Source organism: Streptomyces sp. NPDC089799, assembly GCF_040684755.1.
Lineage (GTDB): Bacteria > Actinomycetota > Actinomycetes > Streptomycetales > Streptomycetaceae > Streptomyces.
This window is the reverse complement of record NZ_JBFBGR010000014.1, coordinates 1-110,653: the sequence shown is the minus strand read 5'-3', so window position 1 is coordinate 110,653 and position 110,653 is coordinate 1. Positions and strand designations below refer to the sequence as shown.

Annotated in this window: 97 protein-coding genes, 1 tRNA gene and 2 pseudogenes; 66 read left to right on the top strand and 34 right to left on the bottom strand. The window is 72.5% G+C overall.

From position 1 onward, the window contains the following. Positions 1-139 precede the first annotated feature (139 nt). Positions 140-2,470, bottom strand: a complete 2,331-nt coding sequence (locus AB0O36_RS17915) for a transglycosylase domain-containing protein (protein WP_365110839.1) — start codon at positions 2,468-2,470, stop codon at positions 140-142. A gap of 385 nt (positions 2,471-2,855) precedes the next feature. Here AB0O36_RS17915 and AB0O36_RS17910 point away from each other — a divergent pair, with 385 nt between their 5' ends. Then, positions 2,856-3,206, top strand: coding sequence for a WhiB family transcriptional regulator (locus AB0O36_RS17910; RefSeq protein WP_365111031.1), 351 nt, complete (start codon positions 2,856-2,858; stop codon positions 3,204-3,206). Between the two features lie 28 nt (positions 3,207-3,234). On the opposite strand, the gene AB0O36_RS17905 is transcribed toward AB0O36_RS17910, so the two are convergent. Then, a complete protein-coding gene (locus AB0O36_RS17905; RefSeq protein WP_365110837.1) occupies positions 3,235-4,566 on the bottom strand; it encodes an ArsA family ATPase in 1,332 nt (443 codons plus the stop codon). Further along, complete coding sequence (locus AB0O36_RS17900) at positions 4,563-5,552, bottom strand: ArsA-related P-loop ATPase (RefSeq protein ID WP_365110834.1); 990 nt, start codon at positions 5,550-5,552, stop codon at positions 4,563-4,565. Before AB0O36_RS17900 ends, AB0O36_RS17905 begins: the two co-directional genes overlap by 4 nt. 46 nt (positions 5,553-5,598) lie before the next feature. On the opposite strand from AB0O36_RS17900, the gene AB0O36_RS17895 reads away from it, so the two are divergent. The 4 genes from AB0O36_RS17895 (at position 5,599) to AB0O36_RS17880 (ending at position 8,186) form a co-directional block, all read left to right on the top strand. Further along, positions 5,599-5,760 (top strand): DUF4177 domain-containing protein, encoded by a 162-nt coding sequence (locus tag AB0O36_RS17895; RefSeq protein ID WP_007264966.1) that lies wholly within the window; start codon positions 5,599-5,601, stop codon positions 5,758-5,760. Then, positions 5,757-6,221, top strand: coding sequence for a RidA family protein (locus tag AB0O36_RS17890; RefSeq protein ID WP_365110831.1), 465 nt, complete (start codon positions 5,757-5,759; stop codon positions 6,219-6,221). Before AB0O36_RS17895 ends, AB0O36_RS17890 begins: the two co-directional genes overlap by 4 nt. Before the next feature lie 217 nt (positions 6,222-6,438). Then, complete coding sequence (locus AB0O36_RS17885) at positions 6,439-7,344, top strand: NUDIX hydrolase (protein ID WP_365110828.1); 906 nt, start codon at positions 6,439-6,441, stop codon at positions 7,342-7,344. Continuing rightward, positions 7,341-8,186: an MBL fold metallo-hydrolase gene (locus AB0O36_RS17880; protein WP_365110826.1), complete on the top strand. Its 846-nt coding sequence runs from the start codon at positions 7,341-7,343 to the stop codon at positions 8,184-8,186. The genes AB0O36_RS17885 and AB0O36_RS17880 overlap by 4 nt, the downstream gene beginning before the upstream one ends. A 226-nt stretch (positions 8,187-8,412) precedes the next feature. Here AB0O36_RS17880 and AB0O36_RS17875 read toward each other — a convergent pair whose 3' ends face one another. Then, positions 8,413-9,087, bottom strand: coding sequence for a Crp/Fnr family transcriptional regulator (locus AB0O36_RS17875; RefSeq protein ID WP_003981529.1), 675 nt, complete (start codon positions 9,085-9,087; stop codon positions 8,413-8,415). Positions 9,088-9,348: 261 nt separating this feature from the next. Here AB0O36_RS17875 and nth point away from each other — a divergent pair, with 261 nt between their 5' ends. The 3 genes from nth to AB0O36_RS17860 all read left to right on the top strand — a co-directional run bounded on the left by nth (position 9,349) and on the right by AB0O36_RS17860 (position 12,293). Beyond that, on the top strand, positions 9,349-10,173 hold the full coding sequence (gene nth / locus AB0O36_RS17870) for an endonuclease III (RefSeq protein WP_365111028.1): 825 nt from the start codon (positions 9,349-9,351) through the stop codon (positions 10,171-10,173). 142 nt (positions 10,174-10,315) lie between these two features. Further along, positions 10,316-11,077 (top strand): CoA pyrophosphatase, encoded by a 762-nt coding sequence (locus tag AB0O36_RS17865; RefSeq protein ID WP_365110823.1) that lies wholly within the window; start codon positions 10,316-10,318, stop codon positions 11,075-11,077. 13 nt (positions 11,078-11,090) lie between these two features. Then, the gene (locus AB0O36_RS17860) at positions 11,091-12,293 is read left to right on the top strand and encodes a MarP family serine protease (RefSeq protein ID WP_365111025.1); all 1,203 of its coding nucleotides are present in this window, start codon (positions 11,091-11,093) and stop codon (positions 12,291-12,293) included. 407 nt (positions 12,294-12,700) lie between these two features. Here the strand turns inward: AB0O36_RS17860 and AB0O36_RS17855 are convergent, their stop codons facing one another. The 5 genes from AB0O36_RS17855 to AB0O36_RS17835 form a co-directional block, all read right to left on the bottom strand. Continuing rightward, complete coding sequence (locus AB0O36_RS17855; RefSeq protein ID WP_365110820.1) at positions 12,701-13,660, bottom strand: alpha/beta hydrolase; 960 nt, start codon at positions 13,658-13,660, stop codon at positions 12,701-12,703. Further along, entirely contained in the window at positions 13,657-14,115 is a 459-nt protein-coding gene (locus AB0O36_RS17850) for a phage holin family protein (RefSeq protein ID WP_365110817.1), read from the bottom strand. The genes AB0O36_RS17855 and AB0O36_RS17850 overlap by 4 nt, the downstream gene beginning before the upstream one ends. A gap of 40 nt (positions 14,116-14,155) precedes the next feature. Continuing rightward, positions 14,156-15,565, bottom strand: coding sequence for a Na+/H+ antiporter NhaA (nhaA, locus tag AB0O36_RS17845; protein WP_365110814.1), 1,410 nt, complete (start codon positions 15,563-15,565; stop codon positions 14,156-14,158). 283 nt (positions 15,566-15,848) lie between these two features. Next, positions 15,849-17,846 carry an acetate--CoA ligase gene (gene acs / locus AB0O36_RS17840; RefSeq protein WP_365110811.1) on the bottom strand — a complete coding sequence of 666 codons (1,998 nt, stop codon included), beginning with the start codon at positions 17,844-17,846 and terminating at the stop codon, positions 15,849-15,851. Between the two features lie 196 nt (positions 17,847-18,042). Then, the gene (locus tag AB0O36_RS17835; protein ID WP_365110809.1) at positions 18,043-20,319 is read right to left on the bottom strand and encodes a SulP family inorganic anion transporter; all 2,277 of its coding nucleotides are present in this window, start codon (positions 20,317-20,319) and stop codon (positions 18,043-18,045) included. A 227-nt stretch (positions 20,320-20,546) separates the two neighbouring features. Here AB0O36_RS17835 and AB0O36_RS17830 point away from each other — a divergent pair, with 227 nt between their 5' ends. Continuing rightward, complete coding sequence (locus AB0O36_RS17830) at positions 20,547-21,851, top strand: hypothetical protein (RefSeq protein ID WP_365110806.1); 1,305 nt, start codon at positions 20,547-20,549, stop codon at positions 21,849-21,851. Here AB0O36_RS17830 and AB0O36_RS17825 read toward each other — a convergent pair. Beyond that, the gene (locus tag AB0O36_RS17825) at positions 21,820-22,887 is read right to left on the bottom strand and encodes an ATP-binding protein (protein WP_365110804.1); all 1,068 of its coding nucleotides are present in this window, start codon (positions 22,885-22,887) and stop codon (positions 21,820-21,822) included. The two genes, AB0O36_RS17830 and AB0O36_RS17825, sit on opposite strands and share 32 nt — an antisense overlap. A 109-nt stretch (positions 22,888-22,996) precedes the next feature. Here AB0O36_RS17825 and AB0O36_RS17820 point away from each other — a divergent pair, with 109 nt between their 5' ends. Then, complete coding sequence (locus tag AB0O36_RS17820; RefSeq protein ID WP_365110802.1) at positions 22,997-23,818, top strand: oxidoreductase; 822 nt, start codon at positions 22,997-22,999, stop codon at positions 23,816-23,818. Positions 23,819-24,230: 412 nt separating this feature from the next. Here the strand turns inward: AB0O36_RS17820 and AB0O36_RS17815 are convergent, their stop codons facing one another. Further along, a complete protein-coding gene (locus tag AB0O36_RS17815) occupies positions 24,231-25,091 on the bottom strand; it encodes an HAD-IB family hydrolase (protein WP_365110800.1) in 861 nt (286 codons plus the stop codon). 478 nt (positions 25,092-25,569) lie between these two features. Here AB0O36_RS17815 and ssd point away from each other — a divergent pair, with 478 nt between their 5' ends. Genes ssd through AB0O36_RS17780 form a run of 7 tightly spaced genes read left to right on the top strand, consistent with a single transcriptional unit; the run spans position 25,570 to position 30,739 of the window. Further along, entirely contained in the window at positions 25,570-26,766 is a 1,197-nt protein-coding gene (gene ssd, locus AB0O36_RS17810; RefSeq protein ID WP_365110797.1) for a septum site-determining protein Ssd, read from the top strand. Beyond that, a complete protein-coding gene (locus AB0O36_RS17805; protein ID WP_365110795.1) occupies positions 26,763-27,911 on the top strand; it encodes a TadA family conjugal transfer-associated ATPase in 1,149 nt (382 codons plus the stop codon). The genes ssd and AB0O36_RS17805 overlap by 4 nt, the downstream gene beginning before the upstream one ends. Next, positions 27,908-28,786, top strand: coding sequence for a hypothetical protein (locus AB0O36_RS17800; RefSeq protein ID WP_365110792.1), 879 nt, complete (start codon positions 27,908-27,910; stop codon positions 28,784-28,786). The genes AB0O36_RS17805 and AB0O36_RS17800 overlap by 4 nt, the downstream gene beginning before the upstream one ends. After that, positions 28,786-29,544 (top strand): type II secretion system F family protein, encoded by a 759-nt coding sequence (locus AB0O36_RS17795; RefSeq protein ID WP_365110790.1) that lies wholly within the window; start codon positions 28,786-28,788, stop codon positions 29,542-29,544. Before AB0O36_RS17800 ends, AB0O36_RS17795 begins: the two co-directional genes overlap by 1 nt. Positions 29,545-29,599: 55 nt before the next feature. Further along, positions 29,600-29,797 carry a DUF4244 domain-containing protein gene (locus AB0O36_RS17790; protein WP_365110788.1) on the top strand — a complete coding sequence of 66 codons (198 nt, stop codon included), beginning with the start codon at positions 29,600-29,602 and terminating at the stop codon, positions 29,795-29,797. Next, positions 29,784-30,182: a TadE family type IV pilus minor pilin gene (locus tag AB0O36_RS17785; RefSeq protein WP_365110786.1), complete on the top strand. Its 399-nt coding sequence runs from the start codon at positions 29,784-29,786 to the stop codon at positions 30,180-30,182. The genes AB0O36_RS17790 and AB0O36_RS17785 overlap by 14 nt, the downstream gene beginning before the upstream one ends. Continuing rightward, positions 30,179-30,739 (top strand): Rv3654c family TadE-like protein, encoded by a 561-nt coding sequence (locus AB0O36_RS17780; RefSeq protein ID WP_365110783.1) that lies wholly within the window; start codon positions 30,179-30,181, stop codon positions 30,737-30,739. The genes AB0O36_RS17785 and AB0O36_RS17780 overlap by 4 nt, the downstream gene beginning before the upstream one ends. On the opposite strand, the gene AB0O36_RS17775 is transcribed toward AB0O36_RS17780, so the two are convergent. Further along, positions 30,705-33,077, bottom strand: coding sequence for a DEAD/DEAH box helicase (locus AB0O36_RS17775; RefSeq protein WP_365110780.1), 2,373 nt, complete (start codon positions 33,075-33,077; stop codon positions 30,705-30,707). The two genes, AB0O36_RS17780 and AB0O36_RS17775, sit on opposite strands and share 35 nt — an antisense overlap. A 162-nt stretch (positions 33,078-33,239) precedes the next feature. On the opposite strand from AB0O36_RS17775, the gene bldG reads away from it, so the two are divergent. The 11 genes from bldG (at position 33,240) to AB0O36_RS17720 (ending at position 49,654) form a co-directional block, all read left to right on the top strand. Then, positions 33,240-33,581, top strand: a complete 342-nt coding sequence (gene bldG, locus AB0O36_RS17770; protein ID WP_365110777.1) for an anti-sigma factor antagonist BldG — start codon at positions 33,240-33,242, stop codon at positions 33,579-33,581. A gap of 77 nt (positions 33,582-33,658) precedes the next feature. Continuing rightward, positions 33,659-34,087, top strand: coding sequence for an ATP-binding protein (locus AB0O36_RS17765; protein ID WP_365110775.1), 429 nt, complete (start codon positions 33,659-33,661; stop codon positions 34,085-34,087). A 273-nt stretch (positions 34,088-34,360) separates the two neighbouring features. Beyond that, on the top strand, positions 34,361-36,739 hold the full coding sequence (locus AB0O36_RS17760; RefSeq protein WP_365110772.1) for a sodium-translocating pyrophosphatase: 2,379 nt from the start codon (positions 34,361-34,363) through the stop codon (positions 36,737-36,739). 149 nt (positions 36,740-36,888) lie between these two features. Continuing rightward, positions 36,889-37,452, top strand: coding sequence for a small secreted protein (locus tag AB0O36_RS17755; protein ID WP_365110770.1), 564 nt, complete (start codon positions 36,889-36,891; stop codon positions 37,450-37,452). A gap of 167 nt (positions 37,453-37,619) precedes the next feature. Continuing rightward, the gene (locus tag AB0O36_RS17750; protein WP_365110768.1) at positions 37,620-39,155 is read left to right on the top strand and encodes a methyltransferase; all 1,536 of its coding nucleotides are present in this window, start codon (positions 37,620-37,622) and stop codon (positions 39,153-39,155) included. A gap of 115 nt (positions 39,156-39,270) precedes the next feature. Next, positions 39,271-39,468: a hypothetical protein gene (locus AB0O36_RS17745; protein ID WP_365110766.1), complete on the top strand. Its 198-nt coding sequence runs from the start codon at positions 39,271-39,273 to the stop codon at positions 39,466-39,468. A gap of 276 nt (positions 39,469-39,744) precedes the next feature. Further along, positions 39,745-42,612, top strand: coding sequence for a type I DNA topoisomerase (gene topA, locus AB0O36_RS17740; RefSeq protein ID WP_365110763.1), 2,868 nt, complete (start codon positions 39,745-39,747; stop codon positions 42,610-42,612). A 469-nt stretch (positions 42,613-43,081) separates the two neighbouring features. Further along, entirely contained in the window at positions 43,082-46,312 is a 3,231-nt protein-coding gene (gene tmk, locus AB0O36_RS17735; RefSeq protein ID WP_365110760.1) for a dTMP kinase, read from the top strand. A 145-nt stretch (positions 46,313-46,457) separates the two neighbouring features. Beyond that, positions 46,458-47,669: a DNA polymerase III subunit delta' gene (locus AB0O36_RS17730; protein ID WP_365111022.1), complete on the top strand. Its 1,212-nt coding sequence runs from the start codon at positions 46,458-46,460 to the stop codon at positions 47,667-47,669. Positions 47,670-47,877: 208 nt separating this feature from the next. Next, complete coding sequence (locus tag AB0O36_RS17725; RefSeq protein ID WP_365110757.1) at positions 47,878-49,458, top strand: alpha/beta hydrolase; 1,581 nt, start codon at positions 47,878-47,880, stop codon at positions 49,456-49,458. 122 nt (positions 49,459-49,580) lie between these two features. After that, a tRNA-Thr gene (locus AB0O36_RS17720) sits at positions 49,581-49,654 on the top strand. A 136-nt stretch (positions 49,655-49,790) separates the two neighbouring features. Here the strand turns inward: AB0O36_RS17720 and AB0O36_RS17715 are convergent. The 3 genes from AB0O36_RS17715 to AB0O36_RS17705 form a co-directional block, all read right to left on the bottom strand. Continuing rightward, positions 49,791-50,348, bottom strand: coding sequence for a PIN domain-containing protein (locus AB0O36_RS17715; protein WP_365110755.1), 558 nt, complete (start codon positions 50,346-50,348; stop codon positions 49,791-49,793). Positions 50,349-50,352: 4 nt separating this feature from the next. Beyond that, positions 50,353-50,808, bottom strand: a complete 456-nt coding sequence (locus tag AB0O36_RS17710; protein WP_365110752.1) for a helix-turn-helix domain-containing protein — start codon at positions 50,806-50,808, stop codon at positions 50,353-50,355. Between the two features lie 431 nt (positions 50,809-51,239). Beyond that, the gene (locus AB0O36_RS17705) at positions 51,240-51,704 is read right to left on the bottom strand and encodes a hypothetical protein (protein ID WP_365110749.1); all 465 of its coding nucleotides are present in this window, start codon (positions 51,702-51,704) and stop codon (positions 51,240-51,242) included. A 454-nt stretch (positions 51,705-52,158) separates the two neighbouring features. Here AB0O36_RS17705 and AB0O36_RS17700 point away from each other — a divergent pair, with 454 nt between their 5' ends. From AB0O36_RS17700 to AB0O36_RS17690, 3 genes are all read left to right on the top strand, one after another. Then, on the top strand, positions 52,159-52,635 hold the full coding sequence (locus AB0O36_RS17700) for a GNAT family N-acetyltransferase (protein WP_365110746.1): 477 nt from the start codon (positions 52,159-52,161) through the stop codon (positions 52,633-52,635). A gap of 57 nt (positions 52,636-52,692) precedes the next feature. After that, a complete protein-coding gene (locus AB0O36_RS17695) occupies positions 52,693-53,199 on the top strand; it encodes a SigE family RNA polymerase sigma factor (protein WP_365110745.1) in 507 nt (168 codons plus the stop codon). Between the two features lie 75 nt (positions 53,200-53,274). Continuing rightward, positions 53,275-54,549, top strand: a complete 1,275-nt coding sequence (locus AB0O36_RS17690) for a hypothetical protein (protein WP_365110742.1) — start codon at positions 53,275-53,277, stop codon at positions 54,547-54,549. Between the two features lie 25 nt (positions 54,550-54,574). Here the strand turns inward: AB0O36_RS17690 and AB0O36_RS17685 are convergent, their stop codons facing one another. Beyond that, the gene (locus tag AB0O36_RS17685) at positions 54,575-56,368 is read right to left on the bottom strand and encodes a bifunctional 3'-5' exonuclease/DNA polymerase (RefSeq protein WP_365110739.1); all 1,794 of its coding nucleotides are present in this window, start codon (positions 56,366-56,368) and stop codon (positions 54,575-54,577) included. 455 nt (positions 56,369-56,823) lie between these two features. Here AB0O36_RS17685 and AB0O36_RS17680 point away from each other — a divergent pair, with 455 nt between their 5' ends. The 4 genes from AB0O36_RS17680 (at position 56,824) to AB0O36_RS17665 (ending at position 59,319) form a co-directional block, all read left to right on the top strand. Next, positions 56,824-58,041: a DUF2786 domain-containing protein gene (locus AB0O36_RS17680; protein WP_365110736.1), complete on the top strand. Its 1,218-nt coding sequence runs from the start codon at positions 56,824-56,826 to the stop codon at positions 58,039-58,041. A gap of 81 nt (positions 58,042-58,122) precedes the next feature. After that, positions 58,123-58,656: a chloramphenicol phosphotransferase CPT gene (gene cpt, locus AB0O36_RS17675; protein WP_365110733.1), complete on the top strand. Its 534-nt coding sequence runs from the start codon at positions 58,123-58,125 to the stop codon at positions 58,654-58,656. A 36-nt stretch (positions 58,657-58,692) separates the two neighbouring features. Then, positions 58,693-58,974 (top strand): bS18 family ribosomal protein, encoded by a 282-nt coding sequence (locus AB0O36_RS17670; RefSeq protein ID WP_365111020.1) that lies wholly within the window; start codon positions 58,693-58,695, stop codon positions 58,972-58,974. 99 nt (positions 58,975-59,073) lie between these two features. Then, entirely contained in the window at positions 59,074-59,319 is a 246-nt protein-coding gene (locus tag AB0O36_RS17665; protein ID WP_365110730.1) for a DUF397 domain-containing protein, read from the top strand. Between the two features lie 144 nt (positions 59,320-59,463). Here the strand turns inward: AB0O36_RS17665 and AB0O36_RS17660 are convergent, their stop codons facing one another. Next, positions 59,464-60,075, bottom strand: coding sequence for an ATP-binding protein (locus AB0O36_RS17660; RefSeq protein WP_365110728.1), 612 nt, complete (start codon positions 60,073-60,075; stop codon positions 59,464-59,466). A 343-nt stretch (positions 60,076-60,418) separates the two neighbouring features. On the opposite strand from AB0O36_RS17660, the gene AB0O36_RS17655 reads away from it, so the two are divergent. The 5 genes and pseudogenes from AB0O36_RS17655 to AB0O36_RS17635 form a co-directional block, all read left to right on the top strand. Next, positions 60,419-61,297 carry a helix-turn-helix transcriptional regulator gene (locus AB0O36_RS17655; protein ID WP_365110725.1) on the top strand — a complete coding sequence of 293 codons (879 nt, stop codon included), beginning with the start codon at positions 60,419-60,421 and terminating at the stop codon, positions 61,295-61,297. 117 nt (positions 61,298-61,414) lie between these two features. Continuing rightward, positions 61,415-62,872, top strand: a complete 1,458-nt coding sequence (locus AB0O36_RS17650; protein ID WP_365110722.1) for an aldehyde dehydrogenase family protein — start codon at positions 61,415-61,417, stop codon at positions 62,870-62,872. A 131-nt stretch (positions 62,873-63,003) separates the two neighbouring features. Further along, positions 63,004-63,516 carry a DinB family protein gene (locus AB0O36_RS17645; protein WP_365110719.1) on the top strand — a complete coding sequence of 171 codons (513 nt, stop codon included), beginning with the start codon at positions 63,004-63,006 and terminating at the stop codon, positions 63,514-63,516. A 157-nt stretch (positions 63,517-63,673) separates the two neighbouring features. Beyond that, on the top strand, positions 63,674-64,267 hold the full coding sequence (locus AB0O36_RS17640) for a PadR family transcriptional regulator (RefSeq protein WP_365110716.1): 594 nt from the start codon (positions 63,674-63,676) through the stop codon (positions 64,265-64,267). A gap of 321 nt (positions 64,268-64,588) precedes the next feature. Next, positions 64,589-64,774: pseudogene (locus tag AB0O36_RS17635) on the top strand (ABC transporter permease); the annotation flags it as partial. Between the two features lie 25 nt (positions 64,775-64,799). Here the strand turns inward: AB0O36_RS17635 and AB0O36_RS17630 are convergent. After that, a complete protein-coding gene (locus AB0O36_RS17630) occupies positions 64,800-66,059 on the bottom strand; it encodes an ion channel protein (RefSeq protein WP_365110713.1) in 1,260 nt (419 codons plus the stop codon). 150 nt (positions 66,060-66,209) lie between these two features. Here AB0O36_RS17630 and AB0O36_RS17625 point away from each other — a divergent pair, with 150 nt between their 5' ends. Continuing rightward, a complete protein-coding gene (locus AB0O36_RS17625) occupies positions 66,210-66,968 on the top strand; it encodes a MerR family transcriptional regulator (RefSeq protein WP_365110711.1) in 759 nt (252 codons plus the stop codon). A 220-nt stretch (positions 66,969-67,188) separates the two neighbouring features. Then, a pseudogene (locus AB0O36_RS17620) lies at positions 67,189-67,833 on the top strand (VTT domain-containing protein); the annotation flags it as partial. A gap of 123 nt (positions 67,834-67,956) precedes the next feature. Here AB0O36_RS17620 and AB0O36_RS17615 read toward each other — a convergent pair. Both AB0O36_RS17615 and AB0O36_RS17610 read right to left on the bottom strand, forming a co-directional pair. After that, positions 67,957-69,543 (bottom strand): threonine/serine exporter family protein, encoded by a 1,587-nt coding sequence (locus tag AB0O36_RS17615; protein ID WP_365111018.1) that lies wholly within the window; start codon positions 69,541-69,543, stop codon positions 67,957-67,959. Positions 69,544-69,986: 443 nt separating this feature from the next. Continuing rightward, positions 69,987-70,478: an inorganic diphosphatase gene (locus AB0O36_RS17610; RefSeq protein WP_125541818.1), complete on the bottom strand. Its 492-nt coding sequence runs from the start codon at positions 70,476-70,478 to the stop codon at positions 69,987-69,989. 150 nt (positions 70,479-70,628) lie between these two features. On the opposite strand from AB0O36_RS17610, the gene dacB reads away from it, so the two are divergent. From dacB to folE, 6 genes are all read left to right on the top strand, one after another. Continuing rightward, positions 70,629-72,116, top strand: coding sequence for a D-alanyl-D-alanine carboxypeptidase/D-alanyl-D-alanine-endopeptidase (dacB, locus tag AB0O36_RS17605; RefSeq protein WP_365110708.1), 1,488 nt, complete (start codon positions 70,629-70,631; stop codon positions 72,114-72,116). A gap of 148 nt (positions 72,117-72,264) precedes the next feature. Further along, positions 72,265-73,401 (top strand): zinc-dependent metalloprotease, encoded by a 1,137-nt coding sequence (locus tag AB0O36_RS17600; protein ID WP_365110705.1) that lies wholly within the window; start codon positions 72,265-72,267, stop codon positions 73,399-73,401. 201 nt (positions 73,402-73,602) lie between these two features. Beyond that, entirely contained in the window at positions 73,603-74,619 is a 1,017-nt protein-coding gene (gene tilS / locus AB0O36_RS17595; protein ID WP_365110702.1) for a tRNA lysidine(34) synthetase TilS, read from the top strand. A gap of 40 nt (positions 74,620-74,659) precedes the next feature. Then, complete coding sequence (gene hpt, locus AB0O36_RS17590) at positions 74,660-75,199, top strand: hypoxanthine phosphoribosyltransferase (protein ID WP_365111015.1); 540 nt, start codon at positions 74,660-74,662, stop codon at positions 75,197-75,199. A 226-nt stretch (positions 75,200-75,425) separates the two neighbouring features. Next, positions 75,426-77,462, top strand: coding sequence for an ATP-dependent zinc metalloprotease FtsH (gene ftsH, locus AB0O36_RS17585; RefSeq protein ID WP_365110699.1), 2,037 nt, complete (start codon positions 75,426-75,428; stop codon positions 77,460-77,462). A gap of 124 nt (positions 77,463-77,586) precedes the next feature. Then, positions 77,587-78,192, top strand: a complete 606-nt coding sequence (gene folE, locus AB0O36_RS17580; protein ID WP_365110696.1) for a GTP cyclohydrolase I FolE — start codon at positions 77,587-77,589, stop codon at positions 78,190-78,192. A gap of 58 nt (positions 78,193-78,250) precedes the next feature. On the opposite strand, the gene AB0O36_RS17575 is transcribed toward folE, so the two are convergent. The 4 genes from AB0O36_RS17575 to AB0O36_RS17560 all read right to left on the bottom strand — a co-directional run bounded on the left by AB0O36_RS17575 (position 78,251) and on the right by AB0O36_RS17560 (position 81,864). Next, complete coding sequence (locus AB0O36_RS17575; protein ID WP_365110694.1) at positions 78,251-79,405, bottom strand: hypothetical protein; 1,155 nt, start codon at positions 79,403-79,405, stop codon at positions 78,251-78,253. Between the two features lie 83 nt (positions 79,406-79,488). Further along, positions 79,489-80,472 carry an ABC transporter substrate-binding protein gene (locus AB0O36_RS17570; protein ID WP_365110691.1) on the bottom strand — a complete coding sequence of 328 codons (984 nt, stop codon included), beginning with the start codon at positions 80,470-80,472 and terminating at the stop codon, positions 79,489-79,491. Positions 80,473-80,484: 12 nt separating this feature from the next. Further along, the gene (locus tag AB0O36_RS17565; RefSeq protein ID WP_365110688.1) at positions 80,485-81,177 is read right to left on the bottom strand and encodes an ABC transporter permease; all 693 of its coding nucleotides are present in this window, start codon (positions 81,175-81,177) and stop codon (positions 80,485-80,487) included. A 3-nt stretch (positions 81,178-81,180) separates the two neighbouring features. Then, the gene (locus AB0O36_RS17560; protein WP_365110686.1) at positions 81,181-81,864 is read right to left on the bottom strand and encodes an ABC transporter permease; all 684 of its coding nucleotides are present in this window, start codon (positions 81,862-81,864) and stop codon (positions 81,181-81,183) included. 155 nt (positions 81,865-82,019) lie between these two features. Here AB0O36_RS17560 and AB0O36_RS17555 point away from each other — a divergent pair, with 155 nt between their 5' ends. Next, a complete protein-coding gene (locus AB0O36_RS17555) occupies positions 82,020-82,988 on the top strand; it encodes an ATP-binding cassette domain-containing protein (protein ID WP_365110683.1) in 969 nt (322 codons plus the stop codon). A gap of 41 nt (positions 82,989-83,029) precedes the next feature. Here the strand turns inward: AB0O36_RS17555 and AB0O36_RS17550 are convergent, their stop codons facing one another. After that, positions 83,030-84,139, bottom strand: coding sequence for an alpha/beta hydrolase-fold protein (locus AB0O36_RS17550; protein WP_365110681.1), 1,110 nt, complete (start codon positions 84,137-84,139; stop codon positions 83,030-83,032). 151 nt (positions 84,140-84,290) lie between these two features. Between AB0O36_RS17550 and AB0O36_RS17545 the strand changes: the two genes are divergently transcribed. From AB0O36_RS17545 to AB0O36_RS17520, 6 genes are all read left to right on the top strand, one after another. Continuing rightward, the gene (locus AB0O36_RS17545) at positions 84,291-86,204 is read left to right on the top strand and encodes a phosphatidylglycerol lysyltransferase domain-containing protein (RefSeq protein ID WP_365110679.1); all 1,914 of its coding nucleotides are present in this window, start codon (positions 84,291-84,293) and stop codon (positions 86,202-86,204) included. Positions 86,205-86,299: 95 nt separating this feature from the next. Next, positions 86,300-87,172: a dihydropteroate synthase gene (folP, locus tag AB0O36_RS17540; RefSeq protein ID WP_365110676.1), complete on the top strand. Its 873-nt coding sequence runs from the start codon at positions 86,300-86,302 to the stop codon at positions 87,170-87,172. A gap of 67 nt (positions 87,173-87,239) precedes the next feature. After that, entirely contained in the window at positions 87,240-87,683 is a 444-nt protein-coding gene (locus AB0O36_RS17535) for a nuclear transport factor 2 family protein (protein WP_365110673.1), read from the top strand. Between the two features lie 123 nt (positions 87,684-87,806). After that, on the top strand, positions 87,807-88,166 hold the full coding sequence (gene folB, locus AB0O36_RS17530; protein WP_361909351.1) for a dihydroneopterin aldolase: 360 nt from the start codon (positions 87,807-87,809) through the stop codon (positions 88,164-88,166). Continuing rightward, positions 88,163-88,762, top strand: a complete 600-nt coding sequence (gene folK, locus AB0O36_RS17525; RefSeq protein ID WP_365110670.1) for a 2-amino-4-hydroxy-6-hydroxymethyldihydropteridine diphosphokinase — start codon at positions 88,163-88,165, stop codon at positions 88,760-88,762. The genes folB and folK overlap by 4 nt, the downstream gene beginning before the upstream one ends. A gap of 78 nt (positions 88,763-88,840) precedes the next feature. After that, positions 88,841-89,335: a DUF3180 domain-containing protein gene (locus AB0O36_RS17520; protein WP_365110667.1), complete on the top strand. Its 495-nt coding sequence runs from the start codon at positions 88,841-88,843 to the stop codon at positions 89,333-89,335. Positions 89,336-89,420: 85 nt separating this feature from the next. On the opposite strand, the gene AB0O36_RS17515 is transcribed toward AB0O36_RS17520, so the two are convergent. Beyond that, a complete protein-coding gene (locus AB0O36_RS17515; protein WP_365110664.1) occupies positions 89,421-90,005 on the bottom strand; it encodes a TetR/AcrR family transcriptional regulator in 585 nt (194 codons plus the stop codon). A gap of 164 nt (positions 90,006-90,169) precedes the next feature. On the opposite strand from AB0O36_RS17515, the gene AB0O36_RS17510 reads away from it, so the two are divergent. Then, the gene (locus tag AB0O36_RS17510) at positions 90,170-91,036 is read left to right on the top strand and encodes an NAD(P)-binding domain-containing protein (protein WP_365110661.1); all 867 of its coding nucleotides are present in this window, start codon (positions 90,170-90,172) and stop codon (positions 91,034-91,036) included. A 48-nt stretch (positions 91,037-91,084) separates the two neighbouring features. On the opposite strand, the gene AB0O36_RS17505 is transcribed toward AB0O36_RS17510, so the two are convergent. The 3 genes from AB0O36_RS17505 to AB0O36_RS17495 all read right to left on the bottom strand — a co-directional run bounded on the left by AB0O36_RS17505 (position 91,085) and on the right by AB0O36_RS17495 (position 93,539). Next, positions 91,085-91,294, bottom strand: coding sequence for a hypothetical protein (locus AB0O36_RS17505; RefSeq protein ID WP_365110658.1), 210 nt, complete (start codon positions 91,292-91,294; stop codon positions 91,085-91,087). Between the two features lie 183 nt (positions 91,295-91,477). After that, positions 91,478-92,338: an arylamine N-acetyltransferase gene (locus tag AB0O36_RS17500; RefSeq protein WP_365110655.1), complete on the bottom strand. Its 861-nt coding sequence runs from the start codon at positions 92,336-92,338 to the stop codon at positions 91,478-91,480. Positions 92,339-92,396: 58 nt separating this feature from the next. Beyond that, the gene (locus AB0O36_RS17495; RefSeq protein ID WP_365110652.1) at positions 92,397-93,539 is read right to left on the bottom strand and encodes an NADH-quinone oxidoreductase subunit D; all 1,143 of its coding nucleotides are present in this window, start codon (positions 93,537-93,539) and stop codon (positions 92,397-92,399) included. An 80-nt stretch (positions 93,540-93,619) separates the two neighbouring features. Here AB0O36_RS17495 and AB0O36_RS17490 point away from each other — a divergent pair, with 80 nt between their 5' ends. The 3 genes from AB0O36_RS17490 (at position 93,620) to AB0O36_RS17480 (ending at position 96,228) form a co-directional block, all read left to right on the top strand. Next, a complete protein-coding gene (locus tag AB0O36_RS17490; RefSeq protein ID WP_365110650.1) occupies positions 93,620-94,117 on the top strand; it encodes a PH domain-containing protein in 498 nt (165 codons plus the stop codon). Next, positions 94,114-95,472: a PH domain-containing protein gene (locus AB0O36_RS17485; protein WP_365110647.1), complete on the top strand. Its 1,359-nt coding sequence runs from the start codon at positions 94,114-94,116 to the stop codon at positions 95,470-95,472. Before AB0O36_RS17490 ends, AB0O36_RS17485 begins: the two co-directional genes overlap by 4 nt. A 144-nt stretch (positions 95,473-95,616) precedes the next feature. Further along, positions 95,617-96,228 carry a hypothetical protein gene (locus AB0O36_RS17480; RefSeq protein ID WP_365110644.1) on the top strand — a complete coding sequence of 204 codons (612 nt, stop codon included), beginning with the start codon at positions 95,617-95,619 and terminating at the stop codon, positions 96,226-96,228. 54 nt (positions 96,229-96,282) lie between these two features. Here the strand turns inward: AB0O36_RS17480 and AB0O36_RS17475 are convergent, their stop codons facing one another. Together AB0O36_RS17475 and AB0O36_RS17470 are read right to left on the bottom strand one after the other, a co-directional pair. Next, a complete protein-coding gene (locus AB0O36_RS17475; RefSeq protein WP_365110641.1) occupies positions 96,283-96,960 on the bottom strand; it encodes a response regulator transcription factor in 678 nt (225 codons plus the stop codon). A gap of 105 nt (positions 96,961-97,065) precedes the next feature. Further along, positions 97,066-98,271 carry a sensor histidine kinase gene (locus AB0O36_RS17470; RefSeq protein ID WP_365110638.1) on the bottom strand — a complete coding sequence of 402 codons (1,206 nt, stop codon included), beginning with the start codon at positions 98,269-98,271 and terminating at the stop codon, positions 97,066-97,068. A 182-nt stretch (positions 98,272-98,453) separates the two neighbouring features. Here AB0O36_RS17470 and AB0O36_RS17465 point away from each other — a divergent pair, with 182 nt between their 5' ends. After that, on the top strand, positions 98,454-99,461 hold the full coding sequence (locus AB0O36_RS17465) for an SAM-dependent methyltransferase (protein WP_365111012.1): 1,008 nt from the start codon (positions 98,454-98,456) through the stop codon (positions 99,459-99,461). Positions 99,462-99,620: 159 nt separating this feature from the next. Here the strand turns inward: AB0O36_RS17465 and AB0O36_RS17460 are convergent, their stop codons facing one another. After that, positions 99,621-101,168, bottom strand: a complete 1,548-nt coding sequence (locus tag AB0O36_RS17460) for a M28 family metallopeptidase (RefSeq protein ID WP_365110635.1) — start codon at positions 101,166-101,168, stop codon at positions 99,621-99,623. 189 nt (positions 101,169-101,357) lie between these two features. Continuing rightward, positions 101,358-102,479 (bottom strand): DUF5937 family protein, encoded by a 1,122-nt coding sequence (locus tag AB0O36_RS17455; RefSeq protein WP_365111010.1) that lies wholly within the window; start codon positions 102,477-102,479, stop codon positions 101,358-101,360. Positions 102,480-102,603: 124 nt separating this feature from the next. Here AB0O36_RS17455 and AB0O36_RS17450 point away from each other — a divergent pair, with 124 nt between their 5' ends. Beyond that, positions 102,604-102,804 carry a hypothetical protein gene (locus AB0O36_RS17450; RefSeq protein WP_365110633.1) on the top strand — a complete coding sequence of 67 codons (201 nt, stop codon included), beginning with the start codon at positions 102,604-102,606 and terminating at the stop codon, positions 102,802-102,804. A 129-nt stretch (positions 102,805-102,933) separates the two neighbouring features. Here the strand turns inward: AB0O36_RS17450 and AB0O36_RS17445 are convergent, their stop codons facing one another. Further along, on the bottom strand, positions 102,934-104,199 hold the full coding sequence (locus tag AB0O36_RS17445; protein WP_365110630.1) for a beta-eliminating lyase-related protein: 1,266 nt from the start codon (positions 104,197-104,199) through the stop codon (positions 102,934-102,936). Positions 104,200-104,363: 164 nt separating this feature from the next. On the opposite strand from AB0O36_RS17445, the gene AB0O36_RS17440 reads away from it, so the two are divergent. The 5 genes from AB0O36_RS17440 to AB0O36_RS17420 are packed head-to-tail and all read left to right on the top strand — an operon-like array spanning position 104,364 to position 110,060. After that, the gene (locus AB0O36_RS17440; protein WP_365110627.1) at positions 104,364-105,275 is read left to right on the top strand and encodes a DUF2520 domain-containing protein; all 912 of its coding nucleotides are present in this window, start codon (positions 104,364-104,366) and stop codon (positions 105,273-105,275) included. After that, positions 105,272-106,363, top strand: coding sequence for a pantoate--beta-alanine ligase (gene panC, locus AB0O36_RS17435; protein ID WP_365110625.1), 1,092 nt, complete (start codon positions 105,272-105,274; stop codon positions 106,361-106,363). Before AB0O36_RS17440 ends, panC begins: the two co-directional genes overlap by 4 nt. Beyond that, positions 106,360-108,237 (top strand): L-aspartate oxidase, encoded by a 1,878-nt coding sequence (locus AB0O36_RS17430; RefSeq protein WP_365110623.1) that lies wholly within the window; start codon positions 106,360-106,362, stop codon positions 108,235-108,237. The genes panC and AB0O36_RS17430 overlap by 4 nt, the downstream gene beginning before the upstream one ends. 2 nt (positions 108,238-108,239) lie before the next feature. Further along, on the top strand, positions 108,240-109,247 hold the full coding sequence (nadC, locus tag AB0O36_RS17425) for a carboxylating nicotinate-nucleotide diphosphorylase (protein ID WP_365110620.1): 1,008 nt from the start codon (positions 108,240-108,242) through the stop codon (positions 109,245-109,247). Positions 109,248-109,250: 3 nt separating this feature from the next. Continuing rightward, positions 109,251-110,060, top strand: a complete 810-nt coding sequence (locus AB0O36_RS17420) for a type III pantothenate kinase (RefSeq protein WP_365110617.1) — start codon at positions 109,251-109,253, stop codon at positions 110,058-110,060. The last annotated feature ends 593 nt before the right edge of the window (positions 110,061-110,653 follow it).

The window sequence follows — 110,653 nt, the reverse complement described above, 5'->3', positions numbered from 1 at the left end:
GCGGGGGGGCCGCGGCGGTGCTAACGCAGCACCACGCCTCCCCCGCAAATATAACACTACAGCGGGGGAGGGGCGCCCCCGCCCCCCCGGCCGCCCGCCCCTCTCCCCATCTGCTGTTCTGTACCGCGGTGGCCGGTGGCTAGCGGCGGCCGCCGTTGCCGTTGCCGTTCGTGCCGCCTCCGCCGATGATGCCCGGGTCCAGGGTGATCCCCGGGAACGGGTTCGTCGGGCCGCCGCCGGTGCCCCCGGCGGCCGGGTCGCCGGCGCCGCCGCCGATCACGCCGCCGGCGCCGTTGGTGCCACCGCCGGGCCGCCCGCCGGGCCGCCCGTCACCGGGCTTGTTGTCGCCGCCGGGCTTGCCGGGGCGCTCCGGCCGGCCGCGGCCGCCCGGAGCCGGAGGGTTGGACTCCGGCACGCTCACCTGGGTGAACCTCTCGATCGGACGCCCGGACAGCGCGCCGGACACCGCCTGCTTCCAGATCGGGCCGGGCAGACCGCCGCCGTAGACCTCCGGGTAGAACTCGCCGCCGATGGTGATGTTCTCCATCGAGACCTGCTTGGAGCCGCCCGAGCCGACCCAGGTCGCCCCGGCCATGTTCGGCGTGTACCCGACGAACCAGGCGTTGTAGCGCTCGTCCGTGGTACCGGTCTTGCCCGCGCTCTCACGGTCGCTGAGGCCCGACTGGCGGCCGGTACCCGAGTCGACCACGCCGAGCAGCAGCGTGTTGATGGTGTCGGCGGTGTTCTCCGACATCACCCGCTCGCACTTCGACTTGGGCACCGAGAGCGCCTTGCCGTGCGCGTCGGTGATCGACTGGATGGCGACGGGCGAGCAGTACGTGCCCCGGTTGGCGAAGGTCGCGTAGGCGTTGGCCATGGTCAGCGGGGACATGCCCTCGGTGCCCAGCGAGATCGCGGGCACCTGCTTGAGCTTGGTGCCGTCGGCCGGGATGACGTGGAGCTTGGTGGTCATCTCGGCGAGCGGGCACAGGCCCATCTCGCTGATCATCTCGACGAAGTAGGTGTTGACCGACATCGCCATGGCGTCCCGGAGGGAGTACGGGCCGACCTCGGACCGCTTCTCGTTCGCCACCTTGTCACGGTCCCTGACGTTCACCCACGGCTTGTCGCCGCAGGTCTCGACCGGGCTCGGGTACGGCATCTCGTACGGCGAGTTGTACATCTTGGTGGCCGGGATGCCCTGCTCGATCGCGGCCGCCGCCACGAACGGCTTGAAGGTCGAACCGGTCGGGAAGCCGAAGTTCGAGCCGCCCATCCGCTTGTCCACGGAGAAGTTGATCGTGGTTTCGTTCTTGTCGAAGCCGTACGGCTTGGACTGGCCCATGGCCATGACCTTGCCGGTGCCCGGCTCGACCAGGGTGACCGCCGTCGCGACCTTGTCGGTCTGGTCGACGTGGTCCTTGATCGACTCGTTGACCGACTCCTGTGCCTGCGGGTCCAGCGTCGTACGGATCGTCAGGCCGCCCTGGTTCCAGACCTTGGCGCGGTCCTCCCGGGTCGCCCCGAACACCGGGTCGGACAGGAAGGTGTTCTTCACGTAGTCGCAGAAGAAGCCCGCGCCCTTCGACGCGGTGATGCAGCCGTTCTTCGGCCGGGTCACCTTCAGCTTGACCGGCTTGGTCTTCGCGGCGTCCGCCTCGGCCTGCGAGACGGCCTTGGTGTCGGCCATCCGCTGGAGGACGATGTTCCGCCGCTGCATCGCCTCGGTGGAGTCGTTCACCGGGTCGTACCGGCTCGGCGACTGGACCAGTCCGGCCAGCAGTGCCGACTCCTCCAGGGTCAGGTCCTTGGCGGACTTGCTGAAGTAGCGGTGGGCCGCGGACTCGATGCCGTAGGCCTGCTGGCCGAAGTAGGTGATGTTGAGGTAGTTCTCCAGGATCTTCTTCTTGCCGAGCTCCTCCTCGACCTGGATCGAGTACTTCAGCTCGCGGATCTTGCGGCCGAGGCTCTTCTCCTGTGCCTCGCGCACCTTGGTGGAGTCGTCGCCGGCCTCTTCGACGAACACGTTCTTCACGTACTGCTGGGTCAGGGTGGACGCGCCCTGTGCGGCGCCGCCCTCCTGGGCGTTGCGGTTGACCGCGCGCAGGATGCCCTTGAGGTCGATCGCGCCGTGCTCGTAGAAGCGCGAGTCCTCGATCGAGACGATCGCCTTCTGCATGTACGGGGAGATGGCCGTGATCGGGACCACCGTCCGGTCGCGCGAGTAGACCGTCGCGATCGTGCCACCCTCGGCGTCCAGGATGGTGGTGCGCTGGCTCAACGGCGGTGTCTTGAGATTGGCCGGGATCTCGTCGAACCCCTCGACCGTGCCCTTGGCGGCCAGACCCAGGGCGCCGGCTCCGGGGATTGCGATGCCGGCGAGGACGACTCCCGAGAGAACGGACACACCGAGGAACTTGGCGGCCTGCTGACTCCCCGAGAGCCCTCCGCCCGAGCGCTTCTTTGCCATGGAAGCAGCCTACGTTCTCATTCGCCGGACACACACGAATGCCTTGGCCTAAGCTGCTCTCAACTGTCACAGCAGTGTCGGGCGACATCAACCCCTCGGCTTGATTTTCACCCTTCCCGAATGGGGTGGACTCATGTCCGAATCTTTCGCTTCCCTCGGTTGGACCTCCACCGATTACACCCGAATTGCCGGATTGGCCGGGCATGTCGCTCCATCACTCCGTCGGGTGATCTGCCGCTTACCCATAGTCCGTTCGGACCATTCAAGATTGGGCCCGTCGGGGGTGTTGCACTGTGCCTGCCTTCCGTAACGTCCTCAACTGGCAGCGGTGAATATGCCGCTGCCGCCGTGGGGGAGCCTCGATTCGGGAGAGGACGGCGCCGGCATGGGCTGGGTTACCGACTGGAGTGCGCAGGCAGCCTGCCGCACTACCGATCCGGATGAACTGTTCGTTCAAGGAGCGGCACAGAACAGGGCCAAGGCGGTGTGCACCGGGTGTCCGGTGCGTACGGAGTGCCTGGCCGACGCGCTCGACAATCGTGTCGAGTTCGGCGTGTGGGGCGGAATGACCGAGCGGGAACGTCGTGCGCTGCTGCGCAGGCGTCCCACCGTCACCTCGTGGCGACGGCTGCTCGAAACGGCCCGCACGGAGTACGAGCGCAGCACCGGCATCCTCACCGTGGATGTCGGCACGGACGTCGACGTCGCGTACGAGACCTACGCCGCGGCCGGGTAACCACCCGCCCGCGTCGCAACGTCCCGCGCTACACCACATCTCCGGCCGGCCGGGAACCGGCGGCCGCGAGCCGATCACCGATGGCCCGAAGCCCGGCGAGGTCGTGCACATCGCCGGGCAGGGCGGCCACTTCGGCCACCGCCACCTCGGGGTGCAGTGAGGCGAAGCGGTCACGCGTGCGCTGCTCGCGCGCGATCACCTGCATCCGCTCGGCATGCAGACGCAGCAGTCCGGCCGTGATCTCGTCAGCCGTCATCTCATCGGTCGTCATCTCATCGGCCGTGGTCCCGTCGGCCGTGGTCCTGTCGGCCGTCGTTCCGTCGACGGTGATCCCGTCCGCGGCCGGGGGAGTGTCCGCGCCGGAGTCACGGAGACCAGCTTTCCCGGCCTCCTGATCGACAATGCAGCCTTCTTCAAGATTCTCCGCGGCGGCCAGCGCCCGCTCCGCGGACAGCTGCGCCGCACCACTGCCGTGCACCCGGTTCAGCACCAGCCCGGCCAGCGGCATCCGTTCCTCGGCCAGCCGCTCCACGAAGTACGCGGCCTCCCGGAGCGCGTCCGGCTCGGGCGCCGCGACCACCAGGAAGGCCGTCCCCGGCGCCTGCAGCAGCCGGTACGTCGCGTCCGCGCGGGTGCGGAACCCGCCGAACATCGTGTCCATCGCGGCCACGAAGGTCTGTACGTCCTTCAGCAGCGAGGCGCCCATCAGCTTGCTCAGCGTCCCGGTCATCAGCGACATGCCGACGTTGAGGAACTTCAGCCCGGCCCGGCCGCCCACCTTCGCCGGCGCCATCAGCACCCGGATGAACTTCCCGTCCAGGAAGGACCCCAGCCGCTTCGGCGCGTCCAGGAAGTCCAGCGCGGAGCGGCTCGGCGGGGTGTCGACGATGATCAGGTCCCAGTCGTCCCGGGCACGCAGCTGCCCGAGCTTCTCCATCGCCATGTACTCCTGCGTGCCGGCGAACCCGGCGGACAGGGACTTGTAGAAGGGGTTGTCCAGGATCGCCCGGGCCCGCTCGCCGTCCGCGTGCGCCTCGACGATCTCGTCGAAGGTCCGCTTCATGTCGAGCATCATGGCGTGCAGTTCGCCGGCTCCGGGCACCCCCTCCACCCGCCGGGGGGTGTTGTCCAGCGAGTCGATCCCCATCGACTGGGCCAGCCGCCGTGCCGGATCGATCGTCAGCACGACCACCCGGCGTCCCCGTTCGGCCGCCCGCAGGCCCAGCGCCGCCGCCGTGGTCGTCTTGCCGACCCCGCCCGCGCCGCAGCACACCACGATCCGGGTCTCCGGATCGTCCAGCAGCGCGTCCACCGCCAGGGCCACCGGGGCCCCCACCCCGGCCGTCGCGACCTCGCTCACTCGTCCTCGTCCTCCCCCACCTGCTTGTGCAGCTCGGTCGCCAGCTCGTAGAGACCCGCCAGGTCCATCCCCGTACCGAGCAGCGGCAGTTCGTACGACGGCACGTCGAACCCGGCCAGTACGGCGCGCTGCCCGCGCTCCAGCGCCACCCGCTCGGCGTGCTCCGCGGCCTGCTCCAGCAGCGGCCCCACCAGCAGCTCGGCCGGCCCGCCGCGGCGGGACCCGCCGAGCCCGGCCCGCGACAGCGCCTTGGCCACCGCGGCCCGGCGCTCCCCGGACGCCGCCCGCAGGGCCTCCTCGTCCACGTGGTGCGGCCGCACCATGTTGACGATCACGCGGCCCACCGGAAGCCCGGCGGCACGCAGCTCCTCGATGCCGTCCGCGGTCTCCTGCACCGGCATCTCCTCCAGCAGCGTCACCAGGTGGACGGCGGTCTCCGGGGACTTGAGGACCCCCATCACCGCCTGTGCCTGATTGTGGATCGGCCCGAACCGGGCCAGCCCCGCCACCTCGTCGTTGACGTTGAGGAACCGCGTGATCCGCCCGGTCGGCGGAGCGTCCATCACCACGTGGTCGTAGACGAAGCGGCCCGTCTTGTCCTTGCGCCGCACCGCCTCGCACGCCTTGCCGGTCAGGAGCACGTCCCGCAGGCCCGGCGCGATGGTGGTCGCGAAGTCGATCGCGCCCAGCTTCTTCAGCGCCCGCCCGGCGGACCCCAGCTTGTAGAACATCTGCAGGTAGTCCAGGAGCGCCCGCTCCGCGTCGATGGCGAGCGCGAAGACCTCCCCGCCGCCCGGGGCCACCGCGACCTTCCGCTCCTCGTACGGGAGCGCCTCGCTCCCGAAGAGCTGCGCGATCCCCTGCCTGCCCTCCACCTCCACCAGAAGCGTCCGCCTGCCCTCGCGCGCGAGGGCCAGTGCGAGTGCCGCGGCGACCGTGGTCTTCCCGGTTCCGCCCTTGCCGCTGACCACCTGGAGCCTGCTCACAATCAACGAGCGTAACCACTCCCGCACAGGCACTACGCTCGGGCCCATGACCAAGAAGTTCGAATACGCGACGGTTCCGCTGCTCGTGCACGCCACCAAGCAGATCCTGGACACCTGGGGCGAGGACGGCTGGGAGCTCGTCCAGGTCGTGCCCGGGCCGAACAACCCCGAGCAGCTCGTGGCCTACCTCAAGCGGGAGAAGGCATGAGCGCCGTCGAGGCGAGGCTCGCCGAGCTCGGCCTGAAGCTGCCCGAGGTCGTCCCGCCGCTGGCCGCGTACCAGCCGGCGGTGCGCTCGGGCCGCTACGTGTACACCGCCGGCCAGCTGCCGATGGTCAAGGGTTCCCTCCCGCTGACCGGCAAGGTCGGCGCCGAGGTCTCCGCCGAGCAGGCCAAGGAACTGGCGGCCGTCTGCGCGCTCAACGCGCTGGCCGCGGTCAAGTCGGTCATCGGTGACCTGGACAAGGTCGTGCGGATCGTGAAGGTCGTCGGCTTCGTCGCCTCGGCCCCCGACTTCACCGGCCAGCCGGGCGTGCTGAACGGCACCAGCGAGCTGCTGGGCGAGGTGTTCGGCGAGAAGGGCGTGCACGCCCGCAGCGCCGTCGGCGTGGCGGTCCTCCCGCTGGACGCGCCGGTCGAGGTCGAGTTCCAGGTCGAGATCGCCGACTGACCCGCCCCGCACCGGGCCCGCGGCGGGGCGGGGTGCCGTCCCCGCCGCGGTGAGGTCCGGCGCCGGTGAGGTCCGGGCGCGGCGAGTCCGGCTGCGGTGGGCTTCGGGCGCGGCGAGTCCGGCCGAGGTGAGTCCGGCTGCCGTGAGGTCCGGCCGCCGTGAGGCCCCGCCGCGGTGAGGTCTCGAACATCGGCCCGGATGGTCGTAGCATCCGGCCATGTCGAAGCGTGAGCACGCCCCCGCCGCCACCCCCGCCGGAGGTCAGTGGTACCCGCCGGAATGGCCCGACCGGATCCGGGCCCTGGCCGACGGCACCCTCACCCCGGTCCCGCCCAAGCGTGCCGCCACGGTGATGCTGCTCCGCGACACGGCCGAGGGCCCCGCCGTCCACATGCTGCGCCGGCGCACCACCATGGCCTTCGCCGGAGGCGCGTACGCCTATCCGGGTGGCGGCGTGGACCCGCGCGACGAGGACCACCGCATCGGCTGGGCCGGCCCCTCCCTGGAGGAATGGGCGGACCGGCTCGGCACCGACCCCCGCACCGCCCAGGCGATCGTCTGCGGGGCGGTCCGCGAGACCTTCGAGGAGGCCGGCGTCCTGCTGGCCGGTCCGGCCGACGGCACCCTCATCCCCGACCTCACCGGCGACGACTGGGAGGCCGACCGCCTGGCCCTGGTCGCCCGGGAGCTCTCCTTCGCCGAGTTCCTCGAACGCCGCGGCCTCGTCCTGCGCTCCGACCTGCTGGGCGCCTGGGCCCGCTGGATCACCCCGGAGTTCGAGCCGCGCCGCTACGACACCTGGTTCTTCGTGGCCGCCCTGCCCGAGGGCCAGCGCACCCGCAACGCCTCCACCGAGGCCGACCGCACGGTGTGGACCCGCCCGGCCGACGCGGCCGCCGGCTACGACAAGGGCGAGCTGCTGATGATGCCGCCCACCATCGCGACCCTGCGCTCCCTGGAGCCGTACGGCACCGCGGCGGCGGCCGTCGCCGGGGCCGCGGGCCAGGACCTCACGCCGGTCCTGGCCCGCGCCACCCTCGGGGAGGACGGCGGGGTGGTGCTCAGCTGGCCCGGCCACGAGGAGTTCACCAAGCGCGTGGGACCCGCGGGAGGCACACCGTGACGAACGCAGGCGCTCTGCCCGGACAGCCCCGCGGAGTGGTCGCCTCCGGGCCGGCCACCGCCCGCGCGGTCAACGTCCTGGCCCCGAACCCGTCCGCGATGACGCTGGACGGCACCAACACCTGGCTGGTCTCCGAGCCCGGCTCCGAGCTCGCCGTGGTCATCGACCCGGGCCCGCTGGACGAGGCCCACCTGCGCGCCGTCATCGACACCGCGGAGCGGGCCGGCAAGCGGATCGCCCTCACCCTGCTCACCCACGGCCACCCCGACCACGCCGAGGGGGCCGGCCGGTTCGCCGAGCTCACCGGGACCAAGGTGCGGGCCCTCGACCCGGCCCTGCGGCTGGGCGACGAGGGCCTGGCGGCCGGGCAGACCGTCCGGGTGGGCGGGCTGGAACTGCGGGTGGTCCCCACCCCCGGCCACACCTCGGACTCGCTCTGCTTCCACCTGCCCGCCGACCGGGCGGTGCTCACCGGCGACACCATCCTCGGCCGCGGCACCACGGTGGTCGCACATCCCGACGGCCGTCTCGGCGACTACCTGGACTCCCTGCGCCGGCTGCGGTCCCTCACGGTCGACGACGGGGTGCACACGGTGCTGCCCGGCCACGGCCCGGTGCTGGACGACGCGCAGGGCGCGGTGGAGTTCTACCTCGCGCACCGGGCGCACCGGCTGGCCCAGGTGGAGACGGCCGTGGAGAACGGTTTCGCCACCCCCGAGGCGGTCGTCGCGCACGTCTACGCGGATGTGGACCGGTCCCTGTGGCCGGCCGCGGAGTGGTCCGTACGGGCCCAGCTGGAGTACCTGCGCGAGCACGGGCTGATCCCGGGCGGCCCGGAGTAACGCGCGGCTCACGAGGCCGTGTGGGGCCGGCGGCCGTGTACGCCGCCGTGTGGGCAGGCGTGCCGCAGGGCGGCACGGGTGGGCACACGGCACACCGGCGGGCGCCGGTCGCGCAGCGTGTGCCTTGACCCCGACCCCGCACAACGGGGTCGGACCCGCGCGCGAGACGCAGAGGGGGTCCCGCCCATCCCGGGCGGGACCCCCTCACACGACGTACGGCAACGCGTCAGCGCGACCGCTTCGCCAGCCGCTCCACGTCCAGCAGGATCACGGCGCGCGCCTCCAGGCGGAGCCAGCCGCGGCCCGCGAAGTCGGCCAGCGCCTTGTTCACGGTCTCGCGGGAGGCGCCGACGAGCTGCGCCAGCTCCTCCTGGGTGAGGTCGTGCACGACGTGGATGCCTTCCTCGGACTGCACGCCGAAGCGGCGCGACAGGTCCAGGAGGGCACGGGCCACACGGCCCGGGACGTCGGAGAAGACCAGGTCGGACATCTGGTCGTTGGTCTTGCGGAGGCGGCGGGCGACGGCGCGCAGCAGGGCCGTGGCCACCTCGGGGCGGGCGTTCAGCCAGGGCTGGAGGTCGCCGTGGCCCAGGCCGAGCAGCTTGACCTCGGTCAGCGCGGTGGCGGTCGCCGTGCGCGGGCCCGGGTCGAAGAGCGACAGCTCGCCGATGAGCTCGCCGGGGCCGAGCACCGCCAGCATGTTCTCGCGGCCGTCGGGGGAGGTGCGGTGCAGCTTCACCTTGCCCTCGGTGACGACGTACAGCCGGTCACCGGGGTCGCCCTCGTGGAACAGGGCGTCACCGCGTGCGAGGGTCACCTCGCCCATGGAGGCGCGGAGCTCCGCGGCCTGCTCGTCATCGAGCGCCGCGAAGAGCGGGGCGCGCCGCAGAACGTCGTCCACGAGTCTCTCTCCTATGTCGACCGGCTCAGGGGACCGTGCTCCCCATTTTGCCGGACGGTTCTAACAGTGCGATCAATCACAAGGATGCCGGACGTACGGGTGTGCTGGGTGGTGTTACCGGAGGTCCGGCCGGGTGTCACTGCCCGGGCTTAGGCTGGCGGAGTGTCCAATAAGCCGGTGAGAGCACAGGCCAAGGGGTCCGCAGGAGTGACCGCGCCCCGGAATTCAGCTGTGGGCGAACGCGACGCGACCGCGGCCCCGATCCGCCCCCAGGGCAAAGCTTCGACCAAGAAGCCTGTGGGAAAGACCAAACCGGAATCCCGCCTGGCGATGGTCCGGCGCGCCCGGCGCATCAACCGTGAGCTGGGGGAGGTCTACTACTACGCCCATCCGGAGCTCGACTTCCGGAATCCCTTCGAGCTGCTGGTCGCCACGGTCCTGTCCGCGCAGACCACCGATCTCCGGGTGAACCAGACCACCCCGGCGCTCTTCGCGAAGTACCCGACCCCCGAGGACATGGCGGTGGCCGTGCCCGAGGAACTGGAAGAGGTCATCCGGCCGACCGGGTTCTTCCGGATGAAGGCGAAGTCCCTGATGGGGCTGTCCGCCGTCCTCCGGGACGACTTCGGCGGCGAGGTGCCGGGCCGGCTGGAGGACCTGGTCAGGCTGCCGGGCGTGGGCCGCAAGACAGCGCACGTGGTCCTCGGCAATGCGTTCGGCGAACCCGGGATCACCGTGGACACCCACTTCGGGCGGCTGGTCCGCCGGTGGAAGTGGACCGAGCAGGAGGACCCGGAGAAGGTCGAGGCGGAAATCTCCGCGATCTTCCCCAAGAGCGAGTGGACGATGCTCTCGCACCGGGTGATCTTCCACGGCCGGCGGATCTGCCACGCCCGCAAGCCGGCCTGCGGAGCCTGCCCGATCGCGCCGCTCTGCCCGGCGTACGGGGAGGGCGAGACGGACCCGGAGAAGGCGAAGAAGCTGCTCAAGTACGAGATGGGCGGCTATCCCGGCCAGCGGCTGAGCCCGCCCCCGGACTATCCGGGCAAGCCGGCCCCGCCCCTGGGCGGCTCCGCGTCGCAGTAGCGGGCGGGGCTGCCGGAACGGAGCCCGGGCGTCCGGGAACGAGGCCCGGGCGTCCGGGAGCCGGGCCCGGGCGGAACGAATCACGCACCGGCCCGCGTTGCTGCGGGTACGGGTAGCACGCAGAACCACGAACGGGGTGCGTATGACAGGAGCCGACCGGAGCGGGCTCACGGACCGGACCGTGGCCGCCGACGAGGTGCGCCTGGCCGCGCACGCAGCGACGTACGAGGACGACGGCATCGTGCTCAGCGCGGCCGGGCTGCCGGACTGGCTGGAGCCCGTCGCCAGGGCGGCCCGCACCGTGCGGCCGCAGCAGCTCAGCCGGTTCCTGCCGCCCTCCGACGGCCGGGGCCGCCAGTCCGCCGTCCTCATCCTGTTCGGGGAAGGCGCGGACGGGCGGCCCGAGCTGCTGCTGATGGAGCGGGCGGGCAGCCTCCGCTCGCACGCCGGACAGCCCTCCTTCCCGGGCGGAGCCCTCGACCCCGAGGACGGGGACCCGTACGGCACGGGCCCGCTCCGTGCCGCACTGCGCGAGGCTCGGGAGGAGACCGGGCTCGACCCGGCCGGGGTGCAGCTGTTCGGGGTGCTGCCGAGCCTCTACATCCCGGTCAGCGAGTTCGTGGTGACCTCCGTGCTGGGCTGGTGGCACACCCCCAGCCCGGTCGGCGCGGTCGACCCCGCGGAGACCGCGCGGGTCTTCTCCGTGCCCGTGGCGGATCTCACGGACCCGGCACACCGGGTCACAGTGGTCCATCCGAGCGGCCACCGGGGTCCCGGCTTCGCCGTCGAATCCGCTCTGGTCTGGGGTTTTACCGCCGGGGTGATCGACCGGCTGCTGCACTACGCGGGCTGGGAAAGGCCGTGGGACCGATCACGTGAGGTCCCGCTGGACTGGCGCGCATGAGACGGTGACCCACGTGAACGTGCTGGACATCCTGCTGCTGGTCGCCGCCGTGTGGTTCGCGATCGTGGGCTATCGCCAGGGGTTCGTCGTCGGCATCCTGTCGGTGATCGGCTTCCTCGGCGGCGGCCTCATCGCCGTGTCGCTGATCCCTCTGGTCTGGGACAAGGCGACCGACAACGGGAGCCAGGTCTCCACACCGGTGGTGATCGCCGCCGTGGTCGTGATCATCATCTGTGCCTCGGTGGGACAGGCGTTCACCACCCACCTGGGCAACCGGCTCCGCCGGCAGATCACCTGGTCGCCGGCGCGGGTGGTCGACGCGACCGGCGGCGCGCTGGTCAACGTGGTGGCCATGCTCCTGGTGGCGTGGCTGATCGGTTCCGCACTCGCCGGTACGTCACTTCCCACACTGGGCAAGGAAGTACGCACCTCCAAGGTGCTGCTCGGGGTGTCCCGGGTGCTTCCCGACCAGGCCGACACCTGGTTCTCCAACTTCAGCTCCACCCTTGCCCGCAACGGCTTCCCACAGGTGTTCAGCCCGTTCTCGAACGAGCCCATCACCGAGGTGCAGGCGCCCGATCCGGCCCTGGCGAACAGCGCGGTGGCCGAACAGGCCAAGCAGTCCATCGTCAAGGTGGTGGGCACCGCCCCCAGTTGCAGCAAGGTCCTCGAAGGCACCGGCTTCGTCTTCGCGCCGGGCAAGGTGATGACCAACGCGCACGTGGTCGGCGGCGTGCTCGAACCGACCGTGCAGGTCGGCGGAGAGGGCCGGCTCTACGACGGCAAGGTGGTGCTCTACGACTGGGAGCGCGACATCGCCGTGCTGGACGTGCCCAAGCTGAAGGCGCCGCCGCTGGAGTTCACCGAGCAGGACGCCACGGGCGGCAGCGATGCCATCGTGGCCGGCTTCCCGGAGAACGGCGCGTACGACGTCCGCGCGGCGCGCGTACGCGGCCGGATCAACGCCAACGGCCCGGACATCTACCACCGGGGCACCGTGCGCCGCGACGTGTACTCGCTCTACGCGACGGTGCGGCAGGGCAATTCCGGAGGGCCGCTGCTCACGCCCGACGGCAAGGTGTACGGGGTGGTCTTCGCGAAGTCCCTCGACGACCGCAACACCGGCTACGCCCTGACCGTGGACGAGATCCGCGACGACATCAACCTCGGCGCCACGGCCCGGCAGCGGGTCGACAGCCAGGGCTGCGCCCTCTGAGGATCCGGGGCTGCGTCGCTCCGGGGCTGCGTCGCCGGGCCCGCCCCGGGCCCTAGGTGCGCGTGTGCCGCAGGCGGGCCGAGACCCAGCGGGCCCGGCGGCGCAGGATGCGGGGGATCCCAAGACGGGGGTCGTGGCCTCTCCGGCCGACCGTCTTGTGGCTGCCCGGCGCCGCTGCCGGGCGGGTCTCGCGTGCGGAGTCACCGTAGTCGTGCGTCCAGCCCATACTTCGACGTCTGCCCGTGCGCCAAGGTCGGTAACCGCCTTCGGGGCGGCCAATTGGCCTATGCGCCGGGCATGTGAACGCTTGTGGGGCGCGTGTGCGAGCGATCGTCGACCGGCCACCGACCGGCAACCGACCGGCCACCGACGGGCCGCCGGCGGGGTAGCGGCCGGTCAGCGCCTGGTCAGCGGTCGGGCTCGGGGTCCTTCAGCCAGTTGACGAGCTCGGTGGAGAAGGCCGTCGGGTCCTCCTCGTGCGGGAAGTGCCCGAGGCCGTCGAACAGCCGCCAGCGGTACGGGGCTTCGACGTACTCGCCCGAACCGGCCGCGCTGCGGGTCCGCATGACCGGGTCCAGCGAGCCGTGCAGGTGCAGGGTCGGCACCCGCACCGGGCGCTTCATCCGCCGGTTGAACTGGAACCCGTCGGGACGCGCCAGGGAACGCACCATCCACCGGTACGGCTCGATCGAGCAATGCGCCGTGGACGGGATGCAGATGGCCCGGCGGTACACCTCCAGGTCGTCCTCCTCGGGCGGCCGCGGCCCGGACCACTCGCGGATCAGTTCGCCCGCCAGCGCGCCGCCGTCCGCCTGGAGGCGCCGTTCCGGGATCCAGGGCCGCTGGAAGCCCCAGATGTGGGACCCGGCGCGGCTCTGCCCGAAGTCGGACAGCATCGCCGAGCGCCAGCGGCGCGGGTGCGGCATCGAGGAGACGACCAGCCGGCGCACCAGCTTGGGCCGCATCACGGCCGCCGTCCAGGCGAGGTAGCCGCCCAGGTCGTGGCCGACGAGGGCGGCGTCCGGCTCGCCGAGCGACCGGACGACGCCGGTGATGTCCAGGGCGAGGTTCGCCGGGTCGTACCCGCGCGGGGTGCGGTCGCTGCCGCCGACCCCGCGCAGGTCCATGGCCACCGCGCGGTAGCCGGCGTCGGCGAGCGCGGTCAGCTGGTACCGCCAGGTCCACCAGAACTGCGGGAAGCCGTGCAGCAGCAGGACCAGCGGCCCGTCACCCAGCTCGGCGACGTGGAACCTGGCGCCGTTGGCGGCCACGTCCCGGTGGGTCACCTCCCTGCCTCCGGGGATGCCGATCCGGACCGCGGACGCGGCGGTGGGCGGGGTGCTGGGATCGGGGCCGGTCGCTGTCATGACGACGAGCGTGCCACACCCACAGCCTGGTCACTGACCGGCCGCGGGTGCGGCTTGACCGTCTGGATGACGGCCGCGGTCTGCTTGACCGAGGCGATGGTCTTCTCCGGCGGCTTGACCTTCTTGAACTTGGCGACGGCGATCAGCGCGAGCAGGCCGGCGATCAGGAGGAACGCGACGCCCACGATGAGGAACGACCAGGCGAGGCCGAGTCCCAGGTTGTGGATGCCGTAGGCGGCCGCGAAGCTGAGCACGGGAAGGGAGAACAGGGCCAGGGTGCCGGCGATGCCGAAGGCCGCGCCACCGATGCCCACCCGCTTGGCGTCCTCGCGCAGCTCGGCCTTGGCGAGCGCGATCTCGTCGTGCACCAGGGCGGACATCTCGGCCGTGGCCGAGGCGACCAGCTGGCCGAGCGTGCGTTCGGCTCCCTGCGCCCCTTGGTCCGTTGCGCTCATCGCACTCTCCTCATGTCTTCGCGTCCTGTCGTCACCCAGATCATGCCGGACGACTGCTGTCGGTGCCGGACCCGGCCGCGGCTTCGGCCCTGCGGCGGTGCTCGGCGGCCTTCTCTTCGTAGATCTTCGCCATCCGCAGGTGGTACGCGGGGTTGTGCTCCTCGTAGATGTCCGGGATGCCGTCGCGGTCGTCGTCGCGCTCCTCCGCCTCGGTCAGCGCCCGGTACTTGCGGTCGCGGAGCTTGAGCAGGACGCAGGCGATGACCGCGGCGATCAGCGAGCCGATCAGGACGGCGGCCTTGATCTCGTCGGTGAGCACGGCGTCACCCGCGAAGGCGAGTTCGCCGATCAACAGGGAGACGGTGAAGCCGATGCCGGCGAGGGAGGCGACGGCGAACACGTCCGGCCAGGCGAGGTCCTCGTTGAGCGAGGCCCTGGTGAAGCGGGCGGCCAGCCAGGTGCCGCCGAAGATGCCGAGGGTCTTGCCGACGACCAGGCCGAGGACCACGCCGAGGGTCTCGGGGCGGGTGAAGACCTGGGTGATCGCCTCGTCGGAGAGGGAGACGCCGGCGGAGAACAGGGCGAACAGCGGTACGGCGAGACCGGCGGAGAGGGGCCGGACCAGGTGCTCGATGTGCTCGCCGGGAGACTGCTCCTCATCCTCCTGGCGGGTGCAGCGGAGCATCAGGCCCATGGCGACGCCGGCGATGGTGGCGTGGACCCCGCTGTTGTACATCAGGCCCCAGACGACCAGGGCGAGCGGGACGTAGACGTACCAGCCGCGGACGCCCTTGCGGAGCAGGAACCAGAACAGGACGAGGCCGGCGAAGGCGCCGCCGAGGGCCGGGAAATCGATCGTGTCGGTGAAGAACACCGCGATGATGACGATGGCGAAGAGGTCGTCGACCACGGCCAGGGTGAGCAGGAAGGCGCGCAGGGCGGACGGCAGCGAGGTGCCGATGACCGCGAGGACGGCGAGTGCGAAGGCGATGTCGGTGGCGGTCGGGACCGCCCAGCCGTCCATGAAGCCGCCCGCTGCCCGGTTGACCAGGAAGTAGACCAGGGCCGGGGCGGCCATGCCGCAGAGGGCGGCGATGACCGGGAGCGCGGCTGCCTTAAGGTCGCGGAGGTCACCCGCGACGAGCTCGCGCTTGAGCTCGATGCCGGCCACGAAGAAGAAGACGGCGAGCAGGCCGTCGGCGGCCCAGTGCTGCACCGACAGGTCCAGGCCGAGAGCGGCGGGGCCCATGTGGAAGTCGCGGACGGCGGTGTAGCCGGCGCTGATGCCGGGGGTGTTCGCCCAGATCAGGGCGGCGATCGCGGCCACCAGGAGGATCACGCCGCCGACGGTTTCGGCGCGCAGGGCGTCGGCCACGAACCGGCGCTCGGGCAGTGAGAGCCTGCCGAGCAGCTTGCGGCTCTTGTTGTCGGTGGGGCTGGGCGCGGCCACGGTGGGCACCTCCGGTCGGTCGATGGACAGGCCAAACCTGCTGCCGACCAGACTTCCCGGCACACCATTGAAGTATTTACGTACTCAATACTTTACAGGGGGTAGTGCGGGGTGTGCTGCGAGATCTAGCGCGAATCGGGTGTGGGGTGCATTTGCTGCATTGGGTGCATTGGGTGCGTTGAGTGCGTTGGTCACACCTTAAGTGCGGAAGGGGCATCCGGCGCGAGATGCGCCGGATGCCCCTTCCGTGGTGCGGGCCCGTGGTTTCGCGGGCCCGTGCCGGTCAGTCCTCGGTGGCCGCGGAGGGCAGCTTGGACTGGATGAGGTCCATGACCGAGGAATCGGTCAGCGTGGTGACGTCGCCCAGTTCCCGGTTCTCGGCCACGTCGCGCAGCAGACGGCGCATGATCTTGCCGGACCGGGTCTTGGGCAGCTCGGCGACCGGGAGGACGCGCTTGGGCTTGGCGATCGGTCCGAGGGTGGCGCCCACGTGGTCGCGCAGCTCGGCGACGAGCGAGTCGTTCTCGGAGGCGTTGCCGCGCAGGATCACGAACGCGACGATCGCCTGGCCGGTGGTCTCGTCGGCGGCGCCGACGACGGCCGCCTCGGCGACCGCCGGGTGCGAGACCAGGGCCGACTCGACCTCGGTGGTCGAGATGTTGTGGCCCGACACCAGCATCACGTCGTCGACCCGGCCGAGCAGCCAGATGTCGCCGTCGTCGTCCTTCTTGGCGCCGTCGCCGGCGAAGTACCGGCCCTCGAAGCGCGACCAGTAGGTGTCGATGTACCGCTGGTCGTCGCCCCAGATGGTGCGCAGCATCGACGGCCACGGCTCGGTCAGCACCAGGTAGCCGCCCCCGCCGTCGGGCACCTCGCGGGCCTCGTCGTCCACCACGGTGGCGGAGATGCCGGGCAGCGGACGCTGGGCCGAGCCCGGCTTGGTCTCCGTCACGCCGGGCAGCGGGGAGATCATCATGGCGCCGGTCTCGGTCTGCCACCAGGTGTCCACGACGGGGCAGCGGTCGCCGCCGATGTGCTTGCGGTACCAGACCCACGCCTCGGGGTTGATGGGTTCGCCGACGGAGCCCAGCACGCGCAGCGAGGACAGGTCGAACTTGGCGGGGATGTCGTCGCCCCACTTCATGAACGTCCGGATGGCCGTGGGCGCCGTGTAGAGGATGGTGACGCCGTACTTCTGCACGACCTCCCAGAACCGTCCCTGGTGCGGGGTGTCCGGGGTGCCCTCGTACATGACCTGGGTGGCGCCGTTGGCGAGCGGGCCGTAGACGATGTACGAGTGGCCGGTCACCCAGCCGATGTCGGCCGTGCACCAGTAGACGTCGGTCTCCGGCTTGAGGTCGAAGACCGCGTGGTGGGTGTACGCCGCCTGGGTGAGGTAGCCGCCCGAGGTGTGCAGGATGCCCTTCGGCTTCCCCGTCGTGCCGGACGTGTACAGGATGAAGAGCGGGTGCTCGGCCCCGAAGGCCTGCGGGGTGTGTTCGGTGGACTGGCGGCCGACGAGCTCGTGCCACCAGACGTCCCGGCCCTCGGTGAACTCGGTCTCCTGGCCGGTGCGCCGCACCACCAGCACGTTCTTGACCTGCGGGCACTTGGCGACGGCCTCGTCGATGGCCGGCTTGAGGGCGCTCGCCTTGCCGCGCCGGTAGCCGCCGTCGGCGGTGATGACCAGCTTGGCGTCGGCGTCCTGGATGCGGGAGGCGACGGCGTCGGCGGAGAAGCCTCCGAAGACCACCGAGTGGGCGGCCCCGAGACGGGCGCAGGCCAGCATCGCGACGACGGCCTCGGGGATCATCGGCAGGTAGACGGCGACCCGGTCGCCGGCCTGCACGCCCAGCTCGGTGAGGGCGTTGGCGGCCCGCGAGACCTCGTCCTTGAGCTGCGCGTAGGTGATCGTGCGGCTGTCGCCGGGCTCGCCCTCGAAGTGGATGGCGACCCGGTCGCCGTGGCCGGCCTCGACGTGCCGGTCGACGCAGTTGTACGCGACGTTCAGTGTGCCGTCCGCGAACCACTTCGCGAAGGGCGGGTTGGTCCAGTCGAGCGTCTCGGTCGGCTCGGTGGCCCAGGTCAGCCGCCGGGCCTGCTCGGCCCAGAAGCCCAGCCTGTCGGCGTCCGCCTGCTCGTACGCCTCGGCCGTGACGTTCGCGGCGGCGGCGAGCGCGGCGGGCGGCGCGAATCGCCGCTCCTCCTTCAAGAGGTTGGCCAGGCTTTCGTTGCTCACGACATCTCCCTTTCCCAGGGTGTCCGTTGTGTCCCCGGGCATAGCTCATCAGGCGGAGGCCCCGGTGACAAGGGGTAACCGGAAAATTGGTTTAGACCTATACTCCGGGCGGCCGAATCGATGCTGGTTACCGCACCCGAGGACGCCTCGACGGGCTTCCTGGGGACGCGGACGGCCCCCTCCTGCTGCAGGGTGCAGGGGGGGCCGCACGGTTGCACGGATCAGGGAGCGTACCGGTTCAGGCGGACGCTCCGGCCGGCTCGGGTGACTCGCGCAGGTCCGTGGGCGTGACGCTGTCGAAGACCTGGCAGTCGTAGAAGTCCTGCCCCTCGGACAGCAGGTAGGCCTGGGCCTCGCCCACGTGGAAGTACATCCCGTGGAGCTCCAGCGTGCCTTCCGCCAGCCGTCGCGCCACCGCCTCGTGCGCCCGCAGGTGCTCCAGCTGCTGGACCACGTTGGTCAGGCACAGCTGCTCCACCGCGTCCGCCGGCAGCCGGCCCGAGATCCGGGCCCACGCGTGGTGCCGGCTGGCCATCCGCTCCACGCTCGGCCGCCCGTGCCGCAGCCAGCGGCGGAGCGGGGTCGTCGGCATCCCGGGGGAGGAGTTGAGCAGCGCCTGCATCGCCCCGCAGCCGGAGTGCCCGCACACGGTGATGCTGTCCACCTTGAGCACGTCCACGGCGTATTCGATGGCGGCCGCCACCGAGTCGTCCTCGTACTCGGCGCCGGGCAGCGGTACCAGGTTGCCGACGTTGCGGACGGTGAACAGGTCGCCCGGCCCACTGGACGTGATCATGCTGGTGACCAGCCGGGAGTCGGCGCAGGTCAGGAAGAGCTGGGAGGGGCGCTGCCCCTCGCGCGCCAGCCGGGCCAGTTCGCCCCGGACCCGCGGGGCGGTGTCCCGCTGGAACGCGCTGATCCCGCTGGCCAGCCGGCCCCCGCCGCGCAGCGGCTCGGCGGCCGGTTCGGCCGGGCGCTGGTCGCAGTGGTTCTGCCAGGGCGTCCAGGGCCGGCAGCACTGGTGCGCCCCGCGCGGCCCCGGAGTCTGCCCCTCACCGGTCCGGGTGGCCAGGGAACGGCCCGTCACCTCCACCGAACCGCCGTGCGCCACATGGGAGTCCTGCCAGTCCTGCAGGGTCTCGTACGCCGCGTGGTCCATGAAGGAACCGTCCAGCTCGATCACCGTGTGCGTCTGGTGGGGGACCTGGCCCAGCACCCGGCTCAGCCGGGGCACCGCCAGGAAGGTGAGCTGGCCGCGCGCCCGCACCCGGTGCACTCCTTCGGCCTCCTCCACGGTGATCCGGGTCCGGGCCAGCCGGTGCAGGGCGACGGCCACCGCCACCGCGATGCCGACGGCCACCCCTTCCAGTACGCCGCCCAGCACCACGGCCACCAGCGTGGCCGCGTAGACCGGGAACTCGCGGTGCCGGGTGACGCTCCGCACGTGGGTGATGTTGACCATCTGGATGCCGACCGCCATCACCAGCGCGGCCAGGGCCGCCAGCGGGATGAGGTCCAGCACCGGCACCAGCAGCGCGGCCGCCAGCACGATCCACAGGCCGTGCATCATCGACGACCTCCGGCTGACCGCACCGGACTTGACGTTCGCCACGCTGCGCACCGCCACGCCGGTGACGGGCAGCCCGCCGAGCGCGCCGGACACGATGTTCGCCGCGCCCTGGCCGCGCAGTTCCCGGTCGAGGTCGGCGCGGGGCGGGCGGTTCTCCGTCCCCCGCTCGGTGGCGATCAGCTTGTCGGTCGCCACGGACGACAGCAGCGACTCCACGCTGCCGACGAGGGTGATCGTCAGGACGGCGGCGATGATGCCCAGCACGGGCCCTTCGGGCAGTTCGGGGAGGGCGTGGCTGCTCCACGAGGGCAGGTCCACCCGGGGCAGGCTGAGCCCGGCGACAGCGGCGAGAGTGGTGGCCGCCGCCACCGCGGCGAGGGCCGGCGGCACCCGGCCCAGCAGCCGTCCGGCCCGGCCCGGCAGCCGTGGCCAGGTGAGCAGGACGACCAGGGTCAGGGCACTGATGCCGAGCGCCGCCGGATGCGGATCGGCCAGCTGGTCGGGCAGGCCGAGGACATTGGCCACGGGCGAGCTCTGCGGGGTGCCGCCGAGGACGATGTGCAGCTGGGCGAGCGCGATGGTCACGCCGATGCCCGCGAGCATGCCGTGCACGATGGCCGGGCTGACCATCAGTGCGGACCGGGCGGTGCGCAGCATGGCGAGTCCCAGCTGGCAGATGCCGGCGAGCACGGTGACGGCGCAGGTCGTGCGCCATCCGTAGCGCTGGATCAACTCGGCTGTGACGACGGTGAGTCCGGCGGCGGGGCCGCTCACCTGGAGCGGTGCGCCGCCGAACCACCCGGCGACGATCCCGCCGGCCGCCGCGGCCACCAGGCCCGCCTGGAGGGGCGCGCCGGTGGCCAGGGCGATGCCGAGCGAAAGCGGCAAGGCGATCAGAAAGACGGTCAGGGATGCGGAGAGGTCCGCGGTGCGGGGGTTGGTCATAGGTCCCGTCTCCTCTGGGCACGGAGGGTGAAGCGGCGGGAGTCTCAACACTAGGTAAATGGATGGTAATGGAGAGTAAAGGCTGCGACGCGGCAAACCAGGCAAATGGCCTAGAAGTTCCCTCCCAAGGGTGATTAAGCATTTTGTCCGGCTTGTCACACATTCCTTAAAGGCGTCTGCGTGGGAGGTTGCGCGCGGAAGCAGCGTCAGCGAGGAGAGGTGGGCGAATGACGGCCGCCAACAAGAAGATCGCCGGCAGTCTGGTCGCCGCGGCCCTGGTCCTGGGCGTCGCCGGATGCAGCTCGGACGGGTCCGACAGGGACCGGGGCGGCCGGAACGGCCCCAAGCAGGGAGTCGCGGCCCCCGAGGCACCCGGCAGCGTGCTGCGGCTGATCGGCGACGGCTCGACCTCGTACACCGGCCCGCAGCCGAACGTGCGGAAGCCGCAGAAGCTCAAGCCCGGTGAGACGCCGCCGCAGTTCGTGGTGTTCTCCTGGGACGGCGCGGGAGAGGACAGCCAGAAGCTCTTCTCGCACTTCCGCCGGGTGGGCAAGGAGCACAACGCCCGGATGACGTACTTCCTCAGCGGGGTGTACATGCTTCCCGAGGAGAAGCGTTCCCTCTACACCGGTCCCCAGCACGCCCCCGGCCGCTCCGACATCGGCTTCGGCGACCCGGAGGGCATCCGTGCCACCGCCACCCAGGTCCGCGAGGCGTGGCAGGAGGGCAACGAGATCGGCACCCACTTCAACGGCCACTTCTGCGGACCCGACGGCGGGGTCGGCACCTGGTCGGTCGAGGAGTGGCGGAGCGAGATCCAGCAGGCCAAGTCCTTCGTCAAGAACTGGAAGACCAACTCCGGGCTCCGGCAGGAGAAGGCCCTCCCCTTCGACTACGACAAGGAGCTCATCGGCGCCCGCACCCCCTGCCTCGAAGGCCAGAAGAACTTCATGCTGGCCGCCAAGAACATGGGCTTCCGCTACGACTCCAGCGGCATCAGCAAGCAGCAGTGGCCCAAGAAGACGGACGGGCTGTGGGACGTCCCGCTCCAGCTGGTCCCCATCCCCGGGCGGGCCATCGAGACGCTGAGCATGGACTACAACTTCATGGTCAACCAGTCCGGCACCACATCCCAGGGCGACCCCGCGCAGCACGACTACTGGGGCAACCAGCTGCGCGACGGACTGATCCAGGCGTTCGACCGCGCCTACCGCGGCAACCGGGCACCGCTGATCATCGGGAACCACTTCGAGTCCTGGAACGGCGGCACGTACATGCGCGCCATCGAGGAGACCATCAAGTTCGTCTGCGTACAGAAGGACGTCCGCTGCGTGCCCTTCCGCGAACTCGTGGACTGGCTGGACGCCCAGGACCCCAAGCACATCGACTGGATGCGGACGCTCGACGTCGGCGAGGCGCCGAAGGCGGGCTGGGCCAGGTTCCTGGCCTCCGGTCCGGCGCCGTCACCGGCGCCGGCCGGTCCCCCGGCGCCCCCGGGGGTCAAGCCGGCTGATGAACAGGAAGGGGAGTAGCGGCCCGCTGCTCGCCCAGGACGAACCCGGGGTCGATCTGCGCCGCCAGGTCGGCCCCGGTCTTCGCGTTGCCCCAGCTCTCGGCGTTCCGCAGGTGGAAGTGCACCATCTGCTCGGTGTACCGGGCCCAGTCGCGCTCGGCGTGGGAGGCGTCCGCCACCTCCCGCAGCAGCCGCAGGGCCGCCCGGTTCTCCGGCTCCAGCAGCCCGAACGGCCGCGGACGGCCCTTCTCCATCGCCCGCACCCAGTCCGAGTGGCCGACGGTGGCGAGGAGGTCCGCACCGGTCTCCGCGCGCAGGAACTCGATGTCGTCCGGACCCTGCACCTTGTTGCCGATGACCTTCAGGGCCACCCCGAAGTCCCTTGCGTACTCCTTGTACTGGCGGTAGACGGAGACCCCCTTGAGGGTCGGCTCGGCGACCAGGAAGGTCATGTCGAACCGGGTGAACATGCCGGAGGCGAACGAGTCCGAACCGGCGGTCATGTCGACCACCACGTACTCGCCCGGGCCGTCGACCAGGTGGTTGAGGCAGAGCTCGACCGCGCCGACCTTCGAGTGGTAGCAGGCCACGCCCAGGTCGGAATCGGTGAACGGCCCGGTCGCCATGAGCCGTACCGCGTTGCAGCCGCGGGACCCTCCGCTCCCGGAGGTGCCGGCGGCCGGGTCGGTCCGGGCGGCCCCGTCCGGCCCGTCCAGGACCACCGGGCGGGCGCACGCCTCGTAGACCGGGTTGTCCTCGCACACCCGCAGCAGACGGGAACCGCTGCCGGGCGGCGTGGTCTTGATCATCGTCTCGGCGGACGCGATGCGCGGGTTGGTGCCGCGCAGGTACTCCTTGATCAGCGGGAGGTGCGCCCCCATGGCGGGCAGCGCGGCGGCCTCCTGCTCGGTGAGTCCGAGGGCGGCCCCGAGGTGCTGGTTGATGTCGGCGTCCACCGCGACGACCGGGGCTCCACTGGCGGCGAGGTGGCGGATGAAGAGGGAGGACAGCGTCGTCTTGCCGCTGCCGCCCTTTCCCACGAAAGCGATCTTCATGTTCACCTAGCGTAGTGCGATCGTCGCGCATCGTGGTCGAAGTGAGTGAAGAAGACCACTCGAAGGTGGTGTCGGTGCTAGGGGCGGACAGTGCGTAGGCTCCCTACTTATGAGTACGTCAGCCGATCCGCTCGCCGCCCTCGCGGGCCTGCCGGGCGTGCCCGAGTCCGTGGAGTCCGTACGCAAGGCCGTGGACCGCGTCTACGGCCACCGCGTGATGCGCCGCCGCAGCACGGAGGTCTCCTCCGAGGCGGCGCTGCGCGGAGCGCGCGGCAGCGCGGCACTGTCGGGCGCGGACTGGGCGCTGGAGGAGGTGCGGCGACGCACCGACTTCGGCTCCGAGGCCGAGGCCAGGACGGTCGGCGCGGCGCTGCGGCTGACCGCCGAGGCGGGCCAGCTCCTGAGCATCTGGCGGCAGTCGCCGCTGAGGGTGCTGGCCCGGCTGCACCTGGTCGCGGCGGGTTCCGCGGTGCCCGGTGACACGGTGGGCCGGCCCAGGCTCCCGGGCGAGCCGGTGGATGAGCCCCTGGTGGAGCTGCCGCTGCCGGGCGCGCAGGAAGTGGCGGGTCGGCTGGAGGGCCTCTCGCAGCTGGTGATCGCCGGAGGGTCCGCCCCGGCGCTGGTCACGGCCGCGGTGGTGCACGGCGAACTGCTGGCCCTGCGGCCGTTCGGCTCGTACAACGGGGTGGTGGCGCGGACCGCCGAGCGGATCGTGCTGATCAACAGCGGTCTGGACCCGAAGGCGATCTGCCCGGCCGAGGTCGGCCACGCGGAGCTGGGCCGGGCGGCGTACCTGGCCGCCCTGGACGGGTACGTGTCCGGGACCCCCGAGGGCGTTGCGGCCTGGATCGCGCACTGCGGGAAGGCGGTCGAGCTCGGGGTCCGGGAGTCCACGGCGGTGTGCGAGGCGCTGCAGCGCGGCGCGGCCTGAGGGTCCGGCCGTCCGGACACGGGTTGCGGCGACACCGTTACTGCTCATGGTGTCGCCGCTGGCATTCGCGCCCAGTTACCAAGCGTCCTCGATATGTGCCCATCAGGTCGGGATCTCTGCCCGGTTCCCTGGTGCGGCTGGCCCGTAATCGACGGGTCGACGTCGCGTGGGTGCCAAGCGTTCCTGCATTCGGTCCGTGGGCCTTTGCTGCGTTCTAAAGATGATCCTCTCGGATGTTCTTCGGTCTCGCGGGCCGTGACTCCTTTGTACCTCGCTTCCGGAACAAGTGGTACCCCTGGCCGCACATCTTTACTTTCGATGTCAATCAAGGGCGAATCGGACAGCCCGCGTCGCCCCAGGTCAGCAGGGGCGACGTACGGGCCGTCCGGCTCGACGGGACACTCCGGCGGTGTCAGGCGAGGGTGTTGGCGCGCCGGCGGCTCGCGTACCAGACGAGGCCGGCGGTGGCTGCCGCCGCGCCGACCGCGGCAGCGGCGACCAGGGCCGGGCGAGCCGGCATGGACAGGGCGGGCAGCCGCTGCTTGAGCCGGACCGGCCGGCTGAACACGAGGACCGGCCATGCGCGGGCGACGGCCTCCTTGCGCAGCGCCCGGTCCGGGTTGACCGCGTGCGGGTAGCCGACCGCCTCCAGCATCGGGACGTCCGTGACGGAGTCGCTGTACGCGTAGCAGCGCGAGAGGTCGTAGCCCTCGGACTCGGCCAGCTCGCGCACGGCCTCCGCCTTGGTGGGGCCGTAGGCGTAGTACTCGATCTCGCCGGTGAAGCAGCCGTCCTCGCCGACGACCATGCGGGTCGCCACGACGCGGTCGGCGCCGAGCATATCGCCGATCGGCTCGACCACCTCGGCTCCGGAGGTCGAGACGATCACCACGTCGCGGCCCGCCGTGTGGTGGGCCTCGATCAGCGAGGCGGCCTCGTCGTAGATGATCGGGTCGATGAGGTCGTGCAGGGCTTCGGCGACGATCTCCTTCACCTGTCGGACGTTCCAGCCCTTGCAGAGGGCGGAGAGGTACTCCCTCATCCGCTCCATCTGATCGTGGTCGGCGCCGCCGGCCAGGAAGATGAACTGGGTGTACGCGGTGCGCAGGACCGCCCGCCGGTTGATCAGCCCGCCCTGGTAGAAGGACTTGCTGAACGTCAGTGTGCTCGACTTCGCAATGACCGTCTTGTCCAGGTCGAAGAAGGCTGCAGTGCGAGGCAAGGAGTGCGACAAGGACTGGTTTTCCACGAGCCGAGCATATGCGCCCACCATTCGGCGTAAGGTGTGGCGCGTGGGTTTGCCTGAGAAGGCTCTCGGGTACACCATGGAAGTCACGGATCGTTCGCGACCGTGCTAACCCGGTCCGACTCCTCCCCCCCCGAGTCGGCCGTGGGGACGACCCCCGCTCTCCCCCCCGGCGGGGGTCGTCGCATGTCCGGGCACGGTTGACGCCCCGGCCTTCTCCTCCGAGAGATCACTTCCAGGGCCTTGCCGCCCTCCTTCGGCCTGCGCGACCGCGGACTCCGATCCGCCGGATTCGTCACTGTGCGTAGTCGATGCGGTGCGCTCCGGAACTCGTCCGGGAGGGTGATCGAGTTATTCACAGGGATCTCGGTATCCACAGTTCTTGAGCAAGATCCACTTCTTTTCGCGGGCTCCGGCACGGTGATTCCGACCGCGAAGTGCGCGGTCATCGGATTTGCGTGAGAAGGGGGCGGAGATCGTGGCGGGAACGACATCCGGGGAACTGATGGAACGGCCTGAGTCCGGTTCCGGCAAGCCGCTGATCATCACCGAGGACCCGGTGCTCCTCGATGACCTGTTGCGGTTGTGTGCAGCCGCAGGCGCCGAGCCCCATGTGTCCCATGCGATGCCAGAGCAAAGTGGGGCAGTTGATTCTGTTGGGACTGGTCCGGTCGCTGGGACTGGTGGGGTTGGTGGGGCATTTGGTGTCCGCGGGTCCGCCGGTGTCGGTCCGCCGGGTGGCGCGGGCTGGACGGACGCCCCGCTGGTGCTGGTCGGAGAGGACGTCGCGGGGCGGGTGCGCGGAGCTCCGCGGCGGAGCGCGGTGTTCCTCGTCGGCCGGGCCGAGGGCCGCGACCGTGACGAACCGGTGGTGTGGCAGCGGGCGGTGGAGATCGGCGCCGAACAGGTGCTGTGGCTGCCGGAGATGGAGAAATGGCTGGCCGACCGGATCGCGGACGTGGCCGAGGGCGCGGGTCGGCCCGCGCTGACCGTGGGGGTGATCGGCGGCAGCGGCGGAGCGGGTGCGTCCACGCTCGCGTGCGCCCTGGCGGTCTCCGCCGCCCGGTCCGGTGAGCGGACGATGCTCATCGACGGGGACCCGTTCGGCGGCGGGCTGGACGTGCTGCTCGGCGGTGAAGGGGCGGAGGGGCTGCGCTGGCCCGACTTCGCCGCCTCACGCGGTCGGGTCGCCGCCGGAGCGCTGGAGGAGTCCCTCCCCGAACTGCACTCGCTGCGGCTGCTCAGCTGGGACCGGGGCAAACGCGTACAGGTGCCGCCCGCGGCGATGCGCTCGGTGCTGGCGGCGGCCCGGCGGCGGGGCGGAGTGGTGGTGGCCGACCTGCCCCGCCGGGTGGACGAGGTGATGGCCGAGGCGCTCGCCCAGATGGACCTGGTGCTGATGGTGGTCCCGGTCGAGCTGCGCTCGGTGGCCGCCGCGAGCAGGGTTGCGGACGCCCTGGAGGGGGTCGCACGCGATGTCCGGGTGGTGGTCAGGGCGCGGCTGGCGGGGGAGTTGGACCCGGACGAGGTCGCCGGACTGCTGAGGCTGCCGCTCGCCGGTGAGATGCCGGTCGAGCTCGGGGTGTCCGAGTGGCTGGCCAGGGGCGAGCCGCCGGGGACCTTCGTATGGGGGCCGCTGGCCCGGTTCTGCGACGGCTTCTGGCGACGCGTGCTCGGTCCCGGCCAGGGGGTTCCGGCATGAGCGCGGGACTGCTGGACGCGGTGCGGGCCCGGCTCGCGGAGAGCGGGGCCGACCCGACCCCGGCCCGGGTCGCGGCGGCCCTGCGGGCCCAGGGCAGGCTGCTGGGCGACGCCGAAGTGCTCGGTGCCGCAGCGGAGTTGCGGTCGGAATTGGTGGGAGCGGGTCCACTGGAGCCGCTTCTCGCGGATCCCGCCGTCACGGACGTGCTGGTGGCGGCCCCGGACCGGGTGTGGGTGGACCGCGGCGGCGGACTGGAGCTCACCCGGGTGACGTTCGCCGATGCGGACGCGGTGCGCAGGCTGGCGCAGCGGCTGGCCGCGGTGGCCGGGCGGAGGCTCGACGACGCCCGGCCGTGGGTGGACGCGCGGATGCCTGACGGCACCCGGCTGCACGCGGTGCTGCCTCCGGTGGCGGTCGGCTCGGCCTGCCTGTCCCTGCGGGTGGTGCGGCCCAGGGCGTTCACCCTGGACGAGCTGACGGCCGCGGGCACCCTGCCGCCGGGCGGCCGCAGACTGCTCCGGGCGATCGTCGAGGCGCGGCTGTCGTTCCTCGTCTCCGGCGGCACGGGCACCGGGAAGACCACCCTGCTGAGCTGCCTGCTCGGGCTGGTGGGGCCGGGGGAGCGGATCGTACTCGCCGAGGACTCGGCCGAACTGAGGCCCGATCACCCGCATGTGGTCCGCCTGGAGAGCCGCCCGGCCAATCAGGAGGGGGCGGGTCTGGTGACCCTGGCGGACCTGGTCCGGCAGGCCCTGCGGATGCGGCCCGACCGGCTGGTGGTGGGCGAGGTGCGCGGTGCGGAGGTCGCGGACCTGCTGGCCGCGCTCAACACCGGCCATGAGGGCGGCTGCGGCACCGTCCACGCGAATGCCGCGGCCCATGTGCCGGCCCGGCTGGAGGCGCTGGGGACGGCGGCGGGGCTGGACCGGGCAGCTCTGCACAGCCAGTTGGCCGCGGCCCTCGACCTGGTGATCCATCTGGTCCGGGACCGGGGCGGCCGGCGGAGGATCGCCGAGGTGCACGTCCTGGAGCGGGACCCGGCCGGGCTGGTGGTCACGGTTCCGGCGCTGCGCTGGGCGGCGCGGGGCTTCGCGCGGGAACAGGGCTGGGAACGGCTCCGCCCGCTGCTCGGGGGCGTGCGGTGAGCGGGCTGCCGCTGCCGGCCCTGGTGCCGTGGTTCGTGGCGGTGCTGTGCGCGGGTGCGGCGGTCCGGCTGCCGGCGGCCGGCGGCCGGTCGGTGACGCGGGCGAGGCTGCTGCTGGCGGGGAGCGGTCCGGGGGTTCCGGCGCGGGGTTCTCCGAAGGAGCGGCTGGTGGCCGTGCTTCGGGTCGGCGCCGGCCGGTGGTGGCCGGAGGGCGTGTGCCTCGGGGCGGGGCTGCTGGTGGCACTGGCCGGCCGGTCACCGGTTCCGCTGGTGGTGGGGGTGCTGGCGGTGCCGGTGCTCAGGCGGCGGCTGAGTGAGCGGCGGGCGGCCCGGGAGCGGGCGGCGCGGGCTGCCGCGGTGGTGGCTCTGTGCGGGTCGGTCGTGGGGGAGTTGCGGGCGGGTGCCCAGCCGGGGCAGGCGCTGGGCGCGGCCCTACGGCGCACGGCGGTGCCGGGGGCGGAGGAGTCGGCGGTGCTGGCCGCCGCGGCCTTCGGCGGGGACGTGGCCGGGGCGCTGCGGGAGGCGGCCGGGGAGCCGGGTGCGGAGGGTCTGGCCGGGATGGCGGCCTGCTGGCGGGTCTCAGTGGACGGCGGTGCCGGGCTGGCCGCCGGGCTGGAGCGGCTGGAGGGCGCGCTGCGGGCGGAGCGGGACCGGGCGGAGTCGCTCCGGGCCCAGCTGGCGGGCGCCCGGTCCACGACGGTGGTGCTGGCCCTGCTGCCGCTGGTGGGGCTGCTGATCGGTACGGGGCTGGGGGCGGACCCGCTGCGGGTGCTGCTGCACGGCCCGCTGGGAGCGGGGTGCCTGGTGGTGGGCGGAGTGCTGGAGGCGCTGGGACTGCTGTGGTGCCGGCGGATCGTGCGGGCGGGGGAGGGGTGATGGACGGAGCCGGGATCCACAGGCTGGGGACAGCGGTCTGGCCGGTGGTGGTGGCGGGGGTGCTCCTGGCGGTCACCGGACGGATACGGCGGCGGGCCGCGGGCAGCCGGGCCGTGCAGCGCAGGGCGGGCGCGCTGCTCGGGGCGGACCGGGTCCGGGCGGGGCGGAAGGGGGCTGCGGCGGCCGGCCCGCCGTGGGCACCGCACCGGGCACCGCACCGGGTGCGGCGACGGGTGTGGCGAGGGGTGTCGTCCCCGGGGGGCTGGTGGCGGCGCAGACAGGAGGGCCGGCCGGATATCCGGTGGCCGCATGGGGAGGCGGAGCGCCAGCTGCCGTTCGCCGCGGACCTGCTGGCTGCCTGTCTGGCGGCCGGCGCCGGGCCGGTGGAGGCCGCCGAGGTGGTGGGCGAGTCGCTGGGCGGGCCGGTGGGCGAGCGGCTGGCGCTGGCGGGTGCGGAGCTGAGGCTCGGCGGCGAACCCGGGTTGTCGTGGGGAAGGTTGGCGGAGATACCGGGCGCCGCGGACCTCGCCGACTGCCTGGAGCGGGCTGTCCGGACGGGTGCGCCTTCGGCGGAGCCGGTCTCCCGGATCGCCGCGGTCCTGAGGGACGAGCGGTCCAGGCGGGCGACGGCGGCGGCCCAGCGGGCGGCGGTCCTGGTGACCGCACCGGTGGGGCTCTGTTTCCTTCCCGCCTTTCTCGCGGTGGGAGTGGCTCCCGTGGTGATCGGAATGGCGTCCGGTCTCCTCTCCGGCAACTGAGATCCCAACAAGAAACTGAAATCACATCAAGAACTGAAATTCACAGGAGGTTGTCATGAAGATGATCTGGTTGCGGCTGCGCGGCGTGCTGGCCGGTCGTGGCAGCGACGCCGGAATGTCCACGTCGGAATACGCCATGGGGACCATTGCCGCCTGTGCGTTCGCGGCGGTTCTGTACAAGGTCGTCACGAGCGACGTGGTCTCGTCGGCACTTCAGACGACGATCGGCAAGGCACTCGATGTGCCGTTCTGATCAAAAGAAGGGTGGCCGCTGTTCCTGCAGTGGCGGCGCCCGTGACGGCGGTTATGTGACGGCGGAGGCGGCACTTGTGATTCCCGCACTGGTGCTTTTCGCGGCGCTGCTCGTGTGGGCACTGATGGCCGCCGCCGCGCAGATCCGGTGCGTGGACGCGGCCAGGGCCGGGGCCCGGGCGGTGGCACGGTCCGAGCCGGCCGCCGAGGCGGTCGCGGCGGCGGAGGCGGCCGCGCCGGAGGGCGCGGACGTGGAGGTGAGCCGCACGGGAGACCTGTGGCGGGTGCGGGTGACCGCGCCCGCCCCGGGACCGGCCGGGCTGCCGGTCCGGCTGGGCGCGGCGGCGGTGGCACTCGCCGAGGACAGCGTGGGGCCGCCGCCATGAGCCGGGACCGGGGGTCGGCGACGGTATGGGCGGCGCTGGTGACCACGGTGCTCGGAGCGGTCTTCGGGGGCGTGCTGCTGCTCGGACAGGCCGTGGTGGCCCGGCACCGGGCGGCGGCCGCCGCGGACCTGGCCGTCCTGGCGGCCGCCGCGGCCTGGGCACACGGCCCGCCGGCCGCCTGTGGGGCGGCACGGCGGGTGGCGGAGGCCCAGGGGGCGGTGCTGGCCGGGTGTGCCGTGGCGGGGGAGACGGCCGAGGTCACCGCCACGGCCGCGGCCGGACCCTTCACCGTCCGTATCCGCTCGCGGGCCGGTCCGGCGGGAGAGGACCCAGTGGCCCCGGAGGCCTCCCGGGCCCCGACAGTTCCAGCGGCCTCAGCGGCCTCAGCGGCCTCAGCGGCCTCAGCGGCCTCAGCGGCCTCAGCGGCCTCAGCGGCTCCGGCGGTCCCGCCGGCCTCAGCGGTCCAAGCGGTCCCAGCGGCCCCGGCCCCGGTGCCGCAGCCGGGCGGCGGGCGGGGCGGGGCTACTCCGGGGGTGCGCCTGCCAGGAGGCGGCTGAGCAGGCGTACGGCGCCGCGTTTGTGGAGGGGATCGTTGCCGTTGCCGCACTTGGGGGACTGGATGCAGGACGGGCACCCGGCCTCGCACTCGCAGGCGGCGATGGCGTCCCGGGTCGCGGTCAGCCACTGGCGGGCCGTGTGGAAGGCGCGCTCGGCGAATCCGGCGCCGCCGGGGTGGCCGTCGTAGACGAACACGGTCGGAAGCAGGGTGTCCGGGTGGAGCGGGATGGAGACCCCGCCGATGTCCCAGCGGTCGCAGGTGGCGAACAGCGGAAGGAGGCCGATGGAGGCGTGCTCGGCGGCGTGCAGGGCGCCGCCGAGGATCTCCGGGTTGATCCGGGCCGCGTCCAGCTGGTCCTCGGTGACCGTCCACCACACGGCCCGGGTGCGCAGGACGCGGGGCGGCAGGTCCAGCTTGGACTCGCCGAGGACCTCGCCGGTGATCAGTTTCCGCCGGAGGTAGGAGACGACCTGGTTGGTGACCTCCACGGAGCCGTAGCAGAGGCGGGCCTCGCCCCAGGGGATCTCGGTCTCGGTGTCGAGGATGGAGACGGAGGTGGTGTCGCGGGCGGTGGTGGAGAAGGGCGGGTCGGCGGGTTCCACCAGGGCCACCGAGTCCTCCAGGTCCAGGTGCCGGACCAGGTACGTCCGGCCCTGGTGGAGGTGGACCGCGCCGTCGTGCACGGCGGTGTGGGAGGCGGCCTCGTCGACCGTGCCCAGCAGCCGGCCGGTGTCCGCCTCGACGATCTGGACCGGGCGGCCGCCGCCGCCCCGGATGTCGGCCAGGTCTGCGGCCCGCTCCCGGCGGGTCCAGTGCCAGGCGGTGGCGCGGCGGCGCAGCAGCTTCGCGGATTCGAGCTGGGGGAGGAGGTCGGTGGCGGCGGGGCCGAACAGGGGCAGGTCGGCCTCGGTGAGCGGCAGCTCGGCGGCGGCCGCGCACAGGTGGGGGGCGAGGACGTACGGGTTGTCCGGGTCCAGCACGGTGGCCTCGACGGGCTGCCGGAACAGCGCGTCGGGGTGGTGCACGAGGTAGGTGTCCAGCGGGTCGTCACGGGCGATCAGCACGGCCAGGGCGCCCTGGCCGGAGCGCCCGGCCCGGCCCGCCTGCTGCCAGAGCGAGGCGCGGGTGCCGGGGTAGCCCGCGATCAGGACGGCGTCCAGGCCGGACACGTCCACGCCGAGCTCCAGCGCGGTCGTGGCGGCCAGGCCGAGCAGCTCGCCCGAGTGCAGGGCCCGTTCCAGGGCCCGGCGTTCCTCGGGCAGGTATCCGCCGCGGTAGGCGGCCACCCGGCCGGGCAGCGAGCGGTCCACCGACGCGAGCCGTTCCTGGGCGATGAGAGCGATCAGCTCGGCGCCGCGCCGGGACCGGACGAAGGCGACCGTGCGGACCCGCTGGACGGCCAGGTCGGTGAGCAGGTCGGCGGTCTCGGCCGTGGCGGTGCGGCGGACCGGGGCGCCGCGCTCGCCCGCGAGCTCGGTGAGCGGCGGCTCCCACAGGGCGAAGACCACCTCGCCGCGCGGGGAGGCGTCGTCCACCACCTCGGTGACCGGCACGCCGGTCAGGCGGCTCGCCGCGGCCGCGGGGTCACTGGCGGTGGCCGAGGCGAGCAGGAAGACCGGCTCGGAGCCGTAGCGGGCGCAGATCCGCCGCAGCCGGCGCAGGACCTGGGCGACGTGCGAGCCGAAGACGCCCCGGTAGGTGTGGCACTCGTCGATGACCACGTACCGCAGTGCGCGGAGGAAGGAGGACCAGCGGGGGTGGGCCGGGAGCATCCCGCGGTGCAGCATGTCGGGATTGGTGAGTACGTAGTTGGCGTACTGGCGGACCCATTCCCGTTCCTCGACGGGCGTGTCGCCGTCGTAGACGGCGGGCCGGACCGCGTTGCCGAGTGGGGCGGCCAGCTCCCGTACGGCGCGGCGCTGGTCGGCGGCCAGGGCCTTGGTGGGGGCCAGGTACAGGGCGGTCGCCCCCCGGCCGTTGGGCGCCTGTGCGCCGTCCGCGAGGGCGGTCAGGACGGGGGCCAGGTAGGCGAGGGACTTGCCGGAGGCGGTGCCGGTGGCGACGACCACGGATTCGCCGTCCAGGGCGTGCTCGGCGGCAGCGGCCTGGTGCTCCCAGGGATGCTCGATGCCGGCCGCCCGGATGGCCGCCACGACATCCGTTCGGACGCGATCGGGCCAGACGGCATGACGGCCCGCCCGAGGGGGCAGATGCTCCGTATGGGTGATGCGCGCAGCCCGGCCAGGCCCCCGTGACAGGCGGTCCAGGACCGCGGCGGGAGTGGCTCGGGGGTCCGCTGCGGCCGTGGGCCGACTGGGACGGTGAGTACTGGCCATTGCAACCGAGTGTGTCACCGGTGTCGGGGACAATGGTCAGAAGGCGTCGTGCACGCCTGCCGGTAAGTGATTGAATGCCATTGCGGCAGCCAATCCCTCCACTACCTTCGGGTGGGGAGGCCCCTGGGGGGCGCCGCTCGATAGCAAGGTGCTGGAGGATCCGTGGACCTGTCCCTGTCGACTCGCACTGTCGGCGACCGCACGGTCGTCGAGGTCGGTGGCGAGATTGATGTGTATACCGCGCCCAAGCTGCGCGAGCAGTTGGTCGAGTTGGTGAACGACGGCAGCTACCACCTGGTCGTCGACATGGAGCGAGTGGACTTCCTCGACTCCACCGGCCTCGGTGTGCTCGTGGGCGGCCTCAAGCGGGTCCGCGCGCACGAGGGGTCGCTGCGTCTGGTGTGCAACCAGGAGCGCATCCTGAAGATCTTCCGCATCACCGGTCTGACCAAGGTCTTCCCCATCCACACCTCGGTGGAAGACGCCGTAGCCGCCACCGACTGACGTCTCGCAGGCAGCGGGGGTGCCGGGCCGTCGGCCCGGGCCCCTGTACGGCACGTCCTTAGTCCGAGGGGGAGTACATGGCCACCGTTGAACTCCGCTTCAGCGCCCAGCCCGAGCACGTGCGTACGGCCCGCCTGGTGGCGGCAGCCGTGGCGCGCCGGGCCGGTGTGGAGGAGGCCGTGCTCGACGAGGTGCGTCTCGCCGTCGGTGAGGCGTGCTCGCGTGCCGTCGGGCTGCACCTCGGCAGCGGTGTCACCAACCCCGTCCGGGTCGTTCTGAACGACGAGGAGAAGCTGTTCTCCATCGAGGTCGTCGACGAGGTGGTCGGTTCGTCGGGCGCGGGCTCCGCCGGTGGTGCGGGTCCGGACCAGGACGCGGAGGACGAGGACGAGATGGGCCTCGCGGTGATCCGGGGGCTGGTGGACGACGTCGAGGTCAGCGCCGGCGAATCCGGCGGGGTGATCCGGATGAGCTGGCCGGTGGCCGGCGCCCCGGAACTCGCCTAGCGCACGATCTTTCCCCCGATCGGCCCATCGCGCTTTCCGATCTTATTGATAAATGTTGAAGGCCCTGCTGAGCAGGGCCTTTTTCGTTTCCGTAGATCGATGACCGGCCGTCAATGCCTTTGCCCCATTACCGCTTTCGAGGGTAATGGAGTGACGCGATCTTTTGCTGAGGAGCAAGAGAAGGCCAATTCCGTTTCCCGCGCACTGTTTTGATCCGGTGAGGCTCCCTACAATCCGTCCACATCTTTGAGCTCATCACGTCAAGGAGGACGTATGACGGGGCTCTTCACCCCTTCGGCGGCCGCGGTACTCACCGATGACAATCGGCTGATCGTGTTCGTCATTGCGGCCGTCGCTCTGGCCGCACTCGTCGTCGCACAACTCCTGGTCCGCCAGGTGCTCGCCGCCGACGAAGGCACCGACAGCATGAAGAAGATCGCAGCGGCGGTCCAGGAAGGCGCCAACGCCTATCTCGGCCGCCAGCTGCGCACCCTCGGCATCTTCGCCGTCGTCGTGTTCTTCCTGCTCTTCCTGCTCCCCGCCGACAACTGGTCCCAGCGGGCGGGACGTTCCGCCTTCTTCCTGGTCGGCGCCCTCTTCTCGGCCGTCACCGGCTACATCGGCATGCGGCTCGCGGTCCGCGCCAACGTCCGCGTCGCCGCGGCCGCCCGCGAGGCCACCCCCGGACCGGGCGAGCCCGAGAAGGACCTCACCGCCGTGGCCCACAAGGCCATGAAGATCGCCTTCCGTACCGGTGGCGTGGTCGGCATGTTCACCGTCGGCCTCGGCCTGCTCGGGGCCTCCTGCGTGGTCCTGGTCTACGCCGCGGACGCGCCCAAGGTGCTGGAGGGCTTCGGCCTGGGCGCCGCGCTGATCGCGATGTTCATGCGTGTCGGCGGGGGCATCTTCACCAAGGCCGCCGACGTCGGCGCCGACCTGGTCGGCAAGGTCGAACAGGGCATTCCGGAGGACGATCCGCGCAATGCCGCGACCATCGCCGACAACGTGGGCGACAACGTCGGCGACTGCGCGGGCATGGCCGCCGACCTCTTCGAGTCCTACGCCGTCACGCTGGTGGCCGCCCTCATCCTCGGCAAGGCCGCCTTCGGCGACCTCGGCCTGGCCTTCCCCCTCATCGTCCCCGCCATCGGTGTGATCACCGCGATGATCGGCATCTTCGCCGTCTCCCCGCGCCGCACCGACCGCAGCGGCATGAGCGCCATCAACCGCGGCTTCTTCATCTCCGCGGTGATCTCCCTGGTGCTGGTGGCCGTCGCCGTCTTCGCCTACCTGCCGGACAGCTACAAGGAGCTGGCCGGCGTCGAGAACGCGGCCATCATCAACCACTCCGGCGACCCGCGGGTCCTCGCCCTCGTGGCCGTCGCCATCGGCATCGTGCTCGCCGCCCTCATCCAGCAGCTCACCGGCTACTTCACCGAGACCAACCGCCGTCCCGTCCGGGACATCGGCAAGTCCTCGCTGACCGGCCCCGCGACCGTCGTCCTGGCCGGCGTCTCCGTCGGCCTGGAGTCCGCCGTCTACACCGCGCTGCTGATCGGCCTCGGCGTCTACGGGGCGTTCCTGCTCGGCGGCACCTCGATCATGCTCGCGCTGTTCGCCGTGGCACTGGCCGGCACCGGTCTGCTCACCACGGTCGGCGTGATCGTCGCCATGGACACCTTCGGCCCGGTCTCCGACAACGCGCAGGGCATCGCCGAGATGTCCGGCGACGTCGAGGGCGCCGGCGCGCAGGTCCTCACCGACCTGGACGCCGTCGGCAACACCACCAAGGCCATCACCAAGGGCATCGCCATCGCCACCGCCGTGCTCGCCGCCGCCGCGCTGTTCGGCTCGTACAGCGACGCGATCGCGGGCGCGGTCAAGGACGTGGGCGCCAAGTCCGACCAGCTCGGCCTCAGCCTGGACATCGGCCAGCCCAACAACCTGGTCGGGCTGATCCTCGGTGCGGCCGTGGTGTTCCTCTTCTCCGGCCTCGCCATCAACGCGGTCTCCCGGTCCGCCGGCGCCGTGGTCTACGAGGTCCGCCGGCAGTTCCGCGAGCGGCCCGGGATCATGGACTACTCCGAGAAGCCCGAGTACGGGCGCGTCGTCGACATCTGCACCAAGGACGCGCTGCGCGAGCTCGCCACGCCGGGCCTGCTCGCCGTGATGGCCCCCATCGCGGTCGGCTTCACCCTCGGTGTGGGCGCGCTCGGCTCGTACCTGGCCGGCGCGATCGGCACCGGCACCCTGATGGCGGTGTTCCTGGCGAACTCCGGCGGTGCCTGGGACAACGCCAAGAAGCTGGTCGAGGACGGTCACCACGGCGGCAAGGGCAGTGACGCCCACGCCGCGACCGTCATCGGCGACACCGTCGGCGACCCGTTCAAGGACACCGCCGGTCCGGCCATCAACCCGCTGCTCAAGGTGATGAACCTGGTGGCGCTGCTGATCGCCCCGGCCGTCGTCCAGTTCAGCTACGGGGACGACGCGAACCCGGTGGTCCGCACCGTCGTGGCGGTCCTCGCCATCGCCGTCATCGTCGTCGCCGTGTACGTGTCCAAGAAGCGCGGCATCACCGTCGGCGACGACAGCACCAGCGGGGCGGCCGAGCGGGTGTCCCAGCAGACGGACCCGGCGGTGGTCTCCTGAACTGACCCGACCCGGGCTCCGGCCCGGGAACCTTAGGTCTGAACGGCGGACGGGCGGCGCGGACTGACGCGTCGTCCGTCCGCTTTTCTGCACACCCGGATGGCAGGCGTGTATGTTCCGGGCCGAGAGCCTTGGAAGGGACCAAACCGGTGAACAAGAAGCTTGCTGCCGCGGTCTCCGGCGGTGCGGTGCTGATGCTCGTGCTGTCCGGTTGCAGCGAACAAAGCGACAACAAGTCCAGCGACTGGGCCAAGAAGGTCTGCGACAAGTGGCAGCCCGAGTACAAGAAGATCGAGGCGGCCAACGCCGACCTGAAGCGGGTGGCGACCGAGAGCAGCAAGCCCGACGAGGTCAAGCAGACCGACTCCGCCGCGTTCCAGACCATGTCGGAGGCGTTCGGCTCGATCAGCCTGGCCCTGCGGGACGCGGGTGATCCGGGCGGCAAGGACGCCAAGGCGGCGGCCGACGCCGCGGCCAAGGGCTTCGACGACACGGCCAAGGGCTACGCCGAGCTGAAGTCGAAGATGGACCAGCTCGACGCCGCGGACCAGACGAAGTTCGCCGCGGGCCTCCAGGAGCTGTCCTCCGGTCTGGAGAAGGTCTCAGCGGACGAGAAGGCCGCCCGCGAGAAGCTGAAGGCCGGCGGGCTGGACCAGCCGATGGCGGAGCAGAAGGGCTGTCAGGCGGTGGCCCCGTCGCCCGCCCAGAGCTGACCGCGGGCTGATTGTGGGCTGAACGTGGGCCGATCGCGGTCCGACCACGGCCGTACGGGGTCCGGCACGCCGCCGGGCCCGTACGGCTACCGCGACCGGCCGCCGGGTTTTCCACAGGGCCGCCCGCGGTCGTACGGATCGACGGCGCCAGCCGACACAATGGACGCGTGAGTACCACCAGCCTTCCCTCGCCCGACCGCGCCGCAACCCTCCGCGCGGCCCTGCTCGCCGCCGGCTTCACCGCCGACGGCCTGCTCGACCTGCTCGGTGCCCCCGCCTACGCCGCGCTGGCCCGCAGCGAGACGGTGCCCGCGCTCCGCGCCACCCGCGGTGACGGCCCGCTGCAGACCCTGGTCCGGCTGTTCCTGCTCCAGCAGCCGGTGCCCTACGAGCACGCCGCCGGGGCGCTGCCGGCCGGGGAGGCGCTGGCCGACGGCTGGCTGCTCCGGGAGGAAGCCGCCGACGGCACGGACACCGTGCACGCCACCGTCGACGTCCGCCCGTACGGCGGCCCGGACGGGGAGGACTGGTTCATCGTCTCGGACCTCGGCTGCGCGGTCGGCGGGGCCGGCGGCATCGGCGGCCGGGGCCGGCAGGCGGACACGGAGGTGGTCCTCGGGGTCGGCGGCGCGTCCACCACCCTCGCCGGGATCACCGTCCGCCACCCCGTCGGCTCGGCCCTCGACCTCGGCACCGGCTCCGGCATCCAGGCCCTGCACGCCACCGGGCACGCCACCCGGGTCACCGCGACCGACGTCAACCCGCGCGCCCTGGAGTTCACCCGGCTCACCCTGGCGCTCTCCGGGGCTCCGGAGGCCGAGCTCCTCGCCGGCTCCCTCTTCGAGCCGGTCGGCGGGGCGACGTACGACCTGATCGTTTCCAACCCGCCCTTCGTCATCTCCCCCGGCGCCCGGCTGACCTACCGGGACGGCGGCATGGGCGGCGACGACCTGTGCCGCACCCTGGTCCGGCAGGCCGGCGACCACCTCAACCCGGGCGGGTACGCGCAGTTCCTGGCCAACTGGCAGCACGTGGAGGGCGAGGACTGGCGGGACCGGCTGCGTTCCTGGGTGCCGCCCGGCTGCGACGCCTGGATCGTGCAGCGCGAGGTGCAGGACGTCACCCAGTACGCGGAACTGTGGCTGAGGGACGCCGGCGACCACCGGATGGACCCGCAGGAGTACGCGGAGCGGTACGAGCACTGGCTGGAGGAGTTCGAGTCCCGCAAGACCAAGGCCGTCGGATTCGGCTGGATCACGCTGCGCCGCAGCGACGCCGTGGAGCCCTCGATCGTGGTGGAGGAGTGGCCGCACCCGGTGGAGCAGCCGCTGGGGGAGACCGTCCGGGCGCATTTCGCCCGTCAGGACTACCTGCGCGACCACGATGACGCGGCGCTGCTGGAGGGCCGTTTCCAGCTGGCCGTCGAGGTGATGCAGGAGCAGGTCGGCGCACCGGGCGCGGAGGACCCGGAGCACGTGGTGCTCCGGCAGAACCGCGGTATGCGGCGCGCCACCAAGGTGGACACGGTCGGGGCGGGCTTCGCAGGTGTGTGCGACGGATCGCTGACGGCGGGGCGGATTCTGGACGCGATCGCCCAGCTGGTGCAGGAGGACCCGGTCATCCTGCGCGACCGTACGCCGGAAGCGATCCGGCTGCTGGTCGAGCAGGGCTTTCTGGAACCCTCCGAGGCCATGGAACGCTGAGTTCACCCGGGGTTCTCCCGCTGTACCCCCTGGCCTGCCAGGCTCGTCGGGCCGATGAAATCCGGGGGGAACCGGGGGAACGCAGCGAGCGGCTCCGAGGGAATGGGGGGACGGCATGGAAGACGGTCCGGCGATGTTCGCTGCGGCGGTGTTCCTGCTGTTCGGAGCCGCCCTGCTGACCTGGACAGGGGCGCGGGCACTGCACCGCGCGCCGGTGGCCGAAGGCGTACGCCCCGCGGTGGCGGTTCCGGCGGCCCTGCTGGCCGGCGCGATCTCGCTGGGCCTCGGCGTGTGGTGCCTGAGCCGGCTCTGAGCAGCCGCGACACGGAGGATCCGGAGCCGGTCCCCGGCTGTGACCGGGCGTGACCGAGGGCCGGCCGGAGGCGGGGCCAGACGGCCCCCAGGCCACTCGGGCCGGTGATCAACAGGGGTCCTGCGTGACATCCGGGCGGCACGAAGGGCACTAGTCGGGTTACCGTTCGAGTGGCCGTTGCGGGCATGTGCCGTTTGACACGGGGGCGGGTTGTACCGTCACACTCCGCAGCGTCGCCGTACTGCGACCGAGTGCCGACCGGAGAGAAGAGCCAAGTTGTCCCCGACTAGCGAGACCGCAAAGGGCGGCCGCCGACTCGTCATTGTCGAGTCCCCTGCCAAGGCGAAGACGATCAAGGGCTACCTGGGCCCGGGATACGTCGTCGAGGCGAGCGTCGGGCACATCCGCGACCTCCCGAACGGCGCGGCGGAGGTGCCCGAGAAGTACACGGGCGAGGTGCGCCGCCTCGGCGTGGACGTCGAGCACGACTTCCAGCCGATCTACGTCGTCAACGCCGACAAGAGGGCCCAGGTCAAGAAGCTCAAGGACCTGCTGGCCGAGTCCGACGAGCTCTTCCTCGCCACCGATGAGGACCGCGAGGGCGAGGCCATCGCCTGGCACCTGCAGGAAGTCCTCAAGCCCAAGGTCCCCGTCCACCGCATGGTCTTCCACGAGATCACCAAGGACGCGATCCGCGAGGCCGTCGCCAACCCGCGCGAACTCAACCAGCGCATGGTCGACGCCCAGGAGACCCGCCGCATCCTCGACCGCCTCTACGGCTACGAGGTCTCGCCGGTCCTCTGGAAGAAGGTCATGCCGAAGCTGTCGGCGGGCCGCGTGCAGTCCGTCGCCACCCGCCTCGTCGTCGAGCGCGAGCGCGAGCGGATCGCCTTCCGCTCCGCCGAGTACTGGGACCTGACCGGCACGTTCTCCACCGGCCGCGCCGGTGACGCCACCGACCCGTCCTCGCTGGTCGCCCGCCTGAACACGGTCGACGGCCGGCGTGTCGCCCAGGGCCGCGACTTCGGCTCCAACGGGCAGCTCAAGAGCGACGTCCTGCACCTGGACGAGGCCAACGCGCGCGCCCTGGCGGCCGCCCTCGCCGAGACCTCCTTCGCGGTCCGCTCGGTCGAGTCCAAGCCGTACCGCCGCTCCCCGTACGCCCCGTTCCGTACGACCACCCTCCAGCAGGAGGCGTCGCGCAAGCTGGGCTTCGGCGCGAAGGCGACCATGCAGGTGGCCCAGAAGCTGTACGAGAACGGCTTCATCACCTACATGCGTACGGACTCCACGATCCTCTCGGACACCGCCGTGTCGGCCGCCCGCGCCCAGGTCACCCAGCTGTACGGCGCCGACTACCTGCCGCCGCAGCCGCGGGTCTACGCCGGGAAGGTCAAGAACGCGCAGGAGGCCCACGAGGCCATCCGGCCTTCGGGTGATCGTTTCCGCACGCCCGCCGAGACCGGACTGACCGGCGACCAGTTCAGGCTCTACGAGCTGATCTGGAAGCGGACCGTCGCCTCCCAGATGAAGGACGCGACCGGCAACTCCGTCACCGTCAGGATCGGCGGCACCGCCGCGGACGGCCGGGACGCCGAGTTCACCGCGTCCGGCAAGACCATCACCTTCCACGGCTTCATGAAGGCGTACGTCGAGGGCGCCGACGACCCGAACGCCGAGCTCGACGACCGCGAGCGCCGGCTGCCGCAGGTCGCCGAGGGCGACGCCCTCTCGGCCTCCGACATCACCGCGGACGGCCACGCCACCAAGCCGCCGGCCCGGTACACCGAGGCCAGCCTGGTCAAGGAGCTCGAAGAGCGCGAGATCGGCCGCCCGTCGACGTACGCCTCGATCATCGGCACCATCCTCGACCGCGGATACGTGTTCAAGAAGGGCACCGCCCTGGTGCCGTCCTTCCTGTCCTTCGCCGTCGTCAACCTGCTGGAGAAGCACTTCGGCCGACTCGTCGACTACGACTTCACCGCGAAGATGGAGGACGACCTCGACCGCATCGCGCGGGGCGAGGCCCAGTCCGTGCCGTGGCTGAAGCGCTTCTACTTCGGCGGCGAGGGCGACGTCGCGGACGCGTCCTCCGCCGGGAACGGCGACGGCGACCACCTCGGCGGCCTGAAGGAACTGGTCACCGACCTCGGCGCGATCGACGCGCGGGAGATCTCCTCCTTCCCGGTCGGCGAGGGCATCGTGCTGCGGGTGGGCCGCTACGGCCCGTACATCGAGCGCGGCGAGAAGGACGCGGAGGGCCACCAGCGGGCCGACGTGCCCGAGGACCTCGCGCCGGACGAGCTGACCGTGGAGTACGCGGAGCACCTGTTCTCGAAGCCGAGCGGCGAGTTCCCGCTGGGCAAGGACCCCCTGTCGGGCCACGAGATCGTCGCCAAGGACGGCCGCTACGGCCCGTACGTGACGGAGATCCTCCCCGAGGGCACCCCGAAGACGGGCAAGAACGCGGTGAAGCCGCGGACGGCGTCCCTCTTCAAGTCGATGTCCCTGGACACGGTGACGCTGGACGAGGCGCTGAAGCTGATGTCCCTGCCGCGGGTGGTGGGCGCGGACGCGGAGGGCGTGGAGATCACGGCGCAGAACGGCCGGTACGGCCCGTACCTGAAGAAGGGCACGGACAGCCGCTCCCTGGAGACCGAGGACCAGCTCTTCGGCATCACGCTGGACGAGGCACTGGCGATCTACGCCCAGCCGAAGCAGCGGGGCCGCGCGGCGGCCAAGCCGCCGCTGAAGGAGCTGGGCACGGACCCGGTGAGCGAGCGCCCGGTGGTCGTGAAGGACGGCCGCTTCGGCCCGTACGTGACGGACGGCGAGACGAACGCGACGCTGCGGCGGGACGACGACGTCGAGACGATCACGCCGGAGCGGGGCTACGAGCTGCTCGCCGAGAAGCGGGCCAAGGGGCCGGCCAAGAAGGTCGCGAAGAAGGCGCCGGCGAAGAAGACGACGGCTTCGGCTGCGAAGAAGACGGCGGCGAAGAAGACGACGGCTTCGGCTGCGAAGAAGACGGCGGCGAAGAAGACGACCGCCAAGACGACGGCCGCGAAGACGACCGCCGCGAAGAAGACCACGGCCAAGGCGGCCGCCGCGAAGAAGACGACCGCCACCCCGACCGAGGCCTAGCCCCGGCCCGGCCCCGCGGTCCCGCTCCCGCCCGGCCGAAGCGGCGCTCGGCTGCGCCGAAGCCGACGCTGCTCGGGCGGAGCCCGGCTCTGCCCGGAGTGGAGCTCCGCCCTGGGCGGGGCTCGACCCCGTCGGCGGGGTCGGGGGACAGGCACACGCTGCGCGGCCGGCGCGGGCAGGTGTGCCGTGTGCCCACCTCCCCCAGACTCCGTCCGGGGGGACCCCCACCCCCAAGCTCTCGGCTCCGCTCGAGCAGGGGACCCCCATCGCCCTGCGGCACGCCTGCCCACACGGCCGCGTGAGCGGCGCCGGCCCGCCCGGCCGAGGCAATGGCCGGCACGCACACGGCGCGGCGTACGGCCGCCAAGCCCCGCGCGGCCGGACCGGCGGGTGCCGGGGCGCGCGTCGGCGGTCGGGGGTGGGCCCGCTCGGCCGACGTCTTGCCGAGCGCAGCGGATAGGCTGGGCGGATGACGCGAGCCGAGCAGCCGACGGTCGTGCCCTCCGGGAAGGACCCCGTGAACCCCACCTACGACGAAGCCCTGGCCGCGGACTCCCGCGAGCGGGCGGTGCGCGCCCTGTTGCGCACGCCCCGGCTCCGCCGCCTGTGGAGCGCCCAACTGGTCAGCGGCATCGGGGACGCCCTGGCCCTGCTGGTCCTGGTCCTGCTCGCGCTGCAGGCCGCGGTCGCCGATGCCGCCTTCGGCGGCGGCTACCGCGGCGCCGCGCTCGCCGTCACCACCGTCTTCGGGGTCCGTATCCTCGCCACCCTGCTCACCGGCGCCGTCCTGCTGGGCCCGCTCGACCGGCTCCTCACCCCCAAGGAGCACGGCGGCAAGCTCGACCGCCGCTGGACCATGATCGGCGCGGACGGAGTCCGCATCGCGCTGTTCGTCGTGGCCCCCCTCTGGCTGGACTGGATCCCGGCGCACGCCCTGACCGCCCTCCTCGCGACCGTGTTCGTCGCCGGCGTCGCGGAACGCCTGTGGACCATCGCCAAGGAGAGCGCCGCACCGGCCCTGCTGCCGGAGCCCCCGCCCGAGGGCGCGACCGTACGCCCCCTCCCCGACCACCTCGACGCGCTGCGCCGGCTGACGCTCCGTACGGGCTTCGCCGCGCTGCCCGCGGCCGCGGCCGTACTGCTCGCCGCCACCCTGATCGGTGAGGCGCTGGGCCTGGGCATCGACTGGTTCGCGGAGAACCGCGCGGCCCTCGGCTCGTACGTCGCGGCCGGCCTGTTCGCCGCCTCCGTCTCGCTGCTGCTGCCGCTGGTGCTGCCCGGTGCCAAGACCTCCCGCCCCCGCTCGCCCCTGGAGGGCCTGCGCGCGCCCCGTACCGGGGACCGCCCGGAGAAGGGCCGTACGGGAGCCGTCCCGCTGCTCGTCCTGGCCTGCGCGGCGGTCGCCTCGGCGGTGTCCGGCGCAGTCGCCGTATCGGTCCTGCACGCCTTCGACCTCGGCGGCGGCCCGGCCGGCTTCGCCCTGCTGGTGTTCGCCCTGACCGCCGGCACCGCGGCCGGCATCCGCGCCACCCAGGCCGGCAAGGTGCTGCCCACGCTCTCCCGGCGCCGCCTGCTCGCCCTGGCCATCGCGGTCACCGGGCTCGCGCTGCTGCTGACCGGCCTGGTCGCGGACCTCGCGACCGTCGTGTTCCTGACCGTGCTCGCCGGAATCACCGCCGGTGTTGCGGCGAACACCGGCCACACCCTGATCGACCAGGAGACGGAGGAGTTCCGCCGGGCCCGGGTCACCGAGCACCTGCAGGCCGTCGTACGCGTCGCCATCGCGGTCGGCGCGGTCGCCGCGCCGCTCCTGGCGGCCGCCATCGGCCCGCACCGGCTGGGCGGCGACCGGGTGGTCTTCGTGCACGGCGGCGCGGCGTTCACGCTGATGCTGATCGGCGCGCTGCTGCTGCCGGTGGCGGCGACCGTACTGGCCCGCGCAGACGACCGGAGCGGCGTACCGCTGCGCCGCGACCTGCGGGACGCGCTGCGCGGCGGGGAGCCGCAGCAGGCGCCGTCCGGCACCGGCTTCTTCATCGCCCTGGAGGGCGGCGACGGCGCCGGCAAGTCCACCCAGGTGCAGGCGCTCTCCGACTGGATACGGAGCAAGGGCCACGAGGTGGTGGTGACCCGCGAGCCGGGCGCCACGCCCATCGGCAAGCGGCTGCGCTCGATCCTGCTGGACGTGTCCTCGGCCGGCCTGTCCAACCGGGCGGAGGCACTGCTGTACGCGGCGGACCGCGCCGAGCACGTGGACACCGTGGTCCGGCCGGCCCTGGAACGCGGCGCGGTGGTCATCTCCGACCGCTACATCGACTCGTCCGTCGCCTACCAGGGCGCCGGCCGCGACCTCTCACCGACGGAGATCGCCCGGATCTCGCGGTGGGCGACGACCGGACTGGTCCCGAACCTGACGGTGCTGCTGGACGTGTCGCCGGAGGCGGCCCGCGAGCGGTTCACGGAGGCGCCCGACCGGCTGGAGTCCGAGCCGGCCGAGTTCCACCAGCGGGTGCGCGCCGGATTCCTGACCCTGGCCGCGGCCGACCCGGGGCGCTACCTGGTGGTGGACGCCGGCCAGGACCCGGAGTCGGTCACCACCGTCGTACGCCACCGGCTGGACCGGATGCTGCCGCTCTCGGAGGCGGAGCTGAAGGCACAGGCGGAGGCCCGGCGGAAGGCCGAGGAGGAGGCGAAGCGGAAGGCGGCCGAGGAGGCCGCGGCCGCGGAGGCCGCGCGCAAGGCCGAGGAGGAGCGCCGGCGGGCGGAGGAGGAAGCCGCCCGGAAGGCGGAGGAGGAGCGGCAGCGCGCCGAGGCCGAGGCCCGGGCGGCTGCGGCCGCGGAGGCCGCGCGCAAGGCGGAGGAGGAGCGCCGGCGGGCGGAGGAAGAGGCCGCCCGGAAGGCGGAGGAGGAGCGGCAGCGCGCCGAGGCCGAGCGGCAGCGTGCGGAGGCCGAGCGGCAGCGTGCGGAGGCCGAGCGGCTCCGTGCCGAGGCGGAGGAGAAGGCCCTCCGGGCGGAGCAGGAGCGGCTGCGGAAGCAGGCCGAGGAGGAGGCCCGGCTGCGGGCCGAGGCCGAGCAGAAGCGCCTGGAGAAGCAGCGCCTCGCCGAGCAGGCCCTGCTGAAGGCGGAGGAGGCGCGCCGGCAGGAGGCCGCGGCCGCAGCGGCTGCTGCCGCCGACGCCGTGACCGTCGAGACCCCGGTCGTGGCGACGGGGCCGGACCGCCGGGTGCTGCGGCCGGACGACATCACCGAGACCGTGCCGGTCCCGAAGGTGGACCCGGCGGCCGCGCCGAAGGCGAACCTCCGCAAGCCCGATGCAGCTGCCGGGGCCGGGGCCGAGGCAGACGCCCGGGCCGAGGCCGATCCGGCCGCGGAGACGACGGTGCTGCCCCCCGTACGGCCCGGTGGCGATCCGGCCGCCGAGACGGCCGTGCTGCCGCCCGTACGCCCCGGGGAGTCGCCGGTGGACCGGGTGCCCCCGGGCTTCTTCCGGGACGCCCGGCCGGCCGCTTCCGGGGGCGAGGACGCCACCCGCGAGCTGCCCGTGGTGGACCCGTCGGGCAGCTCCCGGCGCCGGTCCGACTGGGCCGAGGAGACCCCGCTGGACGACCTCCCCACGCTGGCCGACGAGCTGCTCGGGCCGCACCGGGACGGGGACGACGACGAGGGCGAGGGGCGCCCGCCGCGCCGGCGCCGGGGCTGAAGCCGCGCCGGAGGCCGGGGCGGAGGCGGGAGGCCGCCGCGGGCGTGTCCGTACGGGGTGCGGCGGCCTGTCAGTGGCCGCCGCCACAATGGTCGGCGGGGCACGCACCGCGCACATGTACGTGGAAGTGGACGGAGGCGGCGGAATGGCCGTATGGGACGACCTGGTGGGCCAGGAGCGCGTCGAGGCGCAGCTGACCGCGGCCGCGCGGGACGCCGACGTACTGGTCAGCGCGGTCGAGGCGGGGCGGCCGGTGCCCGCCGCGTCCAAGATGACGCACGCCTGGCTGTTCACCGGACCTCCCGGTTCCGGCCGGGACACCGCGGCCCGGGCCTTCGCCGCGGCCCTGCAGTGCACCAGCCCGGACCGAGCCCTCGGCGGCGCGCCCGGCTGCGGTTTCTGCGACGGCTGCCACACCACCCTGGTCGGCACCCACGCGGACGTCCGGATCATCCGTACGGACCTGCTGTCCATCGGCGTCAAGGAGACCCGCGACCTGGTCCGCAGGGCCCAGCTCTCACCGGCCGTGGGCCGCTGGCAGGTCATCGTGCTGGAGGACGCCGACCGGCTCACCGAGGGCGCGGGCAACGTGCTGCTCAAGGCCGTCGAGGAACCGGCCCCGCGGACCGTCTGGCTGCTCTGTGCGCCCTCCCTGGAGGACGTGCTGCCCACCATCCGGTCCCGCTGCCGGCACCTCACCCTGCGCACCCCCTCGGTGGAGTCCGTCGCCGACCTCCTGGTCCGCCGCGACGGCATCGAGCCGACCGTGGCCGCGGCCGCCGCCCGTGCCACCCAGGGGCACATCGAGCGGGCCCGCCGCCTGGCCACCGACGAGCGCGCCCGCGCCCGGCGCGCGGCCGTGCTGCGGCTGCCGCTCCGCACGGACGACGTGGGGGCCTGCCTCAAGGCCGCGCAGGAGCTGGTCGACGCGGCCGCGGAGGACGCCAAGCAGGTCGCGGAGGAGGTCGACGCCAAGGAGACCGAGGACCTGAAGGCCGCGCTGGGCGCCTCCGCCGGGACGGGCGGCCGGATGCCGCGCGGCACGGCGGGCGTGATGAAGGAGCTGGAGGACAAGCAGAAGCGCCGCCGCACCCGCACCCAGCGCGACAGCCTCGACCTCGCGCTCATCGACCTGACCGGTTTCTACCGGGACGTGCTGGCCCTCCAGCTGGGCTCCTCGGTGGCCATCGCCAACGAGGAGATACGGGGCGACCTGGACCGGGTGGCCCGGGCCGGCGGCCCCGAGCGGACCCTGCGCCGCATCGAGGCGATCATCGCCTGCCGGGAAGCGCTGGACCGCAACGTGGCGCCGCTGCTCGCGGTCGAGGCCATGACGATGGCCCTCCGCGCCGGCTGACCACGGCAGGCGCCCCCGGGCCTGCCCCGGACCGCCCCGCGCCGCGCCGTTCTGCCGCCGGCCCCTCCCGGCTCCCTCCCCCACCCCGGTTGACCGCTCACCCGTACGGGCGGGCACCGGCCCCGGGAGGGTGCCGGAAGGGGCCGGGCGGGCGTACCCGGCCGCGCAAGATCACCACTGGGCGGGCGGGAGGACGTACGCTCCAGAGATGGACACCAGTCGTCTGCTGCGCACCACAGGGACCGTGCTCGCAGCCGCCGGTCTGCTGCTCTCCGGGTGCACCACGAGCGGTTCGGCCCAGCGCGCCTCGGCCTCCGCCGGCGGAGCCACCGGCAGCGGCGCGGCCCATGCCGCACCCGCCGTCCCGGAGGAGCCCTCCGCGGCCCTCCGCCCGTACTACGCGCAGAAGCTGCGCTGGCGGGAGTGCGGCGTCCCCGGCTTCGAATGCGCCACGATGAAGGCGCCGCTGGACTACGCGCACCCCTCGTCCGGCCAGGACGTCGAGCTCGCGGTGGCCCGCAAGAAGGCCACCGGCCCCGGCAAGCGGCTCGGCTCCCTCGTGGTCAACCCGGGCGGACCCGGCGGCTCCGGCATCGGCTACCTGCAGGCGTACGCGGGCATCGGATACCCGGCGCAGGTGCGCGCCCGCTACGACATGGTCTCCATCGACCCGCGCGGGGTCGCCCGCAGCTCCCCGGTGGAGTGCCTGACCGGGCCCCGCATGGACGCGTACACCCAGGTCGACCAGACCCCGGACGACGCCGCGGAGCAGGCGAAGCTGGTCGAGGCGTTCAAGGAGTTCGCGGCGGGCTGCCAGGAGCGCTCCCGCCGCGTCCTCCCGCACGTCTCGACGGTGGAGGCGGCCCGGGACCTCGACCTGCTGCGCGGGGTGCTCGGCGACGAGAAGCTGACCTACGTCGGCGCCTCGTACGGCACCCTCCTCGGCGCCACCTACGCCGACCTCTTCCCGGGCCGGGCCGGCCGGCTGGTGCTCGACGGCGCGATGGACCCGACCCGCTCGGCGATCGACCTCAACCGGGACCAGACCGCCGGCTTCGAGACCGCCTTCCGCTCCTTCGCCCGGGACTGCGCCAAGCAGGCCGAATGCCCGCTGGGCCGGGGGAACACCGACCAGGTGGCGCAGCGGCTGAGGGACTTCTTCCGCACCCTCGACGCCAAGCCGGTGCCGACCGGCGAACCCGCCCGCCCGCTCGGCGAGGCCCTCGCCACCACCGGAGTGATCGCCGCGCTGTACGACGAGTCGGCGTGGCCGCAGCTGCGCGAGGCGATCACCCAGGCCATGGACGGCGACGGCGCCGGCCTGCTCAGCCTCGCGGACAGCTACTACGAGCGCGAGCCGGACGGTTCGTACGCCAACCTGATGTACGCCAACGCCGCCGTGAACTGCCTGGACCAGCCGCCGGCCTTCACCGGTCCGGCCGCCGTGACGGCCGCCGTGCCCTCCTTCGAGAAGGCCTCCCCGGTGTTCGGCGCGGGCTTCGCCTGGGCCTCGCTGAACTGCGCGTACTGGCCGGCCAAGGCCACCGGCACGGCCCACCGCCTGGAGGCGAAGGGCGCGCCGCCGATCGTGGTGGTCGGCACCACCCGGGACCCCGCGACCCCGTACAAGTGGGCCCAGGGCCTGGCGGGCCAGCTCGACTCGGGCGTCCTGCTGACGTACGACGGCGACGGCCACACGGCGTACGGGCGTGGCAGCGACTGCATCGACACGGCGATCAACCGCTACCTCCTGGAGGGCACCACACCCGCGGCCGGCAAGAAGTGCTGACCTGCACCCCCGCCCCGCGCCACGGCCGACGACCTGGTGCGGGGCACCTGGATTGACCCTGTAGACTTAGCGCCGCTGCTGATGACAGCCTTTCCGCGATGGGACGATTGTCTGCGCAGCTTGCCGCCTTAGCTCAGTTGGCCAGAGCAACGCACTCGTAATGCGTAGGTCTCGGGTTCGAATCCCGAAGGCGGCTCCGAGAAACCCCAGGCCACATTGCCCGTGACCTGGGGTTTTGCCTTTCCGCTAGGCCCGTCGGCAGGTGGCGGCCGGAGCCTGGAACCCTGTGCGTGAGCATGCGTGAGCGCCGGATCGGGGGAACTGGCCCCGAGCTACCGGCCAGCGCGAAGGGCGGCGGCCGACTCCAAGAGGCCGTCTCGCTCCAGGCGATCAAGCACATCGCCCGCGACCCCGGGCGGATTTCGCCATGAGTCGGCGATCTGTTGGACGGCGGCAAAGACCCTCTGGCGATCGAGGTCGATCTGGGCCAAGACGAAGTCGTCCGCGGAGACGGCTTCGACGTTCCACGTACTCAGCGTCTCGTCGGGGAAGTCCTTGAGGTTGTTGGTGACGATGAGTTGAGCCCGGGACTTGACGGCGGCAGCGAGCACGTGACGGTCATCGGCGTCCGGCAGGTCAAGCGCCGACTCCAAGGGCTCGTAGTCCTTGACGAGGCAGTCCCGGACAGCGCGCATCATCAACTCACGTGTACGGGTCAACCTCGCAGGCTCGAGGTCTGGCCTGTTGGCCTGAAGATTCGCGAAGACCTCATCGAGGATCCGTTCGGTCCATTTGGCCTGCACGAGCCCGGCTTGGGCTATGCGGATCAGAAGATCGCGCAGCGTGCTCGGGTACAGGACGCAGGCGTCGTATACGACGATGAACGCCACGGGGTCAGATCAGCCCCATCTCCTGGTTCAGGCCCGTTAGTTCGTCTGCTGCCGCCCGTCGTTTCTGGTCGTCCTGGCGTTGGTACTCAAGCAGGGACTGCGCCTTGATCCGGCGGTGGGTGCCGACCTTCCGGTAGTCGATTTCGCCAGCGTCCAGCAGTCCGATCAGGAACGGCCGGGACACGTTCAGCATGTCAGCGGCTTGCTGCGTGGTCAGCTCGGCGTGTTCGGGGACGATGGAGACGGCGCGGCCTGCGGCCATGTGGCTCAATACGGTCGCCAGCAGTTCCACGGCCTCTCGGGGCAGCTCAAGATCGGCATTTGCGTCCTCGATCCGGAAGCGGATCCGTTCGGCGCGAGGGGAGCGCGCGAGGGACCTCTTTACGGGCATCAGGGCCCGGGCCGCGAAGTCGGCATTCGCCCCGGACGGGGGCGTGGGCCGAGCGGTCGACGTGCTCATTGAGTGACCGTCCCTTCATGTGGCGTCTGAGTCGCGATGAGGCAACCCTTAACCGCATTATCTGCAGCATTCGCAATAACCGCAACAAGGTTCGTTCTGGTGCCGTGGTGCTGTGGCGAGCGAGGCGGGCGGGTGCGCGGGGGCTGACCGCGCGGCCCGCTACGGCCTGAGGTAGCGCGTACCCGGTCGGGCTTCAGCCCAGATCGGCGTGCTTCTTCGTGATGCGGGCCAGCCATGCCCAGCGGACCAGCCCCCCGAGGGCGAGCGAGACGAGGATCGCGCCCCAGTCGATCACGTGGGGGAGGCCGGGGAAGAAGGCGAAGAAGGCGAAGGACGCGGCGGCGCCGGTGAGGAAGGCGGTGATGCCGGCGCGACGGCGCTTGGCTTCCCACGTGGGTTCCTCGGGGGTGGGCTGGTTGGTGATGTGCGGCTCACTTCGTGATGTGGTGGCACTGGCCGGCCCGACGAACGCCGTTGACGTTGATGTACGCGCAGGCCTTTCCGTAGCGGGGCAGCTTCTGGGGTGCGTTGTCCCGCATCGGGTTGATCTTGCGCTCGGTGTGGGTCTTGCCGCGTGAGGTGCGGTAGATCTTGTTGTCGGTGTCCGCGTAGGTGAAGTCGATGCGCCAGTTGCAGAAACCGGCGTTCAGGGCTCCGACGAAGCCGCAGTCCACGCCGGCGTTCTGGTAGGTGATGTTCTTGCCGTCGCCGCGGATGATGTGGGTGAACATGCATCCCGTAGGGACCTTCATCGTGACGCCTCCGACTTGGTAGTCGAAGGTGGCCACGGGCGTCGAGCCGATGGCGCCGGCGTGCGCCTCGGCTGGAGGTAAGACGGCCAGCGCAGCCGTCGCGGCGAGAGCGGCGATGATGCGTGCTGTGGAGCGCTTGCCCATCGGTGTTCCCTTCTGGCGGAGTGTGTCTGTAGATCGGAACTCCTGCCGTCCGCGCAGGGTGCTGCCCCCGAGAGGTGGTCCACTACGAAGAGTGATCAGCAGATTGGCATGCTGACTACCCGTAACCGTGGCGCCTGGATGCTGATCTCGTGCGTGAGCGCTGCGTGAGCGGACGGGGTGGCACGGGGTGGATTGGGTGGCACGTGGGTTGCGGGGCTTGGGTCTCTGACCTGGGGAAACGGGATTGTGCGACATTTTCCGGCACTAGCCGGGATGATCTTGTCGGGCCTCGTAATGCGTAGGTCTCGGGTTCGAATCCCGAAGGCGGCTCCGAGAAGACCCAGGTCACACCATCCGTGACCTGGGTCTTTCGGTTTTCCGGAGGGCGGTGCGGGGGCACGGCGCCGAGCGGAGAATGGTGCGGGGCGCGCAGGGGAGACGAGGGGAGACGGACATGGGTGACACCGCCGAGGTGCGGGTCGCGGGGGAGCAGGACCTCGACGTGGCCGCGGAGCTGTTCCGCGGGTACCTGGACTTCTACGAGGTGGCGGTCGAAGACCCGGACGGGCCGCGGGCGTTCCTGGCCGAGCGGATGCGGCGCGGGGAGTCCCTGGTGCTGCTGGCGTCCGTGCCGGGGCGGGGCACGGTCGGGTTCGCGCAGGTCTACCGGACCTTCTCGTCGCTCTCGATGGCTCCGCTGTGGGTGCTCAACGACCTGTACGTCGCGCAGGACGGGCGGCGTACCGGGGCGGGGCGGGCGCTGCTGCGCGAGGTGCTGCGGCGGGCCGGGGAGGCCGGGGCGTCCGGGGTGCAGCTGGAGACGGCGTACGACAACGAGGTCGCGCAGTCGCTCTACGAGGCGGACGGCTTCGTCCGCGAGGAGTTCCACGCCTACTTCCACGACCTGGCGGAGATTCCCGGGGACCGCTGAAACATTTTCCCCCAGCCGTCGCGTCGTAGGGGTGGGACGGACGGCTAGGGGGAGCGGATGCGGCAGCGGGGCCGGGAGGGATTCCGGGAGTTCGCGGAGGGGCGGACCGGGCAGCTGTACCGGTCGGCCTGTCTGCTGACCAGCGGGGACACGCATCTCGCCGAGGACCTCGTGCAGGAGACCCTGGGGCGGATGTACCTGCTCTGGGGACGGGCCTCCCGCATCGACAACCCCGCGGCGTACGCGCAGACCGTGCTCGTACGCGCCTTCCTCACCCACCGGCGGCGGCGCTCGGCCGCCGAACGGCCGGTGGGTGAGGTCCCGGACGCGGCCGCCCGAGGCGGGGATCCGGCGCTGCGGATGACCTTGCTGGAGGCCCTGGGGCAGCTGGGGCCCAAGGACCGGGCGGTGCTGGTGCTGCGCTACTGGGAGGACCGCAGCGTGGAGGAGACCGCCGACGTGATGAACGTCAGCTCGTCCGCCGTACGGACCCGCAGCTCGCGCGCGCTCGCCCGCCTGCGGGAGCAACTGGGCGGCAGTCTCACGGAGTTGGCGGCGCGCTGACCCGGGGCCGGATCCGGCCCGTTCATTCGATCGTTCGAGCATTCGCGACCCAATGGTGGAAGGTGGGGGTTCCTCATGCCCTTCGAAGACGACCTCGGCGAAGCCCTCCGGCGGACCGGGGAGGGCTTCACGCCCGATCAGCGCGTCCTGGTGGACGGTGGTGAGCTGCGCGGGCGCCGCATGGTGGCCCGCAGGCGGGCGGCCGTGGTCACCGGCACGGTGCTCGCGATGGCGGCGGTCGGCACCGTCGGCGCCTACGCCGGCGGCCTGTTCGGCAGCGGGGAGGGCGGGGCCGGCGGGGCCGGCGCGGTGAACGTCGCCGCTCCTGCGTCCTCGTCGGGGTCCGGCACGGGGAAGGACGCGTCCGACGGCAAGGGCGACCGTACGGTCGGCACCGGCGCCGTCACGGCCGAGCAGATGGTCGCCACCTTCAAGGCCCTGGTCCCCCAGGGCGGTACGCGCATCACCGACACCGAGGCCCGCGGCACCGACGAGTCCCCGATGGTCAGCGGCGTCTACGACGACGGCAAGGGCAGGGCCGCCATCAGCCTCGCACTGTCGCGCATCGACCCGAACAGCGGCCCGGCGGACCAGATGGTCGTCTGCCCGTCGCAGGCCGTGTTGAGCTTCGACAGCTGCACGTCCGAGAAGCTGGCCGACGGATCCAGGCTGCTGCTGTTCAAGGGATACGAGTACGCCGACCGGCGGGTGGAGACCAAGGTGTGGCGGGCCACGCTGGTCACCCCGCAGGGCTTCCTGCTCGACGCCTCCGAGTGGAACGCACCGGCTGACAAGGGCGCGCCGGTGACCCGGCCCCTCCCGCCCCTGGACCTGACGCAGATGAAGACCCTGGTCACCTCCGACACCTGGCACCCGGCCCTGAACGACCTGCCGCCCGCGCCGGTGGAGAAGCCGATCCCGCCGATGTCCGGCCCGGTGGCGGTGGAGGTGCTGGAGGACCTGGTGGAGCACGGGGCACGGGTCGTCGACAAGGGCGGCGAGGGCACCCACGGCTTCGTCGTGCTCGACGACGGCAAGGGCAAGTCGCTGGTCCAGGTGTCCGCCGAGGCAGGGGGGCTCATGGGCAAGACGCGCGCCCAGCTGTTCGGCGGGCCCGGGGTGACCGTGCTGCCCGACGGCACCAGGGTGAGGGCGGAGCAGAAGCCCGGCGAGAAGGGCGGCAGGAACGTCGTCTGGTGGAGCGTCGACACCCTGCGCCCCGACGGCAGGCGGGTCCTGGTCTCCGCCTTCAACACCGGCAACCAGGACACCGCGGCCACCCGCGCCGAACCGGCCCTGACGATGGAGCAGCTCAAGCAGATCGCGCTCAGCCCGAAGTGGTTCCACTGAGCGGGGCCGGGCGCGCGGCTGGTCGTCATCGCGCGTCCGCGTAGCACTCCACCACGGCCGTCGTGAACGGGAACCGGACCGGGGTCTCGCCGAAGGCGATGCGTCCGGCCCGGTCGGCGGCGGCCCGGATCAGCCCGGTGACGGCCTCCGCCTCCTCCGCCGGGCAGTGCACGATCACCTCGTCGTGCTGGAAGAAGACCAGTTCGGCACGGAGTCCGCCGGCCGCGATGGCCTGGCGCAGCGCGGCGAGCATCAGCAGGGCCCAGTCGGCGGCACTGCCCTGCACGACGAAGTTGCGGGTGAAGCGGCCGCGGGCCCGGGTGTTGGTGGAGGCGTAGCCCGGCGTCCACTCGTCGCCGCCGGCCGCCCCGCCCTCGCCGCCGTACCCGTCCCCGGCCTCCTCGCCGGGCCCGGCCGCCTGGGGGATGCCGGCCTCTTCGCCGGCCTCGCCGGAGCCGGCCGCGGGCGGGCAGGTGCGGCCCAGCCAGGTCCGTACGAGGCGGCCCTCCTCGCCGGCCCGCGCGGCCTCGTCGACGTACGCGACCGCGCGCGGGAAGCGGCGGCGCAGGGCGGCCAGGTTCTTCAGGCCGTCGCCGGAGGTCTGGCCGTACACCGCGCCGAGCACGGCCAGCTTGGCCTGGTCGCGGTCGCCGGAGAAGCCGTGCCGGGAGACCGAGGCGTACAGGTCCTCCGGGCGGCCCGCGATCTCCATCAGGCCGGGGTCCCGGGAGATCGCGGCGAGGACGCGCGGTTCCATCTGGTCGGCGTCGGCGACGACGAGCCGCCAGCCGGGGTCGGCGACCACGGCCCGCCGGATCACCTTGGGGATCTGCAGGGCACCGCCGCCGTTGGTCACCCAGCGGCCGGTGACCGTGCCGCCCGGGACGTACTCGGGCCGGAACCGGCCCTCGTGCACCCAGTCCTTGAGCCAGCTCCAGCCGTGGGCGGTGTAGATCCGGTACAGCTTCTTGTAGGCGATCAGCGGTGCCACGGCGGGGTGGTCGAGCTCCTGGAGCTCCCAGCGCCGGGTGGACCGCAGCCTGATGCCGTCCCCGGCGAACGCCTTGACGACGTCCGCCGGGAGATCGGGGCGGACACGGCGGCCGAAGGCGGCCGACACCTGGTCGGCGAGCTCGGCGAGGCGGCGCGGCTCGCCGCCGCCCGCGTACCGCTCCCCGAGCAGCTCGGTCAGCAGGGCGCGGTGTACGTCGGCCCGCCAGGGCAGACCGGCCCGGTGCATCTCGGAGGCCACCAGGAAACCGGCGGACTCGGCGGCGGTCAGCAGGTGCAGCCGGTCGGGGTGCCCGGTGGCGTCGTGCCGGCGCATCTGGTCGGCATAGACCGCGAGCAGGGCCTCGGGCGGGAGCGGGGCGGCCGGCTGCGGGTCGAAGAGGGAGGACTGGGTACGGCCGCCGGGCTCGGCGGCGCGCTGCGGCGGATCCGGCGGTACGGGGCTGTCGGTGAGCCGCGCCCAGGCGGCTGCGGCGGACCGGGGGAGGCCGGACCGCCCCTCGTGCCCGAGGAGCAGCGCCTCGGCGGCCTCGATGTCGTAACAGCGCTCGACGCGGATGCCGGCGGCGAGGAGGCGGGGGTAGACGGCGGCGGTGGACCGCCATACCCAGCGGGTGTGGGGCGGGGCGGTGCGCACGGCGGTGGCGGGGTCGGGTGCGGGTGCGGGTGTGGCCTGGCCGTGGCCCGGCCCCTGACCCGCCGCCCCTGCGGCCGGGGCGGGGCCGGGCCACGGGGTGGGGACGGGCATGGCGATCCAGCGGCCGTCGCCGTCCTCGGCGAGCAGCCGGCGGGCTGCCGGTTCGCTCATGAGTGCGAGTGTGGCAGCCGCCTCCGACAACCGGGTCGCGGCGCGCGGGTCCGCCCACCCCGACGTGGCGCTCCCGGCGAGCGGGTCCGCGGGGGCGCGGTCGGGCCCGCGGAGCTCCGCCCGTCCCGGGGGCGGCCCCATGAGCGGGGTCGGGGGTGCGGGGGAGCTGCGCGAGCCCTCGCGGGACCGGGGGTGCCGTGTGCCCACCTCCCCCCCGGACTCCGTCCGGGGGGGACCCCCACCCCCACGTTCTCGACTTCGCTCGAACAGGGGCCCCCATCGCCCTGCGGCACGCCTGCCCACACGGCGTGGCGTACGGCCGCCGTGCCCCGACACGGCCGGGGCACGGCCGGTAGGTACACGGGGGCGGCATCGGGCCCGTGGGCCCGCACGGGGGCGGCATGCGGGAGTGCGGGAGAGGGAGGCAGGAGAGTGGGTGAGAGGGTGGAGGGGTGATGTCGAAGAGTCCCGTCGAGACCGTCGAGCGTGCTTTTGCCGCGGCCCTTTACGCCCAGGACGATGCCGGGCTGGACGCCGGGGCCTCGCTGATCGCCGCCGATGCGTCCGGCTGGGGGCCGGTCGGTCAGGTCCTGCTCTCCCGCGGCCAGGCCTACGTACGGCAGGCGTGGGAACGGGGATGGCAGCCCGCCGACGTCCTCCGCCTGGTCCGGCGCGACCTCGACCCGCGACACCAGCGGATCACCGAGGACCTCTTCGCCGCGGAGGGCCGCCGTTATGCGCGCCTGCCCGCCCGCTGGACCGCCCACGAGGCGTGGTGGGGCGGGGACGAGTCGTACGCCGAACAGCTCGCGCGACGCGAGAAGGCGGACCGGTTCGCGCTCGCCACCGCCGTCCTGGAGGTGCTGCGGCTGCTGATCCGGCTGCCGTCGATCGAACCGGTCGGCCCGGTCCCGGGAGACCCGGCGGACCTGCCCGAGGCCGCACACATGGAGCCGCGCATGCTGGCCCGCATCAGGGCCCTGCTCGCCAAGGCCGAGGCGACGAACTTCCCCGAGGAGGCGGAGGCGCTCAGCGCGAAGGCGCAGGAGCTGATGGCCCGGCACACGGTGGACGAAGCGCTGCTGGCGGTCCGGGGCGGCGGACCGGCGCAGACCCCGGGGGCTTGCCGGATCGGGGTGGAACCGCCGTACGAGGAGGCGAAGGCGGTGCTGCTCGACGCGGTCGCCACGGCGAACCGCTGCCGCGCGGTGTGGAACAGCTCCTTCGAGTTCTCCACGGTGGTGGGCTTCGAGAGCGACCTGGAGGCGGTCGAGCTCCTGTACACCTCGCTGCTGGTGCAGGGCACGGCGGCGATGACCCGTGCGGAGGCCGGCCAGCGGGCCGGCGGACGTAAACGGACCAAGACGTTCCGACAGTCCTTCCTCCTGGCCTACGCCAGCCGGCTGGGCCACCGGCTGGCCGAGACGGCCGAGCACGCCGCGGAAGCAGCGGCGGACGAGGCGGCCGGGACGGCGGACAGTGCGGGGCTGCTGCCCGCGCTGGTCGCCCGGGACGTCGCGGTGGGGGAGCGGGCGGAGGAGATGTTCCCGCGCACCACGACGACCCGGCTGCGCGGAGCGACCGACCACGCGGGCTGGCAGGACGGCACGGCGGCCGCCGACGCGGCACAGATGGGGCGCAGGCGCCCCGAGGTCCCCTCACGGCGCCGATGACGGTCTCGCGGCCGGGGGCCTGACGACCCGGCGCCCGAAAATCGCTTCGGGTCGTGCTGTGGGCATCCCTACTGTGACGCGGTGACAACTCAGGTGATCGTGCTGAACGGTGGCTCCAGCTCGGGCAAGTCCGGGATCGTCCGGTGCCTGCAGGAGATCCTGCCGGAACCGTGGCTGGCCGCCGCCGTCGACTCACTGGTGGACGCGATGCCCGTGTCCATGCGGGAGTCCTCCGAGGGCATCGAGTTCGCGCCGGACGGCGAGGTCGGCATCGGCCCGCAGTTCCGCGCGCTGGAAGCGGCCTGGATGGTGGGCGTCGCCGCGATGGCCCGCGCCGGCGCCCGGATCATCGTCGACGACGTCTTCCTCGGCGGGGCGGAGTCCCAGGACCGCTGGCGGAAGGCCCTGGACGGCCTTGAGGTCCTCTGGGTCGGCGTCCGGTGCGCGCCGGAGGTCGCGGCGGCCCGCGAGATCGCCCGTGGGGACCGGGCCCGGGGGATGGCGGCGGGGCAGGCGGAGCTGGTGCACCGCGCCGTGCGGTACGACCTGGAGGTCGATACGACGGCGGCGGAGGCGTTGGCCTGCGCGCGGGTGATCGCTGCGCGGGTGGGTTGAACGGGGCGATGGCGGCCGGCGCTCCGCGCGTGCGCCCTGCCGCGCTCCGCGCGGGGGTTTCCAGGCTGCCCCATCCGCACGCCCACGCGAAGCCAGGCCCACCCCCGCCCCACCCACCCCGCCCCCTCAAGCGCAGTCCGGAGTACGTACATTGGCTACAAGCGCTGCGCTTTGCTCCGTAAGTTCGCATCCGATCGGGGCAAGATCCGGAGCCGACAGGTGTCCCGCATGCGTGTGCGTCAGCAGTGTGACCTGGACCGAGCCACCGGAAGCACCCGCGAAACGGCTCTGCCGCCCCGCGAACCCACCGGTAAGTGATCAAGGGACCACCCCGCGTGCACGTGCATCTGCCCATGCATACGCCCATGAACACAGCTATGATCCGGTGCAGTTGACATCTGCTTTCGGGGGCTTCCTGTGGACCACGCGTACAACGGGATGGCAGCTGCAGAACTGGCTTCTATGTACGGCCTGACCTGGCAGAAGAGCAGGCACAGCAACTCGCAGGGTTCCTGTGTGGAGTTCGCCAAGCTGCCGGGCGGCGACGTTGCCGTGCGCAATTCGCGGTTCCCGGACGGGCCTGCGCTCGTCTACACGCCGGCCGAGATAGAAGCGCTGTTGCTGGGTGCCAAGGACGGTGAATTCGATCACCTCATCAGCTGATCGCTGACCCACCGGGCGAGCCGCCGCCGACCGGCAGAACCCTCAAGATCGCGCCATGCACGTGCACTGGCCGGGACCGATCGCAGTGATCAGTCCCGGCCACTGTGGCGTGTAAGTCGTGCTCAAGCCCCGCTCGGTCCCCGCTCAGTCCTGCAGCCGGAACAGCGCCCAGACGACCTTGCCCGTCAGGCGACCGGCGAGCGGGTGCCAGCCCCAGCTGTCGCTGTAGGAGTCCACGAGGAACAGCCCGCGCCCGGACTCCGCGTCGCAGTTCTCGTCCGTCTTCTCCGGCGCGAACGACCCCCCTGGGGTGTCCTCGCTGGGATCCCGGACCGCGCACACGAGCCGCGTGCTCCAGCGCATCAGGTGCAACCGGACCGGCGGCTCGGGCTCCCGCCCCGGCTCCCGCCCGGACTCCCGCCCCGGCTCCCGGCCAGGCGCCCGGCCCGGCTCCACGACCAGCCCCCCACCGAGGCCCCCACCCAGCTCGCACCCCGGTTCCCCGCCCGGCCCGTCCTGCGGCAGCGCATGCCGCAGCGCGTTGGTGACGAGTTCGGAGACGACCAGGGCCACGTCGTCGAAGCGCTCCTCCAGCCCCCACTGGCCCAGGGTCGACCTGGTGAAGGAACGGGCGCCGCGCACGGCCTCGTAGCGGGCGGGCAGCGCACAGGAAGCGGACCCGGAGACGGCCGTGGGGTCGACCGGGGGCAGCCCCTGCCGTAACGGCTCGAGCATGGTCGATCCATTCATCCCCATGCGAGGCACTCCCGGGATTCGCGGACGGAGCGGTTGGCTGTGTCCAGGAAAGAACTGCGGGGTGGGTCCCGCGCCGGCGCGGAAAGCACGCAGGTGCGCGGCACCATCGTTCCCAATGCCGCAGCCGGATGCAAGGGCAGATGCACGTGCACGCGCCCCAACTGTCCGCTCCCGTGATGGTTCTTGGGCATTTCTTCCGCCGTTCACTTACGGACTTCTTTTCCGTGAAGCCGGATTCCGTTACAGAACGAGTACGGCCCGATGCGTTTTGGTGGCAGACTTCGGGCCCTGGGCATACGGGGGTCCCAGCGACGCACACGACGCACAGCACGCACTCGACGCGATGGGGAGGGCAGGACTCGTGACCGCAGAAGCCAGCGGTTCTGTGGTGCGCCGCATCCTCCTGGGCTCGCAGCTCAGGCGGCTCCGTGAATCCCGCGGGATCACCCGCGAGGCGGCCGGCTACTCGATCCGCGCATCCGAATCGAAGATCAGCCGCTTGGAGTTGGGAAGGGTGAGCTTCAAGGCAAGGGACGTGGAGGACCTCCTCACGCTTTACGGAGTCACCGACGGAGCCGAGCGCGAATCGCTCCTCGGACTCGTCCGCGAGGCCAACGCGGCCGGCTGGTGGCACAGTTACGGCGACGTACTGCCCGGCTGGTTCCAGACCTACGTGGGACTGGAGGGCGCGGCCTCACTCATCCGCATCTACGAAGTCCAGTTCGTCCACGGCCTCTTGCAGACCGAGGCGTACGCGCACGCCGTGGTCAGCCGCGGCATGCCCGGTGCCACCCCGGCCGAGATCGACCGCCGCGTCGCCCTCCGCCAGGAGCGGCAGAAGGTACTGGTCTCCGAGAACGCCCCGCTGTTCCACGCCGTGCTCGACGAGGCGGCGCTGCGCCGCCCGTACGGCGACCGGGCCGTGATGCGCGGCCAGCTGGAACACCTGATCGAGATCTCCCAGCGGCCCAACGTGCGCCTCCAGGTGATGCCCTTCTCCTTCGGCGGCCACGCGGGCGAGAGCGGAGCGTTCACCCTGCTCCGGTTCCCCGAGTCCGACCTCCAGGACATCGTCTATCTGGAACAGCTCACCAGTGCCCTCTACCTGGACAAGGACGAGGAAGTGGCGCAGTACGGCAGGGCGATGGAGCGCCTCCAGCGCGACTGCCCCGACCCCGGCCAGACCCGGGACCTCCTCCGCGGTCTGCTCCAGCTCTCCTGACCTGCCGACCCCAACCGTCTTGTGTGGCCCGCTCCAACTGTCTTGATTCGCACGTAGTATGACGTCTGATCAGTCTCCGGTGCAGCGCACGGGTGCGCGCCTGCAGTAAGGGATGGCATGTCCATATTCGAGGACCTGGCTCACCAGTACATCGACGGCGAGTGGCTGGCCGGAACCGGATCGTGGGACATCATCGACGTCAACCCCTACAACGGGGAGAAGCTCGCCGCGATCACGGTCGCCACGACCGACCAGGTGGACCGGGCCTACCGTGCCGCCGAGCGGGCCCAGGTCGAATGGGCCGCCACCAGCCCCTACACCAGACGAGCGGTCCTGGAACGCGCCCTCCACATCACCGAGGAGCGCGAGAAGGAAATCGTCGAGGCGATGATCGACGAACTCGGCGGCACCCGCCCCAAGGCCGAGTACGAGGTCCACCTCTCCAAGGAGTTCCTCCGCGAGGCCGCGCAGCTGGCCGTCCGCCCCGAGGGCCGGATCCTGCCCTCCCCGGTGAGCGGCAAGGAGAACCGCGTCCAGCGCCTCCCGGTCGGCGTGGTCACCGTGATCAGCCCGTTCAACTTCCCCCTCCTGGTGACCCTGAAGTCCGTCGCCCCCGCCCTCGCCCTCGGCAACGCCGTCGTGATCAAGCCGAACCAGAACGCCCCGGTGGTCGGCGGTGGGGTCATCGCGAAGATCTTCGAGGACGCCGGGCTGCCCGCCGGCCTGCTGAACGTCCTGGTCACCGACATAGCCGAGATAGGCGACGCGCTCCTGACCCACCCCGTCCCCAAGGTGATCTCCTTCGCCGGATCGGACCGGGTCGGACGGCACGTGGGCGCGGTCGCCGCCCGTCACTTCAAGCGGACCGTCCTGGAGCTCAGCGGCAACAGCGCGCTGGTCGTGCTCGACGACGCGGACGTCGACTACGCCGTCGACGCCGCCGTCTTCAGCCGCTTCGTCTACCAGGGCCAGGTCTGCATGGCGGCCAACCGGATCCTCGTCGACCGCTCCGTCGCCGAGGAGTTCACCGAGAAGTTCACCGCCCGCGTCCGCGCCCTGCGCACCGGCGACCCGCACGACGCGGACACCCACATCGGGCCGCTGATCAACCCCTTCCACGCCGAGGCGCTGACCAAGCTCGTCGACGACGCGGTCGAGGAGGGCGCCACGGCACTGGTCCGCGGCTCTACGCGCGGCAACCTGGTCGAGCCCACCGTGCTCACCGGCCTCCCCGAGGACTCACCGCTGATGGGCCAGGAGATCTTCGGCCCGGTCGCCCTCCTCGTCGTCTTCGACGGCGAGGAAGAGGCCGTACGGCTGGCCAACGCGACCCCGTACGGGCTCAGCGGGGCGGTGCACACCCGGGACGTGGAGCGCGGCGTGAAGTTCGCCGAGCGGATCGAGACCGGAATGATCCACGTCAACGACTCCACCATCGGCGACGAGCCGCTCGCCGCCTTCGGCGGGGAGAAGGCCTCCGGGCTGGGCCGGCTCAACGGCGAGGCGACCGTCGAGGCGTTCACCACCCAGAAGTGGATCTCCGTCCAGCACGGCCGCACCCGGTTCCCGTTCTGAACGGGCTTCCTCTTGCTTCCCCTTCGGAACACCGTCATCTAGGACGGAATCTGACCGCAAGCCCCCCTAACGTGGTTCTTGTCGGCGGGAGGACCCCCGACAAGGACGACAGACAGTGAAGGCGGTTGGTCATGGCGCAGATTTCCACCGAGGTCCTGGGCGACGAGCGCGGCACGCTCCTGGCGTTCGTGGAGTCCCAGCGGGCGGCGCTCCGGGAGACGGCGGCCGGGCTCACCGAGGAGCAGGCCGCGAGCCGGCCCAGCGCCAGCGAGCTCTCGCTCTCCGGGCTGCTCAAGCACGTGGCCGAGACCGAGCTGGCCTGGCTGCGGATGGCGCAGCAGCGCCCGAACGAGCGCATGGAGGGGCGGACCGCCTGGCAGGACGGCTTCCGGCTGACCGACGGCGAGACCATCCCCGGCGTGCTGGCCTTCTGGGAGGACGTCACCGCGGAGCTGACCGCGCTGGTGAACTCGCGGCCCGACCTGGACGAGACCTTCCCGCTGCCGGAGGCCCCCTGGTTCCCCAAGGACGCCAAGGTCTCGATGCGCTGGCTGCTGCTGCACCTGGTGGAGGAGTTCGCCCGGCACGCCGGCCACGCGGACATCCTCCGGGAGTCGATCGACGGCACCAAGGCCATGGGCTGACCGGCCGCCTGGCGGCCTGACCTCCCGAAGCCAAGGCCGCCCGGCCTCCGGGCCGCCCGCCTGACCTCCGGGCCCCCGCCCGGCCTCCGGGCCGCCCGTCCGACCTCCCGGCCGCCCGACCGACCGGCCCCCCGCCGCGACTGGATAGCCTGGCCGCATGTCAGCGATCAGGCTCCTCGTCCTCGGCGCGGTCCGCCGGCACGGCCGCGCCCACGGCTACCAGGTGCGCAACGACCTGGAGTTCTGGGGCGCCCACGAGTGGTCGAACGCCAAGCCGGGCTCGATCTACCACGCGCTCAAGCAGATGGCCAAGCAGGGCCTGCTGCACGAGCACGAGGTGGCCCCGAGCACGGCGGGCGGGCCGCCGCGCACCGAGTACGAACTGACCGTCGCGGGCGGCGTGGAGTACTTCGCGCTGCTGCGCGCGGCACTGTCCTCGTACGACCAGAAGCGCGACTCGCTCGCGGCGGCGCTGGGCTTCATGCCGGACCTGCCGCGGGCGGAGACGCTGGACCTGCTGCGGCACAGGCTGGAGGGGCTCGCCGAGTGGCGGGCGTCCGTGACGGACTACTACACGCCGGAGGGCGGCCCGGGGCAGCTCGGGCACATCGGCGAGATCATGTACATGTGGGTGCACGCGGCCGATGTGGAGGCGGAGTGGACCCGGGGGCTGATCGGCCGGATCGAGGGCGGCGCGTACGCCTTCGCGGGCGAGGGCGGCGATCCCTTCGAGGGCGTCCTGGCCGAGTAGCGGAGCCCGCCGGCGACCGTGAAGCCCGGCTGGGTGAGCCCCACCGGGCGAAACCGGCCCGGCGAACCCGGCCGGGAGGGCCCCCGGGAATCCGGCGGCAGCACCCGCGTCACCGCGTAATCAAGTTTGACTAGCCGCGCGCGCCTGCCCTATCCCGGCCGACCGGCTACTCAAATTTGACCACCAGGGAGCGGTTCTGGTGATCGTGCTGGAAGGCGTCCACAAGCGGTACGGCGGGAAACCGGCCCTCTGCGGCCTCGACCTGGAGGTGGCACCCGGCACCGTGCACGCCGTCCTCGGCCCCAACGGGGCCGGCAAGAAGTCGTGGAGTGGAACCCGATGTCGGCGACCGCCACGGCGGTCCGGGACCTGTTCGGCAATCAGGCGGCCGCGTCCTCCTCGTGGGCCGCCGAGCACGCCGGCCTGCTGGCTGTGGCCTGGCCGCTCCTGCTGCTCGCGGTGTTCTTCCCCCTGGCGGTGGGCCGCTTCCGCGGACTCGGCCGCTAGATCGTGTCTTGCGGAGCGGGCTGGATCAGCCCGCTCCGCGCACCGACCGGCCGTCCGCCGTCAGCTGCATCAGCGGGCGGCCGGTCACCAGCAGCCAGGCCGGCAGCAACGCCAGGCACAGCATCGGGATCACCCCCGGCGCCGGGACCAGCACGGCCGCCGTGAACAGGCTCAGCCAGCCCTGCCGGGTGGTCGCCAGCAGGACGCCCAGCACCCCGCAGGTGAGGCCCACCACGGGGTCCACGGCCGGCACCAGGGCGTGCGCGGACAGGCCGAACGAGACCCCGATGAACACCGCCGGGAAGATCCGGCCGCCCCGGAACCCGGAGCCGGCGGCCACCACCAGGGCGGCCAGCTTGACGACGCTCATCAGCAGCAGCGCCCCGAACCCGTACGAGGACGCGGTCTCGGTCAGCTCGCGGGTCTCGGCCAGGCCCTTGAACAGCGTGAGCCGGCCGCCGAGGGCCGCGAGCAGACCGAGCACCGCACCACCGGCGGTCAGCATCAGCACCGGGTGCCGGACCTTGTGGAACACCCGGTGCACGTACGGGAAGGCGTACACGCCGGCCAGGCCCAGCACCGCAGCCGCCGAGGCCACCACCAGGGCGGCCAGCAGATCGGCCCAGCCCGGCCCGGAGAAGTCGGACAGCGAGGTGCTGAAGCTCTGCTCCGAGATCAGGGAGGTGGTCAGGCTGCCCGCCGCGGCGGCCGCCAGCGGCGGGAACAGCCGGTCCCACAGCGGGGTGGGGTCCTTGGGGCCTGCGGCCATCGTCTCGGTGAGGATCAGGGCCGCCGCCACCGGCGTGCCGAACAGGGCGCCGACCGTGCCCGCCACGGCCATCCCGACCCACAGGGGGCCCGGCCAGCCCGGGAACAACCGGTGCCCCAGTGCGAAGACCAGGGCCACGTTCGCCGCGACGATCGGGTTCTCCGGGCCGAGGCTGACCCCGCCGGCCAGGGTCAGTCCGCCGGCCAGCAGCAGGCCGGGCACCCAGCGGGGGTCCATCGGCGCTTCCACCAGCCCGCTGGTGGCCGGGTCCGGGCCGGCGTGCCCGTAGACCTTCCACACCACCAGGCCCTCCACCGCGCCGGTGGCCGTCAGTACGATCATCATCCAGGGGATCGAGTACGGGCCCAGGCCCACCGCGTCCGGCAGGGTCCCCCACAGCACCCCCTCCAACTGCTCGGCGGCCCAGCTCACCCCGACGAAGAGCAGGGCGCAGCCGACTCCGACCGCCAGCGCGGGGAGGATCGTGGGGAGCAGAGCACGGGCGGAACGCGTCATCCGCCTAACGTAAACGGACAATTCGTCCGTATCGCGGAGGCGCTCGGGGTGCACCCCGCCACCGCCCGGCCGGGGACTTGCACCTCACGTCACGTCAGGGCCCACAGTGAAGCGCGTACCCGCACAGCGGAGAAGGAAGGAGCGGAAGCGATGGGCTACTCCGTGGGCCAGGTGGCCGGTTTCGCCGGAGTCACGGTGCGCACCCTGCACCACTACGACGAGATCGGGCTGCTCTCCCCGAGCGGCCGCAGCGGCGCCGGCCACCGGCGGTACGACGACGCCGACCTGGGCCGTCTGCAGCAGATCCTGTTCTACCGGGAGCTCGGCTTTCCGCTCGAAGAGGTCGCGGTCCTGCTGGACGACCCCGACGCCGATCCCCGGCAGCACCTGCGCAGGCAGCACGCCCTGCTGACGGAACGGATCGGGCGGCTCCAGGAGATGGCCAAGGCCGTCGAACACGCGATGGAGGCACAGAAGATGGGCATCAACCTCACCCCCGAGGAACGGTTCGAGGTCTTCGGGGACAAGGACCCCGCGCGGTACGAGGCGGAGGCCGAGGAACGCTGGGGCGGCACCGAGCTCTACGCCGAGTCCCAGCGCCGGGCCGCCACCTACACCAAGGAGGACTGGCGGCGGATGCAGGACGAGGCCGCCGACTGGGGGGCCCGCTACTCGGCGCTGATGGAGGCCGGCGAGCCGGCCGACGGCGAGCGGGCCATGGACATGGCGGAAGAGCACCGGGAACACATCGGCCGCTGGTTCTACGACTGCTCGTACGAGATGCACACCTGCCTGGCCGACATGTACGTCGCGGACGAGCGGTTCAAGGCGTTCTACGACGGCATCCGGCCCGGCCTCGCCGAGCACCTGAGGGACGCGATCACCGCCAACGCGGTGCGCCGGGTCTGAGGCGCGGACCGGGAACGGGCGGCCGGGGACCCGGGGGGAGGGGTGGCCTCGGACCCGGGGGAGGGGTGGCCTCGGACCCGGGGAACGGACCTCGGACCCGGGGAGCGGACCGGGTGGTTCCCCCGGGCCGGGGCCTGGAACCGGCGGGTTGCGGTGTGCGTTGATAATCGAGGAGCAACCGTCCTCCGCACCGCCCCCCGAACTCAGGAGCCCGGATCTCGTGTACACGCTCGCCCTCGCCCCGGAGTGGCTCTCGCCGGACTACCTGATCTCGGAGTTCGGCCTCATCGGCATCCTGGTCATCGTGTTCGCGGAGTCGGGCCTGTTCGCCTTCCTCCCGGGCGACTCGCTGCTGTTCACGGCCGGCCTGCTGGTGGCGGACGGGAAGTACATCACGCAGCCGCTGTGGCTGGTCTGCACGCTGATCGTGGCCGCCGCGATCATCGGCGACCAGGTCGGCTACATGATCGGCAAGTTCTTCGGTCCGAAGCTGTTCAACCGGCCGAACTCCAAGCTGTTCAAGCGGGAGAACCTGGACAAGGCGCACGAGTTCATGGACCGGCACGGCCCCAAGGCGATCGTGCTCGCCCGCTTCGTGCCGATCATCCGGACCTTCGCCCCGATGGTCGCGGGCGCCGGCTCGATGAAGTACCGCACGTTCCTGACGTACAACATCATCGGCGGCATCGGCTGGGGCGCCGGTGTCACGGTCGCGGGCTACTTCCTCGGCCAGATCGGCTTCATCAAGGAGAACGTCGAGCCGATCCTGGTCGGCATCGTGCTGATCTCCGTCATCCCGGTGATCTTCGAGGTGCTCAAGGCCCGCAAGGAGGCCCGCGAGGCCGCCGAGTCCGAGGCCCTCGCCCCGGGCGAGAGCGCCCCGGCGCAGAACGGCCGCGGCCGGCACGCCAAGCGGTAGCCGGTCCTTCGTCTCCGTGCCCGGTGGGGCCGGTCCGCCACGGCGGACCGGCCCCACCGACGTTTCCCCTCAGAAGCCGCGGGTCCGCTTGGCCGCGCGGCGCTTGGCGGCGCTCGCCGCCCCCGGCATGCGCATGAAGAGCCGTGAGGTCTCCGACCCGAGGTTCACTCCGATCGCGATGGCCAGCGCGATGGCGGCCGCCTTCACCAGCGAGGCGAGGCCCACGTCGAGCCGGTTCTCGGCGATCGACAGCAGCCCGTAGTACGTCGCCGAACCCGGCAGCAGCGGGCCGATCGCGGCCGTGACGTACGGCAGCGCCGAGGCGAACCGGTAGCGCGAGAACAGCTGCCCGAACAGGCCGACCAGGCCGGCCGCGATCGCGGTGGACGGCACCGGCGGGATCCCGCCGGCGGTCAGCGCCCCGAAGGTCACCCACGCCACCCCGCCGTTCAGCGTCACGATCCACACCGTGGACCGCTCCTGCTGGAGCAGGATCGCGAAGGTGAACACCAGGACCATCGAGGCCGCGATCTGGAGCAGCGGCCGGGACGGGATCTGCAGCACGTCGTCCGGGTCCGGCGCGGCCCCCAGCTGCAGCCCGAGGTAGATCACCGCGAGCACGCCGATGATGATCCCGATGAACAGGTACATCACCTCCAGCAGCCGGGCGGAGGCGGTGATGTAGAAGCCGGTCAGGCCGTCCTGCACGGCCGCGACCAGGGCGCGCCCGGGCAGCAGCGCGAACAGGCCGCCGGTGATCACGGCGGAGGCGCGGACGTCGCTCTCCGCGAACTTCAGGGCCACGCCGAGCGCGGCGGGCGGCATCGCGGCCACCACGAACTGGTAGAACTCCGGCAGCCCGCGGCCGGCGCAGACCCAGGCGAGCCGGTCACCGAGCATCGCACCGATCGCGGCCGCGAAGAACACCAGGACGCCGCCGCCGACCAGCACGGAGGCGGCCCCGGCCAGCAGTCCGGCAGCGGCGGTGAGCACCCAGGTGGGGTACGGGTGCCGGTTGCGCCGGATCTCGGCGAGGCGCCGGTACGCCTCCTCCAGGGTGATCTCGACCTCGGGCGCGCTGATGTCGTCCACCAGCCGGAAGACGGCGGCCAGCCGGGTGTAGTCGGTGCCGCGGCGGCGCACCGCGCGGGTGGCCGACACCGGGTGGTCCACCAGCGAGGGCTGGTGGGTGATCGACAGCACGGTGAAGGTGACGGTCGGCTCGCAGCGGTCCAGGCCGTAGCTGCGGGCCACGGCGAACATGGCGGCCTCCACGTCCTCCGATCCCTCGCCGCCGGCCAGCAGCAGCTCGCCGATGCGCAGGGTGAGGTCCAGGACCCGGCCGACGGCCGGCCCGGCCTCGGCCTTCTGGGCGGGCTCGGCCACGGGGCGGACGTCCACGGGCATCCGGAGCATGGTCCGCATCCGGTCCTGCCACGGGGACTCCGTCATCCGCACCAGGGCGGCGCCGGCCGCCTGCCCGGGCGTGTGCGCGGGCGGCGACTGCGCGGCGCGGTAGGTGCTCGGCGTGGTGAACGCGGATCCGCGGGACTCGCCGGGAACCGGATGGGTGCCCGGCGGAAGAGCGAATTCCGACGTGGGGGCGTCCTCGGTCCCCGAGGGCCCGGGCCCTCGCCCGGTGCCCGGCGGGGGCACGAACGCGCTGCGCGCCTCGTCCGACGCCGGCTTCCTGTCCTCGGGCTCGACCGCCTCGGCGTCCCCGGGCTCGACCCCTTCGGCATCCCCGGGCTCGACCCCCTCGGCTTCGTCGACTCCCTCGGCGTCCTCGGCTCCCTCGGCTTCCGCCGCCACGCATCCTCCCGTCCTGGCACCCGGGTATCAGTATGCGGAATCGTTTCATCCAGGGCGATGGCAGGCTGCGAGGCCCTCCCACGGGCCTCCAGGGCCCCTCTCGGCCCCTCGCAGACCCCGCCGGGCCCGTCCCGGGGCTCCCCGGCTCCCGGCCCCGGACACGCCGACGGGCGGCACCCCCGCAGGGGTACCGCCCGTCGTCTCGGTCGAGCAAGCGCGCCGCAGGCCCGCGGGCCGGGTGCCGGGGCCGTCACCTCGTCCTGGCCGCCGCGGATCCGCGGACCGGCTCAGTGGCCGCCCTGCTCCTGCAGGCGCTTGAAGGAACGCTCGATCTCGGCCTCGGCCTCGGTGCGGCCGACCCAGTTGGCGCCCTCGACCGACTTGCCCGGCTCCAGGTCCTTGTAGACCTCGAAGAAGTGCTGGATCTCCAGGCGGTCGAACTCGGAGATGTGGTGGATGTCGCGCAGGTGCTCGACACGCGGGTCGGAGGCCGGCACGCACAGCAGCTTGTCGTCGCCGCCCGCCTCGTCGGTCATGCGGAACATGCCGATCGCGCGACACTTGATCAGGCAGCCCGGGAAGGTCGGCTCGTCCAGGATGACCAGCGCGTCCAGCGGGTCGCCGTCCTCGCCGAGCGTGTTCTCGACGAAGCCGTAGTCCGTCGGGTAGCTGGTGGAGGTGAACAGGCGACGGTCCAGACGGATCCGGCCGGTCTCGTGGTCCACCTCGTACTTGTTCCGCGAACCCTTCGGGATCTCGATGGTGACGTCGAACTCCACGTCCTGCTCCTCCATGTCCAGCCAGCACATTGCTAACGAGTGATAGCGCGTCCGGCCCAGCCCTGGGGCCGGGGTGCCATGCTCGCGGCAAGACGCAGTGGTTAAGTGTCCCTCACGCATGTACGTGATCGCGAAAGGGGCTGGTCCGAGGTGCCATTGATCAGAACGTGGCAGCTCGTCGCGGGCTCGGCCGCCGCGGGCCTCGCCCTGTCGGCCGCCGCCGTGGTGACAGCGGGTCCATGGGACTCCGGCCAGCGTAAGGCCGAGCGGGACCGGGCCGCCTCCCAGGGCCGGACGGGTGGCGCAGATCACGGGGAAGCGCCGCTTCCGCAGGCCGCGCCGAGCGCCCCGGCCGTGCTCCCCGGCATCGGCCCGGCCCTCGCCGCCGGACCCGCGCCCTCCGGCACCCCGGCCGCGCCGCCCGCCCCGCCCGCACCCTCCGGGGACGACCCGGCCGCCCTGGCCGAAGCCCTCCGCCCGCTGCTGGCCGACCCGGCCCTCGGGAGCCTGCACACCGCCGCCGTCGTGGACACCGCGTCCGGCGCGGTGCTGTACGAGTCCGGCCAGGGCGAGGCCATGACCCCCGCCTCCACCACCAAGATCGCCACGGCGGCCGCGGTGCTGGCCGCCGTGGGCCCCGAGCACCGCATCGCCACCACCGTGGTCGCCGGGCCCGGAGCCGGACAGATCGTGCTGGTCGGCGGCGGCGACCCGTCCCTCACCGCCAGGAAGAAGGCCCCGGCCGGGTCCGGCGGCAGCCTGGTCGCGCTGGCCGCCGACACCGCCCAGGCCCTCAAGGCCGCGAACACCACCACCGTCACCCTCGCCTACGACGACACGCTGTACTCCGGCCCCGTGGTCCACCCCATCGGCGCCGACAACGGCAACCTGGCGCCGGTCACCTCCCTGACCGCCGACGAGGGCCGCCCCGACGACTCCGTCTCCGGCCCGGTGGCCCGCACCCAGAACCCCTCCGGAGACACCGCCGCCGCCTTCGCCGGCCTGCTCCGCGAGCGCGGCATCAACGTCACCGGCGGCCCCGCCCGCGGCAAGGCCCCGGCCGGCGCCGCCCCGATGGCTACCACCCGCTCCACCCCGGTCGGCGCCCTCGTCGAACGGATGCTGACCAACAGCGACAACGACATCGCCGAGGCCCTTGCCCGGCAGACCGCCCTCGCCTCCGGGCAGCCCGCCAGCTTCGAGGGCGCCGAGAAGGCCATCGCCAACAAACTGGCCGGCCTCGGCCTGGACCTCACCGGCAGCCGGTTCGCCGACGGCAGCGGCCTGAACCGGGCCGACAAGCTGTCCGCCGCCCAGCTGGCCCGGCTGCTCGCCAAGGCCGCCGACCCCGCCCACCCCGAACTCCGGCCCGTCCTCAGCGGCCTGCCGGTGGCCGGCTTCAGCGGCACCCTGCGCGCCCGCAACGCCGGCGACTCCCCGGCCGCCGGTCTCGTCCGCGCCAAGACGGGCACCCTCACCCGGGTGAACGCCCTGGCCGGCACCGCGGTGTCGCCCTCCGGCCGGCTGCTGTCCTTCGCCTTCCTCGCCTCGGACACCGGAAACGCCCAGGCGGCCGAGAAGGCCCTGGACAAGCTCGCGGCCGCGGTGGCCACCACCGGACCGGACACCTCCGCCTGACCCGGCCCCCGTCCCGGCCCCGGTCCCGCCCGGACGCCTCCACACTCGACTCCACGCCCGACTCCACGCCCGACTCCGCCCCGGGGCCCCCGACAACGGCCCCGTCCGCGGGGATCCGCCCGGGCCCCGGTCCACGTACGGTTGACGCATGACGAGCATCGGTGGTGCGGAGATGGTCGACTGGAACCTCGCGGTGGCGACCGCGACCCGCCTGGTCCGGCCCGGCCCGGAGGTCACCCGGGACGAGGCCCGGGCGGTCGTGGCGGAGCTGCGGGCGTACGCCAGGGAGTCCGAACGGCACGTGCGCGAGTTCACCGGGATGATCCCCGAGGGCGCGCCGGTCGAGGACACCCCGGTCCTCGTCGTGGACCGGGCCGGCTGGGTCCGGGCCAACGTGGCCGGATTCCGGGAACTCCTCGGCCCGCTGCTCGGACGGATGCAGGAGCGCCGCGGCAACGCCCCCGGCGGCGCCGTGCTCGGCGCGGTCGGCGGCAAGGTCACCGGGGTCGAGCTGGGCATGCTGCTCGGCTTCCTGGCCTCCCGGGTGCTCGGCCAGTACGAGACCTTCGCGCCGGTCTCCCGCGACCTGCCCGGCTCCTCCGGCGGCGGCCGGCTGCTGCTCGTCGCACCCAACATCGTCCACGTGGAGCGCGAACTCGACGTGGACCCGCAGGACTTCCGCATGTGGGTCTGCCTGCACGAGGAGACGCACCGTACCCAGTTCACCGCAGTCCCGTGGCTCCGCGACCACCTGGAGGGCGAAATCCAGTCGTTCCTCGGCGCCACCGACATGGACCCGATGACCGTCCTGGAACGGCTCCGGGAGGCCGCCCAGTCCCTGGCCGGAGCCCGGCCCGAGGGCGAGCGCGGGGACGAGGGCAGCTCCCTGGTCGAACTCGTCCAGACCCCCGAGCAGCGCGAGATCCTCGGCCGGCTCACCGCCGTGATGTCCCTGCTCGAAGGCCACGCCGACCACGTCATGGACGGGGTCGGCCCGGACGTGGTGCCCTCCGTCGCCGAGATCCGCGAGAAGTTCCAGAAGCGCCGGGCCAGCGGTGCCGGCCGACTCGACGCCGCCCTGCGCAAGCTCCTCGGGCTCGACGCCAAACTGCGCCAGTACCGGGACGGCGAGCGGTTCGTCCGCGCCGTCACCGGACAGGTCGGCACCGACGGCTTCAACCGCGTCTGGACCTCCCCGAACACCCTGCCCACCAAGGCGGAGATCGCCAATCCCGCGGACTGGGTGGCCCGCGTGCACCGCAAGGGGACCGGAGAAGAGGCGTAAACATGTCCCACTGGGGGAAACAGCATCACCCTTCCGAGGGACCGTGGGCCGTGGAAGGGCGTGCGATGCTCAGGGAACGGCTCTGTTCTGTCACCATCGACGCACTCTGAGTGACATACCGGCAGCGGCACGCACCATCCCTGCGCCCCTGCCGACAAGCCACCCGACTCGGCATTCGAACTCCACCGAAGGGCACCGGACATGGGTCCCCATCCTGCGGTCGCGGCGATACGCCTGGCGGTACGCCGCGTACTCCACGACGTCCTCACCGACCTCACCCCCCGCCCGGACGGGCAGCAGCCGCTCGTCCTCGTCGCCTGCTCCGGCGGCGCCGACTCCATGGCACTCGCCTCCGCCCTCGCCTTCGAGGCCCCCAAGCTCGGCGTCCGGGCCGGCGGCATCACCGTCGACCACGGACTGCAGGCAGGCTCGGACCTGCGCGCGGCCGAGGTGGTCACCCGCATGAACGCCCTCCGCCTGGAGCCGGCGGAGTCCGTCGCGGTGCACGTCGGCCGCGCCGGCGGACCGGAGGCGGCCGCCCGCGACGCCCGCTACGCCGCCCTCGACGAAGCCGCCGAACGGCTCGGCGCCGCCGCCGTGCTGCTCGGCCACACCCGGGACGACCAAGCCGAAACCGTCCTGCTGGGCCTCGCCCGCGGCTCCGGCATCCGCTCCCTCTCCGGCATGGCCGAGGTGTCCGGCGGACCCGGCCGCACCGGCCGCTACCGCCGCCCCTTCCTCCAGGTCGACCGGCAGACCGCCCGCAAGGCGTGCATGGCCCAGTCCCTGCCCGTCTGGGACGACCCGCACAACGCCGACCCCGCGTACACCCGCTCCCGCCTCCGCCACGAGGGGCTGCCCGCCCTGGAGAAGGCCCTCGGCAAGGGGGTCGTCGAGGCCCTCGCCCGTACCGCCCGGCTCTCCCGTGACGACGCCGACGCCCTCGACGCGTGGGCCGCCGAGGCCGACACCGCCGTACGCGACGAAACCGGCCGCCTGGAGTGCGCCAAGCTCTACGCGCTGCCGCCCGCAGTCCGCCGCCGGGTGCTGCGCCGCGCCGTGGTCGCCGCCGGCTCCCCCGCGGGCTCCCTCTTCGCCCGCCACATCGAGGAAGTCGACCGCCTCATCACCGGCTGGCGCGGCCAGGGAGCGATCAACCTGCCCGGCCGCGTCGAGGCCCGGCGGCAGGGTGGCAGACTTGTCATCCGGCAGGGCTGATGGCACAACGAAAGTGATGTAGCGGGTGGACGTGAAGGACATGGGTGCCGACCTCAAGTCGGTTCTCATCACCAAGGAAGAGATCGACGCGAAGCTGGCCGAGCTGGCCGCGAAGATCGACGAAGAGTACGCGGGCAAGGACCTGCTCATCGTCGGCGTGCTCAAGGGCGCCGTGATGGTCATGGCGGACCTGGCGCGCGCCGTGTCCACCCCGCTCACCATGGACTGGATGGCGGTGTCCTCCTACGGCGCCGGGACCCAGTCCTCCGGTGTGGTCCGGATCCTCAAGGACCTCGACACCGACATCAAGGGCAAGCACGTCCTGATCGTCGAGGACATCATCGACTCCGGTCTGACACTTTCCTGGCTGCTGTCGAACCTGGGCTCCCGCGAGCCGGCCTCCCTAGAGGTGGTCACCCTGCTGCGCAAGCCCGAGGCCGCCAAGGTCTCGATCGACGTCAAGTGGGTCGGCTTCGACATCCCCAACGAGTTCGTCGTGGGCTACGGCCTCGACTACGCGGAGAAGTACCGCAACCTGCCGTTCGTGGGCACCCTCGCCCCGCACGTCTACGGCGGCTGACGACCGCGGCAGCGGCCCCCGGGCCCGCGGGGAACCCCGGCCAGGCCGGGGTAACCCCGGGGAACCCTGGGGCCGTGCCCGCCGTTGGAGCATGAGATAGCGGGTCTGTCAGCCGTCCCGTCGGGCCGCGGGTGACAATTCAGGGGTACATTCCGAAGAACAGCCTTTACTCACAGCAGCATTTACCTACGGGCAGGAGGGACGGGGCGATCACCGCCCCGTATGGATGGACGTGAAGCGATACTTCCGTGGGCCGGTCATGTGGATCGTGCTGGCTGTCCTCGCCGTGGTCGTGTTGATGAATGTCGTCGGCTCCGGCGGCGGCTACAAGTCGGTGGAGACCAGCGAGGTCGTCCAGGCGATCAACCAGAACCAGGTGCAGACGGCCAAGCTCACCACTGGTGACAGCCAGATGATCAAGATCGAGCTGAAGGACGGCCAGCAGCTCGGTGACAACAAGGGCACCAAGTTCCAGGCCAACTACATCGGCGACCAGGGCGTCCAGCTGGCGAAGACCCTGGACGAGAAGGTGGCGAGCAAGGAGCTCCCGGACGGTTACACCGTCTCCCCCGACAAGACCAGCCCGTTCCTGAGCGTGCTGCTGTCGCTGCTGCCCTTCGTGCTCATCGTCGTGGTGTTCCTGTTCCTGATGAACCAGATGCAGGGCGGCGGCTCCCGGGTGATGAACTTCGGGAAGTCCAAGGCCAAGCTGATCACCAAGGACACCCCGAAGACGACGTTCGCCGACGTGGCGGGCTCGGACGAGGCGGTGGAGGAGCTCCACGAGATCAAGGAGTTCCTGCAGGAGCCGGCCAAGTTCCAGGCCGTCGGCGCCAAGATCCCCAAGGGCGTCCTGCTCTACGGGCCCCCCGGCACCGGCAAGACCCTGCTGGCGCGCGCCGTCGCCGGCGAGGCGGGCGTCCCGTTCTACTCGATCTCCGGTTCCGACTTCGTCGAGATGTTCGTCGGTGTCGGTGCCTCGCGTGTCCGCGACCTGTTCGAGCAGGCCAAGGCCAACGCCCCGGCGATCGTCTTCGTCGACGAGATCGACGCCGTCGGCCGGCACCGCGGTGCGGGCCTCGGCGGCGGCCACGACGAGCGCGAGCAGACCCTGAACCAGCTGCTCGTCGAGATGGACGGCTTCGACGTCAAGGGCGGCGTCATCCTGATCGCCGCCACCAACCGCCCGGACATCCTCGACCCGGCCCTCCTGCGCCCCGGCCGCTTCGACCGGCAGATCGCCGTCGACCGCCCGGACATGCAGGGCCGCCTGGAGATCCTCAAGGTCCACCAGAAGGGCAAGCCGGTCGCCCCGGATGTCGACCTCTCGGCCGTCGCCCGCCGCACCCCCGGCTTCACCGGTGCCGACCTGTCCAACGTCCTGAACGAGGCCGCGCTGCTCACGGCCCGCTCGGACCGGAAGCTGATCGACAACCAGATGCTGGACGAGGCGATCGACCGCGTCGTGGCGGGCCCGCAGAAGCGGACCCGGATCATGTCGGACAAGGAAAAGAAGATCACCGCGTACCACGAGGGCGGTCACGCCCTGGTCGCGGCGGCCTCCCCGAACTCCGACCCGGTGCACAAGATCACGATCCTGTCCCGCGGCCGGGCGCTGGGCTACACCATGGTCCTGCCCGACGAGGACAAGTACTCGACCACCCGCAACGAGATGCTCGACCAGCTGGCGTACATGCTGGGCGGCCGCGCGGCCGAGGAGCTGGTCTTCCACGACCCGACCACGGGCGCCGCGAACGACATCGAGAAGGCGACCGCCACCGCCCGCGCGATGGTCACCCAGTACGGCATGACCGAGCGCCTGGGTGCGATCAAGTTCGGCGGGGACAACACCGAGCCGTTCCTCGGCCGCGAGATGGCGCACCAGCGCGACTACTCGGAAGAGGTCGCGGCGCTGGTCGACGAAGAGGTCAAGAAGCTCATCGAGACCGCGCACAACGAGGCCTGGGAGATCCTGGTCGAGAACCGCGACGTCCTCGACAACCTCGTGGTCGCGCTGCTGGAGAAGGAGACGCTGGGCAAGGAGGAGATCGCCGAGATCTTCTCGACCATCGTCAAGCGCCCGGCCCGCCCCGCGTGGACCGGCTCCTCCCGCCGCACCCCGTCCACCCGTCCGCCGGTGCTCTCCCCGAAGGAGCTCCAGCTGACGAACGCCGCGAACGGCATTTCGGCGAGCACCGCCGCGTCGCCCGTCTCCGCGGACAAGGGCATCGAGGTGGCCCCGGAGGACCGCCCCGAGGTCTGAGCCGATCCGAGCCGACGTACGGAATCGGCCCGGAATGGATGCCGCGCCCCCCAGGTTCTAGCCTGGGGGGCGCGGCATTTTTTCATCGGCATGCCCGCGACGTGAACACAGGAACGAGGCACAGATGACCGACCCAGTGACCCTGGACGGCGAGGGCACGATCGGCGAGTTCGACGAGAAGCGCGCCGAGGCTGCCGTCCGCGAGCTCCTCATCGCCGTCGGTGAGGACCCGGACCGCGAAGGTCTTCTGGAGACCCCGGCGCGCGTGGCCCGGGCGTACCGGGAGATCCTCGCCGGCCTGTGGCAGCAGCCCGAGGACGTCCTGACCACCACGTTCGACCTGGGCCACGACGAGATGGTCCTGGTCAAGGACATCGAGATCGTCTCGCTCTGCGAGCACCATCTGCTGCCGTTCCACGGCGTCGCCCACGTGGGCTACATCCCGGCCGAGTCCGGCAAGATCACGGGCCTGTCGAAGCTGGCCCGGCTGGTCGAGGTGTTCGCCCGCCGTCCGCAGGTGCAGGAGCGCCTCACCACGCAGATCGCGGACTCCCTGATGGAGATCCTGGAGGCGCGGGGCGCCATCGTCGTGGTCGAGGCCGAGCACATGTGCATGTCCGTACGCGGCATACGCAAGCCGGGCGCCAAGACCACCACGTCGGCCGTGCGCGGCCAGCTGCGGGACAGCGCCACCCGCAGCGAGGCGATGAGCCTGATCATGGCTCGCTGACCGGCGCGGACTGCGTCGACCCCGCTGACCTCCGCGGCCGCCCGGGACTCCGGGCGGCCTAGGAGATGGCGGTGCGGAGGGTGCCGACGTCGATCGGTTCGGTCTCGTCGTGCTCCGTCAGGTCGATGACCTGGGCGTCGGCGGTGTCGGTGGTGTCGGCCGCCCCAGTGGCTTCGGACGCCTCGACGGCTTCCGCGGCCGCGGTGGCTTCCGGGGCCCCGGCGGGCCGGGCCGGGGTGGTGGAGGCGGCCTTGTGGGCCGCGAGGGCCTCCTCGCCCACCACGTCCGCCAGGTCCTCGTGCTGGACGGCTTCGATCGCCGCCCGGGCGCGTGCGCTACCGGTGCCGGGGCCGCCGCCGGCCTTGGTGCCGAAGAAGTCGAAGCCGCCCTCGGCCCGGGACGCGGGGCGCCGGGAGGCGGCGTACGGGGCGATCGTGGCCGGACGGCGCCGCGCGGGAAGCCCGGACGGTGCGGCCACCGTGGCGGCCGGTGCGGCCAGGCCGGTCGGCGGGACCGGTGCCGGGGCCTCCGGGGCCTCCGCGGCTGCATGGGCCGCGGGTGCCTCGGGCAGGGCCGGGGCGGTCGGGGTCTTGGCCGCGGGGAGCTCGCGCTCGCCCTTCCGGGCCAGCGCGGACAGCGCCGCGTGTGCCCGGGCGTAGCCCAGGGCGGTGGCCGCGCCCGCGGCGGTGCGCTCCTCGGTGGCCGCCGCGATCTCCTTGGGAGCCGGTGCGCCGGACCCGTCCTTGGCGCCCGCTCCGCCGGCCTCGATGGCCAGCAGCCGGCGTCCCTCCAGGGCGCTCGCCCGCTCCGTCTCGGCCGTGGCGTACCGCCGGAGCAGGGCCGCGTGTTCGCCCCGCAGCCCGGCCAGTTCCACGCGCTTGGCGCGGAGCTTGGTGTCCAGCTTGGCGCGCAGCGCGCGGGACTCCTCGAGGTCCGACTCCAGCTCGGCTATTCGTTCCTCGGTCCGCCACTCGTCCTTGGTCCGCTCGCGGGCGAGTTCGGCGACCCGCCGCCCCGCCGCCCGGTCCCAGGTCCGCAGGAACACCGCGCCGGCGATCCCGCAGGCCGCGGCGAGCGCCGCCAGCAGCCGCAGCACCAGGCTCTCCTCGGGCACCCAGGCCACGACGGCACTGGTGAACGAGACACCGGCGATCGCCGAAGGCGTGAGCAGCCGGTGCAGGGGTTCGGGATTGCGGTGGCGTCCACGGGGCATGGCCAGAAATTTACAGGGCGTGGACCTCGCGTGGGGGGCCCGCCGGGCAATCTGTTTCCCGGCGGTTACCCCGCGATCGCGTTTCAGTTCTTCAACAGGCCCTTGGAGCCGAGCCATGCCTTGGCGACGTCGGCCGGCTTGGCGCGTTCGGTGTCGACCTTGCGGTTCAGTTCGACGAGGTCGTCGGTGGTGAGGGCGTCCGTCAGCTTGCCCAGTGCGGCCGCGACCTCGGGGCTTCCGGCGTCCTTGGCGTTGACCACGGGGAGGATGTTGTCGGCGTTCTGCAGCTTCTTGTCGTCCTCCAGCAGCACCAGGCCGAAGCTCTCCAGGGTGGCGTCGGTGGTGGTGGTGAGCACCAGGTGGTCGACCCCGTCCTTGACCGCCTGCTTGGACTGCGGGGTGCCGACGCCCTTCGGGTCGATTCCGGAAACGTCGATTCCGTATGTGGACTTCAAGCCGACCGCGCAGAAGGGCCGTACGGCGCATTCGTCGCCGGCCGCGATCTTGACCTTCAGGCCGGACTTCCCGAGGTCCGAGAGCGTCTTGAGGTTGTTCTTCGCGGCGAATTCCCGGCTGACGGCGAACGCGTTCTGGTCCACTGCCTTTCCGGCCGGCAGGGCCTTCAGGCCGAGGGGGGCGCCGAGTGTGCCCAGGGCCGCCGTGGTGGCCGCGACGTCGGCGGAGGCGACCGGCTTCTCCTCCGGTGCCTTCGGGCCGTTGACCTTGGCGTTCAGGAATTCCGCGAGGGTGGCCGCGTACTCCGGGACGATGTCGATCTCGCCCTTCTCCAGGGCGGGCTCGTACAGTTCGCGGTTCTTCACCGTGGTGACGGAGGTGCTGTAGCCGGCGTCCCGCAGCAGCTGCGCGTACAGCTCGGCCAGGATGCCGGACTCGGTGAACCCGGCCGCGCCGATCACCAGCTTGCCCTTGGCCCCGCCGGTGCCCCCGGCCCCCGTGCCGCCGCCGTCCTTGGACTTCTCCAGGCTGTCGCCGCCGCAGGCGGTCAGGGACGCGGCCAGCGCCAGCGCGCCCAGGGAAGCGCCGAGGACCCGCGTTGCCTTGCTCATTCTCTGCTCCATTCAGGGCGTTCTTCGGATGCCGCGGCGGCGGGCGGGCGGTGCCAGCAGCCGGTCCGCCGCCACCAGGAGCGCCTCGACCAGCAGCGCCAGCAGGGCCACCAGCAGGGCGCCCGCGATGACCTGCGGGGTGTTGTACGTGTTGAAGCCGGCGGTGATGATCCGGCCGAGGCCCCCCTGGCCGACCATCGCCGCGACCGTGGCCGTGGCGACGACCTGCACGGCGGCCGTCCGCAGACCGGTCATCAGCAGTCCCCGTGCGAGGGGGAGTTCCACCCGCAGGAACAGCTGCCCGCCGGACATGCCCATGCCGCGGGCCGCCTCCACCACCGAACGGTCCACCTCGCGCATGCCCGTGTACGCGTTGGTGAGCAGCGGTGGCACCGCGAACAGCACGAGCGCGGTCACCGTGGGCACGTAGCCCGAATTGCGCAGCGGGGAGACCATGAACAGGGCCAGTACCGCGAAGACCGGCACGGCCCGGCCGGCGTTGGAGATGTTGACCGCGAGCGCGCCGCCCCGGCCCAGGTGTCCGAGGGCCAGGCCGACCGGCAGTGCCACCGCGCAGGCGATCAGCAGCGCCAGGCCGCTGACGTACGCGTGCTCGGCGAGCCGGTGCCACACCCCGTCCTCGCCGGTCCAGTGGGAGCCGTCGGCCAGCCATTCCCAGGTCCCGCCCAGCAGCCCGCCGGTCATCGCTCAGGCTCCCTTCGCGACGCGGGTCCACGGCGTCAGCAGCCGCTGCAGGCCGAGCAGCAGCAGGTCGGCGGCCAGGGCGAGCAGGACGCACAGCACGGAGGCGGTGAGCACCTGTGCCTTGAAGGAGCTGTCCACGGCGGGGGCCAGCAGGTTGCCGAGGCCGCCCTTGCCGACGATGGAGCCGACGGTGGTCAGCGCCACCGTCGACACGGTGGCGATCCGGACCCCGGCGAGCAGCGCGGGCAGTGCCAGCGGGAGCTCCACCTGCCAGAACAGGCGGACGGGCCCGTACCCCATGCCGCGGGCGGCTTCCCTGACCTCCTCCGGTACGGCTTCCAGGCCGGCCAGGACGTTGCGGACCAGGATGGTCAGCGAGTACAGGACGAGCCCGGTCACGACGAGCGCGGTGGCCGCGGACAGGCCGAAGACCGGGAGGAGCAGGGAGAACATGGCCAGCGAGGGGACCGTGTAGAGGACCGTCGACAGGCCGAGCACCGGTGCGGCGTACCGGCGGCCGCGGCGGGCCAGCAGGGCGAGCGGGATGCTGACGGCCACGCCGATGGAGACGGCCGCCAGGGTGATGCCGATGTGCTGGAGGGTGGCGTCGGTCAGTTCCTGGCTGCGGCTGCGGACGTACTCCCCGCAGATCCAGTCGTTCGCCACCAGGCAGTTGCGTGCTGCCACACCGTCACCCCCCGTCGCCGAACTCCTGTACGCCCGTGCACCGCAGTGACCATAACCCCCGTGCGTGACGGTGGCCGGAATCTTTCGCAACCGGGCAACACACCTTTCACACAAGGGTGGTCCGGTCGGCGGTCCGGGTGGGACATGATGATCGGGTGATCCGATTCGAGCAGGTGACCAAGCGGTACGCCGACGGGACCACCGCCGTCGCCGGCCTCTCCTTCGAGGTGGCGGAGGGCGAACTGGTGACGCTCGTCGGGCCGTCGGGCTGCGGCAAGACGACCACGATGAAGATGGTGAACCGGCTGGTCGAGCCGACCGAGGGGCGGATCCTGCTGGGCGGCGAGGACGTCGCCGCGGCCGACCCGGTCGAGCTGCGGCGGCGGATCGGGTACGTCATCCAGCACGTCGGGCTGTTCCCGCACAAGACGGTCCTGGAGAACACGGCGACCGTGCCGCAGCTGCTCGGCACGCCGCGGGCGAAGGCCCGGGCGCGGGCCGCGGAACTGCTGGACCTGGTCGGCCTGGATCCGGCCGTGTACGGCGGCCGGTACCCGGACCAGCTCTCCGGCGGCCAGCGCCAGCGGGTCGGCGTGGCCCGGGCGCTCGCGGCGGATCCGCCGGTGCTGCTGATGGACGAGCCGTTCGGGGCGGTGGACCCGGTGGTCCGGGAGCGGCTGCAGAGGGAGTTCCTGGCGCTGCAGAAGGCGGTGCGCAAGACGGTCCTGCTGGTCACGCACGATCTGGAGGAGGCGGTCCGGATGGGTGACCGGATCGCCGTCTACGGGCACGGCACCATCGAGCAGTTCGCCGCCCCGGCGGCGGTGCTGGCCGAGCCGGCCAACGACTACGTGGCCGGCTTCGTGGGGTCCGACCGGGGGCTGAGGCGGCTCGCGGTGACCCCGGTGACGGAGCAGGACGTGGCGGCCGTGGACGGGGCCGGGCCGGCCCCGGAGGCGTCGGTGGAGCTGGGGGCCTCGCTGCGGGAGGCGCTGGCGCTGCTGCTGCAGGAGGACTCGGGCCGGATCGGGGTCACCGACCCGGCCTCGGGCGCGCTGGCCGGAGTGCTCACCGCGGAGGGCGTGCACCGGGCCCTGAGGCGGACCCGGGTGCCGGGGGCCTGATCCGGCCGGCCCGGCCCGGTCGCGGTCAGGCGTGGATGCGGTCAGGCGTGGATGCGGCCGCTCATCCACTCGAGCATCGGCGGGATCTCGCGGCGCCAGGTGTTGAAGTTGTGGCCGCCGCTGTCGAGGATGATCGAGGAGACCCGGTCCGGGCCCTTGACCGACTTGATGAACTTCCTGGTGTCCGTCAGGTTGCCCTCGCCCTCCTGGCTGCTGGTGACGAGGAAGGACGTTCCGGTCGGCTGCTTGTTCTTCAGGCTGTGCAGGACGTCCGCCCGCTTCTTCAGCTTGTTGTCGCCGCGGAACAGGTCGCCGGTGGTGGCGTCGCTGGGGGCCTCGTAGTACGCCGACAGCCCGGCGCCCGCGCCGAAGGTGTCCGGGTAGTGCACGGCCATCTTCAGGGCGCAGTAACCGCCGGTGGAGTTCCCGATGAAGCCCATGTTCTGCGGCTTGTCGCCGACCCGGAAGGTGGTCTTGATCGCCTGCGGCAGATCCCGGGCGAAGAAGGTCTCGGTCTGCGGGCCGCCCGGTATGTCGACGCACTCGGTGTCCCGCGGCGGGGCCACCGTCGGCCGCAGCATGACCAGGATCATCGGCTTCATCCTGCCCGCCTTGGCCTGCTTGAAGGCGGTCATCGGGTAGTTCAGCCCTTTGATCAGGTTCTCCGCCGTGCCCGGGTAGCCGGTCAGCACGATGGAGGCCGGGAAGTTCTGTCCCTTGAACTGCGGCTGGAAGTACTCCGGCGGCAGGTACACGTACGCCGGACTCTTGATCTTGGACTTCTCCCCCGATATGGCCACCTTCAGGATCTGCCCGCCGACGGCCGGCTGGGATCCGCCGGGGATGTCCAGCTGCTGCTTGTCGACGACCTTGATGTCCCTGCTGCTCATCGAGTGGTCGACGACCTTGCCCAGCTCGGTCTGCTGTCCGAACAGGTCCGCCCAGGATCCGTAGAAGAGGAAGGACTTGTTGGCCGCCAGGCCGACCGCGGAGAAGAGAGCCAGCTGGGTCGCTAGCAGCAGGCCGATCCGGCCGGTGATCGCGCGCCAGGTGCGGCCGGACAACCGCGGCCAGAGCCAGACCGTGGCCGCGAAGAGCAGCACACCGGCAACGATGGCCAGGACCAGAACCGTATTACTGGTGAGACCCATGATGAGTTATGCCGACTTTCTGGAGGGCAGGTCGAGTTTTTCCCGGTGGGGAGTGAACCCGCTGACCCGTGGCGCCGTCCTAGTGGACGCAACACCCCGGAGGCCGTCGCGGCCTTCGGTCACATGATCTCTCGCGGAGCAACGGGAAGCGATGTCTAGCAGGATAGATGCCGATAAGTCCGGACAGGTTCCGAACCGGATCCGGCGGATTCTTCGCGGACCACAGCCGGAGAAGGTTCCCGGGCTGGTCGGCACCGCCGCCACCGTCGTGGGTCTCCTCGACGTCGCCGCGGGGGTCTTCCCGCGCTTCCGGCACAGCCGCATCCACGCGGTCACCGAGGTGCTTCCCGGCTCCCTCGGCCCGTTCGCCGCGGCCCTGGCCATCAGTGCGGGCGTGCTCCTGCTGCTCCTCGCCCACGGCCTCAAGCGCCGCAAGCGCCGGGCCTGGCGGGCCGCCGTGTTCCTGCTGCCGGCCGGTGCGGTGGCGCAGTTCGCGTACCGCCACTCGGTCATCGGCGTGGTGATCGCGGCCGTCCTGCTCTGGCTGCTGATCCGTCACCAGAACGAGTTCAGGGCGCTCCCGGACCCGCGCAGCCGCTGGACCGCGCTGGTCAACTTCATCCTGATGAGCGCCGGCTCCATCGGCCTGGGCCTGGTCATCGTCAACTCCCACCCGGGCCGCGTCGTCGGCAGCCCCGGCCTCTCCGAGCAGATCACCCACGTGATCTACGGGCTGTTCGGCTTCGAGGGCCCGGTCGACTACGCCGGCCGGGTGTCCTGGACGGTGGGCTACTCCCTCGGCGCCCTCGGCCTGCTGACCGCCCTGACCACCGTCTACCTCGCCTTCCGCCCGGAGCACCCGGCCGCGCGGCTGACCGCCGAGGACGAGACGAAGCTGCGCGAGCTGCTCGCCCGGCACGGCGGCCGTGACTCCCTGGGCCACTTCGCGCTCCGCCACGACAAGGCCGTGGTCTTCTCGCCCAGCGGCAAGGCGGCCGTCACCTACCGCGTCGTCTCCGGCGTGATGCTGGCCTCCGGCGACCCGATCGGCGACGTCGAGGCCTGGCCCGGCGCCATCGAGCGGTTCATGGAGGAGGCCAAGATCCACTCCTGGACCCCGGCCGTCATGGGCTGCAGCGAGACCGGCGGCGAGGTCTGGACCCGCGAGACGGGCCTGGACGCGCTGGAGCTCGGTGACGAGGCCATCGTGGACGTCAAGGACTTCTCGCTGTCCGGCCGCGCCATGCGCAACGTACGGCAGATGGTCAAGCGCATCGAGCGCAACGGCTACTCCACCCGGGTCCGCCGGGTCAGCGAGCTCGACGAGACCGAGCTGGAGCACGTCCGGGCCGCCGCCGCGGCCTGGCGCGGCACCGACACCGAGCGCGGCTTCTCCATGGCGCTCGGCCGGGTCGGCGAGCCCGGCGACGGCGACTGCATCATCGCCACCGCCCACCGGACCGACGAGGAAGGGACCCCGGCGAGCCCGTACGGCGACCTGAAAGCGGTCCTCCACTTCGTCCCCTGGGGCCCGGACGGCATGTCGCTGGACCTGATGCGCCGTGACCGCTCGGCCGACCCCGGCATGAACGAACTGCTGATCGTCGCCGCCCTGCAGGCCTGCCCGGACCTGAAGATCGAGAAGGTCTCGCTCAACTTCGCCATGTTCCGCTCGGCGCTGGCCCGCGGAGAGAAGATCGGCGCCGGCCCGGTGCTGCGCGCCTGGCGGGGTCTGCTGGTGTTCCTCTCCCGCTGGTTCCAGATCGAGTCGCTGTACAAGTTCAACGCGAAGTTCCAGCCCCGCTGGGAGCCCCGCTTCGTGGTCTTCCGCTCCACCGGCGACCTCCCGCGCATCGGCTTCGCCGCGATGCAGGCCGAGGGCTTCGTCACCCTGGCGCTGCCGCGCCTGTTCGCGAGCCGCCGCCGTCCCAAGCCCGTCCGCACCTGCGCCCACGTGGGCCACGGCGGTCACGGCCACGCCAAAGGGAACGGCGACGCCGGCCGAGCCGCCCACTCCATGAGCCCGCTGCCCGCCAAGTCCGAGCGCGAGGTCCAGGCGGCCTGACCGGTGCAGCCGCCGCGGCCCCCCGCCCAGGGCCCCCGCCCCCGGCCCCCCGGCCCGCGGGCCGGGGGCGATCGGGCGGCCCTACCCTGGACAGCATGAACACGATGCGCGGGCCCGCCACCAGGGGCCGGGTCGAAGGGCTGCCGGAGTGGGACCGCTGCGCGGTCATGGGCGTGGTCAACGTGACCCCCGACTCCTTCTCCGACGGCGGCCGCTGGTTCGACACCACCGCGGCCGTCAAGCGGGGCCTGGACCTCGTCGCCCAGGGCGCCGACCTCGTCGACGTCGGCGGCGAGTCCACCCGGCCGGGCGCCAGCCGGGTCGACGCCGACGAGGAGCTCCGCCGGGTCGTCCCGGTGGTCCGCGGTCTGGCCTCCGAGGGGGTCGCCGTATCCGTCGACACCATGCGCGCGGCCGTGGCCGAGCAGGCCGTCGCGGCCGGCGCGGTCCTCGTCAACGACGTCAGCGGCGGCCTCGCCGACCCCCGCATGATCCCGGCCGTCGCCGACAGCGGAGCGCCCTTCGTGGTCATGCACTGGCGCGGCTTCAGCGAGGACATGAACCGGCTCGCCGTCTACGGCGACGTGGTCGGCGAGGTCACCGCCGAGCTCCGGGCCCGGATCGACGCCGTCATCGCCGGCGGGATCGCCCCCGAGCGGCTCGTCGTCGACCCCGGCCTCGGCTTCGCCAAGCAGGCCGAGCACGACCTGGCCCTCGTCGCCCACCTGCGGGACCTCCGCGACCTGGGCTTCCCGCTGCTGGTCGCCGCCTCCCGCAAGCGCTTCCTGGGCCGGGTCCTGGCCGGGGACGAGCACGCGGCCCCGCCGCCGGCCCGGGAGCGCGACGCCGCGACCGCCGCCGTCTCCGCCCTCGCGGCGCACGCCGGTGCCTGGGCGGTACGGGTGCACGAGGTCCGGGCCACCGCCGACGCGGTTCGGGTCGCCCGTGCCGTGGAAGGAGCCCTCTAGACACGGCCTGAGGGATCCCGGCGCGGCTCGGCGGGGGAGAAGGCGGAGGAGACGGCGAAGGAGACAGGTGAGCAGCACCGACATCGAGGCGGTCGAAGAGACCAACACGGCCTTCTACGAGGCCATGGAACGGGGGGACTTCGACACCCTGTCGGGGCTCTGGCTCGACGACGAGATCTCCTGCGTGCATCCGGGCTGGCCGGTGCTCACCGGGCGCGGCGAGGTGCTCCGCTCGTACGCGCTGATCATGTCGCACACCGAGTACATCCAGTTCTTCCTGACCGACACCAAGGTCGCGGTGATCGGCGACACGGCGATCGTCACCTGCACCGAGAACATCCTCAGCGGGGGGCCCGCGGAGGACGGCCAGGACCTCGGTCCGCTGGTCGGCCAGCTGGTCGTCGCGACGAATGTGTTCCGACGCACATCGCAGGGGTGGCGACTGTGGTCCCACCACGGTTCTCCGGTGCTGACCGAGGACGACGAAGGGGACGAAGAGGGCGCTGCGTGACCCCTCGGGCGGGGTTTGCTGCTAATCGCAGGTAAATTCGAAGGGAGACGCCGCCGACCGCACTCGGCGGAGGAGCATCTTCGAAGAATCTTCGAAGCACCGACGAAAGCAGGAGTGATTCGCGTGGATCGTGTCGCGCTGCGCGGCCTCAAGGCCCGCGGGCACCATGGCGTCTTCCCCCGGGAGCGCGAGGAGGGCCAGACCTTCATCGTGGACCTGGTGCTGCACATCGACTCCCGTCCCGCGGCGGCCGACGACGACCTGGCGAAGACCGTTCACTACGGTGTGGTGGCCGAGGAGGTCGTGGACGTGGTCCAGGGCGAGCCGGTCGACCTGATCGAGACCCTCGCCGAGCGCATCGCCCAGCAGTGCCTCAAGCACGAGGCGGTCGCCGAGGTCGAGGTGGTCGTGCACAAGCCGGACGCGCCGATCACCGTCCCGTTCGACGACGTGACCATCACGATCACCCGGAGCCGCGCGTGAACCAGACCCAGAGCGATCCCACCGTGCAGCCCGTCCCCGCCTCCGTGGTCGAGGCCGTGGACGCGGCCGACGTGACGCTTTCCAACCCCAAATGGGCGGTCGTCGCACTCGGGGCCAACCTCGGCAACCGGCTGGAGACCCTCCAGGGTGCCGTCGACGCCCTCGGTGACACCCCCGGCCTGCGGGTCAAGGCGGTCTCCCCGGTCTACGAGACCGAGCCCTGGGGCGTGGACCCGGCTTCCCAGCCCTCGTACCTGAACGCGGTGGTGGCGATCAAGACCACCCTGCCGCCGTCCTCCCTGCTGGAGCGCGGCCACGCGGTGGAGGAGGCGTTCCACCGGGTCCGCGAGGAGCGCTGGGGTGCCCGCACCCTCGACGTCGACATCATCGCGTACGCCGACGTGGTGTCGGCCGACCCGGTGCTCACCCTGCCGCACCCGCGTGCCCACCAGCGCGCCTTCGTGCTGGCGCCCTGGAACGACATCGACGCGGAGGCGCAGCTCCCCGGCCTCGGACCGGTCGCCGCGCTGCTGGCCGGCCTGGACCGTACGGGCATCACCCTCCGCCCGGACCTGGAACTCCACCTCCCCGAGTAGTCGTTCACTACGCTGGAGCGGCTGCGCACAGCTGCTGCGACGGTCGGGACGAGCGGGACGGGAACGGGGTAAGGGTTCGTGAAGCAACTGAGGCCGGCGGTCCTCGCCGGCATCTTCGTCGTGGCCGGTGTCCTGTCCTGGGCGGCCGCCCGGCTGTGGAACTCCTACGGCACCCTGCCGGGCGTGCCGCTGGCCGCGCCGATCGTGCTCGCGGTCATCGCGGTCGTCCTCCTGGCGACCGCCCTGTCGCTGCGCTCCCGGCTCAAGGCCCAGCGTGAGCGCCGTCCGGGGGCCAAGCGGGTCGAGCCCCTGATGGCGGCCCGCGCGGTGGTCTTCGGTCAGGCCAGTGCCCTGGTCGCGGCCCTGGTCGCCGGCATGTACGGCGGCACGGGCCTGTTCCTCTACCTGGCGGACCTCACCGAGGTCCCGGCCCGCCGGGACCAGGCGGTCTACGCCGGTTTCGCGGTGCTGGCCGGGTGGGCGGTGATCGCGGCCGCCCTGTTCCTGGAGCGCGTCTGCAAGCTGCCCGAGGACGAGGAGGGCCCCGGCCCCAACGCCTCGGCCCGCGCCTGACCCTGCCGCGGGGTCAGGAAGCCGGCGGGTCGGTGTTCCAGGGCACCGGCAGGTCGGTGCCGGAGGGCGTCGGCGGCTCTGCGCGTCAGGGCGCCGGCGCGTAGGAGCGGATCAGCCGGGCCAGGTGTCGGCCGGCCAGCAGCAGCGGGGTCTGGCTCTGCTCCACCTGGGCGGCCATCTCGGCCCCCTCCAGGGTGCTGATGACGGTGACGGCCAGGTCGCGGGCGTCCTCCTCGGGCAGCCCGCCCGCCGTCAGCCTCTCCCGCACCAGCCGCCGCCAGTTCGCGACGGCCACGGCGCAGGCGGCCTGGAGGTCCGGCATGCGGCCGACCGATTCCAGCGCCGTCGCCGTCACCGGGCAGCCGTCCAGCCACGCCGAGTCCCGCAGGGCGTCGGCCAGCAGCACCGCCACCGCCTCGACCGCCTCCGCCGGATCCGTACGGGACGCCAGGCCGAGGGCGAGGACCTCCGCGAACTCCTCGTCGCCGAAGGCGATCGCGGCCACCGCGAGCTCCTGCTTGCCGCCGGGGAAGAAGTGGTAGAGCGAGCCCAGCGTGGCTTCCGCCTCCTTGACCAGCTGCTTCACCGGCGTGCTCTCGTAACCGCCGTGCGTCATCAGCCGGGAGGCGGTGCGGATCAGGCGGTCGCGGGTGCCCAGGGGAGTGCTCATGGGGGCGATCGTACCCCGAAATTTGGATAGAGCGTTCGTTCCAGTGCTGTGCTACGGTCATCCCGTGCTCTGGATAGAGCGTTCGTTCCAGAGCGCTCGTTCCGGAGCGTTCGTTCCCGTCGTGGAACGAGCCGTCACGCCGTCTTCAAGGGGAGAAGCACGTCATGAGCGAGAAGAACGCCGTCAGCGTCGTCGGTCTGGGTCCCATGGGGCAGGCCATGGCCGCCGCCTACCTCGACGCCGGCCACGAGGTGACCGTCTGGAACCGAAGCGCCGGCAAGGACGCGGCGCTCGTGGAGCGGGGAGCGCGCCGCGCGGCCACCGCCGCCGAGGCGGTCGCCGCCTCGCCCGTCACCGTCCTCAGCCTGATCGACGTGGACGCGATGTACCCGGCCCTGGAGGGCGCGGACCTGACCGGCCGGGTGCTGGTCAACCTCTCCTCCGACGTGCCCGAGAAGGCGCGGGCCGCCGCCGCGTGGGCGACCGCCCGCGGCGCCTCGTACCTGACCGGCGGGGTCACCGTGAACCCCTCGGGGGTCGGCAAGCCGGAATCGCCGATCTTCATCAGCGGTCCGGAGGAGGCGTACGCGGCCCACCGCGCGACGCTCGACGTGCTCGGGGCCACGGACTTCCGGGGCAGCGAGCCGGGCCTCGCGCAGCTCTACTACCAGTTGGGCATGACCATGTTCTGGACCGCCTTCACCGGCTTCCAGCAGGCCGTGGCCATCGCCCGCGCCAACGGGCTGACGGCGGCGGACATCCTGCCCCACGCCCGCGAGACGGCCCAGAGCCTGCCCGGCTTCTTCGACTGGGCCGGGGGCCTCGTCGACGCCGACGACAACAGCGGTGAAGCGGCCCGGCTCGCCATGTGCGCCGCCAGTGTCGAGCACGTCCGCCACACGGCGGCCGCCGCGGGCATAGACACCGGCATCCTCGACGCCCACGCCGCACTCTTCCGGCGCGGCATCGAGGCGGGCTACGGCGCCGACGGCACCGCCCGGCTGGTCGGCCTGCTCGCCGACCCGGCGTAGCGGTCCCGGCCCGGCACGATCCGGCAGGCACGATCCGGCAGGCGCGGCCTAGAACAGCGGCAGCTGTCCCGGCATCTCGGGCAGCGCGAAGCCGTCCAGGACGGGCGCCGACGCGCCCAGCACCACCCGCGCCCGCGATCCGGGACAGGAGACCAGGTCCCCCCGGCTCGCGGGCGGGTCGTGCCGGGCGATCCGGCCGGAAGTGACGGCGCAGTCGCGGCCGCAGGCGGGGCAGGATCGGCGCGGTGAGGCGGACATGGGCCCAAGTCTGCCCGGCCGCACCGACACCCGGCCCGGGCGGGCCGGCCTGAGCACTCGGCCTGAGCACTCGGCCGGAGCACCCGGCCGGAGCACCCGGCCGGAGGCCCGGCCCGGCCCGGGCGTCCGGCAGCGGACACCCGCCCACCAGCGACACCCGCCCGGAGCCGCCCCGCGCCGGTGTCAGTCCGCGGTGGTCCCGGCCGCCCGCTCCGCGAGCCATACCTCGTGGGCGTCGGTCACCTTCGTCCACAGGGCCGTACGGTCCTGTGGCGTCAGGTCGTCCAGCTCCCGCCCGAACACCGTGACGATCGCGTCGTAGAACTCCTCCGCGGTGTCCAGCACCCGCTCGCTCGGGCCCTTCGCCGGGTCGATCCGGCTCAGGACGCGCCCCCGCAGCAGGTCGATGCCCTCGGCATCGCGCCGCAGCAGCGAGAGCGTCCGCACGAAGGGGGAGTCCCCGTCGGTGGACAGCCGCCGGTGCTCCTCCGCGAAATCGGCCATCGCGGCCGGCGCGGAACGGAAGTTGGCCACCGGGAACGGGCCGCCGCCGGTCAGGTACGACCAGCCCGGTGCCGCCTCCCCGGTCAGCGGCCCCATGCGGTAGCCGAACGCGCCCTGCTCGTACGCGCCCTCGCGCAGCGGCAGCGGTGAGTGCGGCCCGTCGCCCAGCCCGGCGTCCACGAAGAACGCCTCGCCGTCGACCCGGACGGTCAGCGCCATGTGGTTGCCGTTGACGCCCCGCTCCAGCGGGTCCTCGTAGACCCCGCCCAGGTGACGGGTCACGTCGTAGCCGAGGAACTCCAGCAGCGCGGAGAAGCCGCCGTTGAGGTGGAAGCAGTAGCCGCCGCGGCCGGCGGTGAAGCGGCGCACCGACAGCTCCGGATCGATGCCCGGCGGACGGCCGAGCTGGATGTCGATGTTCTCGTACGGGATGTGTTCGAGATGGGCGCGCTGCAGGGCGAACAGGGCCTCGACGGAGGGCTTGCCGGGGTCGGGCAGGCCGAGTCGGCGCAGATAGCCATCGAATATGGCAGAAGTCATGGCTTCACCCTAAGCACGTGAAGCCGTGGCTCCGGGCCCAATCGGGCCCGAAACCCGCTTACTTGTCGATATCGCCGACCACGAAGAAGAACGAGCCGAGGATCGCGACCATGTCGGCGACCAGCGTTCCCGGCAGCAGCTCGACCAGCGCCTGGATGTTGTTGTACGAGGCGGACCGCAGCTTCAGCCGGTACGGGGTCTTCTCGCCCTTCGACACCAGGTAGTAGCCGTTGATGCCGAGCGGGTTCTCCGTCCAGGCGTACGTGTGGCCCTCCGGCGCCTTCAGCACCTTCGGCAGCCGCTGGTTGACCGGGCCGGGCGGCAGCTCCGCCATCCGGTCCAGGCAGGCGTCCGCCAGGTCCAGGGAGTTGTTCGTCTGGTCCAGCAGGCACTCGAAGCGCGCCAGGCAGTCGCCCTCGGTGCGGGTGACGACCTTCAGCACGTCCTGCAGCTCGCCGTAGGCCAGGTACGGCTCGTCGCGGCGGAGGTCGAAGTCGACGCCGGAGGCGCGGGCGATCGGCCCGGACACCCCGTACGCGTGCACGGTCTCGGGGGACAGCACGCCCACCGACCGGGTGCGGCCCCGGAAGATCTCGTTGCCGTGCACCAGCTTGTCGTAGACGTCCATGCGCGACCGGCACTCGGCGACGGCCGCCCGGGCCCGGCCGAGCCAGCCCGCCGGCAGGTCCTCCTTGAGGCCGCCGACCCGGTTGAACATGTAGTGCATCCGGCCGCCGGAGATCTCCTCCATCACCGCCTGGAGGTCCTCGCGCTCCCGGAACGCGTGGAAGATCGGGGTGATCCCGCCCAGCTCCAGCGGGTACGACCCGAGGAACATCAGGTGGTTCAGGACCCGGTTCAGCTCGGCGAGCAGGGTGCGCATCCACACCGCGCGCTCGGGCACCTCCATGCCGAGCATCCGCTCGACGCCCATCACCACGCCGAGCTCGTTGGAGAACGCCGACAGCCAGTCGTGGCGGTTGGCGAGCATGACGATCTGCCGGTAGTCGCGCGCCTCGAAGAGTTTCTCGGCGCCCCGGTGCATGTAGCCGACAACGGGCTCGGCACTGCGGATGCGCTCGCCGTCGAGGACGAGCTTCAGGCGCAGCACGCCGTGCGTGGAAGGGTGCTGGGGCCCGATGTTGAGCACCATGTCGGTGCTCTCCGCCGCGCCGCCGATGCCGACCGTGGTCTCCGTCATGGCGGCATTGTCTCAGTCCGGCCCGCGATCTCGTCCTCTGGTCCCACAGGGCGGATCGCGGACGGTCCTAGGGTTGAGACATGGACACGGGGACGGAGACGGGTGCCGTGCCGGACGCGCCCGGCTGGGTGGGCCTTCCGGGCGGACTGCTCACGCTGCGGCGGCTGCTGCTGGTGGTCTGGACTTCGGTCCTGGCGGTGGCCACGGCTGTCATGTCGGGCCTCTGGATCGGCCCGGAGTGGGCCGCCCTGGGGCTCTTCTGGATCGCCCTGCTCGGCTGGGGCTGGTGGCTGCTCGGCCGGAACTGGCGGTCCTGGCGGTACGCCGAACGCGCCGACGACCTGCTGATCAGCCGGGGCGTGCTGTGGCACGAGCAGACCGTGGTCCCGTACGGGCGGATGCAGCTGGTCGAGGTGTCCTCGGGGCCGCTGGAGCGCCGCTTCGGGCTGGCGACGATCCAGCTGCACACGGCGGCCGCGGCGACCGACGCGCGGATCCCGGGCCTGGACCCGGCCGAGGCCGAACGGCTGCGGGACCGGCTGACCGAGCTGGGCGAGGCGAGGTCGGCGGGGCTGTGAGCGGCACACACGATCCGGGCGCGGCAGGTCGCGAACCGAGCTCCGGGAACGGGGAGCGCAGGCTGCACCCCTTCACCCCGCTCCGGCGGGCCTGGGTGCCGATCGCGGCGACCGCCGGCGTGCTCTTCCACCAGGGGGACCGGGCCCTCCGCTGGATCGAACAGGCCGGCTCCCTCCTGCTCCTGTTGATCATGGCCGGAGTGGTGCTGGTGGCGAGCTCCTACGGGCTGCTCAGCTGGTGGTTCACCCGGTACGCGGTCACCGGGACCGAGCTGCGCATCCGCACCGGCCTGGTCTTCCGGCGCACGGCGCACATCCGCCTGGAACGGCTCCAGGCGGTGGACGTGACCCGGCCGCTGCTGGCCCGCTTCGCCGGGGTCGCCAAACTCAAACTGGACGTCATCGGCACGGAGGAGAAGGACGAGCTGGCCTTCCTGGGCGAACGGGAAGCGGTGGCGCTGCGCGCCGAGCTGCTCGCCCTGGCGGCCGGTTTCACCCCCGCCGAGGCGGCGACCGTGGGCGAGGCCCCGGTGCGCGAACTGCTGCGGCTGCCCACCCCCCGCCTGGTCCGGTCGCTGCTGCTCACCCTCTCCAGTTGGGGCGCCCTCGCCGCCGCACTGGCCGTTCCGGTGGTGGTGTGGCTGCTCAGCGACAGCCTGTGGGCCACCCTGCTGACCCTGCTGCCGGTGCTCGGCGCGGCCTGGTCGGGCACGGCCGGCCGCTTCCTCACCGAATACGACTGGACGGTCGCCGAATCCCCGGACGGGCTGCGGCTGGACCACGGCCTGCTCGACCGGGCCCACGAGACGGTCCCGCCCGGCCGCGTCCAGACGGTCCGGATCGTCGAGCCGCTGCTGTGGCGGCGGCTCGGCTGGGTACGGGTGGAGCTCGCGGTGGCCGGCTCCGGGAACGACGTCCTGGTGCCGGTCGCCCCGCGCGAGGAGGCGTACGCGGTGGTCGCCCGGGTGCTGCCCGGGGTGGACCTGTCGGCGCTGGCCTTCGCCCCGTCGCCGGCCCGCGGCGCGCGCTGGGTGGTGCCGGTGTGGTGGAAGGGCTACGGCCTGGCGGTCTCCCCGGAGGTCTTCGCGGCCCGCCACGGCAGGCTGTGCCGCCGTACGGAGATCGTCCCGCACGCCAAGGTGCAGAGCGTGCGGCTCACCCAGGGCCCGTGGGAGCGGGCGCGCGGCCTGGCCGACGTATGCGTGGACACGGGTGCGGACGGCACGGTGACGGCCCGGCTGCGGGACGCCGTACAGGCCGCGGAGCTGCTCCGCGCGCAGGCCGACCGGTCCCGGACCGGGCGGGCCGGGACCGGCCCGGACCGCTGGATGACCGGAGGGGCCGGGGCCGCCTGAGTCGTGCGCCGGACGAGCGGTTGCGTGGGGCACACGGGGTAACCCGATGCGGATCATCGGAAGAACGCGGTCGCTCCGGGTAGCGCGGACCATGCGGATCCTCGATCCGGTCCGCACCGGCAACCCAAGGGACTGACTGCACCGATGAACCTCACATCCGTACGTCTGCTCGCCGCCGCCCGCTTCGCCGTCCCCGCCGCGGCCGCCCTCACCCTGACGGTCGGCCTCGCCGCCCCGGCCTCCGCCAGCCCGGCCTACGTCACGCGCAGCTTCGGTCAGGTCTACTTCACCGCCCTGCCGGGGGAGACGAACACCGTCACCTTCAGCTCCAACGCCTCGGGCTTCTTCGTCAACGACTCGACGGCCACCCTGCTGCCCGGTGCCGGCTGCACCACCGTCGACACCCACACGGTCCGCTGCGGCGCCGCCACGGGCGTGAGCCGGATCTCGGCCGTCCTCGGCGACCAGAACGACGTCGCCACCAACGACACCGCGGTGCCGAGCGACCTCGTCGGCGGCGCCGGCCAGGACCGCCTGATCGGCGGCACCGGCCCGGACCGGCTCACCGACAACGACGGCTGGGTCACCGCGCCCGGGACGAACACCTTCGAGGGCCGCGGCGGCAACGACGTCATCATCAGCCGCAACGCCCACTTCGACCGGGTCGACTGCGGCCCGGGCCTCGACGTGGCGATCGCCGATCCGGCCACCCTGGACGTCGTGGTGCCGGGCACCTGCGAGGTCCTCTCGCGCTGAGCCCGGTCCGACGCCCCCGCCGCCCCGCCACCAGGGAGGGGCGGCGGGTGAACCTCAGCCCGCCCCGCCGCCTCCGGCGCGGACCAGCCCGGACTCGTAGGCCATGACCACCACCTGGACCCGGTCGCGCAGCTCCAGCTTGGTCAGGATGCGGCCCACATGGGTCTTGACCGTGGCCTCCGACAGCACCAGCCGGGCGGCGATCTCGCCGTTCGACATGCCCTGCGCGACCAGCAGCATGACCTCGCGCTCGCGCTCCGTCAGCCGCTGCAGCTCCTTGTTCCGAGGCTCCGCCGCCGTCGTGGGCAGCATCGGGGCGAACCGGTCCAGCAGCCGGCGGGTGGTGGACGGGGCCACGACCGCGTCACCGCTGTGCACCGACCGGATCGCGGCGAGCAGCTCGGCCGGCGGCACGTCCTTCAGCATGAACCCGCTGGCCCCCGCCTTCAGCCCGGAGAACGCGTACTCGTCCAGGTCGAAGGTGGTCAGGATGATGACCTTCGGGTGCTCGGGCCGCTCACAGATCCGGCGGGTGGCCTCCACCCCGTCGAGACGCGGCATGCGCACGTCCATCAGGACGACGTCGACCTTCGTCGCGCGGAGCACCTCCAGCGCCTCCAGGCCGTCACCCGCCTCCGCGACGACCTCCATGTCCGGCTGGGCGGCGAGCACCATCCGGAAGCCGGTGCGGAGCAGCACCTGGTCGTCGACAAGCATCACTCGGATCGACATCCGCTACCTCGACCTCATTCCTCTCAGCGTTGCTGCTTCTTCTCGGGCTGCTTCTTCGCAGAGCCGGTCCCTCGCAGAGCCGGTCCTTCGCAGAGCCGGTTCTTCTCACGGCTGCTGCTTCTTCAACGGCAGCAGGGCACTGATCCGGAAACCGCCCCCCGGGCGCGGCCCCGCGTCCAGGGTGCCGCCGACCATACCGACCCGCTCGCGCATGCCGATCAGTCCGTGCCCGGCGCCGTCGGCGCCGCCGTCCTCGTACATCTCGTGGGCCGCGCCACGGCCGTCGTCCTCGATCAGCAGGCCGAGCCCGTCGTCGAAGTAGACCAGCCGCACGCTGGCCCGGGCCTCCGGACCGCCGTGCTTGCGGGTGTTGGTCAGGGCCTCCTGCACGATCCGGTACGCGGTCAGCTCGACCCCGCTGGGGAGCTGCCGCGGGGCGCCCTCGACCGCGAAGTCCACGTCCAGGCCGGCCGTCCGGACCTGTTCCACCAGCACCTCGATCTGCTCCACGTCCGGCTGCGGCACGTAGTCCTCGGACGCCTCGGGCTCGCCGGTGCGCAGTACGCCGAGCAGCCGGCGCATCTCGGCGAGCGCCTGCCGGCCGGTGCCGGAGATGGTCTGCAGGGCCTCCTTGGCCAGCTCGGGCGCGGAGTCCATGACGTACGCCGCACCGTCGGCCTGGACCACCATCACCGAGACGTTGTGCGCGACCACGTCGTGCAGCTCGCGGGCGATCCGGGCGCGCTCGGCGGCGACGGCGACCTGGGCCTGCGCGGCACGCTCCTTCTCCAGCCGCTGGTTCCGCTCGACGAGCTGGGCGTAGTACGCGCGGCGGGTGCGGACCGAGTCGCCCATCACCCAGGCCAGGGCGAACATCACCATCAGCATGACCAGGGTGAAGATCTTCTCGCCGGTACTGGTCGCCGAGTGCAGCGGCCAGCGGATCATGCTCAGCACCGGCGCGGCCAGACCGATGCCGAGGGCGGTGCGGGAGGTCCAGCGGGGCACGTCCGCCGCGGCGACCGTGTACAGAACGATCAGCATCGCGAAGTTCGCCGGGGTCGGCTCGAAGCCGGTGGCCAGCTGGTACGCGCCGGCGCCCACGGTCACCCAGAGCATGGGCACGGTCCACTTGCGGCGCAGCGCCACGGCGGTGGAGAGCGCGATCACCGCCGGTACGGCGAGGAACCGCTCGGCCGCCGACCCGCCCGATGAGGCGATCTGCAGCATCCCGAACGCGAAGAGCAGGACAGCCCAGAAGCTGTCGACGCCCGTCGGGTGTCTGCGGAGGAAGTCGTAAAGGCGCTGCACGTAACCCAGCGTAGGCAAAGCAGACAGGTGCGGGAGTCAACCACAGGTGCGATTAGGGAACGGGGTGCGTACTCCCCAAGGTGGACGGTGACCCTAGCCTTGGTGCGGTGAGCAATGGGAACGGCCCCGACGGGGACCGCGCCGCAGGCCCGGCGGGCACCGCGCGGGGCTGGGCGGAGGCGATGGAGGCGGCGCTGTACGGGCCGGGCGGCTTCTACGTGCGCGAGGGCGGGGCCGGGCCGGCCGGGCACTTCCGCACGTCGGTGCACGCCTCGCCGCTGTACGCGGGCGCGGTGGCCCGGCTGCTGCTGTGGGTGGACGGGGCGCTGGGCCGGCCGGACCGGCTGGACCTGGTGGACGTCGGCGCGGGGCGGGCGGAACTGCTGACCGGGGTGCTCGCGGCACTGCCCGCCGACGTCGCGGCGCGGGTCCGGCCGTACGCGGTGGAGCGCGCGGGCCGCCCGGAGGGCCTGGACGCGCGGATCGCCTGGGTGCCGGAGCCTCCGGCGGGGGCGAGCGGGCTGCTCTTCGCCAACGAGTGGCTGGACAACGTGCCGCTGGACGTCGCCGAGGACGGCCGCTACGTCCTGGTCGGACAGGACGGTACGGAGACCCCGGGCGGGGAGCTCGCGGCGGCCGACCGGGCCTGGCTGGAGCGCTGGTGGCCGGGGGCGGGGGCGGGGGCGGGGGCCGCCGGCGGCGGCCGGGCGGAGATCGGGCGGCCGCGGGACGAGGCGTGGGCGGCGGCGGTGGCGAGCCTGTCGCGGGGCCTGGCGGTGGCGGTGGACTACGCGCACCTTGCCGGGGCCCGGCCGGCATGGGGGACCCTGGCCGGGTTCCGCGCGGGGCGCGAGGTGGCGGCGGTGCCGGACGGGAGCTGTGACGTGACGGCGCACGTGGCGATGGACGCGTGTGCGGCGGCGGGCGCGGGGGCGGCCTCGGCGGGCGGGCCCGGCGGATCCGGCAGCCCCGTCGGCCCGGAGCCGGTGCTCCTGACGCAGCGCGAGGCGCTTGCCGCGCTCGGAGTGTCGGGGGCGCGGCCCCCACTGGCGCTCGCCTCGGCGGATCCGGCGGCGTACGTACGGGCGCTGGCCTCGGCGGGGGAGGCGGCGGAGCTCACCGCGCGGGGCGGGCTGGGGGACTTCCTGTGGCTGGCCCAGCCGGTCGGCCTCGCTGCTGCTTGGCCGTAGCCGGTTCGCTTTTCCCCACCCCGCCCTCCCCCCAGACTCCGTCCGGGGGACCCCCATCCCGAAACCGGGGCCTGCCCCGGACCCCCCCGCCTGCGGGTCGGTGGGGGCCGGTCGCGCAGTTCCCCGCGCCCCTGGCCGGGGGGCGCGGGGGACGCGGGGTTACTGAACGGCGTGGTCGTGGCCGGCGTGGAGGCCGCCACTGCCGGCGGAGCCGTCGGTCGGCGTCGAGACGACCGGCTTGGACAGCGGTGCCAGGTCGAAGGCGTAGTGGCCGACCGCGTCCGCGATCACGTCCACGTTGATGTCCAGCGCCTTCTGGTCGATGTTGGTGATGTCGTCGCCCTTGCCGTGGTAGTTCACGTCGTACGCGACACCCGCCTGCCCGCCGAACTTCGCGGCCTGGGCGTCCGTCTTGATGCCCTCGGCACCGGTGAACGTGCCGCCCGACGGGATGCCCACCTCGATGAACGGCCCGTAGTCGGAGCGCCCGGAGAAGTCCGTGCCCTCGTGCGGGATCTTCTTCGAGTCGAGGAAGTCGGTGATGCCCTTCTCCAGCTGCGCCGAGCCCTCCGGGCCGGGGCCCGATCCGACGCCGTCGGAGTCGTCACCGTCGTACACGAAGTACGCGGAGTTCGGCGAGGCGATCATGTCGAAGTTCAGATAGAGCTTGATCTGCTTCTTCTGCTCCTCGGTCAGCGAGCCGACGTACGCCTCCGACCCGAGCAGACCGAACTCCTCCGCGGACCACCACGCGAACCTGACCTTGTTCTTGATCTTGTTCTGGCTGGGTGCCAGGCGCTGCGCGACCTGCAGGATGCCCGCCGAGCCCGAGCCGTTGTCGTTGATTCCGGGACCGTCCGCGACCGAGTCCAGGTGCGCGCCGAGGAAGACGGTGTTGTCCGCGTCGCCGCCGCGGGTCTCCGCGACCACGTTGAACGTCTTCCGGTTCTCCCGGAGCTCGCGGATGTCCAGGGTCACCTCGACCGGCCCGGCCGCCGCCTCCGCGGCGAGCTTCTCGCCCTCCTCCTGGGTGACACCGCCCGTCGGGATCCTGCCCGCCGTCGGGTCCCCTATGGTGCCGTTGAGGCCGCCGGCGGTGTTGTTGTAGATCACCGCGCCCGCCGCGCCGGCCGCCGCCGCGTTCGCCTGCTTCGCCGCGAAGGTGCAGCCGCCCCGCTTGATCAGGGCGATCTTCCCGGTGAAGGCGCCGGCGGCGAAGTCGCCCGGCTCGCATCCGTTGGTGCCGTCGGCGTCGACCGGGGCCACGGCGACCTGCGCCGTCACGCCGCCCTGCGGGCTGCTCGCCGTGTACGTCATCAGCTTGATCGGGACGTCGCGCCCGGCGGCCCCGTTCACGGTGAGCTTCTCCGCCAGGGTCTCCACGTACACGAAGTCGAACTCGTGCCGGCTGACCTGGTATCCGGACGCCCGCAGGACGGCCTCGATGTACTTCGCCGACTGTTCGTGGCCCTTCGAGCCGGCGACCCGCGTGCCGTTGTTGTAGTCGGCGATGCCCTGGAAGACCTTGAGGTGGTTGAAGGCGCCCTTGCCGGTGGCATCCTTCACCAGCTTCCGGGCGAGCGCGTCGCCGCGTGCGGCGTCGCTCTGCGGGCTGGTGGCGCCTGCCGGTCCGGCCAGCAGCAGGGGGGAGACGAGGGCCGCTGCGGCCAGGGTGGCGGTGGCGACGGCGATACGGCGTGAGGGCATGGAAGTCCTTTCACGACAGGCTGGGTCGTCTGCGGTGGACGCACGTTAGGCATCAACGGGCCGCGCTGGCCAGACTTTTCACTGATTCCGGTTCGTGAATTCCATTTATCGGTGCGTCGGCGGGGTGAACGCGTCGTTGCAGAACGGAAGTTGGATCTTCACTTCCGTCCTTCCGGCGTGCCCGCGGAACTACCGGAGGATGCCCTCGATGAAATCGGATCCGATCCGCGCCACTATGGAAAGGTCCAATTGGTGCTGGACATAGCGCCCCTGGCGGTGGGTGCGGAGCAGTCCCGCCTTCTTCAGCACCGACAGGTGCCGGGAGACCTCCGGCGCGGTGATCCCGTACACGTTCGCCAACTCGCCGGTCGTGTACGGCGCCCGCGCCAGGCTCCGGCACAGCCGCATCCGCATCGGGTGCGCGAGCGCCTCCATCCGGCGCTGCAGCAGGTCCACCGAAGCGGATCCGGCGGCGAGCCCGTCCGAGGGGGAGGCCAGCGGGTAGTGCACCACCGGACGCCAGCCCGGCGCGTGCAGCACCAGCAGGTGCGGCCAGCCGAAATGGGTCGGGACGAACACCAGGCCCTCCCCGACGGCCGGATCGGTCGCGGTGGCCGTCCCGTGCACCATCTTGTCCGCGGTGATGACCGTGCCCTCCGCGTCGACCCGGAGCGCCGCCGAGGTCTCCTTCAGCGCCGCCGCCAGACCCTTGCGGCGCAGCACCAGGGTCTTGTGCCGGGCGTCGGCCAGCTGCTGCGGCTGCACCCGCCGCCAGGTCTCGGCGAAGAACGCTTCCTCGCACTCCTCCAGCAGCCGGCGCAGCCACACCCGTACGGCGGCGGTGTCGTCCAGCAGCCGCACGGAGAAGCCGAGCTGCCGCGGTCCGCGGGCGGCGGCCGTCTCCAGCGCCCTGGTGCGGGCGGCCGGATCCTTCAGCGGTGAGGGCAGCCCGGAGTCGTAGCGGGCCAGCGAACAGTGCTCCAGGGCGGCCGTGACGAACCGCTCGTCGTCCAGCCGGTCGAGTACGTCGAGCTCCTCGGCGAGCGTGGCGCCGGGCAGGCCGGTACCGCCGGGCACCCCGGCGAAGGCCATGAAGAGGTCGGAGAACGAGCTCCGCCACAGGAACTCGGCCTCCAGCAGCCGGTCCGCCAGGCACGGGTCGAGCGCGGCGGAGGTGGCCGTGGTCCAGGAGCCGAGGCCGGGATGGTGGGCGGGCTGGGAGAGCGCGTGCAGGGCCATGCACAGCTCCGCCAGCGGCGAGGGGGAGAAGGAGATCCGCTCGGCGGGCAGGTCGGCGATGTCGATGGTCACGCTCACCGGATCATTCTGTCCGCGACGGCCCGTGCGGCCCGCAGCGGCACGCGCCGCAGCACGTCGATTGACGCCGGCCGTCAATCGACGGGCGGGACCGCGCCGACGGGGTGAGGGTGGAGTCATGACCGCGATAGAGCAGTACCTCATCGACAGCTACCGGGCGGCCCAGCACGGGGACCCGATGCCGCCGCCGCCCGGCCGCGACGACGTCGCCGCCCTGCGCGAGGCCCGCTCCTACGAACAGTGCAGAGCGGTCCTCGACGGCCGCCCGGCCCGCCACCCCTGGCGCGCCGCCCTCCACCGCCTCCTTCCCCACCACTGACGCCCCTCCTACGGGCATGCGTGCCCGTGCGTGGGCACGGGACACCGCCGCTCAGGCTCGTAACCCGGCCCGGCAGCAGCAGCCCGCAGGCCGCAGCCGCCCCGCAGGCAGCGCCCCGCCCATCCGCGGTCAGGCGCCCACGCGGGACACGAAGTCCGCCACCGCAGCCGCGACGTCATCGGCCGTCCACGACAGCCCCGGCCCCGTCACCGTCACCTCGGTCATCGCCAGCCCCGGCGGCCCCTCCGGCGACCACACCCGGAACAGCGCCGTACCCGTCTCCTCCGCCTGCCGCACCGACGCCTCGGTCAGCACGTCCGCGTCGTAGGGCAGCCACACCTGGAACTGGTGCGTGTGCGGAACCTCCGGATGCACCGCGAACCACGGCACGCCCTCCTCCGCCAGCCCCGCGGCCAGCGCCTCCGCGACCACCCGGGCCTGGGCCACGTACGACGGCAGCCGCGGCAGCTCCCGGTCCAGCCCGGCCAGCGCCGACAGGGCCTGCGGGAACTGCTGGACGACCTGGCCGCCGTACCGGTGCCGCCACACCCGGGTCTCCTCCACGAACCCGCGGGGCCCCGCCAGCGCCGCCCCGCTCAGCCCGCCCAGCGACTTGTAGAGGGACACGTACACGCTGTCCGCCAGCGCGGCGATCTCCGGCAGCGGACGCCCGAAGTGCACCGTGGTCTCCCACAGCCGCGCCCCGTCGAAGTGCACCACCGCCTCCCGCTCCCGGGCCGCCTCCACCAGCTCCTCCAGCTCCTCCCAGGAGGGCAGCACGAAGCCCGCGTCCCGCAGCGGCAGCTCCACCATCAGCGTCCCGAACGGCTCCGGGAGGTCCCGCACCTCCTCCGCCGACGGCTGCCGCCGCTCCCGCGTCGGATGCGTGGTCCGCAGCCCCGACACGGCCGACAGCGCCCCGCCCTCCCACATCTCAGGATGGCTGAGCGGATGCAGCGCCACCAGCGGGTTCCCGGTCCGGCCCGCCCAGCAGCGCAGCGCCACCTGCTGGGCCATCGTGCCGGTCGGGAAGAACGCCGCGTCCTCCGTGCCCAGCAGCTCCGCGACCCGGCGCTCCAGGTCCGCCACCACGCCGTCGCCGTAGAGGTCCACCGGCCGGTCCGGGTCGTGGTCCAGCCCGGCAAGGTGCTCCAGGAGCTCCCCGATCCCCGGCTCGCGCGGGCTCCGGCTCAGCGCCCGCGGCGCCTTGCGCCAGGCCGCGGTCCACCGCTCCTGCCGGTCGGCGCCCCCGTCGTCCGTACCCGCGGCGGCCGCGTCCTGCCCGTCACTGCCCGCGGCGTCCCCGCCTCGGGCGTCCCCGCCCGTGGCGTCCGTGTCCTGTCCGTTCGTGCCCCCGGCGTCCGTGCCGCCGGCATTCGTGTCCTCGTCGCTCATGCCGCTGATCATCGCCCGCGCCGGGCCCCGGCCGCCCCTCCTTATCGCCGCCGCCCCACGCGTCCCCGGACCCGCCTGAACAGGGGCCGCGCACCCCCCAGGGGCTAGCATGGCGACGTATCGTCCGGTACCCCTCGCGGACTGGAACGGAAGGCCCTTCCCGCGTGAACGCAACACAGCAGGACCGCCCTGCCCGGCTCACCGTCGGCGTCGTCGGCGCCGGCCGGGTCGGCCCCGCCCTGGCCCGCGCCCTGCAACTGGCCGGACACCGGCCCGTCGCCGTGTCCGGAGTCTCCGACGCCTCCCGGCGCCGCGCCGAGGCCATGCTGCCCGGAGTCCCGCTCGTCACCCCCGCCCAGGTGCTGGAGTACGCCGACCTGGTGCTGCTCACCGTCCCCGACGACGCGCTGCCGCCGCTCGTCCAGGGCCTCGCCGACACCGGCGCCGTCCGGCCCGGACAGCTCCTCGTGCACACCTCCGGCCGGTACGGCGCCGCCGTCCTCGACCCCGCCCGCCGGGCCGGCGCCCTGCCGCTCGCCCTGCACCCCGCCATGACCTTCACCGGGACCAGCGTCGACGTGGACCGGCTGGCCGGCTGCTCCTTCGGCGTCACCGCCCCCGACGCGCTGCGCCTCGCCGCCGAAGCCCTGGTCATCGAGATGGGCGGCGAGCCCGAGTGGATCGCCGAGGAGTCCCGCCCGCTCTACCACGCGGCCCTGGCCCTCGGCGCGAACCACCTGGTCACCCTGGTCGCCCAGGCCATGGAACTGCTCCGCGCCTCCGGCGTCGAACACCCCGACCGAATGCTCGGCCCGCTGCTCGGCGCCGCCCTCGACAACGCCCTGCGCTCCGGCGACGCCGCCCTCACCGGCCCGGTCGCCCGCGGGGACGCCGGCACCGTCGCCGCGCACGTCGCCGAACTGCGCAAGCACGCCCCGCAGACCGTCGCCGGCTACCTGGCGATGGCCCGCACCACCGCCGACCGCGCCCTCGCGCAAGGCCTGCTCAAGCCCGAACTCGCGGAGGACCTCCTCGACGTCCTCGCCGACGGAGGGGACGGAGGGAACGAAGGATGACGAACCTGACGAACCCGGCCACGTCGGCCACCCCGGCCGCCGGAGCCACCCCCGCGACGCCGGCCACCCCGGCCGCCCCGGACACGCCCGCCGGCCAGGCGGTCAGGCTGATCGGCACCGGAGCGGAGCTGTACGCGCTGCCGCGCCGGGGCAGCCGTACCGTCGTGATGACGATGGGCGCACTGCACGAGGGCCACGCCACCCTCATCCGCGCCGCCCGCGAACGCGCCGGAGCCGACGGCCAGGTCGTCGTCACCGTCTTCGTCAACCCCCTGCAGTTCGGGGCGAACGAGGACCTCGACCGCTACCCGCGCACCCTCGACGCCGACCTCGCCCTCGCCGGACGAGCCGGTGCCGACGCGGTGTTCGCCCCCGCCGCCGACGAGGTGTACCCCGGCGGCGAACCCCAGGTCCGCGTCACCGCCGGCCCCATGGGCACCGTCCTCGAAGGCGCCACCCGCCCCGGCCACTTCGACGGGGTCCTCACCGTCGTCGCCAAGCTGCTCCACCTCACCCGGCCCGACGTCGCCTTCTTCGGCCAGAAGGACGCCCAGCAACTCGCCCTCATCCGGCGCATGGTGACCGACCTCAACTTCCCCGTCGAGATCGTCGGGGTCCCCACCGTCCGGGAAGCCGACGGCCTGGCCCTCTCCAGCCGCAACCGCTACCTCTCCGAGCCCGAGCGCCACACCGCCCTCGCCCTCTCCCGCGCCCTGTTCGCCGGACAGGACCGGCTCGCCGCCCAGGCCGCACTCGCCGCCCGCGCCGAGTCCCAGGGCTCCTCCGAGGCCCGCGCCACCGCCCTCGCCAAGCTCGGCGAGACCCGCGCCTCCGCCGACGCGCACGCCGTGTCCGTGGCCGCCGCCGGCCTGCCCGACGCCGTACGGGCCGCCGCCCGGCACGTCCTCGACGACGCCGCGCACACCGACGTGCCCCTGGTACTGGACTACCTCGCGCTCGTCGACCCCGCAGACTTCACCGAGGTCCCGGCCGGCCACACCGGCCCGGCCGTACTGGCCGTCGCCGCGAAGGTCGGCACCACCCGGCTGATCGACAACATCCCATTGGAGTTCGGAGCACACGCGTGAGCACCTCGTCAGGCAGAGCGAACACCGGAACCGGAACCGGCGCGGGCACCGGCATACGGCTGCACGCCCCCGCCCCCGGCTGGGCCCTGGAAGCCGACGTCGTGGTCGTGGGCTCCGGCGTGGCCGGCCTGACGGCCGCGCTCCGCTGCGCCGCCGCCGGCCGCCGCACCGTCGTCGTCACCAAGGCACGGCTCGACGACGGCTCCACCCGCTGGGCCCAGGGCGGCATCGCCGCCGCCCTCGGCGAGGGCGACACCCCCGAGCAGCACCTCGACGACACCCTCGTCGCGGGCGCCGGACTCTGCGACGAGGCCGCCGTACGCCTCCTCGTCACCGAAGGCCCCGACGCGGTCCGCCGGCTCATCGACACCGGAGCCGAGTTCGACCGGGACGCCGGCACCGGGGAGATAGAGCTGACCCGCGAGGGCGGCCACCACCGCCGCCGCATCGCCCACGCCGGCGGCGACGCCACCGGCGCCGAGATCTCCCGCGCCCTGGTCGAGGCCGTGCACGCGGCCGGCATCGAGACCGTCGAGAACGCCCTCGTCCTCGACCTGCTGCAGGACGGCGAGGGCCGCACCGCCGGCGTCACCCTGCACGTCATGGGCGAGGGCCAGCACGACGGCGTCGGAGCCGTCCACGCGCCCGCCGTGATCCTCGCGACCGGCGGCATGGGCCAGGTCTTCTCCGCCACCACCAACCCGGCCGTGTCCACCGGAGACGGAGTGGCCCTCGCCCTCCGCGCCGGAGCCGAGGTCTCCGACCTGGAGTTCGTCCAGTTCCACCCCACCGTGCTCTTCCTCGGCCCGGACGCCGAAGGCCAGCAGCCGCTGGTCTCCGAAGCCGTCCGCGGCGAGGGCGCCCACCTCGTCGACGCCGACGGGGTCCGCTTCATGGTCGGCCAGCACGAACTCGCCGAACTCGCCCCCCGCGACATCGTCGCCAAGGGCATCATGCGCCGCATGCAGGAGCAGGGCGCCGCGCACATGTACCTGGACGCCCGCCACTTCGGCGCGCAGATGTGGGAGAACCGCTTCCCCACCATCCTCGCCGCCTGCCGCAGCCACGGCATCGACCCGGTCACCCAGCCCATCCCGGTCGCCCCCGCCGCGCACTACGCCAGCGGCGGCGTACGCACCGACACGCGCGGCCGCACCACCGTCCCCGGCCTCTACGCCTGCGGTGAGGTCGCCTGCACCGGCGTGCACGGAGCCAACCGGCTCGCCTCCAACTCCCTCCTGGAGGGCCTGGTCTTCGCGGAGCGCATCGCCGCGGACATCACGCAGAACGCCCCCGCGGCCGGCGGCCCCGGCATAGCCGTGCCCTCCCGCGGACCCCTGCTCCCCGCCACGGCCCGCCTGGAGATCCAGCGCATCATGACCGGCGGCGCGGGCGTCCTGCGCTCGCAGGACTCGCTGCGCGGTGCCGCCGACGCCCTGGAATCCCTCTACGCCGCCGCGCTCCACGACCTGGAGACCCACGGCAAGACGGCCGAGCCGGGCGTGGACACCTGGGAGGCCACCAACCTGCTGTGCGTGTCCCGGGTCCTGGTCGCCGCCGCCCTCCGCCGCGAGGAGACCCGCGGCTGCCACTGGCGCGAGGACCACCCCGACCGCGACGACCCCGCCTGGCGCCGCCACCTCGTGGTACGCCTGTCCCGTACGCAGAGGCGGGCGCTGGTCGTGACCGAGACCGGGACCGCGGACTTCCCGCCGACGCGCACGCCGGGCGGAGCGCCGGACGTCGCGTCCGCCGGTACGTCCGACGCCGCGTCCGACGTCACGTCCGATGTCGTGTCCGCCGGTACGTCACCCCGTACGCCCGCCGGTACGTCCGTACCCCCCACCCCGAGCCACCCGAGCCAGGAGCCGTAACCGTGAGCACCCCCGAACTCCCCCTGATCGACCCCGAGAACGAAGGCGGCTGCGGCGACGGCTGCGGCTGCGGCGGCGAGGAGTCCGGCCTGGACCCGGCGCTGGCCCAGCTGCTGGCGGACGCGGGCCTGGACCCGTATGAGGTCGAGGCGATCGCCGAGATGGCGGTGTCCGAGGACCTCGACGGCGGCGTCGACGTCACCACCGTCGCCACCGTCCCCGAGGACGCCGTCGCCGTTGCCGACTTCACCGCCCGCGAGGCGGGCACCGTCGCCGGCCTGCGCATCGTCGAGGCCGTGTTCTCCGTGGTCGCCACCGACGCCTTCGAGGTGGAGCGGCACGCCGAGGACGGCGACCGGGTCGAGCCCGGGCAGGTGCTGCTCTCGGTCACCGGCCCCACCCGCGACCTGCTCACCGGCGAGCGCAGCGCGCTGAACCTCCTCTGCCGCCTGTCCGGCATCGCCACGGCGACCCGCCGCTGGGCGGACGCCCTGGAGGGCACCGCCGCCCGGGTCCGCGACACCCGCAAGACCACCCCCGGCCTGCGCTCCCTGGAGAAGTACGCGGTGCGGTGCGGCGGCGGCGTCAACCACCGCATGTCCCTGTCGGACGCGGCGCTGGTCAAGGACAACCACGTGGTCGCGGCCGGCGGCGTGGCCCAGGCGTTCAAGGCCGTACGGGAGGCCTTCCCGGACCTGCCGGTGGAGGTCGAGGTCGACACCCTGCACCAGTGCCGCGAGGTCATGGACGCGGGCGCCGACCTGATCCTGCTCGACAACTTCACGCCGATGGAGACCGAGGAGGCCGTGATCCTCAACCGCGAGCACAACAAGGGCCGCGCGGTGCTGGAGTCCTCCGGCCGCCTGACCCTGGAGAACGCGCGGGCGTACGCGGAGACCGGCGTGGACTACCTGGCGGTGGGCGCGCTGACGCACTCCTCGCCGGTCCTGGACATCGGCCTGGACCTGCGCGCGCTGACCGCCACGAGCGAGCCGCGCGAGGCGGTGTAACCGATGCTCCTGACGATCGACGTGGGGAACTCCCACACCGTCCTGGGCCTGTTCGACGGGGACGAGATCATCGAGCACTGGCGCATCTCGACCGAGCCGCGCCGCACCGCCGACGAACTGGCCGTGCTGATGCAGGGCCTGATGGGCATGCACCCCATGCTCGGCAGCGAGCTGGGCGACGGCATCCACGGCATCGCGATCTGCTCGACCGTCCCGGCGGTCCTGCACGAACTGCGCGAGGTGACCCGCCGCTACTACGGCGACGTACCCGCGGTGCTGGTCGAGCCGGGCATCAAGACCGGCGTGCCGATCCTGACGGACAACCCGAAGGAGGTCGGCGCCGACCGCATCATCAACGCGTGCGCGGCGGTGGAGCTGTACGGCGGCCCGGCGATCGTCGTGGACTTCGGTACGGCGACCACCTTCGACGCGGTCTCCGCGCGGGGCGAGTACGTGGGCGGCGTGATCGCCCCCGGCATCGAGATCTCCATGGAGGCGCTCGGGGTACGCGGCGCCCAGCTCAGGAAGATCGAGCTGGCGCGCCCGCGGAACGTCATCGGCAAATCGACGGTCGAGGCCATGCAGTCCGGCGTGGTCTACGGCTTCGCGGGCCAGGTCGACGGCGTCGTCACCCGGATGGCGAAGGAACTGGCGGGCCCGAACGGCGACCCGGACGACGTCCGCGTCATCGCCACGGGCGGCCTGGCCCCCATGGTGCTCGGCGAGTCGTCCGTGATCGACGACCACGAACCGTGGCTGACCCTGATCGGGCTGCGCCTGGTGTACGAGCGGAACGCGCCGAACTTCGCCTGAGGGGCGGGGTGAGGACGAGGGCGGGGCGGGCTGCGGTCCGGCCCCGCTTCACCCTCTGGGTGGCGTGGGGGTCGGGGGCGTGGTTTGGCCCCGCTTCACCCCCTGAGCGGTGTCGGGGTGGGGCGGGGGTTGCCCACCGCCCCTGGGGGCTGCGACCGGACGGAGTCCGGGAGCCGGGCCGGGGCGGGCAGTTGCCGTCTGGCGGCGTTGCCTGTGGAGCGGAGCCCTGGAGGGGATCGGGGCGGAGCCCCGATGGGGCCGGAACGGAGTCCCGGTTTCGGGATGGGGGTCCCTCCGGACGGCGTCTGCGAGCTGGGCCCCGGCGGGCAGTTGCCGTCTGGCGGTGTGGCCCGTGGGGCGGAGCCCTGGAGGGGATCGGGGGCGGAGCCCCGAAACGGGTCTGGGGCGGAGCCCCGGTTTCGGGAAGGGGTGGGGTGGGGGAATGGCCCCGCAGGGACCCCGGCGGCGCGTGAGGTGCCGGTGCTTCGCCTGGACGGAATCGCAGGGGTGCCCGGGGGCTGCCCGTCAGTCCTCACTGTCCTTCCGTGCCGGCCGCCGGCGTCAAGGGCGCTCCTTCGTCGCGTCGCCCGGAG

Excerpts from the sequence above, each read along its gene's own strand:
- AB0O36_RS17915 (WP_365110839.1), bottom strand. The coding sequence starts at position 2,470 with ATGGCAAAGAAGCGCTCGGGCGGAGGGCTCTCGGGGAGTCAGCAGGCC.
- AB0O36_RS17910 (WP_365111031.1), top strand. The coding sequence starts at position 2,856 with ATGGGCTGGGTTACCGACTGGAGTGCGCAGGCAGCCTGCCGCACTACC.
- AB0O36_RS17895 (WP_007264966.1), top strand. The coding sequence starts at position 5,599 with ATGACCAAGAAGTTCGAATACGCGACGGTTCCGCTGCTCGTGCACGCC.
- AB0O36_RS17890 (WP_365110831.1), top strand. The coding sequence starts at position 5,757 with ATGAGCGCCGTCGAGGCGAGGCTCGCCGAGCTCGGCCTGAAGCTGCCC.
- AB0O36_RS17885 (WP_365110828.1), top strand. The coding sequence starts at position 6,439 with ATGTCGAAGCGTGAGCACGCCCCCGCCGCCACCCCCGCCGGAGGTCAG.
- AB0O36_RS17865 (WP_365110823.1), top strand. The coding sequence starts at position 10,316 with ATGACAGGAGCCGACCGGAGCGGGCTCACGGACCGGACCGTGGCCGCC.
- AB0O36_RS17855 (WP_365110820.1), bottom strand. The coding sequence starts at position 13,660 with ATGACAGCGACCGGCCCCGATCCCAGCACCCCGCCCACCGCCGCGTCC.
- AB0O36_RS17850 (WP_365110817.1), bottom strand. The coding sequence starts at position 14,115 with ATGAGCGCAACGGACCAAGGGGCGCAGGGAGCCGAACGCACGCTCGGC.
- acs (WP_365110811.1), bottom strand. The coding sequence starts at position 17,846 with ATGCCCGGGGACACAACGGACACCCTGGGAAAGGGAGATGTCGTGAGC.
- AB0O36_RS17835 (WP_365110809.1), bottom strand. The coding sequence starts at position 20,319 with ATGACCAACCCCCGCACCGCGGACCTCTCCGCATCCCTGACCGTCTTT.
- AB0O36_RS17830 (WP_365110806.1), top strand. The coding sequence starts at position 20,547 with ATGACGGCCGCCAACAAGAAGATCGCCGGCAGTCTGGTCGCCGCGGCC.
- AB0O36_RS17825 (WP_365110804.1), bottom strand. The coding sequence starts at position 22,887 with ATGAAGATCGCTTTCGTGGGAAAGGGCGGCAGCGGCAAGACGACGCTG.
- AB0O36_RS17820 (WP_365110802.1), top strand. The coding sequence starts at position 22,997 with ATGAGTACGTCAGCCGATCCGCTCGCCGCCCTCGCGGGCCTGCCGGGC.
- AB0O36_RS17815 (WP_365110800.1), bottom strand. The coding sequence starts at position 25,091 with ATGGTGGGCGCATATGCTCGGCTCGTGGAAAACCAGTCCTTGTCGCAC.
- ssd (WP_365110797.1), top strand. The coding sequence starts at position 25,570 with ATGGAACGGCCTGAGTCCGGTTCCGGCAAGCCGCTGATCATCACCGAG.
- AB0O36_RS17805 (WP_365110795.1), top strand. The coding sequence starts at position 26,763 with ATGAGCGCGGGACTGCTGGACGCGGTGCGGGCCCGGCTCGCGGAGAGC.
- AB0O36_RS17795 (WP_365110790.1), top strand. The coding sequence starts at position 28,786 with ATGGACGGAGCCGGGATCCACAGGCTGGGGACAGCGGTCTGGCCGGTG.
- AB0O36_RS17790 (WP_365110788.1), top strand. The coding sequence starts at position 29,600 with ATGAAGATGATCTGGTTGCGGCTGCGCGGCGTGCTGGCCGGTCGTGGC.
- AB0O36_RS17785 (WP_365110786.1), top strand. The coding sequence starts at position 29,784 with ATGTGCCGTTCTGATCAAAAGAAGGGTGGCCGCTGTTCCTGCAGTGGC.
- AB0O36_RS17780 (WP_365110783.1), top strand. The coding sequence starts at position 30,179 with ATGAGCCGGGACCGGGGGTCGGCGACGGTATGGGCGGCGCTGGTGACC.
- AB0O36_RS17775 (WP_365110780.1), bottom strand. The coding sequence starts at position 33,077 with ATGGCCAGTACTCACCGTCCCAGTCGGCCCACGGCCGCAGCGGACCCC.
- AB0O36_RS17765 (WP_365110775.1), top strand. The coding sequence starts at position 33,659 with ATGGCCACCGTTGAACTCCGCTTCAGCGCCCAGCCCGAGCACGTGCGT.
- AB0O36_RS17760 (WP_365110772.1), top strand. The coding sequence starts at position 34,361 with ATGACGGGGCTCTTCACCCCTTCGGCGGCCGCGGTACTCACCGATGAC.
- AB0O36_RS17745 (WP_365110766.1), top strand. The coding sequence starts at position 39,271 with ATGGAAGACGGTCCGGCGATGTTCGCTGCGGCGGTGTTCCTGCTGTTC.
- tmk (WP_365110760.1), top strand. The coding sequence starts at position 43,082 with ATGACGCGAGCCGAGCAGCCGACGGTCGTGCCCTCCGGGAAGGACCCC.
- AB0O36_RS17730 (WP_365111022.1), top strand. The coding sequence starts at position 46,458 with ATGGCCGTATGGGACGACCTGGTGGGCCAGGAGCGCGTCGAGGCGCAG.
- AB0O36_RS17725 (WP_365110757.1), top strand. The coding sequence starts at position 47,878 with ATGGACACCAGTCGTCTGCTGCGCACCACAGGGACCGTGCTCGCAGCC.
- AB0O36_RS17710 (WP_365110752.1), bottom strand. The coding sequence starts at position 50,808 with ATGAGCACGTCGACCGCTCGGCCCACGCCCCCGTCCGGGGCGAATGCC.
- AB0O36_RS17705 (WP_365110749.1), bottom strand. The coding sequence starts at position 51,704 with ATGGGCAAGCGCTCCACAGCACGCATCATCGCCGCTCTCGCCGCGACG.
- AB0O36_RS17700 (WP_365110746.1), top strand. The coding sequence starts at position 52,159 with ATGGGTGACACCGCCGAGGTGCGGGTCGCGGGGGAGCAGGACCTCGAC.
- AB0O36_RS17695 (WP_365110745.1), top strand. The coding sequence starts at position 52,693 with ATGCGGCAGCGGGGCCGGGAGGGATTCCGGGAGTTCGCGGAGGGGCGG.
- AB0O36_RS17690 (WP_365110742.1), top strand. The coding sequence starts at position 53,275 with ATGCCCTTCGAAGACGACCTCGGCGAAGCCCTCCGGCGGACCGGGGAG.
- AB0O36_RS17685 (WP_365110739.1), bottom strand. The coding sequence starts at position 56,368 with ATGAGCGAACCGGCAGCCCGCCGGCTGCTCGCCGAGGACGGCGACGGC.
- AB0O36_RS17680 (WP_365110736.1), top strand. The coding sequence starts at position 56,824 with ATGTCGAAGAGTCCCGTCGAGACCGTCGAGCGTGCTTTTGCCGCGGCC.
- AB0O36_RS17660 (WP_365110728.1), bottom strand. The coding sequence starts at position 60,075 with ATGGGGATGAATGGATCGACCATGCTCGAGCCGTTACGGCAGGGGCTG.
- AB0O36_RS17655 (WP_365110725.1), top strand. The coding sequence starts at position 60,419 with ATGGGGAGGGCAGGACTCGTGACCGCAGAAGCCAGCGGTTCTGTGGTG.
- AB0O36_RS17650 (WP_365110722.1), top strand. The coding sequence starts at position 61,415 with ATGTCCATATTCGAGGACCTGGCTCACCAGTACATCGACGGCGAGTGG.
- AB0O36_RS17645 (WP_365110719.1), top strand. The coding sequence starts at position 63,004 with ATGGCGCAGATTTCCACCGAGGTCCTGGGCGACGAGCGCGGCACGCTC.
- AB0O36_RS17640 (WP_365110716.1), top strand. The coding sequence starts at position 63,674 with ATGTCAGCGATCAGGCTCCTCGTCCTCGGCGCGGTCCGCCGGCACGGC.
- AB0O36_RS17630 (WP_365110713.1), bottom strand. The coding sequence starts at position 66,059 with ATGACGCGTTCCGCCCGTGCTCTGCTCCCCACGATCCTCCCCGCGCTG.
- AB0O36_RS17625 (WP_365110711.1), top strand. The coding sequence starts at position 66,210 with ATGGGCTACTCCGTGGGCCAGGTGGCCGGTTTCGCCGGAGTCACGGTG.
- AB0O36_RS17600 (WP_365110705.1), top strand. The coding sequence starts at position 72,265 with ATGACGAGCATCGGTGGTGCGGAGATGGTCGACTGGAACCTCGCGGTG.
- tilS (WP_365110702.1), top strand. The coding sequence starts at position 73,603 with ATGGGTCCCCATCCTGCGGTCGCGGCGATACGCCTGGCGGTACGCCGC.
- hpt (WP_365111015.1), top strand. The coding sequence starts at position 74,660 with ATGGGTGCCGACCTCAAGTCGGTTCTCATCACCAAGGAAGAGATCGAC.
- ftsH (WP_365110699.1), top strand. The coding sequence starts at position 75,426 with ATGGACGTGAAGCGATACTTCCGTGGGCCGGTCATGTGGATCGTGCTG.
- folE (WP_365110696.1), top strand. The coding sequence starts at position 77,587 with ATGACCGACCCAGTGACCCTGGACGGCGAGGGCACGATCGGCGAGTTC.
- AB0O36_RS17575 (WP_365110694.1), bottom strand. The coding sequence starts at position 79,405 with ATGCCCCGTGGACGCCACCGCAATCCCGAACCCCTGCACCGGCTGCTC.
- AB0O36_RS17570 (WP_365110691.1), bottom strand. The coding sequence starts at position 80,472 with ATGAGCAAGGCAACGCGGGTCCTCGGCGCTTCCCTGGGCGCGCTGGCG.
- AB0O36_RS17565 (WP_365110688.1), bottom strand. The coding sequence starts at position 81,177 with ATGACCGGCGGGCTGCTGGGCGGGACCTGGGAATGGCTGGCCGACGGC.
- AB0O36_RS17550 (WP_365110681.1), bottom strand. The coding sequence starts at position 84,139 with ATGGGTCTCACCAGTAATACGGTTCTGGTCCTGGCCATCGTTGCCGGT.
- AB0O36_RS17545 (WP_365110679.1), top strand. The coding sequence starts at position 84,291 with ATGTCTAGCAGGATAGATGCCGATAAGTCCGGACAGGTTCCGAACCGG.
- folP (WP_365110676.1), top strand. The coding sequence starts at position 86,300 with ATGAACACGATGCGCGGGCCCGCCACCAGGGGCCGGGTCGAAGGGCTG.
- AB0O36_RS17515 (WP_365110664.1), bottom strand. The coding sequence starts at position 90,005 with ATGAGCACTCCCCTGGGCACCCGCGACCGCCTGATCCGCACCGCCTCC.
- AB0O36_RS17510 (WP_365110661.1), top strand. The coding sequence starts at position 90,170 with ATGAGCGAGAAGAACGCCGTCAGCGTCGTCGGTCTGGGTCCCATGGGG.
- AB0O36_RS17505 (WP_365110658.1), bottom strand. The coding sequence starts at position 91,294 with ATGTCCGCCTCACCGCGCCGATCCTGCCCCGCCTGCGGCCGCGACTGC.
- AB0O36_RS17500 (WP_365110655.1), bottom strand. The coding sequence starts at position 92,338 with ATGACTTCTGCCATATTCGATGGCTATCTGCGCCGACTCGGCCTGCCC.
- AB0O36_RS17495 (WP_365110652.1), bottom strand. The coding sequence starts at position 93,539 with ATGACGGAGACCACGGTCGGCATCGGCGGCGCGGCGGAGAGCACCGAC.
- AB0O36_RS17490 (WP_365110650.1), top strand. The coding sequence starts at position 93,620 with ATGGACACGGGGACGGAGACGGGTGCCGTGCCGGACGCGCCCGGCTGG.
- AB0O36_RS17480 (WP_365110644.1), top strand. The coding sequence starts at position 95,617 with ATGAACCTCACATCCGTACGTCTGCTCGCCGCCGCCCGCTTCGCCGTC.
- AB0O36_RS17475 (WP_365110641.1), bottom strand. The coding sequence starts at position 96,960 with ATGTCGATCCGAGTGATGCTTGTCGACGACCAGGTGCTGCTCCGCACC.
- AB0O36_RS17465 (WP_365111012.1), top strand. The coding sequence starts at position 98,454 with ATGGAGGCGGCGCTGTACGGGCCGGGCGGCTTCTACGTGCGCGAGGGC.
- AB0O36_RS17460 (WP_365110635.1), bottom strand. The coding sequence starts at position 101,168 with ATGCCCTCACGCCGTATCGCCGTCGCCACCGCCACCCTGGCCGCAGCG.
- AB0O36_RS17450 (WP_365110633.1), top strand. The coding sequence starts at position 102,604 with ATGACCGCGATAGAGCAGTACCTCATCGACAGCTACCGGGCGGCCCAG.
- AB0O36_RS17445 (WP_365110630.1), bottom strand. The coding sequence starts at position 104,199 with ATGAGCGACGAGGACACGAATGCCGGCGGCACGGACGCCGGGGGCACG.
- panC (WP_365110625.1), top strand. The coding sequence starts at position 105,272 with ATGACGAACCTGACGAACCCGGCCACGTCGGCCACCCCGGCCGCCGGA.
- AB0O36_RS17420 (WP_365110617.1), top strand. The coding sequence starts at position 109,251 with ATGCTCCTGACGATCGACGTGGGGAACTCCCACACCGTCCTGGGCCTG.